The sequence below is a fragment of the Paenibacillus sp. FSL K6-3182 genome, assembly GCF_037976325.1.
In the GTDB taxonomy this organism is placed as follows: domain Bacteria; phylum Bacillota; class Bacilli; order Paenibacillales; family Paenibacillaceae; genus Pristimantibacillus.
Map to the genome: position 1 here is coordinate 4028532 of NZ_CP150265.1, position 115343 is coordinate 4143874.

The 115343-nt window shown below is 43.0% G+C and carries 103 protein-coding genes, 1 riboswitch and 1 other annotated feature (2 of these 105 cut by a window edge); of the genes, 21 read left to right on the forward strand and 82 right to left on the reverse strand.

Annotation, left to right across the window (positions count from 1 at the left end):
• The 18 genes from bshA to MHH56_RS17805 form a co-directional block, all read right to left on the reverse strand.
• Positions 1-313: the start of an N-acetyl-alpha-D-glucosaminyl L-malate synthase BshA gene (bshA, locus tag MHH56_RS17720; protein ID WP_339202863.1), read on the reverse strand. 854 nt of this gene lie to the left of the window's left edge; only the first 313 of its 1167 coding nucleotides appear in the window; it begins with the start codon at positions 311-313; its stop codon lies beyond the left edge, outside the window.
• A gap of 64 nt (positions 314-377) precedes the next feature.
• Positions 378-1073: a bacillithiol biosynthesis deacetylase BshB1 gene (gene bshB1, locus MHH56_RS17725; protein WP_339202864.1), complete on the reverse strand. Its 696-nt coding sequence runs from the start codon at positions 1071-1073 to the stop codon at positions 378-380.
• Positions 1073-1492: a methylglyoxal synthase gene (locus MHH56_RS17730; RefSeq protein ID WP_339202866.1), complete on the reverse strand. Its 420-nt coding sequence runs from the start codon at positions 1490-1492 to the stop codon at positions 1073-1075. The genes bshB1 and MHH56_RS17730 overlap by 1 nt, the downstream gene beginning before the upstream one ends.
• Before the next feature lie 29 nt (positions 1493-1521).
• A complete protein-coding gene (gene dapB / locus MHH56_RS17735; RefSeq protein ID WP_339202867.1) occupies positions 1522-2328 on the reverse strand; it encodes a 4-hydroxy-tetrahydrodipicolinate reductase in 807 nt (268 codons plus the stop codon).
• A 5-nt stretch (positions 2329-2333) separates the two neighbouring features.
• Positions 2334-2876: a tetratricopeptide repeat protein gene (locus MHH56_RS17740; protein ID WP_076265696.1), complete on the reverse strand. Its 543-nt coding sequence runs from the start codon at positions 2874-2876 to the stop codon at positions 2334-2336.
• Between the two features lie 54 nt (positions 2877-2930).
• Complete coding sequence (locus tag MHH56_RS17745) at positions 2931-3266, reverse strand: nucleotide pyrophosphohydrolase (protein ID WP_076265695.1); 336 nt, start codon at positions 3264-3266, stop codon at positions 2931-2933.
• A 243-nt stretch (positions 3267-3509) separates the two neighbouring features.
• A complete protein-coding gene (locus MHH56_RS17750) occupies positions 3510-4379 on the reverse strand; it encodes a sporulation protein YpjB (protein ID WP_339202869.1) in 870 nt (289 codons plus the stop codon).
• Positions 4380-4421: 42 nt separating this feature from the next.
• Complete coding sequence (locus MHH56_RS17755; protein WP_339209643.1) at positions 4422-5054, reverse strand: DUF1405 domain-containing protein; 633 nt, start codon at positions 5052-5054, stop codon at positions 4422-4424.
• A gap of 90 nt (positions 5055-5144) precedes the next feature.
• Complete coding sequence (locus MHH56_RS17760; protein WP_076265692.1) at positions 5145-6014, reverse strand: menaquinol-cytochrome c reductase cytochrome b/c subunit; 870 nt, start codon at positions 6012-6014, stop codon at positions 5145-5147.
• Between the two features lie 18 nt (positions 6015-6032).
• On the reverse strand, positions 6033-6704 hold the full coding sequence (locus MHH56_RS17765; protein WP_053376377.1) for a cytochrome b6: 672 nt from the start codon (positions 6702-6704) through the stop codon (positions 6033-6035).
• 16 nt (positions 6705-6720) lie between these two features.
• On the reverse strand, positions 6721-7254 hold the full coding sequence (locus MHH56_RS17770; RefSeq protein WP_339202870.1) for a ubiquinol-cytochrome c reductase iron-sulfur subunit: 534 nt from the start codon (positions 7252-7254) through the stop codon (positions 6721-6723).
• 241 nt (positions 7255-7495) lie between these two features.
• The gene (locus MHH56_RS17775) at positions 7496-7918 is read right to left on the reverse strand and encodes a DUF2487 family protein (RefSeq protein ID WP_339202872.1); all 423 of its coding nucleotides are present in this window, start codon (positions 7916-7918) and stop codon (positions 7496-7498) included.
• 196 nt (positions 7919-8114) lie between these two features.
• Positions 8115-8297, reverse strand: a complete 183-nt coding sequence (locus tag MHH56_RS17780) for an IDEAL domain-containing protein (RefSeq protein WP_339202873.1) — start codon at positions 8295-8297, stop codon at positions 8115-8117.
• A gap of 22 nt (positions 8298-8319) precedes the next feature.
• Entirely contained in the window at positions 8320-8826 is a 507-nt protein-coding gene (locus tag MHH56_RS17785) for a gamma carbonic anhydrase family protein (RefSeq protein WP_339202874.1), read from the reverse strand.
• Between the two features lie 106 nt (positions 8827-8932).
• Positions 8933-10108, reverse strand: coding sequence for a hypothetical protein (locus MHH56_RS17790; protein ID WP_339202876.1), 1176 nt, complete (start codon positions 10106-10108; stop codon positions 8933-8935).
• A 190-nt stretch (positions 10109-10298) separates the two neighbouring features.
• The gene (locus MHH56_RS17795) at positions 10299-10880 is read right to left on the reverse strand and encodes a histidine phosphatase family protein (protein ID WP_339202877.1); all 582 of its coding nucleotides are present in this window, start codon (positions 10878-10880) and stop codon (positions 10299-10301) included.
• Positions 10881-10949: 69 nt separating this feature from the next.
• Complete coding sequence (locus MHH56_RS17800) at positions 10950-11552, reverse strand: hypothetical protein (protein ID WP_339202878.1); 603 nt, start codon at positions 11550-11552, stop codon at positions 10950-10952.
• Positions 11549-12145 carry a sigma-70 family RNA polymerase sigma factor gene (locus MHH56_RS17805; protein ID WP_076265683.1) on the reverse strand — a complete coding sequence of 199 codons (597 nt, stop codon included), beginning with the start codon at positions 12143-12145 and terminating at the stop codon, positions 11549-11551. The genes MHH56_RS17800 and MHH56_RS17805 overlap by 4 nt, the downstream gene beginning before the upstream one ends.
• A gap of 323 nt (positions 12146-12468) precedes the next feature.
• Between MHH56_RS17805 and MHH56_RS17810 the strand changes: the two genes are divergently transcribed.
• The 8 genes from MHH56_RS17810 to MHH56_RS17845 all read left to right on the forward strand — a co-directional run bounded on the left by MHH56_RS17810 (position 12469) and on the right by MHH56_RS17845 (position 16086).
• Positions 12469-12603: a hypothetical protein gene (locus MHH56_RS17810; RefSeq protein WP_339202880.1), complete on the forward strand. Its 135-nt coding sequence runs from the start codon at positions 12469-12471 to the stop codon at positions 12601-12603.
• A gap of 44 nt (positions 12604-12647) precedes the next feature.
• Positions 12648-13340, forward strand: coding sequence for a class F sortase (locus MHH56_RS17815; RefSeq protein WP_339202882.1), 693 nt, complete (start codon positions 12648-12650; stop codon positions 13338-13340).
• Between the two features lie 255 nt (positions 13341-13595).
• Positions 13596-13781, forward strand: a complete 186-nt coding sequence (locus tag MHH56_RS17820) for a hypothetical protein (RefSeq protein WP_339202884.1) — start codon at positions 13596-13598, stop codon at positions 13779-13781.
• 116 nt (positions 13782-13897) lie between these two features.
• A complete protein-coding gene (locus tag MHH56_RS17825; protein WP_339202885.1) occupies positions 13898-14008 on the forward strand; it encodes a sporulation protein YjcZ in 111 nt (36 codons plus the stop codon).
• Positions 14009-14171: 163 nt separating this feature from the next.
• Positions 14172-14351: a hypothetical protein gene (locus MHH56_RS17830; protein WP_339202886.1), complete on the forward strand. Its 180-nt coding sequence runs from the start codon at positions 14172-14174 to the stop codon at positions 14349-14351.
• A 127-nt stretch (positions 14352-14478) separates the two neighbouring features.
• Positions 14479-14592 (forward strand): sporulation protein YjcZ, encoded by a 114-nt coding sequence (locus tag MHH56_RS17835; protein WP_339202887.1) that lies wholly within the window; start codon positions 14479-14481, stop codon positions 14590-14592.
• Between the two features lie 202 nt (positions 14593-14794).
• Positions 14795-14905: a sporulation protein YjcZ gene (locus tag MHH56_RS17840; protein WP_082360686.1), complete on the forward strand. Its 111-nt coding sequence runs from the start codon at positions 14795-14797 to the stop codon at positions 14903-14905.
• 284 nt (positions 14906-15189) lie between these two features.
• The gene (locus MHH56_RS17845; protein ID WP_339209645.1) at positions 15190-16086 is read left to right on the forward strand and encodes an NAD-dependent epimerase/dehydratase family protein; all 897 of its coding nucleotides are present in this window, start codon (positions 15190-15192) and stop codon (positions 16084-16086) included.
• A gap of 12 nt (positions 16087-16098) precedes the next feature.
• Here the strand turns inward: MHH56_RS17845 and MHH56_RS17850 are convergent, their stop codons facing one another.
• Both MHH56_RS17850 and MHH56_RS17855 read right to left on the reverse strand, forming a co-directional pair.
• Positions 16099-16587 carry a MarR family transcriptional regulator gene (locus tag MHH56_RS17850; protein ID WP_339202888.1) on the reverse strand — a complete coding sequence of 163 codons (489 nt, stop codon included), beginning with the start codon at positions 16585-16587 and terminating at the stop codon, positions 16099-16101.
• 123 nt (positions 16588-16710) lie between these two features.
• On the reverse strand, positions 16711-17556 hold the full coding sequence (locus MHH56_RS17855) for a copper amine oxidase N-terminal domain-containing protein (protein ID WP_339202889.1): 846 nt from the start codon (positions 17554-17556) through the stop codon (positions 16711-16713).
• 218 nt (positions 17557-17774) lie between these two features.
• On the opposite strand from MHH56_RS17855, the gene MHH56_RS17860 reads away from it, so the two are divergent.
• Entirely contained in the window at positions 17775-19265 is a 1491-nt protein-coding gene (locus MHH56_RS17860; protein ID WP_339202890.1) for an RtcB family protein, read from the forward strand.
• A gap of 123 nt (positions 19266-19388) precedes the next feature.
• Here the strand turns inward: MHH56_RS17860 and MHH56_RS17865 are convergent, their stop codons facing one another.
• From MHH56_RS17865 to MHH56_RS17875, 3 genes are read right to left on the reverse strand one after another with little or no spacing between them, the layout of a single operon-like run.
• Positions 19389-19607, reverse strand: coding sequence for a hypothetical protein (locus MHH56_RS17865; protein WP_339202892.1), 219 nt, complete (start codon positions 19605-19607; stop codon positions 19389-19391).
• A 25-nt stretch (positions 19608-19632) separates the two neighbouring features.
• A complete protein-coding gene (locus tag MHH56_RS17870) occupies positions 19633-20835 on the reverse strand; it encodes a Ger(x)C family spore germination protein (protein ID WP_339202893.1) in 1203 nt (400 codons plus the stop codon).
• Positions 20836-20838: 3 nt separating this feature from the next.
• Entirely contained in the window at positions 20839-22410 is a 1572-nt protein-coding gene (locus MHH56_RS17875; RefSeq protein WP_339209646.1) for a spore germination protein, read from the reverse strand.
• A gap of 275 nt (positions 22411-22685) precedes the next feature.
• Between MHH56_RS17875 and MHH56_RS17880 the strand changes: the two genes are divergently transcribed.
• The 3 genes from MHH56_RS17880 (at position 22686) to MHH56_RS17890 (ending at position 26528) form a co-directional block, all read left to right on the forward strand.
• Positions 22686-23783 (forward strand): endospore germination permease, encoded by a 1098-nt coding sequence (locus MHH56_RS17880; RefSeq protein WP_339202896.1) that lies wholly within the window; start codon positions 22686-22688, stop codon positions 23781-23783.
• A 382-nt stretch (positions 23784-24165) separates the two neighbouring features.
• The gene (locus MHH56_RS17885; RefSeq protein ID WP_339202898.1) at positions 24166-25518 is read left to right on the forward strand and encodes a cytochrome ubiquinol oxidase subunit I; all 1353 of its coding nucleotides are present in this window, start codon (positions 24166-24168) and stop codon (positions 25516-25518) included.
• Entirely contained in the window at positions 25515-26528 is a 1014-nt protein-coding gene (locus tag MHH56_RS17890) for a cytochrome d ubiquinol oxidase subunit II (protein ID WP_339202899.1), read from the forward strand. The genes MHH56_RS17885 and MHH56_RS17890 overlap by 4 nt, the downstream gene beginning before the upstream one ends.
• Before the next feature lie 197 nt (positions 26529-26725).
• Here the strand turns inward: MHH56_RS17890 and crtI (MHH56_RS17895) are convergent, their stop codons facing one another.
• The 10 genes from crtI (MHH56_RS17895) to MHH56_RS17940 form a co-directional block, all read right to left on the reverse strand.
• Positions 26726-28195: a phytoene desaturase family protein gene (crtI, locus tag MHH56_RS17895; RefSeq protein ID WP_339202901.1), complete on the reverse strand. Its 1470-nt coding sequence runs from the start codon at positions 28193-28195 to the stop codon at positions 26726-26728.
• The gene (locus MHH56_RS17900; protein ID WP_339202902.1) at positions 28192-29406 is read right to left on the reverse strand and encodes a glycosyltransferase family 2 protein; all 1215 of its coding nucleotides are present in this window, start codon (positions 29404-29406) and stop codon (positions 28192-28194) included. Before MHH56_RS17900 ends, crtI (MHH56_RS17895) begins: the two co-directional genes overlap by 4 nt.
• A complete protein-coding gene (locus MHH56_RS17905; protein ID WP_339202903.1) occupies positions 29382-30137 on the reverse strand; it encodes a lysophospholipid acyltransferase family protein in 756 nt (251 codons plus the stop codon). The genes MHH56_RS17900 and MHH56_RS17905 overlap by 25 nt, the downstream gene beginning before the upstream one ends.
• A complete protein-coding gene (locus MHH56_RS17910) occupies positions 30106-30828 on the reverse strand; it encodes a carotenoid biosynthesis protein (protein WP_339202904.1) in 723 nt (240 codons plus the stop codon). Before MHH56_RS17910 ends, MHH56_RS17905 begins: the two co-directional genes overlap by 32 nt.
• Positions 30825-31700 (reverse strand): phytoene/squalene synthase family protein, encoded by an 876-nt coding sequence (locus tag MHH56_RS17915; RefSeq protein ID WP_339202905.1) that lies wholly within the window; start codon positions 31698-31700, stop codon positions 30825-30827. Before MHH56_RS17915 ends, MHH56_RS17910 begins: the two co-directional genes overlap by 4 nt.
• 4 nt (positions 31701-31704) lie before the next feature.
• Positions 31705-33147: a phytoene desaturase family protein gene (crtI, locus tag MHH56_RS17920; RefSeq protein ID WP_339202906.1), complete on the reverse strand. Its 1443-nt coding sequence runs from the start codon at positions 33145-33147 to the stop codon at positions 31705-31707.
• Entirely contained in the window at positions 33138-34688 is a 1551-nt protein-coding gene (crtI, locus tag MHH56_RS17925; protein WP_339202908.1) for a phytoene desaturase family protein, read from the reverse strand. The genes crtI (MHH56_RS17920) and crtI (MHH56_RS17925) overlap by 10 nt, the downstream gene beginning before the upstream one ends.
• Before the next feature lie 94 nt (positions 34689-34782).
• Complete coding sequence (locus tag MHH56_RS17930; protein ID WP_339202910.1) at positions 34783-35709, reverse strand: cobalamin B12-binding domain-containing protein; 927 nt, start codon at positions 35707-35709, stop codon at positions 34783-34785.
• Positions 35709-36209, reverse strand: coding sequence for a glycosyl-4,4'-diaponeurosporenoate acyltransferase (locus MHH56_RS17935; protein ID WP_339202912.1), 501 nt, complete (start codon positions 36207-36209; stop codon positions 35709-35711). The genes MHH56_RS17930 and MHH56_RS17935 overlap by 1 nt, the downstream gene beginning before the upstream one ends.
• Positions 36206-37342, reverse strand: a complete 1137-nt coding sequence (locus MHH56_RS17940; RefSeq protein WP_339202914.1) for a glycosyltransferase — start codon at positions 37340-37342, stop codon at positions 36206-36208. Before MHH56_RS17940 ends, MHH56_RS17935 begins: the two co-directional genes overlap by 4 nt.
• 479 nt (positions 37343-37821) lie before the next feature.
• Between MHH56_RS17940 and crtI (MHH56_RS17945) the strand changes: the two genes are divergently transcribed.
• On the forward strand, positions 37822-39327 hold the full coding sequence (crtI, locus tag MHH56_RS17945; RefSeq protein WP_339202915.1) for a phytoene desaturase family protein: 1506 nt from the start codon (positions 37822-37824) through the stop codon (positions 39325-39327).
• A 72-nt stretch (positions 39328-39399) separates the two neighbouring features.
• Here the strand turns inward: crtI (MHH56_RS17945) and MHH56_RS17950 are convergent, their stop codons facing one another.
• The 16 genes from MHH56_RS17950 to MHH56_RS18025 form a co-directional block, all read right to left on the reverse strand.
• The gene (locus tag MHH56_RS17950) at positions 39400-40581 is read right to left on the reverse strand and encodes a chromate transporter (RefSeq protein ID WP_339202916.1); all 1182 of its coding nucleotides are present in this window, start codon (positions 40579-40581) and stop codon (positions 39400-39402) included.
• A 141-nt stretch (positions 40582-40722) separates the two neighbouring features.
• Positions 40723-41199, reverse strand: coding sequence for a C40 family peptidase (locus MHH56_RS17955; RefSeq protein ID WP_339202917.1), 477 nt, complete (start codon positions 41197-41199; stop codon positions 40723-40725).
• A gap of 3 nt (positions 41200-41202) precedes the next feature.
• A riboswitch (cyclic di-AMP (ydaO/yuaA leader) is annotated at positions 41203-41337 on the reverse strand.
• Positions 41338-41572: 235 nt separating this feature from the next.
• The gene (locus tag MHH56_RS17960; RefSeq protein WP_339202919.1) at positions 41573-42925 is read right to left on the reverse strand and encodes an MATE family efflux transporter; all 1353 of its coding nucleotides are present in this window, start codon (positions 42923-42925) and stop codon (positions 41573-41575) included.
• 78 nt (positions 42926-43003) lie between these two features.
• Entirely contained in the window at positions 43004-43903 is a 900-nt protein-coding gene (locus MHH56_RS17965; RefSeq protein WP_339202922.1) for a phosphoesterase, read from the reverse strand.
• 24 nt (positions 43904-43927) lie between these two features.
• Positions 43928-44818 (reverse strand): carbohydrate ABC transporter permease, encoded by an 891-nt coding sequence (locus MHH56_RS17970; protein ID WP_339209647.1) that lies wholly within the window; start codon positions 44816-44818, stop codon positions 43928-43930.
• 151 nt (positions 44819-44969) lie between these two features.
• Entirely contained in the window at positions 44970-46691 is a 1722-nt protein-coding gene (locus MHH56_RS17975) for an extracellular solute-binding protein (protein ID WP_339202923.1), read from the reverse strand.
• A 91-nt stretch (positions 46692-46782) separates the two neighbouring features.
• A complete protein-coding gene (locus MHH56_RS17980; protein WP_339209648.1) occupies positions 46783-47730 on the reverse strand; it encodes an ABC transporter permease subunit in 948 nt (315 codons plus the stop codon).
• Positions 47731-47774: 44 nt separating this feature from the next.
• Positions 47775-48500, reverse strand: coding sequence for a glycerophosphodiester phosphodiesterase (locus tag MHH56_RS17985; protein WP_339202925.1), 726 nt, complete (start codon positions 48498-48500; stop codon positions 47775-47777).
• Between the two features lie 266 nt (positions 48501-48766).
• The gene (locus MHH56_RS17990) at positions 48767-49561 is read right to left on the reverse strand and encodes a DeoR/GlpR family DNA-binding transcription regulator (protein ID WP_339202926.1); all 795 of its coding nucleotides are present in this window, start codon (positions 49559-49561) and stop codon (positions 48767-48769) included.
• A 7-nt stretch (positions 49562-49568) separates the two neighbouring features.
• Positions 49569-51335: a LamG-like jellyroll fold domain-containing protein gene (locus MHH56_RS17995; protein ID WP_339202927.1), complete on the reverse strand. Its 1767-nt coding sequence runs from the start codon at positions 51333-51335 to the stop codon at positions 49569-49571.
• 5 nt (positions 51336-51340) lie between these two features.
• Positions 51341-51907 carry a 5'-3'-deoxyribonucleotidase gene (locus MHH56_RS18000; protein WP_339202928.1) on the reverse strand — a complete coding sequence of 189 codons (567 nt, stop codon included), beginning with the start codon at positions 51905-51907 and terminating at the stop codon, positions 51341-51343.
• Positions 51908-52157: 250 nt separating this feature from the next.
• Positions 52158-53243, reverse strand: coding sequence for an aspartate-semialdehyde dehydrogenase (gene asd / locus MHH56_RS18005; protein ID WP_339202930.1), 1086 nt, complete (start codon positions 53241-53243; stop codon positions 52158-52160).
• A gap of 143 nt (positions 53244-53386) precedes the next feature.
• Positions 53387-53647: a binding site (T-box leader), on the reverse strand.
• Between the two features lie 179 nt (positions 53648-53826).
• Positions 53827-54834 (reverse strand): iron ABC transporter permease, encoded by a 1008-nt coding sequence (locus MHH56_RS18010; protein WP_339202932.1) that lies wholly within the window; start codon positions 54832-54834, stop codon positions 53827-53829.
• Positions 54831-55838 (reverse strand): iron ABC transporter permease, encoded by a 1008-nt coding sequence (locus MHH56_RS18015; protein ID WP_339202933.1) that lies wholly within the window; start codon positions 55836-55838, stop codon positions 54831-54833. The genes MHH56_RS18010 and MHH56_RS18015 overlap by 4 nt, the downstream gene beginning before the upstream one ends.
• A gap of 18 nt (positions 55839-55856) precedes the next feature.
• Positions 55857-56825, reverse strand: a complete 969-nt coding sequence (locus tag MHH56_RS18020; protein WP_339202935.1) for an iron-hydroxamate ABC transporter substrate-binding protein — start codon at positions 56823-56825, stop codon at positions 55857-55859.
• A 137-nt stretch (positions 56826-56962) separates the two neighbouring features.
• Positions 56963-58618, reverse strand: a complete 1656-nt coding sequence (locus tag MHH56_RS18025; RefSeq protein ID WP_339202937.1) for a helix-turn-helix domain-containing protein — start codon at positions 58616-58618, stop codon at positions 56963-56965.
• Positions 58619-58941: 323 nt separating this feature from the next.
• Here MHH56_RS18025 and MHH56_RS18030 point away from each other — a divergent pair, with 323 nt between their 5' ends.
• On the forward strand, positions 58942-59289 hold the full coding sequence (locus tag MHH56_RS18030; RefSeq protein ID WP_339202939.1) for a helix-turn-helix domain-containing protein: 348 nt from the start codon (positions 58942-58944) through the stop codon (positions 59287-59289).
• Positions 59290-59365: 76 nt separating this feature from the next.
• On the opposite strand, the gene MHH56_RS18035 is transcribed toward MHH56_RS18030, so the two are convergent.
• A complete protein-coding gene (locus MHH56_RS18035) occupies positions 59366-59932 on the reverse strand; it encodes an NADPH-dependent FMN reductase (protein ID WP_339202940.1) in 567 nt (188 codons plus the stop codon).
• A gap of 15 nt (positions 59933-59947) precedes the next feature.
• Positions 59948-61006, reverse strand: a complete 1059-nt coding sequence (locus MHH56_RS18040) for an LLM class flavin-dependent oxidoreductase (RefSeq protein WP_339202942.1) — start codon at positions 61004-61006, stop codon at positions 59948-59950.
• A gap of 244 nt (positions 61007-61250) precedes the next feature.
• Between MHH56_RS18040 and MHH56_RS18045 the strand changes: the two genes are divergently transcribed.
• The gene (locus MHH56_RS18045) at positions 61251-62666 is read left to right on the forward strand and encodes a PepSY domain-containing protein (RefSeq protein WP_339202943.1); all 1416 of its coding nucleotides are present in this window, start codon (positions 61251-61253) and stop codon (positions 62664-62666) included.
• Positions 62667-62685: 19 nt separating this feature from the next.
• Positions 62686-63177 carry a FixH family protein gene (locus MHH56_RS18050; protein ID WP_339202944.1) on the forward strand — a complete coding sequence of 164 codons (492 nt, stop codon included), beginning with the start codon at positions 62686-62688 and terminating at the stop codon, positions 63175-63177.
• A 66-nt stretch (positions 63178-63243) separates the two neighbouring features.
• On the opposite strand, the gene MHH56_RS18055 is transcribed toward MHH56_RS18050, so the two are convergent.
• From MHH56_RS18055 to MHH56_RS18080, 6 genes are all read right to left on the reverse strand, one after another.
• Positions 63244-63981 carry an ABC transporter ATP-binding protein gene (locus tag MHH56_RS18055; RefSeq protein ID WP_339202946.1) on the reverse strand — a complete coding sequence of 246 codons (738 nt, stop codon included), beginning with the start codon at positions 63979-63981 and terminating at the stop codon, positions 63244-63246.
• Positions 63974-64795, reverse strand: coding sequence for an ABC transporter permease (locus tag MHH56_RS18060; RefSeq protein WP_339202948.1), 822 nt, complete (start codon positions 64793-64795; stop codon positions 63974-63976). Before MHH56_RS18060 ends, MHH56_RS18055 begins: the two co-directional genes overlap by 8 nt.
• Entirely contained in the window at positions 64792-65361 is a 570-nt protein-coding gene (locus MHH56_RS18065) for a nitrous oxide reductase accessory protein NosL (RefSeq protein ID WP_339202950.1), read from the reverse strand. Before MHH56_RS18065 ends, MHH56_RS18060 begins: the two co-directional genes overlap by 4 nt.
• The gene (locus MHH56_RS18070) at positions 65358-66674 is read right to left on the reverse strand and encodes a NosD domain-containing protein (protein WP_339202951.1); all 1317 of its coding nucleotides are present in this window, start codon (positions 66672-66674) and stop codon (positions 65358-65360) included. Before MHH56_RS18070 ends, MHH56_RS18065 begins: the two co-directional genes overlap by 4 nt.
• Positions 66675-66694: 20 nt before the next feature.
• Positions 66695-67072 carry a hypothetical protein gene (locus MHH56_RS18075; protein ID WP_339202953.1) on the reverse strand — a complete coding sequence of 126 codons (378 nt, stop codon included), beginning with the start codon at positions 67070-67072 and terminating at the stop codon, positions 66695-66697.
• A 181-nt stretch (positions 67073-67253) separates the two neighbouring features.
• Positions 67254-68348 carry an alpha/beta hydrolase gene (locus MHH56_RS18080; protein WP_339202955.1) on the reverse strand — a complete coding sequence of 365 codons (1095 nt, stop codon included), beginning with the start codon at positions 68346-68348 and terminating at the stop codon, positions 67254-67256.
• A 284-nt stretch (positions 68349-68632) separates the two neighbouring features.
• Here MHH56_RS18080 and MHH56_RS18085 point away from each other — a divergent pair, with 284 nt between their 5' ends.
• On the forward strand, positions 68633-69406 hold the full coding sequence (locus MHH56_RS18085; RefSeq protein ID WP_339202956.1) for an IclR family transcriptional regulator: 774 nt from the start codon (positions 68633-68635) through the stop codon (positions 69404-69406).
• Between the two features lie 18 nt (positions 69407-69424).
• On the opposite strand, the gene MHH56_RS18090 is transcribed toward MHH56_RS18085, so the two are convergent.
• The 6 genes from MHH56_RS18090 to MHH56_RS18115 all read right to left on the reverse strand — a co-directional run bounded on the left by MHH56_RS18090 (position 69425) and on the right by MHH56_RS18115 (position 76713).
• The gene (locus MHH56_RS18090; RefSeq protein ID WP_339209650.1) at positions 69425-70600 is read right to left on the reverse strand and encodes a Ger(x)C family spore germination protein; all 1176 of its coding nucleotides are present in this window, start codon (positions 70598-70600) and stop codon (positions 69425-69427) included.
• A 5-nt stretch (positions 70601-70605) separates the two neighbouring features.
• A complete protein-coding gene (locus MHH56_RS18095) occupies positions 70606-72084 on the reverse strand; it encodes a spore germination protein (protein ID WP_339202957.1) in 1479 nt (492 codons plus the stop codon).
• On the reverse strand, positions 72081-73163 hold the full coding sequence (locus MHH56_RS18100) for an endospore germination permease (protein ID WP_339202958.1): 1083 nt from the start codon (positions 73161-73163) through the stop codon (positions 72081-72083). Before MHH56_RS18100 ends, MHH56_RS18095 begins: the two co-directional genes overlap by 4 nt.
• 214 nt (positions 73164-73377) lie before the next feature.
• Positions 73378-74418 carry an NADH:flavin oxidoreductase gene (locus MHH56_RS18105; protein ID WP_339202959.1) on the reverse strand — a complete coding sequence of 347 codons (1041 nt, stop codon included), beginning with the start codon at positions 74416-74418 and terminating at the stop codon, positions 73378-73380.
• A gap of 196 nt (positions 74419-74614) precedes the next feature.
• Positions 74615-75190, reverse strand: coding sequence for a TetR/AcrR family transcriptional regulator (locus MHH56_RS18110; RefSeq protein ID WP_339202960.1), 576 nt, complete (start codon positions 75188-75190; stop codon positions 74615-74617).
• Between the two features lie 68 nt (positions 75191-75258).
• Positions 75259-76713 carry an MFS transporter gene (locus MHH56_RS18115; RefSeq protein WP_339202961.1) on the reverse strand — a complete coding sequence of 485 codons (1455 nt, stop codon included), beginning with the start codon at positions 76711-76713 and terminating at the stop codon, positions 75259-75261.
• Between the two features lie 158 nt (positions 76714-76871).
• Here MHH56_RS18115 and MHH56_RS18120 point away from each other — a divergent pair, with 158 nt between their 5' ends.
• Positions 76872-77303 (forward strand): MarR family transcriptional regulator, encoded by a 432-nt coding sequence (locus tag MHH56_RS18120; RefSeq protein ID WP_339209652.1) that lies wholly within the window; start codon positions 76872-76874, stop codon positions 77301-77303.
• Between the two features lie 172 nt (positions 77304-77475).
• Here MHH56_RS18120 and MHH56_RS18125 read toward each other — a convergent pair whose 3' ends face one another.
• The 10 genes from MHH56_RS18125 to MHH56_RS18170 form a co-directional block, all read right to left on the reverse strand.
• The gene (locus MHH56_RS18125; protein WP_339202963.1) at positions 77476-83790 is read right to left on the reverse strand and encodes a family 78 glycoside hydrolase catalytic domain; all 6315 of its coding nucleotides are present in this window, start codon (positions 83788-83790) and stop codon (positions 77476-77478) included.
• A gap of 42 nt (positions 83791-83832) precedes the next feature.
• Complete coding sequence (locus MHH56_RS18130) at positions 83833-84846, reverse strand: S-layer homology domain-containing protein (protein WP_339202964.1); 1014 nt, start codon at positions 84844-84846, stop codon at positions 83833-83835.
• Positions 84847-84921: 75 nt separating this feature from the next.
• Positions 84922-90345 (reverse strand): family 78 glycoside hydrolase catalytic domain, encoded by a 5424-nt coding sequence (locus tag MHH56_RS18135; RefSeq protein ID WP_339202965.1) that lies wholly within the window; start codon positions 90343-90345, stop codon positions 84922-84924.
• A 181-nt stretch (positions 90346-90526) separates the two neighbouring features.
• Positions 90527-91624: a rhamnose ABC transporter substrate-binding protein gene (gene rhaS / locus MHH56_RS18140; RefSeq protein ID WP_339202967.1), complete on the reverse strand. Its 1098-nt coding sequence runs from the start codon at positions 91622-91624 to the stop codon at positions 90527-90529.
• Positions 91625-91692: 68 nt separating this feature from the next.
• Positions 91693-92682: an ABC transporter permease gene (locus MHH56_RS18145; protein ID WP_339202968.1), complete on the reverse strand. Its 990-nt coding sequence runs from the start codon at positions 92680-92682 to the stop codon at positions 91693-91695.
• Between the two features lie 4 nt (positions 92683-92686).
• Positions 92687-93736: an ABC transporter permease gene (locus MHH56_RS18150; protein WP_339202969.1), complete on the reverse strand. Its 1050-nt coding sequence runs from the start codon at positions 93734-93736 to the stop codon at positions 92687-92689.
• Between the two features lie 15 nt (positions 93737-93751).
• Positions 93752-95284: a sugar ABC transporter ATP-binding protein gene (locus MHH56_RS18155; RefSeq protein ID WP_339202971.1), complete on the reverse strand. Its 1533-nt coding sequence runs from the start codon at positions 95282-95284 to the stop codon at positions 93752-93754.
• Between the two features lie 206 nt (positions 95285-95490).
• Positions 95491-97137: a helix-turn-helix domain-containing protein gene (locus MHH56_RS18160; protein ID WP_339202973.1), complete on the reverse strand. Its 1647-nt coding sequence runs from the start codon at positions 97135-97137 to the stop codon at positions 95491-95493.
• Positions 97138-97139: 2 nt separating this feature from the next.
• Entirely contained in the window at positions 97140-98975 is a 1836-nt protein-coding gene (locus tag MHH56_RS18165) for a histidine kinase (RefSeq protein ID WP_339202975.1), read from the reverse strand.
• Positions 98965-99990, reverse strand: a complete 1026-nt coding sequence (locus MHH56_RS18170) for an autoinducer 2 ABC transporter substrate-binding protein (RefSeq protein ID WP_339202976.1) — start codon at positions 99988-99990, stop codon at positions 98965-98967. The genes MHH56_RS18165 and MHH56_RS18170 overlap by 11 nt, the downstream gene beginning before the upstream one ends.
• A 395-nt stretch (positions 99991-100385) precedes the next feature.
• Between MHH56_RS18170 and MHH56_RS18175 the strand changes: the two genes are divergently transcribed.
• Complete coding sequence (locus tag MHH56_RS18175) at positions 100386-100538, forward strand: hypothetical protein (RefSeq protein ID WP_339202977.1); 153 nt, start codon at positions 100386-100388, stop codon at positions 100536-100538.
• 324 nt (positions 100539-100862) lie between these two features.
• Here the strand turns inward: MHH56_RS18175 and MHH56_RS18180 are convergent, their stop codons facing one another.
• Both MHH56_RS18180 and MHH56_RS18185 read right to left on the reverse strand, forming a co-directional pair.
• Positions 100863-101210, reverse strand: coding sequence for a cytochrome c (locus MHH56_RS18180; RefSeq protein ID WP_339202979.1), 348 nt, complete (start codon positions 101208-101210; stop codon positions 100863-100865).
• 1446 nt (positions 101211-102656) lie between these two features.
• Positions 102657-103133 (reverse strand): DUF4181 domain-containing protein, encoded by a 477-nt coding sequence (locus MHH56_RS18185; RefSeq protein WP_339202981.1) that lies wholly within the window; start codon positions 103131-103133, stop codon positions 102657-102659.
• 153 nt (positions 103134-103286) lie between these two features.
• Between MHH56_RS18185 and MHH56_RS18190 the strand changes: the two genes are divergently transcribed.
• Positions 103287-105113 (forward strand): APC family permease, encoded by a 1827-nt coding sequence (locus MHH56_RS18190; protein ID WP_339202983.1) that lies wholly within the window; start codon positions 103287-103289, stop codon positions 105111-105113.
• 65 nt (positions 105114-105178) lie between these two features.
• Here the strand turns inward: MHH56_RS18190 and MHH56_RS18195 are convergent, their stop codons facing one another.
• The 6 genes from MHH56_RS18195 to zwf form a co-directional block, all read right to left on the reverse strand.
• A complete protein-coding gene (locus tag MHH56_RS18195; RefSeq protein ID WP_339202984.1) occupies positions 105179-105760 on the reverse strand; it encodes a hypothetical protein in 582 nt (193 codons plus the stop codon).
• A 231-nt stretch (positions 105761-105991) separates the two neighbouring features.
• Complete coding sequence (locus tag MHH56_RS18200) at positions 105992-106309, reverse strand: hypothetical protein (RefSeq protein ID WP_339202986.1); 318 nt, start codon at positions 106307-106309, stop codon at positions 105992-105994.
• A gap of 196 nt (positions 106310-106505) precedes the next feature.
• Entirely contained in the window at positions 106506-107924 is a 1419-nt protein-coding gene (gndA, locus tag MHH56_RS18205) for an NADP-dependent phosphogluconate dehydrogenase (protein WP_339202987.1), read from the reverse strand.
• 160 nt (positions 107925-108084) lie between these two features.
• Positions 108085-108753: a fructose-6-phosphate aldolase gene (fsa, locus tag MHH56_RS18210; RefSeq protein WP_076265617.1), complete on the reverse strand. Its 669-nt coding sequence runs from the start codon at positions 108751-108753 to the stop codon at positions 108085-108087.
• A 51-nt stretch (positions 108754-108804) separates the two neighbouring features.
• Complete coding sequence (tkt, locus tag MHH56_RS18215) at positions 108805-110796, reverse strand: transketolase (protein WP_339202990.1); 1992 nt, start codon at positions 110794-110796, stop codon at positions 108805-108807.
• On the reverse strand, positions 110789-112297 hold the full coding sequence (gene zwf, locus MHH56_RS18220; RefSeq protein ID WP_339202992.1) for a glucose-6-phosphate dehydrogenase: 1509 nt from the start codon (positions 112295-112297) through the stop codon (positions 110789-110791). Before zwf ends, tkt begins: the two co-directional genes overlap by 8 nt.
• Before the next feature lie 123 nt (positions 112298-112420).
• Between zwf and MHH56_RS18225 the strand changes: the two genes are divergently transcribed.
• Positions 112421-113296, forward strand: coding sequence for a LysR family transcriptional regulator (locus MHH56_RS18225; RefSeq protein ID WP_339202994.1), 876 nt, complete (start codon positions 112421-112423; stop codon positions 113294-113296).
• A 155-nt stretch (positions 113297-113451) separates the two neighbouring features.
• Here MHH56_RS18225 and MHH56_RS18230 read toward each other — a convergent pair whose 3' ends face one another.
• On the reverse strand, positions 113452-115343 hold the 3' portion of the coding sequence (locus tag MHH56_RS18230) for an AraC family transcriptional regulator (RefSeq protein ID WP_339202995.1). The gene runs 73 nt beyond the window's last position; 1892 of the gene's 1965 nt are visible here — the last part of the coding sequence; the start codon falls outside the window, past its right edge; the stop codon is at positions 113452-113454.

The window sequence follows — 115343 nt, forward strand, 5'->3', positions numbered from 1 at the left end:
AGGCGCAAACCGCATGAGGCACCGCATAATGGACATGAAGCAAGTCAAGCTGCTGCATTTTTGCTACCTGTGCCATCTTGCTTGCTAAAGCTAGATCATAAGGGGGGTAACGAAACACATAATAATCATTAACTTCTACCTCATGATAAAAAATATTTTTATTAAAGTGTCCTAATCGAAAAGGAATACTGTGTGTAATAAAATGAATTTCATGACCACGTTCTGCCAGTAATTTACCTAATTCGGTTGCAACTACGCCCGATCCGCCCAAGGTAGGATAACAGGTAATACCAATCTTTAATTTTCTCGCCACTGTTGTCGCACCTCCTGTGTTCGTTACGTATAACTATTGTATTACACAAGAGCTGTACGAATTGTCAAAAATATTGTATGGCGTGAGGACGCTTAATTGCGAAACCCTCTGCATATGCCCAGCCTCTTGCTTGTCCAAGCAATGAATCACGTGCTTCTACTCGTTCTATGTAATGATTCGTTAATGGCGTAGCCACTCGGTCGGAGCCTGCTGCCGCATCGAATTGTGAACGGTAAGCAAGCAGCGCGTTTCTTTTGGTTGCTTGAAAATCACTAATATCAACGGTTAACGATACTTGATCCACATCATTTATATAGTAATAAATAAGCTGTGATACCTGTACGGCAGGCAGCTCCGGCATATAGCGGCGCAGCTTGGCGTTAAACACAGCTTCTTCAATTAATCTACTGCAAGCCACATGATCGGGATGACGATCTACCCAGTAAGGGGCAAATACAACCCGCGGCTTAAAATAACGAATTTCTGCTACAATACGTTCGATTTGATCGCGTGAAGGCTCCAAACCCCGATCAGGCAAACCCAAATTAGTACGAGCATGCAGTCCAAGCACTTTGGATGCTTGATCCGCTTCTTGTTTCCTCAGCTCAACCGTTCCGTTTGAAGACATCTCTGCCATCGTTAAATCACATATGCCGACCTTATAGCCAGCTTGTATATGTTTGGCGATGGTACCGCCCATTCCAATTTCAGCATCATCCGCATGAGCGCCAAAAACGAGAATATCGAGTTCTGTCGTCATTATTCAATACCTGGTTTATATTTATGGACAAGCTCTCGCCAAGCAAAATCACCGCGTTCAAGTGCTTTAACCAGCAGTTCAGCAGACGCTACGTTAGTAGCAACCGGTATGCCTTGTACATCGCATAAACGCAGCAAAGCAATAATATCCGGCTCATGAGGTTGTGCCATTAATGGGTCGCGTAAGAAGATAATTAAATCCATTTCATTTTGGGCAACCATCGCACCGATTTGTTGATCGCCGCCGAGCGGGCCTGACATGAACCGATGAATGGACAAGTTCGTTTGTTCCATTATCCGTGTTCCCGTCGTGCCAGTAGAGTATAGCTTATGCGGTACAAATACTTTCTCATAAGCGATTACGAAATTAACGATTTCTTCCTTCTTCCGATCATGCGCAATAAATGCAATATTCAACATGCGGTTCCCCTCTCCTGCTGCCTAATAATCTAATCCATAATATGTTCAAATCCGTAAATTAAACCGCTGTATGTCATTACCTTCTTCACAGCCACGTTTACACCAGGCATATAGCCTGCGCGATCATAGGAATCATGACGAATTTTGAGCGTTTGTCCATGGCCGCCAAACACAACCTCTTGTTGAGCAAATACACCAGGAAGCCTAACGCTATGTATACGGAATCCGTTGTAATAGCCGCCGCGCGCACCTTCAATGACTTCTTCCTCATTCGGGTTGCCCTGACGGAACTCTTTACGCACTTGTGAGATCAACTCCGCTGTTTTTATGGAAGTGCCCGAAGGTGCATCCAGCTTTTGATCTCCATGATATTCTATAATTTCAACATGAGGCAAATATTTTGATGCTTCTGCAGCGAACTTCATCATCAGAATCGCTCCGATGGAGAAGTTAGGGGCGATTAAACCGCCGATTCCTTTTTCGAGGCAAAGCTCGTCCAGCTCCACGATCTGTTCAGGCGTAAAACCCGTTGTCCCCATAATAGGACGTACTCCTAAATCAATTGCCGTCTTCGTATGGCCATATGCCATCTGAGGAATGGTGAAATCAACGAGTACATCGGCTTGAGCACCTTGAAGTGCTTCCTCAAGTGTTGCACTAACTATAACTCCAGTATTAGCTTTCCCTGCAAATATACCCGCATCTACAGGACCAGCAGATGGAGCGACGGCCGCCACCAATTGAAGCGACTCGTCCTCCAGCACCATTTTTACAACTTCGCGTCCCATTCTTCCACTTGCACCAGCTACTGCCACGCGTATTTTTTGTGTCGTCAACTTTATCACCTGTTCCTTTTTCTTTTTGCATCCAATTGAAATCGCAGCATTCGCCTCTTACGATTAACGTCAGCAAAGAGCCTTCTCGCTGCCGAATGGCTGGGATCGAGCCTCATTGCTTCCCTCGCATTAATAACCGCTTTATCGTATTGGCTAAGCGATGCATACAAAACGCCAAGCGTATAAAATGCATCGAAGCTTAATGGGTCAAGCAGTGCTGCTCTCTCAAGTAACGGTGCTGCCTCATGGAGCTCAGGCGGTACTTTGGCCAGCAAAAAATTAGCCTCCGCTTGCAAAATTCCGGCTTCTACGGTTTGAAGATGATATCTATATTCCGCAAGCTCGGGCGCAAGCCTAACGGCTGATTCTGCATGCTGCTTCGCTTTTGTCCATTTACCGCTTCGTGCGCAAGATACGGCGCATGTATGATAATAGAATGCATTTTCCGGTTCAACCTCAATGGCTTTCTCAAACCAATATATCGCTTGCTCGAAATCACTATTAAAGATGAATTCATAAGCCTTTTTCATGCAGCTCTCTCCATCCATCCGCCCATCCTCCTTGTACACAGGTTGATGGTACAGCATATGTATGGAGCTTGTTTACTGTTCGGTTATTTTCTTCGTCCACCGATTCGCATCGCGAGTAGTGAATTTATGCATAACCTTATTATGCGCTTCGGTTAAATCTATATTGAGGGAATTCGCGAAGCAAGAAAGAATAAATAAAATATCACCAAGCTCCATTTCAACGGAATTATCCGCTTCATCGGCTTTTTTAGGTTTTTCGCCGTAGAAATGGTTTACTTCACGAGCAAGCTCGCCCACTTCTTCGGACATTCTAGCCATCAAAGCAAGAGGACTGAAATAACCTTCTTTAAATTGAGAAATATAATCATCAACTTCTCGCTGAATATCTGATAACGTTTTTTCCGACATCTGTACATTTCCTTTCTGTCGATAGCTATACATTCATATGTTAACTTAAAGACGCAAATAAAATCAATGTTTTTAAATTGCTTTCTTTAGATAGCAAAAAAGTCGTCTATTGCATCATTCTGCAGCAACTAATTTGGCTGCTAAAAATGAATGTGAGCAATATCGACTTTCATGTCTTTATTCTAATCATTGCTTCAAAAAAACAATGCATTTACATATCATTTAGGATATATCATCTACCCATTAGGAAATAGGCTTGACTCCAAAAGGATTTTCTTTATATTTTCTCCAGCCTGTGTATGTAAGAATGGCTGAAATAAATGCGCCTAATAAAAGTGTCCAGCGCAAAGGATTCGAAATAGGCACTGCTGCGACAACGGGAACATCCGCTTCTAATTGATTCTGATTAAACATTCGAGTGAGTGTATCCTTTAGTTCCTGCACTGATCGATTAATGCTGGCGACATTATTTTTATCTTTGCGAGATGCTTCCAGCAGTCGATTCGTATACTGAATTCGCTCCATCAACTCTGTTTCATGCTTGCTCCCGTACATCATACTGACAGCAGGTTTAATACGATCTGCATGTTTTTCCAAGCTTATCATTACAGCTCGTGCTGCTATAGCACCATCATCAGTTTGGCGCTTCCAAGCTTTTTCCACACGTGAAATATCATCCAGCATGATTTTCTCATATTGCAGCCACAAGGCGTTATTAGGCCTTGCAAGAGCATCAGCAGTTAATTTAATTCGGGCTGCCTCTACAAACCAGCTTGTCCCAAGTGAGCCTTTAATGAGCGTTTTCTCAATTGTATTGACATCTCGTTCAACAGCTTGCCACCCTTCGGCATTACCAGCTGCATATTTAAGTTCACCATCAACCAATTGCTGAAGCTGTTGGACATATTGATAAGCTGCTTGTCGATTATTTGTATAAGCCGCTTCATATAATGAGCTTGCAATATTATCCATCCGTTGAACCTGTTTACTTGGATCTGGCGTCAGCCGGGACGCAAAAGCTTGAAGACTAGCTCCGCTGCCCCAGACTAAATTAGCATAACCTATCGTCATGACGATACATACGACGAATGGAATAATAAAACGTATCTTCATGGACATCCCCCCATAATACAACTTATGAAGGGATGTCCATCGTTATACCTTCTTTCTAAAACGCCATACGAGTAATCCAGCTGCTAAACTAAAGAAAGACAAACCATAGGTAAATGCACGAACCGCATCCAAATCATCGTACAATTGATCGGCAAGGTATGGAAATATACCATATGTATAATCTACTGTGTCATTTAGAAGAAGCCATCCTGTAGCTACGATAAGCGAGACAGCACCTGCTTTCATAAATCTGAAAAAAAGCAATGCCTCAAACGCCATTCCAAGATGTGAAGCCATAAGCATATAATGCTGCCAGTTCAGCTCAGAGCCCTGCCATGCTCCCGCTACAATCATCGATACAGCCCATATGCCGTATTTGACTGAGCATACAACAGCTAAACCTTCAATGATGTAACGCAAAATTGTAACAAGGCCGTTTGAACGCTTAGGCGGGAACAAAAAATATAGCAGAGCAATCGTAAAAAACAAACTTGCTGTAGGTGAATCGGGTACAAAAACAATTTGCCATACGGGGTGGGTCTCTAGTGTTGCTGCTAATTGTGACTCGTACCAGATGTAGCCATAAACCGTTCCAAAAAAATTAACAATAAAAAGCAACCATAAAAATGGTCGGCTTAGTAAAAATTCACGGCTCCAAAAAATAGCGAGCATAATGAATCACTTCTCCTTCGCTTTATCATTAAAAAGGACTTTTATTCGAAGAAAAACCTGACCGTGTAATACGATCAGGTTTTTTTCGATGATTTATTCTGTTGCCGCTTTTTGTTTGGACAGCCAAGTCGTCAGCTGATCAATTTCTTCGGCAGATAAAGTATCAGCGAAAGCTGGCATGCCGTTACGTCCATTCGTAACTACTTCTACAAGCTGCTCTTTCGACAAAACGTCACCAACGCCAACCAAGCTAGGAACAGATCCTTGGCCTTTTAGGTCAGCTGCATGACAGCTGATACATTTTGCTTGCTCAGCAATTTTCATTGCTGGATCATTCGCATCAACAAGTGATGCTTCTACTGCTGGTTTCGTGTAGTTCGGACGCTCTTGGCCTGCTAGTGCAGCCTCACGCGCCTTCTCTTCACGCTCAATATGTTCCGGTACTTGTCCGTTAATTTCAAGCTGATGCTGGTAGTGATCCCAAGAAACAACTGTCAAGTAAACGCAAGCTACAAGTGTTAGCCCCATCAATGAAGATGCAATCGGACGACGGTAGAAGCGGCGTTCCTTGCCAGTGTCGAGGAATGGTGCTAGCAACAATGCGCCAAACATGACTCCGGGAATACCTACTGTTCCGAGCAAGATGTAATCTTGCGAAACATATGGGTATTTCAAAAATTGATACAAGAACAAAAAGTACCAGTCCGGCATCGGTATAAATGCCGCATTCGTTGGATCTGCTGGATAACCAAGTGGTGCTGGCTCAGCAATAACCCATACAAGAAAACCAACCAAAACGACACAGCCGACCATCCATTCCTTAAGCAGGAAGTTTGGAATAAACGCTTCCGATTTACCTGGAAAAGACGTGTAGTCCGGAGGAATGTTCGGATGGTTGTTTTTCTTAACACGCGAGTCGCCTACATAGACAACCTTCTCGTTCGAATTATGACCATGCGCCATAAGTATGCCTCCCTTCGCTTAAAGTGGTCCCGAAATACCTTGTTTCCGAATCATGATAAAGTGCGCTGCCAACATTGCAATCAAAGCGCCAGGTAAGAAGAATACATGGATCGCGAAGAAGCGAGTTAGTGTTTGTGCGCCTACGATATCGCCGCCGTAAAGGAATGAAGCGAGATACGGTCCGATTACCGGTACGGATTCAGCAATTTGGACACCAACTTTTGTTGCGTAGTAAGCTTTGTTATCCCAAGGAAGCAGGTAACCTGTAAAACCTAGGCCTAACATGATGAAGAAGATCAGCATTCCGACAACCCAGTTCATTTCCCTCGGCGCTTTGTAAGAACCGGTAAAAAACACTCGAAGGGTATGTAAGAACATCATAACAATAACTAAGCTTGCCCCAAAGTGGTGCATGCCTCGAACGATTTGTCCGAATGCAACCTTGTGCTGCAGGTAATCAACGCTTGCATATGCGTTGATAATATCCGGAACATAATACATCGTCAAAAACATACCGGACAAAATTTGAATAACAGTGATAAAAAACGTCAGACCGCCGAAACAATATACGAATGCGGAAAAATGATGCGCTGGGTTAACGTGCTCAGGCACTTCATGGTCAGCCACATCTCTCCACAGAGGCGTAATGTCAAGACGCTCGTCAATCCAGTTGTAAACACTTTTAAACATCTGCCATACGACCTCCTTATTTCATTCTTGTATTCGGCATTACTGGACCCAAGTACACGAAGCCGTCTTCAAGCTTCACTTCGTACTCATCCAATGGGTTCGGGGCAACTGTAATGTTTTTCCCGTCTTTCGTGTAGCGCGCATCGTGACAAGGACAATCGTATTCATTTTGACCTTTTGTGTTCCATCCGATCGTACAACCTAAGTGTTTGCAAACTGGTGAAAGTGCAAAGATCTTGCCATTTGCATCCTTCGAAATCCAAGCTGCAAGCTCTGGGTCACTTACGTACCAACCGTCGATCTGATGAATTTTAAATTTAAATTCTTGCGGTTCGTTCGTAATTTTGCTCTCTTCCACAACTTTTACGTATGTACCCTCGCCCTTTTTCTTAAGGAGTGGATCCACTGCGAAACGAACCATTGGTAATACCGCGCCGCCCATCATAAATGCAGTTGTGCCACCAAGCGTATATGACAAAAATTGACGCCGGGACATTTCTTTGCGCTGAACCGGTCGATGCGCGGTCTCGTGTTGTTCATGGTTACTCATCTTCTGTTCTAACCCCCTTTGCCAACCATATCTCGCGTCTTGCCGCAGGGCAAAAACACATGACGAACTAGGACATAACTTATAATAGCCTAGGTGCTTGGGAGCGTCAAGAATATGGCTTCATATTTGAACGTTTATCAAATTATCGTTCAATAATTTGTTATCATTTTGTCACATTTGACCTTGTCTGGCATTTGTTTTCCCCGAAATCTAACTATATTATACGACAATTTTATGAAATTCATGTAGTCTGTCCACTCCATAAACTCCGTATCGCATTAGAAACATCAGATTGCTGCGGAATCTCACCATCTAGATTCGGACCAAACCATAAATCCACTTCTGGACACTCGGCAATCAATTGATTATTTGCAGTTACTGCAATAACATAACGAAACCCGCCGCGCTTCGCCGCAGCACACCACTCATTCAAATGCTCTGAGAGACGCTCGCTGTCGGATATGTAATGCCATGCAGGATAAGTGACCACCCTCCCTTTAAAAGGGATTTCAATTAAATCCATTATGCCCCTAAGCTGCTCAAGCCATTCTGTTGCCTCATATGGCTTTGCTGCATTCGGCATTCCAGTCACAGGAAGCAGGCAAGTATCCAAATATGGACTTAATTCATCCCATTGCTCTTTCGTTATTTCACTAAATTTCATCGTTTACATTCTCACTCCTTAACATAATTGCAGCCTATATCAACATCACTGCTTCTATGTTAACTCCATTTCCCCTCATTGCCAAACCAAATGTACAGAAAAAAGCCTCCCTGTGTCAAAACGGAACAGATTCGTTCGCATTTAACTGGGAAGCTTCCTCGCTCAATCGTCATTTTAACAAAAAAGACGATATGCGTTATTTTTTTAAAGCATTTAGCTGTTTTGCGAGACGGTAAAACGTATCCTCGTCACCAGAGGCCAATGCTTTGTCAATTGCCGTATAAATTTGGTTGGTTTGAAATTTCAATACCGCTTCGTCAAGCACAAACTCTGCGGCCAAACCTAGCATGGCTTCATACGTTACTTTCATTTTGTCCATAGGATACACCTCCAAACCGGCGTTAAGAGATCCTATATTCTATTCCCTTAGTCACGTAGCTCTCCATCGTTTTTTTCATACGCAGTAAATCGTCCTCTGTTAACTCTCTTACGACTTTGGCGGGTGATCCGATAGATAGAGTATAGGATGGTATTTTTTTGTTCTCTGTAACAATCGAACCGGCTCCTATTAAAGCATATTCACCAATGTCTGCGCCGTTAAGTACGATTGCCCCCATTCCAATTAATGTGCCTCTGCCTATCGTACAGCCGTGTATTATAGCGGCATGGCCGATAGACACCTCATCAGCTAGAATCAAAGGTTGATTCACATTCAAGTGACCGACGACTCCATCTTGAATATTGCAGCTATGACCGATTTGTATAGGTGCAAGATCCCCTCGCAGTACTGCATTAAACCAAACGGTGCTTTTCTCAGCAATCGTTACGTCACCAATTATTTTTGCACCTTCAGCTATGTATACATCTTCATGAATCTTTGGCATTACGCCTTTGTATGGGATCAACATTTTTTCTTCAGTCCTCTCCAAGCGATCAAATATAACAAGCCATTTCTGTCGTATTCTTATACTGTAGCTTATATTTGATCTTACTCCAAGAGCACGATTCCCAAAATCAATGAACCACTATCGGGCCTGATTCCTCAAGGCTGACGCCAGCAACTACAGCTCGTCCTGCCTTGGTCATACGGACTACAGCCCCATAAATCGGATGCTCCCCAAGCCGAAGCAGCCCCAAATGAACCATCATAGCCATAATTCTCTGTTCCAAAATCGTATTTGCATCATCGTAAAAGTAAGGCTTAATAAACGGAACAAGAACCGTTCTGAGTGACTCAACCGTAACCCATTCCACAGCGAGGGTATTAATCCAATGCACGAGCGACAGTAAATGTGTAATTGGTCCCTTGTAAAGCTTCAACCAATATCGGTAGATTTGCTCTGCTTCACTTGAAGGCCTGCTGTTCATGCGCTCTTCACCTGGACCCGTAACTGTCAAAAGCGTCTGATTTTCATTAATATACTTTGCGTGATAACAGTAATCGTATACGAATGAGAAACGATTCGGATATTGGTTAAAATGTCTGCCATATCCAAAACGCCATGCTCCTTTTGCAGGCAGCTCCTCTTGCACGCCAAAACGATCAAGCAGCTGTAGCGTAAATCGCTTGTACATCGACCCATCAGCTGTTAGCTGGATTTCATTATGGTACGTGTAATGAAGCAGATGCGTAATATCGTCGTGAATAAGCATTTGCTCATCCCGGTAAATAGGCGGCTCATCCGTATACTGCAGATCAGCGGCAAACCTCCTCGCAAGCGTATCGCGGAAGCGCGTCTTCAAATCGTTTGGAACCTGAAAGAGATATCTGCTTGGGCCACTGAAGCCATTAAACAACCAACCGTGATGCTTGAATTTAGCTATCATTTCTCGCGGGCTAAGCTGCTTTTCGACTGCTTCTGTCTTTTTTTTGCTGCGTTTTGTTTTTTTCGGCGGGTCCAACTCCGGTTTGATGATCTCTTCTCCAAATCTGCTGTGCTGCACCCGAGCGAGCAAATCCTCTAAACTAAAGGAGTTTCTTGCTTCGAATAGCAAAGAGTTAAGGAATCGTAAATCCTCCATCTTCATGCTGCTTATTTGCGCTTCAAAAACATCATTTCGACTTACGGTAGAGAGAATGGATTGGATCAAATCGTTTTTGGAATGTCCATTGCATTCGCAACGGTAAACATCTGCAATTCTGCTAAGTTGTTGAATATCAGCGTACCCTAGCATATCCGATAAATTCATAGCTCTCTCCTTTCTACAGAAGCCGCCTTATCACTCGGGCGCCCCGCTTCGTAAGGGTATTGTGTAATGAATAAGCGTCAGTTGATATCATTATGGGAAAATATCTATTGTTTTATAACCTAGATTACAAGGAGTTTATACAAAAAAAGCCGTACCTTTAAAAAATAAAGGCGCAGCTCGTATGCGATTCCTATGCTTCATTTAAATGGATCGTGCAATTATACAGCTGGGGATGCCATTTCTCATCTCGCAGCTCCAAGATAGAATAAGACAAGTTGGATAAATATTGATCCTCAAGACCCGAACATATCTCTTCCATGATTTGAGCCAAAAAACTACCATGAGAAACGACAAGCAAGTTGCGCTTTGGATACTTCAGCTTCCATTCATTAATTGCGCTCAAGCCTCTTGCTCTGACCTCATCATTAGACTCTACACCTTCAGCAATTTCTCGCCAATTCGTTCCCCAGCGCTCGTGACGCTCTTGCTCCTTCGTGCCTTCAACCTCGCCAAAATACCTCTCTCTCAAGCGCGGCTCACTTTCAAGCAAGGGAATATTCAACTTCGAAGCGATAATCTGTGCTGTCGCATGAGCCCGCTGCAGATCACTTGATATAACAGCATCCCATATCTGGTCTTCACGGCTTAATCGCTCTGCCAATGCTTTCGCTTGTACAATACCTACTTCATTCAATGGAATATCCGTTTGCCCTTGAATCTTTCCTTGTTCATTCCAGTCCGTCTTACCGTGGCGCACTAATCCAATCAACAAGCCGTATTCAGCTCCTTTATATAGTAGACATAACAAAAGCTCCCTAGGGAGCTTTATCATACATCAACATTAGCTTCGTGTTCTAGAGAGCCAGTTCAAAATCAGCAGCGTCATAATAAGACCAAGCAAGGACAATGCAACATAATATTGCGGGAAGGCCGGCATAACCTTTAGAACGAATGGCTCGCTAATGCTGGCAACCGGAACCTCTGCATAAAATCCTGCTGTAATTAAACCATCACCAGACGCATTTGCTGTGTCCATCAATCCGCTTAGCTCGGCGATTTCAGCTTGTGAAACACCGCCATCATTATCAAATATGAATACAAAGAATGCACTTGCAAACAAAGCCATGCAAGCTGCAACGATCAGCGCGATATTACGGCGAAACGACTTCGAAAACTGATAGCTTTTGTGCGGAACAGGCATTAACCAAGATTCCTCAGCGTAAATGCGATCCATCACATTTCGATTCACATGCTCCATAGGACCGAGGTTCTCATCTTCCTCCGATAAGAAACGAATGATATCCTCGCTCTCTTCCCACAGCTCAAACTGCTCCGCACATGTCTTGCACTCAAGCAAATGAGTGTCTATTGCTATCCGCACTTCATCGTGATCAGCTAAATCCCAATATTCGCCGAATTTGTCTTGCGCATCGTTGCAATTCATCTCGTATTCATCCCTTCGAATTCCTCCATCAGCGGCGATTGTCCGAAATACGGCTCCAGCTGCGTTTTCACGCTTGCTCTTGCTCGGAATAGCAGTGATTTAACAGAACTGACCGTTTGTCCTAAAATATTAGCAATTTCTTGATAGTCCAGCTGGTCATATTCCCGAAGAATAAGCGCTGAGCGTTGTTTTTCAGGCAAGTTGTTTATCGCTTCTCGCACCATCGCCATACGTTCATTTCTTAGCACATGCTGCTCAGGAACCGCATCAAGCGCTGCAACAGGCTCGAATCCCGATTCATCAAGCGACACATGCGCTGATTTTTGCTTGCGAAGCTCGCTAAGTACTGTATTTCGCGCAATCGTATATAACCACGTCGAAAAAGAAGCATCCAATTCGCGAAACGAATGAAGGCTGCGGTAGGCTTTATAGAACGTCTCAGAACACAAGTCTTCGGCCATAAGCTCGAGCTTTGCACTCTTCAGCATGTGATAAATAAACGCTAAAATTTTTCGTTGGTAGCGCCGCATAAGCTCGGAGTACAGCTCGACATTGCCATCCTTTATCTCTCGTATCAACTGGGAATCAGTCATGACAGGCGAACCTCCTCCACCTGCGGATTATTCCCGGACCGCTATATATCATTGTACCGACCCGGGAACGAAAAGTTGCGGTGTTTATCATAATTAATTCAAAAAACACGAATATACATATAATTCGTGTTTCGAGGGCAAATTCCTGCCTCTTTCGACAAAAGGATAAAATACAATTTTTTTACAAATGTGGATGCGAAATTATAGATTTCGGACTCAAGCTGATCGATAGCTATGTATTGGAAATAAAGTTTTATTCTACTCGCCTTACAGAGTTCTTGCAATATAAATCGCTTTCTTTAGGCTGGGAAAGGTTCACATTCATGATTATTGGCTCCAATAACCTACATGCTAAAAGCTTGAAAGCAAAAACTTTGAAGGCAAAAAACTTGAGAGCAAAAGAAATTACTAAAATGCCGAAAACCGGCTTCGGCGGCGCCAGCGAACAAGCTGAATAAACAGTAATAAACGAGGGGATCTACTCTCCCCTCTCTTACTAACTTTGAAAAAGTTTATATTGCAATTGATAGCTGCAGCTATTTTTGCCGGGTGTACAGCCTGCAGCTACTCAAATGATCAAGATCATGGTATTAAGCCTCAAATAACAACTTCAAAATCTGAGTATAATGAACCCATTGTAAAAGCAGAAACCATGCCGAGTCCACCGCCTACAAATCATAATCAAATCATTCCGAATACAATTTCTAAAGTAAAATTAGAGGGAATCGTACCCATTAAACTTTCCATTCCCGCTCTAGAAATCGATGCGATCATAGATCCAGTCAGCATAACAGAAAACGGCCAAATGGATGTTCCATCAAGCACCAAAAGGGTAGGGCTATTATCTAATGGCATTCTTCCTGGCATGGTCGGCAATTCAGTTATAAATGGACATGTTGACAGCCATACAGGACCAGCCGTATTTTACAGATTAAAGAACATAAAATTAGGTGATATGATTTCAATAAAAAGTAAAGAGGACTGCACCATCGATTTTTTTGTGGAATCGATTGAAATATTCAAAACATCCGAGGCACCACTTTCGAAAATTTTTGGTCCCGCGGATGAGTCTCGTTTAAATTTAATTACATGCACTGGTAAATTCAATCGTCAAAATCAAGAATACTCAGAACGGGTCGTCGTTTTTGCAAAACGGCACTCCGATAAAAAAATATGCAAATCTACAAGCAGCTAAAACCCATGATCTGATTCAATTGTATAGTGGATGTCAAAACGACGCCATTATTTGAATCATTGATGGTTTTTTTCTATCGTATTCATACTTCTAACCGCATATGTACTTTTACTTTTTTATCATATCCCTCCCCTACCTATTTCCTTCTAATAGTCACATGACATAGAAACTATGCCTCTGTAACAAACACACAAACACTTAAATAGATACAAACATATCTTATAGAGCAGTCAAATAAGAGGAGGTTTTTAAATAATGGCTCATAATATCGGTATTATCCTCGTTCTTTTCATTCTATTGGTTATTGTCGCTTGCAGCTGCGGTGTTTTCGGCCGTAATGAGAGAAACGATGACCGAGAAGAAAACAACGATGTACGCAGCAATGAAAACAATAGAGTAAGCGACAGAGGTTACAACGGCGGTTGTGGAGTAGGCTATTAATCCCTCAACTTAGCTTCAGACATGGATAATTTGTATTTCCCTGCCAAACAACCAATAACTATACGGCATCCATGTATAACTTACTTTCTAAACAGCAGTTAGGAGGTGAATTTCTAATGTCAGGATCAGTTGGCGGTGTTAACAATAACATCGGTTTTATTCTCGTCTTGTTTATTTTGTTAGTCATCATTGCTTGCAGCACAGGTATTTTTGGCGGCAGCTACTAGAAATATACTGTCGAGCTTAACAAGCTCCCATTTGATTATTTTCTCTTTCTTCATTTACTAGTCTAATGACATTGAAACTATGTCTATGTAACAAACACACAATCAAAAAATGAGAGTCAATCATACGTTATATAGTAGTTAAATAAGAGGAGGTTTTTAAATAATGTCTCATAATATCGGTACGATCTTGGTTCTTTTCATCTTATTAGTCATTGTTGCTTGTAGCTGTGGCGTATTGGGCCGCAATGAAAGAAGAAATGAAAATCATGTTGAAAGTGTCAACGAAAAAAGAAATGACAGAGTGAGCGACAGAGGTTACGGCGGCTGTTGCGGAGGCTACTAATCCTATTTTGACCACTTTGCTCGTTCTATGAGATGGATAAACATACTCTATCTACCCATTATCCTGTCTTCTAGCTATAGCTTTGACTAACTTGCTCTATAAGATAATCCAAGGAGGTGAATGTTTCATGTCAGGATCAGTTGGCGGTGCTCACAATAACATTGGTTTTATTCTTGTACTCTTCATTTTGCTCGTGATTATCTCTTGCAGCTGCGGAATTTTCGGTGGCAACAACTACTAATCATTAGCTATTGGATATGACTTCTTCACTTGTCCTACAGACTACAGAGTATCCTTAACGGCCTTCCCATTACAAAACCTCTAATCCCCTATTTTAGGCTAATGATACTAGGCATATGTCACCCCATGACAAATATCCAGTCACTAAGCTTTTGCAATGCATACCTTACAATGTATTCAAGTCGCAAGGAGGTGGATGTTTAATGTCAGGATTCGTTGGTGGTGCTAATAATAGTATTGGTTTTATTCTGGTACTGTTTATTTTGTTGGTGATTATCTCTTGCAGCTGCGGTATTTTCGGTGGAGGTTACTAATAAATAATAAATGATGGGCTTACTGCTGCCTTCACGCATTCAAAATGCTGAATACACTTAAGCCTCTCCAGAAGACCCATTATGTGGGTCTTCTTTTTTTTATATTGAATCTAATCCTTGCTTACATAGTCAAAAAATGTCTACACATGCTCTTTTAGATGCAGCCCTCATGAATTGAATTACCTTTTTTTATGAAAGTATTGACAAAATAGTAAAACCACTAAATAATAAAATCAATACATTAGTTAGTAAATTAATTAATTGGAGGAGGTTTTTTATTGAAAGTGTTTATTACAGGCGTTACTGGGTATGTCGGCTTCGCGGTAGCTAAACAATTCCTATCCCAAGGTTATCAAGTTTCCGGATTAGTTCGAACACAAGAAAAAGCTGAGCATTTAATTAAATTAGGCATCTCCCCTGTAATAGGCGATCTTGCTGATCTGGCTTTGCTGGCGGAATGTACTTATGCTGCTGATGGTGTCATTCATACTGCTATCTCGCATAATTCTGACATGGAAAAATTAGATGTTCATGCAGTTGATGCCATGTTAGACGGTTTGGAGGGCACTGGCAAAACATTCGTATATACGAGCGGAACGTTAATCTATAACGATACGCTTCATAATGTCGTTGATGAGGATTCGGCTGTAAATCCATTGCCGTTCTTGCAATGGAAAGCAAATCAGGAGCAAAAAGTGCTGACAGCTGCTGAGAGAAACATTTGTACTGTCGTTATTCGACCAGCTCTCGTTTACGGACGTGGTGGCGGTTTAGTTGGGGCGACTATTCAAAGAACGAAGCTCGCTCAATTCGCCAAATACGTTGGTGATGGACTAAACGCATGGTCAACCATTGATGTAGACGACTTGGCAAACCTTTATGCATGCGCTTATACATTTGCATCTCCTGGGGCGTTATATAACGCAGCTTCCAAGGAACTCATTACAACCAAAGAGCTCATGATAGCAATTGGCAAAATTGCCGGCGTCGCTGAAATTGAATCGTGTAGTTATGAAGAAGCTGTTCATGTTTTGGGCCCTGCTGCTTGGGGAGCGAGCATTAACCAAAGAATATCTGGTTTACGTGCTGAACAGCAGCTGCAATGGAGCCCCTCTGCCAACTCGATCGTCAAAGAATTGGAGGAAGGTTCTTACCAAGCTTTTGCAAAAATAAAACGATAGTCCGTTACCGGACTATCGTTTGGATGCTTCGCTATCTTCATAAGTATTCAGAAATTTTATGGATTTAGCTAATATTCGTATGAGTTGCTCGGCGTCATCTGCACCTAGATGTTCTCTTAAGTGCTGAAAACGTTCAAATAGCTCTGTCTCCCTTGCTCCAACAAATTCATGTCCAGCTTCAGTTGCTGTAACAAGAATGGATCTCCGATCACTTGCATCCATCGTACGAGTAATATACCCGATCTGTTCAAGCGATTGTATGACATGCGTCACAGCAGCTGAGGTTATTTTCAACTGTTTGCTTAGATCGGAAACTTTAATGCCATTAGAACCCGGCGGACATAAATACGTCAAGTAAACAAGCAAATTGGATTCGCTCTGCCGGAGCTCCTTAGAAGGACTAAACACATGCCCGACACGCTTCAATTGGCCGAATACGAGCGCAAGTTCCTTCGTTAAGTGATCTATATTCGTTCCTTGAAAGTTATCGTCATTACTCATACCATTATGAGCCCCCATAAGCTTTTTCCAATTTATTTTTAAATTATTTACTAAATTAATAATGATGTCAAGATGGAAAGTCAAGCTTCATTCTTTATGGATGGATAAACATTAATTCATTCATTATTTTTCATTTAACGGTTTAAACGTCCTGCCCGCGATGAGTATGTACTGTAATTCATTTGGCTGAATGATCGTGCCTCCACCTGCGTTTAATTGTTTTTTGATGATGGCATCCTTTTTAACAGCTGGTCTTGGCCTATCCTTAATATCCACTGTAGAATCATCTGCATCCATGATGGATGAGTGTTCAAAATATATGATAGTATGCAGATCCTCTTGTCCCTCCGGTATATCTTTCCCTGTACTATTTTTGGCAGTTACGGTTAGATCAATGAGCGATACTTTATTTTTCACAAAGACATTATATGAAATTTCTATTGGCTGGAACGCATTGGGGTCTGCTGTTCTTGCTATCCCTACTCGGTCATCATCAGAAAGATACTTCAGTTTTCCTTGCTTTAATAATCGTTCGTCATTCAAAGTGATCACATTATTTTCATTCGTGACTTTAAAAGAGAAGGAATCAAAAAGTATTCGAGCTGGAACGAGCAGAAAACCTTTCTCCACTACTGCTTTAGTGTCCATCTCTACATTTTGACCATTAACCTTTGCAGTCTTATTGCCTGCCTGAATTTGAACAATGTTCTCCCCTTCTTTAATTTCAGCTGTTTTCGTTTGGTTATTATAAGAAACTGTAGCACCGAGCAATTCACTTACAGATCTTAATGGTAAAATCAATCGATTCTGTTTATCAACATAAGGCTCCTTTGGATAGGTATATGCCACATAATAATCGTTCATTTTCAAAATAACGGGTGTACTTTTTTTGGGTGCAGCATAACTGACAGCTGTTATGGAGAACATCATTACACCCGCAATGGTCAATTTTATTAATTTTCTCATCATTTAACAAACACTCCTTTTTTAGCATTTATCGATAAAACGTAATTCTCTATCCATTTGTTGCGCTAAAGCCCGAATTAGGTAATGCTTTTCAAATTTTGAAATGATATATTGAAATCATTAGCTAGGAAAGGATGATTACCGATGTTATGCATCTTTATCGAATACTTCAATATTACTAATGTCAATAATCTACCTATAAATCAAAAGGATGGTCCTATTTGAAAATTAACAATAGCAATAATATCCCTGTCCGTTTTTTCATAAACGACAAAATTAAGCTTGAAAAAAATGCTTTAGCAGAACTTGATCAACTCCTCACCGTCAATGAATCTGTAGAAACCCTGAAACAGCACACTAGCGGTTATTTTACGAACGAAAATGCAAAAATAGAAGAGGTAGCGATCACTCCCGATTTCCACAAAGGCAGCGGCATTCCGATTGGTACAACCATCTTCACCAAAGGATTTGTCATCCCTCAAGCTGTAGGCAATGACATTAATTGTGGCATGCGGTTATACACGACATCGCTGAAGGAAAATGATATCCGGTCAAATCTTAAACAAATCGAATCCGATATTCGTCATATTTTCTTTGAAGGCGGACGTCATATACCAATGACAAGGGTGCAGCGTGAAGCTATTTTCAAAGAAGGATTAATGGGTATTCTCGAGACACAGAAATCGATTAAGTGCAATGGTTTGTGGGAATTTTATGATGCTAAGCAGCAAGAGGACGACCTTTTAAAGGTAAATCGATTTGGTTCATTTATTACGGATAAAGTAGATGGACTGGATAGTTATTTAGGAAGCGATGATCTGTCCTATGATAGTCAGATTGGATCGATCGGCGGCGGCAATCATTTTGTAGAAATTCAGAAAGTAGTGAATATACGCAATCATGCTTTGGCAAAGGAATGGAATATCAAAGCTGGCCAAATCGTCGTTATGATTCATACAGGCTCTGTATCTATAGGGCATCACGCAGGTCTAAACATCAAAGAAATGCTGAAAGAAATTTACCCTGCCTCTCTTAAGCATCCAAGCAATGGGATCTATGTCCTGCCTCATTCCGAACAATATGAATATCAATGGAATCGTTATTGGAACCTCCTTCATAACGCAGCAAACTTCGCTTTTGCGAATCGCTTATTTCTGGGGCTTATGCTTCAAAAGTCATTGTCCAAAAGCATAAAGGATTTTGAGTATAAATTGCTCTACGATGCCCCTCACAACTTCGTATGGGAAGAAACGATTGAGGGCAGCGAAGGTTTTATCCATCGCAAAGGCTCTTGCACAGCAAAGTCAGCTGAACAAATGGCCAACACCCCTTTTCAATTTACGGGTGAGCCGGTCTTTATACCTGGATCCATGGGAGCGAAAAGCTACATTCTTGCAGGACTTGGCAATCGTGAGAGCTTATTCAGCGCTAGTCATGGTGCTGGTCGAAGCCTTTCAAGAGGAGATTCAGTAAAAGTAGATGATGCTTTGTTTCGCGAATTTATTTCCAAGTTTAATATTGTTACACCTATTGATCCGAACCGTAACGATATTAAATCCAGACAGGATATACTCAAGAAATGGGAAGAAGAATTAAAGAAAGAGGCTCCGTACGCTTACAAGGATATCAATGCCATCATCGAATCACATGAAGAACACGGCATGGCACAAATTGTTGCAGAAGTTGAACCTATTTTAACGATAAAAGGGTAAAGCTTTTTATACTGAAGGTTTAGTGGTTTAAACTAAAATATTTCATTTTTAATAATTAAAACAGCAAAAAAGCCACGTCCTTGTGACGTGGCTAACAGATGACATTCTATATTTTAGACATCTTTATTTTAACCATGTGTCCAATAAGTGTGTAACAGGATTATATATGTAGATAATCCCATCCAAAGGGTTGGGGAGTCCAATATGTAAAGCTTCAGCAATACCTATTAAGGTTCCAAACAGCAGAAGAATGGAAAATATCCATAATTCTTTTTTGGATTTTCCTCTTAATAGCGCAGGAACATCAATAGCGATAATTAAAGCGACCGCTACAAGGATCACTATGATAGGTACCATATGTGCATCTTCACTCCTCTTTCTTCATCTCTTCCAGAAAGGAATTAGACACCGTACCTAAATGTCGAATTTTATGATTTACCTTCACGTTTACTGGCATTGTCTCAAAAGTGTGATCCCAATTTTTTTTGAGCTTTCTCCATTCTTTAGGATTCGAACGATGTATAACATCCCCAAATCCAAAAATATCGACTTTGTATTTTTTCTGCACTTTTTTTACTGTCGCGTCAATGAAACCTTCGACTTTGCTGTTTGCTAGCCTTTCTACTTCAGCAATATTTTTCGTCTCCAACAAATCTATGGAGCATTGAACTTCCCCAATATTAATTTCTATTCGTATTTCGATATCGATCTGAGGTTGTCCATCCTTTACGCTGCCCTTGACCTTCGTCTTAGACCGAATGACCTCGAACGTAATTTTGCCGCCTTGTGGACAAGTAACATAACCCACTGTGCTTTTAATTTCATCGCTAATATAGTTGTATGCTTTGCTTTCAGTTTCATTTAGCCAACCAACCAACTTATCCTTCTTAAATACCGCTAGTCCCGAATATTGCAATGTAGTTGGGGTCAGAACCTTCTCCATATTTCTCTTTTCTTGCCCTATTTGCTCGTCCCCCAAAATAACAAGACCTGTTAATACAGGGTCTCTTCCTTCGCTAACGAGTGTAGTAATAAGCTGATCCAATGTAACCGTTGTTGTTGGAGCCCATTGCTTCTCTGAAGTCTGAAGGGTAGAGAACAGACTGACCGCAGGAATCGTTTCCAGCTTTGTTAATACTTTTAGCGTATTCTCGGCAGTCGTATGCTTTGATACAACGATAAAGAAATCAGTACGAATTTCTTCATCTCTTGACAAGAGATCTAACGCCTGACCAATTCCTTCCTTAGCTAAGGATTCGCCAAGAACCACAATTCGCAAATGGGAAGGATAAATTTTACGAGGGTTTATAGTGGTCATTTTGCGTACCGCTTCGAAAATGGTATTAGCCGTGATTTGATACGTCGTGACGGGTGTCTTGTCACCGCCCTTCTTCCCTGCAACTTCAGTCGGCTCGACGACCTGAACAGAAACCTTATATTGATTTCCGACCTTGTCAATTCCCAAAGCTACCGCGATTGCCAGCTCATTCAACTCACGGCCTTTCCAACAACCTGTGACGAATATAAGCGAGATGACAATTAAACAGAGTAAACATCTTTTACGCTTCATCGTTTATCCACCTGCATTATCACGCGTCGGTTCAGAATGACTGCTTTGTTCGCGAATGATGTTGTTTTTATTGATCAATCTAGGCCTCGTTAGCATTGCCCAGCGGGGGAATCGGAAAATGGTATCCTTTTGCTCCTCAAGATTAAATGGTGCAAACGGACTCAAATAGGGAACACCGAATGAACGCAAACTGCACAAGTGAAGTACGAGTGCAAAAATCCCTATGATTATCCCAAACAACCCAAAAGAAGCAGCAAGTATCATCAAAGGAAAACGAAGCATTCTAAAGGTCATGGACATGTCGAAGGCCGGAAGCACAAAGCTGGCAATTCCCGTTAGTGCAACGACGATTACCATGGCAGCAGATATAATACCCGCCTCAACAGCCGCTGTTCCAATGACTAATGTTCCTACAATGGAGACGGCCTGTGCAATCGCTTTTGGCATTCTTAAGCCAGCTTCCCGTAAAATTTCAAATGTTACCTCCATCATGACGGCCTCGATGAACGCTGTAAAAGGTACCCCTTCTCGTTGAGCAGCCAAACCGATCAATAGCTGCGTGGGTAACATTTCCTGATGAAATGTAGTAATAGCAATATAAAGCGACGGACCTAACAGAGAAATAAATATACTAAGAAAACGAAGCATACGAATAAGTGTGCTGATGTCCGCGCGCGTATAATAATCCTCAGCAGCCTGTATAAACGAGATAAATAATGCTGGGACGACCAATACAATCGGCGTTCCGTCAACCAAAATGGCTACTTTCCCTTCCAAAAGCTCAGCTGCTATGACGTCCGGACGTTCCGAATGATACAACGTAGGAAATGGAGTATAGGTTTTTTCCTGAATTAATTCCTCAATGTAGCCGCTCTCCAATATGCCATCAATATCGATCCGATCGAGACGACGATGCACTTCTTCTACTATCTTGTCATTTGCAATTCCTTTGATATACATGATCGATACATCGGTTTTTGTCACTCTCCCAATTGACGTTGTTGTGAGCCATAAATTAGGATCTTTTATTTTGCGGCGGATTAACGCCGTATTGGTTCGAATACATTCTGTAAAGCCTTCTTTCGGTCCCCGAATAACGGTCTCTGTCGTGGATTCCGTGACTGCACGGTCTTTCCAGCCTCTCATGCCGATGATGAACCCTTGGGCGCAACCGTCCAATAAAAGAATGACATCTCCAGACAACAAGGCGGTTGCCAAAGAACCAAATTCCGTAACATCCTTTATAGCTCCGACCGTTAGAATTTGATCCTTCACAACTTGAAAGATCTTATCTGGGCTAGATACGTTTGGGTCAAGCTCCGCATTAGGGATGCTTGGCATAAGCGATTCGATGATGAATTTCTGCACAGATTGCAGATCCGTTAATCCATCTGTATAAAATATCCCGGCTTTAAATTTCTCTCCTGCTCCAATCTGAATTTCTCTGATCACAATATCGCTGCTATCACCTAGCATATTTTTTACATATTGGATATTATCATCAAGGCTTAAGTTCAACCTTTTTTCTTGGGCAGCTTTGTTGGAATCTACTCGCTTGCTTGCTGGAAGCTCCATCTTGTTTTTTGATTGATTATTGAAAAACCCCATTTGTCTATGTTCCTCTCTGCTCTGAAATAGGGTGAGTTTTGTGAAAATATCTTTTACATTTGTTAACCAAACTTCGTTGATTCATACATTCATTGAATGAAGAGAGTAACTAGGACGAATGTTTATCTAACAAAGTAAAAGGTAACAATGAGAAGATGCTGCAATGCTTTAGTCAAAGCTAATGGGGAATGGTTTTTATGGACTATATAATATAACGCGGATAACTTGGAAAGAGGCCAAAAATGGTAAGAGACATCAAAATAAATGTGCGTCAATTTACTGTGTTAGTCATATTGTATTCCGTTGGTACTGCTGTCTTGATTATTCCATCAACATTAGCTGAAATCGTCAAACAAGACGCTTGGATCGCAGCTGCTCTCGGCGTGGGATTAGGGATGTTACTCGTATTATTGTACAATGCCGTAGGCAATATTTATCCAGAAAAGACCCTAGTTGAAAAAAATGAGAAGCTTCTCGGACGCTGGCTGGGCAAGGCCGTTTCTATTACTTTTGTTTTTTTTGCATTCATCACAGCAGCAGATCTTTTGTATTATATGGCGGATTTTATAACAACACAGATCATGGCCGACACACCAGCCCAAGCTATTCATATTCTTTTTGCTTGCGTAGTCATCATGGGAGTTCGACTTGGTCTTGAAAATCTTGCTCGGACAGCGGAGTTTTTTTTCCCTTGGTTTGTTTTATTATTTATCATTTTAGTCATTTTCATTTCGCCGCAAATCGACTATCACAACATTCAACCCGTATTTGATAATGGAATAAAACCGATGATTCGTTCTACCTTAATCTTCACAAGTATTTTCTCTCTATCCCCTGTTATTTTATTAATGATTTTCCCTGTTTCAGTGAATCAACCTAAAAAAGCTCAAAAAGCTTTTTTGATAGGAACATTTATAGGGGGAGTTATTTTAATTATTATTATCGCTTTGGCTGTTCTAGTTCTCGGTCCGGATACAACAGGAAGACATATGTATCCAAGTTTTGCGCTAGCTAAAAAAATAAACACAGGAAATTTTATACGTATTGAAGCCATAATGGCTGGCTTATGGTTTGTCACGATTTTTTTTAGAACATCACTGTATTTTTACGCTGCTGTAATCGGTCTTGCACAAACCTTGAATTTAAAAGACTACCGCTCACTTACGTTACCTTTAGGGATGATCATGGTCGTATTTTCCCTCATTTTACATCCTAACGTCCTTCATGGAAGTGATTTCAACAAAGGAGCATGGATACCTTATGTCTCGACATACGGACTCATTCTTCCTTTGATTTTATTAGGGGTTCATGCGTTTCGAAAACAGTTTCAAAAAAACTAAAGCTTGAAATCAGGCTGTCCTAGCAGGTCATTCAGACGAATGGACGGCCTATATTATTTTACCCTCACTTACTTTTGAAGTGTTCATCAGTTCGTTACATTTCAACCTCCATATAGCTCTATCGAGTCATATTATTTTCACTTCATAAAGGGCATACTGATTTAAGCCCAATTGGAAGCTGTAATCATTTGTTTATTGTGAAATACATCACATAGTTTGAAGGCGAGTGAAACCATGAAAGAAAATAAACAAAATCGTTCAAAACAACAAGAAAAAAAATTAATTATGTTATGTGCGGTTGTGACTCTGCTCATGCTGTTGTCGATCATCCGTAAATTTTTGAGCTAGTTCAAAAGAATCAATCATCTAAGGAGTGAATCCCATGCTGCTTAACGGCTATGATCCCGTTGTATTCAGTCGTATACTAACCTCTCTCACCCTTGGCTTCCACATCATCTATGCCACGATAGGTGTCGGCATCCCGCTGATGATAGCACTAGCCGAATGGATCGGCATTAAACGGAATGACTTTCATTACCTGTTGCTTGCAAGGCGCTGGGCTCGCGGCTATGTAATCACCGTTGCAGTCGGCGTCGTGACAGGAACAGCAATTGGACTGCAGCTAAGTCTGCTATGGCCAAGCTTTATGAAAGTTGCTGGACAATCTATCTCCCTGCCTCTTTTTCTTGAAACCTTTGCATTCTTTTTTGAAGCCATCTTTCTCGGTATTTACCTCTACACTTGGGATCGCTTTAAAAGTAGGATGACGCATTTTTGGCTGTTGATTCCCGTCGTTATTGGTTCATCAGCTTCAGCTTTCTTCATTACGATCGTGAATGCATTTATGAATTATCCGGTTGGATTTACTTTAGTTAATGGTGAAATCGCGGACGTTAATCCTATCGCAGCAATGCTTAGCCCGGCCATGCCGACTAAAGTAGCACATGTGCTCTCTTCAGCTTACTTAACCTGTGCTTTCATACTCGCAGCCATTACGGCTTGGTCGCTGCTTAAAGGAAAAAACCATATTTACTATAAGAAAGCTTTAAAGCTCACAATGGTTTGTGCCTTTGTTTTTATGATTTCTACAGCGCTTATCGGCGATTTGTCGGGAAAATATCTTGCAAAATATCAACCCGAGAAGCTGGCTGCAACGGAATGGCATTTTGAAACGATGGGCAAAGCGCCGCTTATACTCGGGGGTATCCTTACCGAAGACAATGAAGTGAAATACGGACTTAAAATCCCGTTTGGACTAAGCATTCTCGCTCACAGCAATCCGTTTGCTGAGGTCACTGGATTAAATGAATTTCCTGAGGATGAGCATCCGCCTCTATGGATTCATTACCTCTTTGACATTAAGATGGCTTATGCAGCCTTTATGGTGCTGGTCTCCCTTCTATTTATTATTGAAATGGTTCGAAAAAAAGGGAATACATACCGCCGCTGGCTTCTATGCGCCGTTGTTATTGCTGCCCCTGTAGCGATACTCACCATTGAGCATGGTTGGATTTTCTCAGAGGTTGGCCGGCAGCCGTGGATCTTAAGAGGCATTATGCGTACAGCGGAAGGTGCAACGACATCCGATCATGTCGATTTGATGCTTTTGCTATTTGCTCTGCTTTATCTTGTGCTTGGCATTTCTTCTGTAAGAGTTCTAATAAAAATGTTCCGAAATAATCACGCTGAAGATGAAATAGCTGCCTACGAGAAGGAGGCTCATGATCCATTATGAGTTATGAAGTCATTGGTATTACCGTGCTTTGGACTTTTCTGTTTGGCTACCTCATTATCGCTTCTATTGATTTTGGCGCCGGTTTTTTCAGCTATTACAGCTCTATTACTGGAACGAGGCATCTGATCCATTCCATCATTGATCGGTATTTGTCCCCAGTATGGGAGGTCACGAATGTTTTTCTCGTTTTCTTTTTTGTCGGGTTTATCGGATTTTTTCCGGATACCGCCTATTATTATGGTACTGCCTTGCTTATACCGGGAAGCATTGCCATCGTGCTGCTAGCCATTCGCGGGGCTTATTATGCTTTTAATCATTACGGCTCACGAAGCCGGAAAATCTATACACTCATGTACGGGGCTAGCGGCTTGCTTATTCCAGCTGCCTTATCAACAGTACTAACGATCTCAGAAGGAGGATACATCAAGGTTACAGATGACGGAAAAGTAGTATTTCTCGTTAACGAACTGTTTAGAAGCAGCTATTCCTGGTCCGTTGTTCTGCTCGCCCTTGTAAGCGTGCTGTACATATCGGCTATGTTCTTAAGCTTCTATGCCCATAAAGCGGGTGATGCTCCTGCATTTAAGATCGTTCGAACATACGCGCTCGTATGGAGCTTGCCGACAATACTTAGCAGCCTACTTGTTTTCTTCGCCATCCATGACCATAATCGTGAGCACTATGAGAAAATGCTGGACAGATCATGGATGTTCGCTTTATCCTTTCTCTTTTTTTTGTTAGCCGTTTACTTGGTATGGAAGCGCCAGCGACTTGGATTATCGTTTATCTTCGTCATTTTGCAGTTTGCTTTCGCGTTTTATGGATACGGTTCAGCTCATCTGCCTTACATTCTGTATCCCTATTTGACCATACACGATAATTTCACCAATGACTCGATGGCTATAGCGCTAATCATAGCATTTGTACTCGGCTTGCTGCTTTTGATCCCTTCACTATACTTGCTGATGCGTCTGTTTTTATTTAACACAAAATACGTCAAAGGCAAATAAATACCGTAAACGAAAGCAGGTGTACGATATTGGAAATTACTTTAATTATGATTGCCCCACTTCTCATAATAGTCATCGCAGTAGTGTTCCTATTTGTATGGGGTGCTAAAGGCCAAACTTCGCCTAGGGAATAATCTCAATAAAAAACGCGTCTTTTTCCTTTTGGAATTGGACGCGTTTTTTATTAAGATCTATATTCACGATGAAAGTATAGCCTCTGCTACAAGCTGCCCCGATAGGGTTACCATCGGTGTTCCCCCGCCTGGATGCGTCGTACCTCCGACAAACCATAAACCCTTTAGATCGGCTTGATTGGAGGGCCTTGCAAAGGTTTGCCGTGCTGTATTGGAGGAAATGCCATATATAGCTCCGCGGTATGCCGATGTCTGCTTTTGCATTTGGTCAGGAGTGTAGACTGCTGAAAACTCTGAATCATCAATTAAACCAGACAAGCCATATGCTTCAAGTTTCGTTAAAATGCTTTTCTGATACGATTCGGCTTCTTGCTCCCAGTTCAACAGCGGAGAAGTGTATGGAGCGTTAGTCAGGATAAACAGGTTGCTGCCTCCAGCAGGGGCCATCCCATCCTCTGAGTAACCTGAATGGCAAATGTAAATTGCAGGGTTCTGAGGTGCTCTTCTTTGCTGGAAGATGTCGTCAAACTCACTGCCATAGTGTTCTGGGAAAAACACAGTATGATGCAGCAGCTGGCTGTAGGTCTTCTTACTGCCAATGAGGGAAACAAAACCTGATAACGATGGCTCATACGATGAGATTTTGGCATTGCTCATGCTTGGTCGCTTTGATTCTTCCAGCAGGTTTTTGCAAATAGCCAGCACATCACCATTTGCGATGATGATATCAGCTTTATAGTCCGCCTTGCTCGTAACAACACCTGTGATGCGACCGTTTACTGATGTAATCTGTTGAACACTCTCGGACGTATGAATCGTTACACCTAGCTCCTTTGCAAGACGGCCGAATGCCTCCACAATCTGGTAGGTGCCGCCTCTCACTCCATAAATACCTAACTGCAGCTCCAAATGAGCAAGCATTGCAAAGATAGACGGAGCCGTCCGAGGCGCCGATCCAACATAGGTCGCATACCGTCCAAAGAGTGCAAGTGTATTCGGATGCCTAAAGTAACGGCGAAGCAGCCGTTCCAATGTCAGCCATGGACGAATCCGCAGCAAACCCGCAAGCAGCCTTACGTCTGCTTTATCCTTCCATGACAGCAGCAGCCGATTCATGAATAGCTGATCAGCTTGTTGATATAACGCAGCAGCCTCTTTCATGAATGAGCGATACTGCTTCGCATCCTCTGGACTATATGCAGCAATTTGCGCTTCCATTAGAACGAAATCAGAGCATAAATCAACTGTCGTTCCGTCTGCAAAATAATTTCTCGTACCCGGGTTCAGCGGATAAAAAGTAACGTAGTCGTCCATTCTTCGACCAACGCTCTCGAATACCTGCTGAAATACATGAAGCATCGTAATCGTGCTTGGTCCACGATCGAAGCGATAACCGCCAAGCTCAATGCGCTGAAGCTTTCCGCCGAGTGCTGCCTGTTGTTCAAGCACAGTGATGTGATAACCCGCATATGCCAATCGAATCGCTGCAGATAATCCGCCTAAACCTCCGCCAATGACAATGACTCGCTTCACGAATACCTCCTCCCCTTCCATTCATAACCAGTGCCATTTAAGCTCGCCCGCCACGAGGCCAACGCAATCGCTGACAGCAGAAATATACTTGCAGGTAAACATAGGGATAAGTACCAGGGCTGTCCACTTTTCCTATCAATGATTCTCTTCAGACAAACGCCTAGTAGATAGCAGAGCGAGCTTGGCAATAAAACAGTTGTAAGCCATCCTTCCGGATATGCATGCATGATAAGCCCAGCTAAACTAATGATCATCATTATCGGAGGCAGTATATAAAGCAAGGTGTATATAAACAACATAATCCCAAGCAATAAGCTGCTGCGACCTACACCTGCAAATATATTTTTCTTATAGCCGTTCCAAACCCCTGCAGCGTTCTGATACATACGCATGGAAATTTGGGGACAAACGTAGGCTAAAGTGACGGGGAGCCCGGCTTTTTTGACTGCACCAGCCAGCTGCATATCATCGACGAGATGACCTTTGAAGCCAGCATGGCCGCCTGTCGCCCAGTAGCTTTCTGCTGAAATCATCATAAAAGCACCGTGTGCGGCGACGAATTTTGGATCTGGCGATTGCCGAACGAGTCGTATCGGCAGATGGCAGGCAATCGAGAAGCTCATCATCGGGACGATAAGCTTCTCCAGCCATGTTCCAGTTTCCTGCTTAGGGAAACCGGTCACGAGCCCTTGATCTTGCGCTAACGCGGTGTCAAGCGCATCCGCGAGCGCACCCGGCTCAAGCCGCGCATCCGCGTCGAGGAATAACCACCATTCGCCGTACGCCGCTTCGGCGAGCTGATGACATGCGTGCGACTTGCCCAGCCACTCGAACGGCAGCACATCACCGGGCAAAACGCGAACACGGCTGTCGCCTGCTGCAGCGAGCCGCGCAGCTTCTGCTGTTCCGTCTGTAGAACGATCATCCAGCACCAGCACCTCAATAAATATGGAAGGCTCCAGCAGCACCGATTGTATACATGCTGCAATGTTATCCGCTTCATTACGCGCCGGGATAAGAACAGACAGCCGTGGTCTAGGTGTAATTCCGTGAGCATGTGGAGCATCAGCTTGAATGGACTCAGCTCCTCCTGACAGCCAAACTCGTCCTATACCGCTGCCTCCCAACGAAGGCATTTGCGAGAGGTTCCATAACACAAATAATAGCTGCAGCATCAGGGCTGCAGCTACCGTCCAAAAAAAGATTTCCACCTTGTCACCCCGTTCATCCAAGCATCAAAAACCTCGTTCGTTGACCGTTTCGCCTTCAGCATTGATCGATACTCGGCTAGCTCCCCGCGAGCTGCTGCTATTACTGCAAGGCGGTGTTCATTCAGTTGATCCTCCAAAGCCGATTCAAGCATTGTCGTAATGGTTTTACGTCCCAGCTGCTGCCATGCTCTGTGGATAGGTTTACCGAATTGAAGACTGACTTCTGCCTTTTGATGAAGTCCTAGCGAATAATATGCGGTTACGGGCTGAACAATCGTTCCCGGACAGCGCTCCAATAAATAGCCCGCGCCGGTTTGAAATCTTAAAGGTCTACGCTCCAGATGCTCGATATCTCCTTGTGGAAACAACCAAACTCCATAACCTTGATTTAATAAACTCTCACTATATCGAAGGGAAGCAACGATCGCTCGGCTTGACTTCTTATCAATCGAGAAAGCTCCTATTTTGCGAAAAAATCGATACCGCTTCATTTGCTCTTCATCCATCATCATATAGTGTTCACGCGCTGAAGCGTTTGCGATCGCATGATATACAACCATTCCATCCCACCAAGAGCTATGATTCATAAGATAGAGCACAGGCTGGCCTTGCGGAGCTGGATCGATCTCACCGCTCAGCTGAAACGAGTGAAAATGTCGTCTTAACAAATAGTTTTCATTGTATTGCGCGAATATTCGTTTAAACCACTTGCTTGAGTCGGATGCGATCAATCCTTCCCGCTCCTTCCGCCACAACGATAGCTGCCAATGCGATGATGAACGGCATCATTAAACCTTCTTTGGCCCCTAAGAGACCAAACATAAACAGCATCATTTGCGTGAGTCTTACAGCCTCGATTCGAACGTTAGCCGATACTTCTCTTAAAGGGAACAGAAAAGATATAGCTGCTGATATAACGAACCAACTGATGAAGTTTGCTGCCGGTATCCCGTAGAAATCACCAGGCTCATGCCAAATCCAGAACTGCCTAGCGAAAGCCACTGGATCGAGTACGAGATCAAAAACAACCGTCCATAAGCCGGTATGAAGCGCACGCGTCCATCGATTCGAGAAGGCAGTCATTCGCATCACAGTGACAATGACACCGATCCACGCACAAAATATGGCGAGGGGTACTCCGCCAAGCGAGATGCCAAGTAAAGATGTGTATTTGTAGTCTCCAAACGGCCATCCCATCGTCACACCAAGCCATTCTACAGCAAACGTAAGTACCCCAACGAGCATTATTCTACTCCAGCTGCGACGGCGCTCCTCGCCCATCATGCCTTCAATATGAATGGCATACAGGGCAAAAAACACGAGAAACAAACCATTGGAAAAGGAAAGCCACGTTGGAACGCCAATGGTCAGCATGAGGATTAACCCGAAGCAATACCAAAAAATAAATAGGTAGCGGATCATAGCGATACCGCATTGCTGTCATTAACCTCTGATAAGAGTGTATATTTCATTTTTATATTCGTATAAAGCTTTAATTTATTTAATGAGCTGACGATAGCTCGCTTCTTATAGACTTCGTAGTTGGCAGCCTTTACTTCATCCAAAATTGCTGCATAGAAGCTTGCGGCCAGCTCAACTGAAAAAGCGCTGCTGGCAGGATACGTTTCAAGCCCGCGCAAGCCTCGTGCGAACCAACTGCGTGAAAGTGTATCCAGCTCTTGCACAAGATGTTGAAATCGTTCGTCGACAACGCCCATTTCGAAGTCGCTATCGGTATAGCGATGACGAGCGAGCAGCTCAAGCGGCAGGTAACGACGCCCTCTGCTCTGATCTTCGCCAACGTCGCGAACAATGTTTACAATTTGCATGGCTTTGCCAAGCCATATTCCCGCTTCTATTACTTGAATATCTGGCTGATCATGCAAGACTGGCAATAGCATCTCACCAACTGTTCCGGCAACCAAGTAGCAATAGTCCTCCAACTGCTCCATCGTCTCATAGTGGGTGAAAGATAAATCCCGGCGCTGTCCCTCCATTTGTCTGAAAAACGGTTTTTTGCTGAGTGGAAAAGTATCAAACAGCCACCGTAAAGAAGGCCATATGAAATGATTCGCTGCCTGATCCAACCGGTTAAAATGTTGTTCAAGCTCATCAATGGAATAGGGAGAACGTTGCGGCTCATCTACTGCATCGTCTATCATGCGGCAGAAAGCATAAATAACGTAAACGGCTTCGCGCCTTGGGCTAGGCAAATAACGAAAAGCTTTATAGAACGATGATGATCCTTTCTGAATCATCGCTTCACATTGCGCCAAACAGACAGTGGGTTCCATGAGGTCACTCCTTTAACAAATAGTTGGCTAGCAATCTGGCACCTTGCATAACAATCGGGATTCCACCGCCAGGATGCACCGATGCCCCTACAGCATACAATCCTTTTATCGGATATGGCACGATTTGTGGACGGAACACTGCCGACTGTCCAAATGTTGGCGCGATGCCGAAGCTGCCCCCATGATAGAGACCATCCGACTCCGCGTCCTGCGGCGTCCTTACTTCCTTCCATTGAATCGCAGCTCTCAAGCCGGGAAAGCCCCTCTTCTCAGCCTCATCAATTACACGCTCGACTAACGCAGGCACTTCATCCTCCCACGCTACAGAACCGTGCGGCGGAGCGGGAATTAGCATATACATGACGCTCTCACCCGGAGGTGCTGCTTCCATATCCATAGCTGATGGATAAAATATGTAAAAGGATGGATCTTGCGGAAGCTGATTGTTTTGAAAAATTTGTTTTAATCCGCTCTGTAAATTGTCAGGCAAAAAAAACTGGTGAACAGAAGCTTGCTCCCACTGTTTGTTTAAGCCTAAATAGATCAAGATTGTTCCTGAAGACGGCTTATAGGCTTTCATTGGAACAGTGTTCTTTGGCATCAATGAGGCTAGATGAGGAAAATCACCGTTATATACAATCGTATCATGCAGCATTTCCCTGCCGCCTTCGTCTATCACGCCAATGCAGCGCCCATTCTCAAGTACCAATTGCTCAATCTGAGTTTCTGTCTTGATTTGAACCCCTCTACTCCGCAGCTCCTCTTCCAAAATGGATACGATTCCGGCATAACCTCCTTTTACATACCAAATACCATAAGCATGTTCAGCGAAGGGCAATAACGTATACAATCCCGGAGATTGAAAAGGAGCGCCGCCTATGTATAAGGTTTGTAGAGAGAACGCATCAAGCAGCTTCTCACTTCGGAAATATCGTCCTGCAAAGGAACGCACGCTTTTGTAAGCTTTAAGCTTCGTTAATAACGTTAAGTTTCGAAAAGTATAGAACTCTCGTTTTCGCAAAAATGGACGTTCCAGAAAAGCTTCCTTTCCTTGTTTAAAAGCCACTTCCATGTCCGCCATATAACGCTGAAAGCCATCAACTTCCTCTGGAAACATTCGCTCCAGCTCTTCGATCTGTCGCTGCTGATTCCGCCATTTGTGAAATACTGTGCCGTCTGCATAATGAATACGGTAAAGCGGATCGCATTCGAGCAGAGGTATGCGTGATCGCTCGATTCCAGCTTCCTCCAAAATACTAAGCAGCATTTCAGGCAACAGCACAATTGTAGGGCCTTGATCGATCCGATAGCCTCCGCCTTCCTGAAAAGCTAATCTACCGCCAAGCCGGGAGCCTCTTTCATAAATAGTAACCTGCTTGCCTTGCTTGCTAAGCAGCAGAGCTGCTGTTAAACTGCCTATTCCACCACCGACAAAAGCTACTCCCACCGAAAGGCCTCCTTCTGTGAGTGGATGACTGCTGAAGCTCCGCCAACCCTTATACGTTCACTATCATCCTGCGCCATAAGTAGACGGGTACTAATGCGCGCTGATTCGAAGATCGTCGGCAAGCCGCTGCCAGGGTGAGTTCCTCCCCCTACAAGCCAACAATTAGCGAGCTCTTCGAAGCGGTTATGTGGACGAAGCTTCATCATTTGATCCAGTGAATGTGCAAGATTAAACGTTGCTCCTTCATAGACATGATGATCATTGCGCCAATCTAATGGTGTAATGATGGCTTCCTCCTCGATGTCAGCCGAGAAGCCTGCAAGCTCTGGCTCCTGCTCCATACGCTCGATCATCTTTTCTCTAACGAGTTTCCGCTGTTCCTCCCAACTGATATTCGCAGTCAGATTCGGTACCGGCATAAGCGCGTATAAAGCGGTTTTCCCAATAGGCGCCAGCGTTGGATCGTTAAGCCCTGGATTATGTATATAAATAGATGCGTCTGAAGACAGCATCTTTTTTGTCATGATTTCATGTACGTTTTGGCGATAGTTGTTGGCAAATAAAATGTTATGGTGCGGCATATGTATTTCACGATTTACTCCGAGGTAGAGCATATAAGTAGAGCAAGAATATTTCTTCTTGGCAAGCTTTGCCGGACTGTATTTCTTAAGCTCACCCGGTTCAAACAAGTGGTTCATAGCGGTTGCAAAATCAGCATTGATGATGATATGATCCGCTTCTATTTTTTCACCATTTTCCAAAAGCAGACCCACTGCTTTTCCGCTGCGGCTCAGCACTCTTTGCACACCGCAGGAGGTAACAATCTCGCCATCGTACTCGCGAATCACTTCAGCCATTGCCTCGCAGACGCGGTTAACGCCTCCAACGGGATGAAAAAGGCCAAATTTATGTTCCAAATATGCGAGAATTGTAAATGTACCCGGGCATTCCCATGGCGACATGCCTAAATATTTTGCTTGGAAAGTAAAAGCATATTTCAGCCTTTCATCTGTAAAATAACGTGAAAGTCTGTCATACACGCTTCCTACCGCATTCAGCCGCGGCAGCGCTTGAAACACATCCCGAGAAATATAGTCGCTTAGCTTGCTGAAAGGCCGCTGCAGCAGCGGGGAAACCTTGTTATATTTCTCCCCCTCCTCTTTCATAAACTGAAGATAACCTTTACCGTTGCCGGGAAATAGCGCCTCGATCCTCTCAACCATCTGCTTCTCGTCCCGTGTCGGTGAGAATGCAACATCGCCGAATTGCAGCCTATATAGCGGATCAAGCGCAATGAGCTCAACATAGTCGTACAAGGAGCGATTTACAGATTGAAACATTTCTTCAAGCAGGTGCGGCATCATGAAAAACGTAGGTCCTCGATCAAAAAAATACTCCCCCAGCTGAAGCCTGGAGGTCCTCCCACCTATATAGGGCTGCTTCTCATAGACGGTAACTCGGTAACCTCGGCCAGCCAGCTCCATTGCAGCTGCTAAACCGCCAGGGCCTGCTCCAATAACGGCCACGATTCCCTTGTCCATACAAATTCTCCTTTCCAATAAAACGAATTAACTATACAAACATTATACAAACATAATACATACTCGATAATAGTCTGTAAAGTTAATTTATTTATTAGAATTGGAAACTTAACCCTAAAACCTTATCTTTAAACCATCTTTCCCATTCTTCTTGATTGCCATTCGGCAGCACCCAATCTGAATAAGGTTCTGGTACGCCTTGGAAACCTTGTCCGCCTAAAACTATCTCCAGATCAGCATGATGAGCCAATAAACGGTTTATAAAAGCAAAAGTGGGTTCCATCAAGTTTGCGTCAGTTAACGATATACATAGGACTCGAATTTGCTGCGACTTAATCAACTCTGTAATGCCATCCTCCGGAGTATCTGGTCCAAGATACAGCACGTCAGCCCCTTTTTTACGCAAAAATAAAGAAAATAAAAGTAGTCCTGCTTGGTGATGTTCACCAGATGGACATAAAGCAAGCATGCGGGGCAATCGATTATCAATCGGAAAAAGTTGAAAGAAACTAAGACAACGCTGAATCACGAACTGTGTAATAAAGTGCTCCTGCGCGACAGAAGCTCTGCCTTCTTCCCACTCCGTGCCGACTTTAATCATTACTGAAAATAAGATTTGATAGATCATAATGTCATAGCCATACATGGAAAACCCTAAATCAACCATCGTTTTTGCTTGTTCCGTACGAAAGTTGCAAAGCGTGTTATATAAGCGCTCCACCATCTCTTGATGAGCCTCTTCAGCCCCAACTATAGCATGGGTCTCTGTCTTCGTTTCCAACATACGCTCGCGCAAAAGCTGCTGTTCCTTTAGCAGTCTAACAGCTTGCGAAATCGTTACACCTTTCTCATCCGTCTGGTTTTTGAGGAAGCGTAAATCCTCCATATTTTTATCATCAAAGAGGCGATAGCCTGTTTCTGTCCGAATGGGCTTAATCGCTTCATATCTTGTTTCCCAAGCACGAATCGTAACTGCAGGAATACCTAGCAGTGTTGAAGCTTGTCTGATTGTGTACATCATTACATTTCACTCTTTTCCTTCAGTTTCCAAAAAATGCGCTGCAGCCGAAAACGATTATAGCGCTGTACAATGATAAATGGGACATTGGCGACAATGGCATAAACGATCATGATCCAGCCATATATGCTTTCGTTCCATAGGAAAAATAGTGGCGCAGGCAGCATCGATATGATGTGAGTCCACTCTCCGCGCCGCGTTTCAAGTATAAAGGTCTGCAAGTAAGCTTTCTCAAGGACAGCTAATTTTTTCTTGGCAAAGCCTCCTTGAAACAAGCTTCCTCCGTCTGGCAGTTTGTCTTTCCAAACACGAATGAATATCAATCGTTCATAAACCAATTCTTCTCTGCGCCTCTTTGTCTGAGGCTTCATGCGATCAGCAGTGCGACTGAACCAAGCATCAGGCATTTTCAAAAACAAATAGGACACACCCATATGCACAAGCAGCCATGCAAAAATATTTACAACCAATGTCCAAAACGGTGAAAATTCAAAAATTCTCACTTTCGCCCGCTTCCCTTCATAGTTGAAATCGAGCGACCTTTCCATGTGACCTTGCGGCGAAAAAAGGTTTGCAGCGTTGAACTAGCGAAGATTCCCATAAAAAAGAGAAGCGGTATAGGAAACAGGAAAGCGGTCTGGAAACCAAAATTTCCAGCTCGGCTTAACTGTATATTTATTAACAAAACATAAGCGAGGTAGCTGATTATTCCTATCGTTATATGGTCGCTTGATCGCCAAATTTGAGGATTCAACCATTGTGTAACAACCGTAATCGAACCAGTTAGCCACCAGATTATAGCTAGTAAACGCAGCGTTGTCGTAGAAGATGCACCTGATGCGAAGCTTTTACTCCAGCCTGCACACAATTGCCGAATGCCTTCCGGGTACATTCGGAAAGCAATAACGCTTTTTCCGCTACAATTTCGAACCGTTTGCTGCTCAGCAAATAGAAGGCCTAAGCTGTAATTTTCGAGAATACGCTCACGAACAGCCTCGTGCCCACCTGTTTGAAAATATGATTCTCGGGTACAGACTATACAAGGACCGAAAGCGCCTACAGCCTTCTTCTTTGTTGCCGCAGCAGTTTGAGGTGCTCCAACCGCTGCTAAGACGATGATGTTGAAGAAAGCTGACAACCATTCATAGGGCCGCTTCATCTTGTGGTAAGGCTGGATCGAAAGCAGCCCGTTCTGCTTTGAATGGGCCTCAGCCAGCACCGCCAACCCAGCATCCTCTAAACAAGTATCTGCATCAAGGAAAATAAGTAAATGACCGCTTGCTGCCTGCGCGCCATTCCAGCACGCCCAGCTTTTACCAAGCCAACCATCCGGCAGCTCGCCCGGGTTTACAACGATTGCACCAAATGATTCAGCGATGGCTGCTGTTCGATCAGTTGATCCATCATCTACTACAATCACTTCATATGGAGCGAACTGCTGACCCTTTATTGATGGAAATAACTGTGTCAGGTTTCTCTCTTCATTTCTAGCTGGAATGATAACTGAAATGCTTGGGAGACTCTTTCTATCGTTCTTTGTGAAAAGCACCGAGTCCTCTTCTAATGGTCGGATTTTGTTCAGCAGCCAAGCACCACAAATAAGTCCGCCAAGCAACAGCACAACATTCCCAATCATAGATCTAATCCTCTGTATGAAAGGTACCAAAACTCCTTATATGACTCGTTAATCCATGTTTTCTTATACAAACAGCTCATTTTCCCCAAAGTTGTGTACCACCTTTCACCAGGCTGATTAGGTCATTCCATTTGGCAGTTAATAATGGTTATACAAACTTACAACCACAGCCCTATCTTTGGTGAAAATGATGGCATTCAAACTATACAGCCATTATTCGCTCTTTTTATAGCCTCATTCTCGTCGTTTAACGACGAAATAGCAGGAGCTATCCGAAGATTTGATCCTGCAAAAGCTGCATGTTATAGGTAAAATTTGTTAATACTTAAAATGGAAAAGTGTTGGTTAAATGCATATCACGCATTCTGCTTATCGCATTAACCTTTTACGTTAGTTCTACAACGATTATACGATTGTGTATATAGTTTGTCATCTGCATCGTTTCGGCTAAATGACCAATGATGAGAGGAAGTGCTCCTATGAGCAAAAAGATTATTGTCGTCGGAGGCGGACTCGGCGGACTATCAGCTGCTATTCGCCTCTCTGTAGATGGGCATCAAGTGACCATATTAGAAAAAAATGAACGCGTTGGCGGCAAATTAAACATAAGATCAGGGCAAGGCTACACTTTCGATACAGGTCCTTCTATTCTGACGATGCCTTGGGTGCTCGAACAGCTGTTTGAAAGTGCTGGCCGCAATCTAGAGGATTATATGAAGCTGGTTCGTGTTGAACCTCAGTGGAGAACTTTTTTCGAAGATGGGGTAACACTTGATATAACAGGTGACTTCCCTGACCTAATCAAGCAATTCGAACAAATCTCACCGGTTGATGCACAGCAATTCCTCTCTTATTTGGATTATTGTCAGCAAATGTATCAGCTCAACACAAAAAGCTTTTATAACAAGAGCCTTAGTGGTCTGAGCGACCTACGGCGTCACCACAGTATGAAGGAACTGTTAGCGATGGACCCGATGAAGACGATGCATCAGACGACAAACCGCTTTCTGAAGGACAAGCATTTGCGTCAATTGTTCGATTTTTTCATCATGTATATCGGTTCCTCGCCTTATGCCGCTCCCGCTGTGCTGTCACAATTAATCTATGTACAAATGGGGCTTGGCATCTATTATGTAGAAGGCGGTATGTACCGAATTGCGGAGGGTATGCTTAAGCTGCTTGATGAGCTCGGTGTGGAGGTTCGCACTTCAGCTCCAGTTGCTCAAATGAATACAGTCGACCAAACCGCAACAGGAGTAACTTTAGAAGATGGCAGCGTAATAGAAGCTGATCTGATTGTGTCTAATCTTGAGGCAATTCCAGCGCATCAGACACTGCTGCAGCATCATCCGAAATCGGCCGACCGCGTAAAGGATTTAGCTAAATACGAGCCTACTGTATCAGGACTTGTGCTGCTTCTTGGCGTGGATAAAGTGTATGAACAGCTTCTGCACCATAATTTCTTCTTCTCTGAAGATCCAGATAAAGAGTTCAACGATATATTTGTCGAAGGCAAACCTACAGATGATCCAACAGTGTACATCGGGGTTTCAAGCAAAACCGATCCTGGACAGGCGCCGCAGGGCAAAGAAAATCTATTTGTGCTTACTCATGTGCCGCCGCTCAAACCTGGAGAAAGCTTTGAGTCACAGAAGGCGGCTTACAGAGACCTAGTTCTGAATAAGCTCGAACGTATGGGATTAACGGAGCTGAGACAGCATATTGAGTTTGAATATACGTTCACTCCAGATGATATTCAGCAGCTTTATGGTTCTAATGGCGGTTCCATCTACGGCATCGTAACGGACCGCAAGCTTAACGGCGGCTTCAAAATTCCAAGCAAAAGCAAGCTGCTCGATAATCTTTATTTCGTTGGCGGATCAACGCACCCCGGTGGCGGTGTCCCGATGGTCACTTTATCCGGACAACTCACCGCTGACCTCATTAAAGAGCAATTGAGCATTGCTGCAAAATCCGTCATGTAGGCAGATTCAATTCAAATAAAAAACCTCTAATCCGTTATCGCGGATTAGAGGTTTTTATCAATTGATTAATTATTAAATAAGTTCAAGGACCATTCCGCCTAATGCACCGGCCACAACAATCATCCAAGGTGGAAGCTTCCAAAAAACAAGCATAATAAACAATACGGCAGCCAGCATAAAATCACCTGACTCTACTATCGCGCTAGTCCAAAGCGGATCATACAGTGCAGCCAGCAATATGCCAACTACAGCGGCGTTAACGCCAACTAATGCACCTTGGATTTTTGAGTTATTTCGCAACATATTCCAAAACGGCAATGTTCCAGCAACGAGAAGAAATGCCGGCAAAAAAATTGCAGTAGTTGCAACAATGGCTCCAGTTAATCCACCAGAGAGAGTACCAAGATAACTAGCGAATGTAAAAAGTGGTCCAGGAACAGCCTGCGCAGCGCTATAACCTGCTAAAAAATCCGATTCATTAACCCATCCGGTAAAGACAACTTCATTCTCAAGTAGCGGCAGCACAACATGTCCGCCTCCAAACACCAGTGAGCCTGCACGATAATAGCTATCGAACATCGCAATCCATTCCATATTTCCCCATTGCCTTAGAAATGGCAAAACAATTAGAAGCGTGAGAAATATAACGAGGCAGGAGATCGCAAGGGAACGGCTAATTCGAATGTTCAGATCAGGAGTTCCCTCGACTGTTTTCATACGATATAACCATACCCCGATCAGTCCAGCTGCAGCAATAATGATTACTTGACTATAGGCCGCTTGCCAATATAACGTTACCGCAGCAGCGATGACTGCTATCGTAGCTCTATTTCGATCCGGTGTTAGTTTCTGCCCCATCCCTAGAATGGCATGAGCAACGATGGCCACCGCTACAATTTTCAATCCATGAATCCAACCTGTGTTTCCAAGATCAAATCCTTGCAGCAGAAAAGCAAAGGCCACTAATGCAATGATCGATGGCAGTGTGAACCCTAACCAAGCCACTAGTCCGCCCAATAACCCAGCCCTAACTATCCCTATACCGATCCCAACTTGACTGCTGGCTGGCCCGGGTAGAAACTGACATAAAGCAACGAGGTCTGCATAACTTCTTTCATCCATCCATTTACGGCGACGAATATACTCATTGTGAAAATAACCCAGATGGGCTATCGGACCTCCAAATGAGGTAAGTCCTAGTTTAGTAGATACAGCCAGTACCTCTACCAAAGATGCGATTGTTCCTCTTTTCAATCCTATAGCCTCATTCCATTACTCATGATACTTACATTGTAAGCTTGCGAATTATTGACTTACAACCCTTTAACAAATACTTAATAAATGGTTACATAAAAAAAAACCACCTCGTAAGGTGGTTTGTAAAATCATTACGCTTTATTTAGACTCCATCATCGCAGCAAATGTATCTTCCGTTACGACACGCCTTGCTGTTACATAACGCTTTGCGTAATAAGAATCGTTAAGATTTGTAATCGTAACCCCTTTGCTTGTAGAAGAATGAGCAAATTTCCCATCCCCAATGTAAATGCCCGCATGAGAAACGCCTTTGCCGCTTGTGTTGAAGAACACTAGATCACCCACGCGTAGTTCATCTTTATTGACCTCTGTGCCTGTGTCTGATTGCGATTGAGATGTTCTAGGCAGCTTAACATCAAATTGATTAAAAATATGTAGAATAAAACCCGAGCAGTCAAACCCTTTGCTCGTTGTGCCTCCCCATTTATAAGGAGTTCCAACAACCTCGCTTATGGAATTCGTAAGCACTGACTTGTCCGACTTATCTGCAAGCACGCTTCCTCCTCCAGTAAGCAGCAGCAAGCAGGATAACAATAAAATAAAACCCTTCTTCAAAACAACTTCTCCCTTCGGTGCCTACGAGGTTAGCTTATGGGTTCGGTTGAAGATCCCTATGCTTAAAAAAATACATTAAGCAATTCACCCTGGGTGGTTCCCCCGTTTCCGATATACAGAACTCGGCATGTGAATAAACCTTATAGTATCGTTAAATTCGATTGTTTTTACCATAATCCTGCAATTGGTTTATTAGAATACTTTCATTTTTCTTCATTATTAATATTTATTTAGCTGTTCACTACATGATTTTTGTCAAAGGTGCTGATTTTTTTATAATTAAAATAGATGAATTTCCAATCACATTTTCAAAATATAACGGTTTAAACACAAAAAAAGAGTATCCGTATTTTCATACAGTTACTCTTTCTAGTTAAGCAAGTTTCGCCAAAATATCGACCTTTTGCCAAGAACGTCTCCTCCATCTGTAGAGCATCAGTAAAGCTCTTATCCATTCATCGATTGAAAAGGCCAACCATATTCCTACCAACCCCATGTCGAACACAATCCCGAACACGTATGCAAGCGGTACACTAATCCCCCACATGGATACTAACCCGGCAGCAACTGGAAATTTCACATCTCCAGCCGCATTTAGACAACTGATAAGCACCATGTTGCAAGCCCGAGCCGGCTCCAGCATAATCGATAACAACATGAGCTGCTTGCCTAACAATATAATTTCTGCATCATTAGTAAAGAGGCTGAGCAATAGACCTGAGAAGCTATAGATGAAAATACCAAGCGCAAGCGAAATGACAAACGCCAGCTTCAAACTTTGAATACTGGATCGATAAGCATCATCCTTCTGATGGGCTCCAATCAGATGTCCAACAATAATTTGCGTTCCTTGACCTATTGCCATTGAAAAAACAAAAACAAAAGAAGTTATGCTCTGCGAATAAATTTTTGTCGTTAACGCTGCCGTACCGATCAGCGTGATTAGATATGTGATTACAACCTGTGAAAGATTATAAGAAACATGCTCACCTGCCGAAGGAATACCTAATTTAAATATAAGGCCAATATTTTTTCTTTGAATCTTAAATGGACTAATCAAGCCAACCTTATACTCCAAGCTTCGAATACATAAAATCAAATAAGCGATCATCCCTATGGCACGGGTTATCCATGTAGATGCTGCTACTCCTTCTACACCTAAATTAGGTAAGCCGAAGGGCTCCATCAGCACCAGATAATTTAAAGTAATATGCAGTACATTTATCCCCAATGCGATGAACATCATTTCTTTCACTATACCGCGGCATCGTAAAATAGTACCTAACGTCATGCTGATTGCTGTGATGAAGACGGAGCTGCCGACAATCGATAAATAGCTGACTCCTTCTGCCATCACATCCTCGGGCACTTTAAAAAGCGCTAAAAACACGTCGGCATAGACAATCAATCCTGCGCTAGCTATTAAACCGAGCATAACATTCAAAGTAAGCGCCGTTCTCCCGATTCGATCGGCGCCATGCAAGTTGCCTGCGCCGAGCCATTGATTGAGAATGACACTTGTACCCACCGTAACAAAGCCAAACATCAAGCCCACTACAACTAAAATCTGGTTAGCTATCCCAACCGCTGCCACTGCTCCATCAGAGTAGCTGCTTAGCATCATCGTATCGACCGTTCCAATCAGCATCCCAAATAAAGCTTCAATAAAGATAGGCCATGTTATCGAGATGATGCTCTTTTGGCGCGGATCAACCTGTTTACTCATTCAAATTCACATTCTTCCTGTTCATGTACTACCCTGCTGTTATCGTCAGACTACTGTTATCATGTATGAGAGTACACCCTATCCAACAAATAGGGGTTGAGAGAATGCGCCAAAACCGCCTTCCAAATAAACTGCCGCCCTTACGTAACCTTCGTCACCACGACACTTGTAACTAACGCTATTGAAACGACCAGAAGTCTCGTATAGTACATTTCCGTCTTTGCCAAACAAGGTTGCGTATTTGTACATCCGGTTCAATCCTTCGCTCGCAAGCAGCTTAAACTCGATCGTCCCATCCGTTGTATGGATTGATTCAAACCCATAGCCTGTGGAAACATAGAAGCTTCCGGCTTTCATTGCTGCTATAATACTCTCATTGGTGTTTTGCTCTGCGAGCACCATATTCCAAGTTCGTTTTTCTTGCCCATACACATGAAAATCATCTCCGCCAAACCCCCATACTTTCCGCCCAGCTGAGAGCAGCGCATCCCATTTGTCAAACGCAATGTCGAACGCTGGATTTCCTTCGCCATTTACGATCTCGATTCCGGTGTAGTAAGGCATCGCGAGCATATCTTCAATCGGCCAATACTGCGAATAATAACGATTCGGATGAACGAGTACGCTCATTCCTCCTTGCTTCGTGCAAAGGTCAGAATACTGCTGATACCGTTCTACCGAAAACTCGTTGGAATAGCTGTCCATCATCGAGCGCGGAGGGTTAATGAGTAGCATATGCCTTTGCGGACTGCTAACCTCCATTGCTTCAAATACGGTCGTAATTGAACGTTTTCCTTCATGAACGGTAATGAAATCGTGGTCGGAAATGCCGAGGAAATCGTATTGCCCATACATCCGGTAAACCGTCTCAAGCGTTTGAGAGCCGCAAGCACTATTTGTCGTATGGTTATGGAAGCTCCCTTTCAGCCACATGCCCTCTTGTTTATCATAAGGATTTGAAATGATTACTTGTGTCATTCAATATGTTCCTCCGTTCCTGCCTTATTCTTTGACCGAACCGATCATAACGCCTTTGGCAAAATACTTCTGAATAAATGGATAAATCATAATAATCGGTGTGATGACGATAATAATCGTCGCCATTTTCAGCGAGTTTCCTGTCACCTGAATTTTGTCCAGCATTTCATATTGCGTCGAACCAGCCGCTTGCTCGAGCGTATTTCGAAGCGCATCTGCCCGGGTCAGCATTTCCTGCAGCAATGTCGATAAAGGCCGCAGATTGCTCTCTCGAACATAGAAGGCACCTGTAAACCAATCATTCCAATGCCCCACTGCGTTAAATAACGCAATGACAGCAACAACCGGCCTGCTGAGCGGCATGATCACCTTCATGAAAATTGAAAAATCATTATATCCATCAATTCTTGCAGATTCTTCGAGGCTCGGACTGATCTCTTGGAAGAAAGTCCGCATAATTATTAAATTCCATGCACTATACAAGCCCGGAATGATATAAACCCAGATTGTATTCGTCAAATGCAAGTCTTTCAACAACAAATAATATGGAATGATGCCACCGCTAAACAACATGGTGAAAAAAATAAGCATGGTAAAAAACCGAACGCCTGGCATCGCTTTTCTCTTTAATGCGTAAGCTGCCATAGCAGTCAAAAAGACGCTCGCTAATGTCCCGACAATCGTTCGGAACAACGAAATGCCGAATGCACTTACAATATTGGAGGATGAGAAAACTTCCTTATAGTTTTCAATAGACCATAATCTCGGCCACAAATAGATGCCTCCTCTTTCCGCATCTTTGCCTGAATTAAAGGACAAAGCAAAGATGTTCAGAAACGGAAGAATGATAGATAAACATAAAAGAATGATCAATACGTAGATGGCAATCTGAATTAATTTTTCTCCTGTAGAAATCTTATAAAATGGTTTATCCACGTTATTTGCACTCCTTCAACATTTGCGAAGCAAAACAGCCTCGGAAGCATGTCCTTAGCGTTAGTGGTCCGTCTCATCGCAGTACATTTCATGTACGAATGAAACAGACCACCAGCAGCTTTAATGAATGTTATAGTTCTACTTTTGTATTTGGATCGCTATCTTTTTTCTCAAGCAATGCTAAGTAATCATCCAAGCCTGCAGCCTTTAATTGTTCAGATGCTGACTCCAATATTTTCGTTACTTGATCCTGGCTTTTAGCATAATAAGCACGTTTGAGGCTTTCGTCATAATTATCAAGTGCAGCTTTTAATTCCGTTTCCTTCGCAAATTCGCCAAGGAAAGCCGTTGGAGCATACGTATCTGAGATTATTGCATTCGCTCTTTTCTTATCCCACTCCCAATACTCAGCAATCTTGAGCGGTCCCTCATTGATATTAGGTTTCGCAGCATTCCCGTATTCTGTTTCACCAAAATCCGCTATACGATCAACATCTGTATTGCCAAGAATTTCGCCCCAATAGTTGCCTACGCCAGCAAACCCAAGCGCTTTCGCGGCTTTCGAATCTTTATCTTTCAATTCCAATACTTCATTTTTTACAATCGGGTTGCCCTTATCATCAAGTGTGTAGTCTCTTCCTTCAATTCCGTATTGCCAGAGCAGCTTGCCTTCGCGGCTCGCCAAGAAGTCAGCGAATTTGACGATATCCTCAGGATTTTTAGTTGAAGAAGGAATTGCCCAAGCGCCGCCAGCCGTTTTATAGCTCAGCTTCATTTGGTAAGGCTTGTCCGCTTCATTTAATGGACCAATCGGCAAGTAATGCATATCCTTATTAAAATCAAGGTAGTTATGCATATCAGCAATAATCGCGAAGGAGCCGTTCAAAATACCTTCTGTTGCACGATTTTCTTCCATCGTATAAAACTCAGGATTCATCAGCTTTTCTTTCAGCAGCTTTTGAACAAACGCTACACGCTTGAGCGGGTAATCCGTTTGACTCTCGTGAACAATTTTACCTTCCTTATTCCGTACAAAGGTTTGGTTCACATTTACAGTCAAGTCACTATACAACGCTTTAACTTCTGTTCCACCCCAGTATCTTGGACCAATAACGCTGGCAATGTCTTTTCCATTGTTGTCTTTGAAATTTCCAGCTTTAATTTTTTGTGCCGCCTCATACAACTTCTCGGAAGTTGTAATCGTTTTTGGATCGATATTAAGCGCTTCGGCAATATCCTTGCGAATAAATGGTCCGCCTAACATTTTCCGCGTTTCATAGCCTGTTTCTCTCGAAACATTCATGTGCATGAAATAAGCTGAGCCGTTAAACTCTGGACGGAACATGACACCGTTTTTCGTATCAAGCGGCAGATAGCCATCTTCTAGATACTTGCTGTATACTTTCGTATCCTTCATAAACGGAGTCAGATCTGTGAACATGCCTTCGCGCGCAGCTTTTAGTACAACCGGCATTTCTGGTCGACCGCTATGATTCAAATAAAATCCGATAAAGTCTGGCAAGTCACCCGAAGCAAGTCCAGCAATTAAGCCGTCAAGCGAACGATTGGCTGGCATTATATTAATTTGATAATCAATTCCCGTTTTCTCTTTAATTTGTTTTAATACTTCCGGGTTCATCTCTTCCGTATAATCGTCTGCCCCCATAAAGATTAAGCCTTTAATTTTGCGGTCGGCAATCCAAGTCGCAGGTTTATCTTTGTTATCTTTGATGCCTTCCTGCTTGTTCCCTGAATTTGTTGAATTTGTTTCTTTGGCCGCACAGCCTGTAATTAACAAGGAAGCTATAATCGGAACCGTCAACAGTCTTGCCCAATTTTTGTTCTTAAACATGATATCTCCATTCCTACCTTCTCTTTTTAATTTATATGGAAAAACGCGGTTAAGCGTCTTTCTTCAAGGAAAAATGCTTCTATCGAACAAGTTACCAAACCGAAGTGCCGGACACTTTTCGTGCGAAACGATTGGCAGTGACTACAAGAACTAAAGCGATAACACCTTGCATCATACCGACTGCCGTTGCATATCCGTATTGGCCTTGCTGCAAGCCCACGCGAATCACATACGTATCCAGAATATCTACCAGATCACTGTTTCCTGGCATCTTGAGCAAATATAGCTGGTCGAATCCCGCTGACAAAATGCTTCCAAGCGATAGAATAAACACGATGAGAATGGTCGGACGAATCGACGGGAGGGTTATATGCCATATTTCCGCCCATTTGCTTGCCCCGTCAATTTTGGCCGCTTCATACATGTCTTGATTAATTCCAGCGATGGCTGCCAAATAGATAATGGAATCCCAACCGATTGTTTTCCATATGTGGCTGCCGAACATGATTTGATAAAAATATTTGGCTTCATTCATAAAGAATGTGCTGCCGTCCCCCCCAAAATAGGTGATCGCTTCATTAAGCAAGCCAGTATCCGGCGCCAATGTTCTTTGTACTAAACCAATAACGATGACCCATGACATAAAATGCGGTAAATACGAAATACTCTGGGCGATGTTTTTAAAGGCACGGTTTTTAATTTCATTGAACATTAGCGCAAGTAAAATCGGGAACGGCAAACCGAGAAACAGCTTCATTGAGCTGATGATGAGTGTGTTTTTGATCAGCGTCATACTTTGAACATCGTTGAAAAACTTTGCGAAATATTCGAAGCCGACCCATGGACTCTCAAGTATGGTTTGATTAAATTTGAATTCCTTAAACGCCAGAAGCAATCCGCCCATTGGGATATAGGAAAAAATAATGAAGGACGCTAGACAAGGCAGAAGCATGAAGTACAAATAGCGGTATAACCATATTTTTTTCAACAAATAAACAAAACGCTGTTTTTTTCGATTTCCAGTTGGAACTAAAGCCACTTTGGTTTGCAATGAGGGCTTCTCCCTTCGTTATCATTTTTGAATTAACCTGTTTCCATCTTTAATTGTTTCAACAGATTAACCTCGTTTGTCGTTATTTCGTCGACACCTAAATGAATCATCTCGATAAGAGATTCCCTATCATCAACGGTATAGACCCACACTGCCAAACCCAGCCTATGTGCGTATTCCACCAATTCGCTGCGGCAAGTTCGGTAATTCAGGTTTAAGCCGTAATATCCGCCTACATTTGCCCATTCGCAAACGATTCGCGCCCATCCGATATAGTCGAGTTCCTCTTGTTCAGTAAGTACATCCGGCGTGTTATAAAGAACCTTAATTCCTCGGTGGCGGTTCGAAATTTCGTCCGAGCACCCCGTAATAAAAACAAACTCCTCCATTTCAAAATTCCTTATGCTCTTAATCGCTGGTTCAATTACCGCTTCTGTTTTGATATCCAAATTGAGCTTTATCCCGTATTCCCTTGCCAAGCCTAGAACTTCATCGAGTGTAGTAATGGTGTGGCTTTCGTAAACTGGGCTGAGCTTTACGCGGTTTTCCGGCCGGTTCAATTGCTCAAATGTCAACTCGGCAAGCAGCGGGCTATGGTCATGCAGCAATACCACCTTACCGTCCTCTGTCACCCTAAGATCAACTTCTGCCACGTCTGCACGCATAGCTATGCTCTCCAGAAAGGAAGCCCTTGTGTTATCCGGTGCAGCACCGCTACCTGTATGGGCGCAAATGAGCGGAAAAGCTCGACAAGTCATAAAGCATTCTCCTATTCTTCTAATTTCAAAATTTCTCTAATGAGTAATTAATGAAGCACTTATTACTGTTGTTGTGATATTTATAGTGTAGTTAAAGATTGTTATCGTGGTATTTTCGTAATAATAAGGTATCATTAAGCCCGATGTTGTTGTTTGTTGTATAATTGTTCAATTTCAAGCCAAAAATCTAGCCGTACCTATATTTTTAGCTAATCATTTTCGCAAAATAAAAAAGAAGAACCGGAGCTGCGTCCGATTCTTCTCGCTTAATTGATTTGACTTGCGTTAATCCAAGTAATCCCTTTTATTTCGAGCTCTTGTGCCCATGCTTCAGGATGGTCCTTCTCACATACGACAACATCAATCGATTCTAAAGGCGCAATATGGCAAAATGCCTGTATACTAATTTTGCTGTGATCCGCTAACACGATCACTTCCTTCGCCTTCAATATAATCATTTTTGAAATAACGGAATCATTCATATCGTAATCGCTTATTCCTGTCTCGATTGAAATACCGCCTACGGAAACAAAAGCTCTATCCACGTAAAAGTTTTTAAGTATTTCCTGTGATATATGACCGCTGACTGATTGCTGCTCTGGCGAGATTTCGCCTCCCAAAATAATGACTCGTCCGTTAAACAGACCTTGCGTTAATGATTCCGTTAGAAGATTCGCTACCGTTAAGGAGTTGGTAATAACTGTTATCCTTTTTTTACCTCGCAGAGCTCGTGCCATTTCATGAATCGTTGTACCAGTATCCATATAAATCGTGTTTCCGTCATTGATCAGATCTACCGCTCGCTGCCCAATCACCTGTTTAGCTTCAAGATTGAGAATTTGACGCTGCTGATAGGGTGGCTCGCCTTTCTCATATTGCACCTTTACAGCTCCCCCATATACACGTTTAAGCTTTCCTTCCTCCTCCAGCACAAACAGATCACGTCTAATCGTTTCAAGAGAAACCTGAAGCTGTTCTGCTAACGAAATGACCTGCACCTTCCCGAAGGTATCCAGCTGAACGAGAATATACTGTTTTCGATCTTCTGATAAAAGAGACATTCAAAGATCACTCCATTTCTAGCCTTAAGCTATTGTTCACAAAGGAAAACCGTTTTTTAAAATCAAATGAAATGGTAAACGAATCATATTTTCCTGTTAAATAGCGATAATCCGGATAGGTCAAAGATTCGCTTTGCCCTAACATGTCCACCCAAGGAGAATAGGTTTGAAAACAAATATGATTGTCGTTCTCGTTAAATTGAGCCAATCTCATCCAACCATTGCCGCCGCGGTAGCTGTCTTGATAATTGATTAGCAGCTGTATAACCTCGTGACCTGAATTGTTCTGCCTTGTTTGATGAAAATTGCCGTTATAATGCCCATTAGCCGTCATGAACACTTGGTTATAGGGAGCAACCAGCTCATCCCATATGATTTTCCCGTTTTCCGATTCATGTGAAATTAGATTCTGACTATCACCCGTTGTATATAAAATATCATGCGAAACAAGAATAGTTGGCATATCGCTATGTTCATCAAGCACTATTTTACACCATGCCAAGTCCTGTATAAGATGCTGCATATCTACCATTAACCATAAATAATGATAGCTTCCAGCCTGTACAATGCCATATGAACTATATCTTGATGGTGAACTGCCCTTATAATAATCTTTGCTCAGAAAACGTTCTGGGCCAAAATAATTCAAATACGTATCTTCCTCATTATAGTCATGATTTCCAGCTGTCATCAAATACGGGGTTCGCGACTGATCCATAGCAGAGATTGCACTGGAGGAACGTTCCCACTCCTCTAAGGCATCACTATGATCGACAATATCACCTACAAAGGCAGTCATTGCAATTTTGCTGCTCAACTCATTATTCACAATCCAATCAACCTGTGCTTCAAACATTTCCGGATTTAAGTAGACCAGCTTCTGAGCATCTGGAATAAAAGCGAAATTGTAATTGGTTTCCTGCTGCAAAAGTGAAACATGCTCATTCGTACCTTGAAGAACTTGCTGTGGACTAATGTTTTGCAACCAATCCGCTCTGTCCAGAGGCTCATTAGCAATACGGATTTCTCGAATGGTTCCGGAAAATAATTGATCCAAGTGACCGCCCCACTCCGATGCTCCAATATTCCATCCTTTGCCTTCAACTCCAGAAACGCCGACAATAGATTTGGCAGGACTGCTGTAATCACAAATTCCGTTCACATACATGAGCGTTTGTTCCCTATCGTTCACAATTGCGATATGATGCCATTGTCCTGGATTCAAATAACGCGACCAGCTCGTTACCGAGGATGATCGATTCGTTGGATGACATATCCATTGGTATTCCTTGCAGTTCGAAACAGACAATGTCGCGAGCAGCTCATTTTCTCCCGAGTTGCCGATGTCAACGCCCCTGCCCTGTCTCGTAAGCACCCCCATCCAGCTATGTTTATCCTCATGAAATGGCTCAGGCAATTGAACGATTGCTTCAATCGTGTACCCATGTTCTAATCGGTCAAGGTTAATAGGAGCATTCTCCACCGTTTGAAAATAACTACCGCTTCCTTTAATACATCGATCATTTTGAAAAGTCAATCCCGCTTCGTCACGGCTTCCTTCCATCCATCCAAGCAGAACCTTATCAGGCTGCTCCAAAACATCCTGCGTCGTAACCATCTTAATATGATTCCCGCTGCCACTTACATCGTTTAAAACCAAATTCCTTTCCTCAATCGAACCAGACAATGTGTTCACAGAATCAAATATCCAATGCGTCAACACATTGACAGGCTGCTTCCGCTGCGGAATCTGCATGACACGTCCTTGTTCCATAGTGCTCAACCATCCTTCTCTACATTAAGATCGTCTGTTTGTCGTTCCTTGTCCATGAAATAATCCCTTACTTCACCCCAGTTATGCACCCGAACATACCCGGTCTTATGAATATTGTGCGGAGCATCGTAAAGAATGCCTTGACCTCGAAAACGTTCAAGCTGCTTTACATTGTCATCAATCAAATAATCAGCGTGAATGACACTCTTATTTCCGCAAAACACAAAATTCATATTGTTTAGAAAACTAAAGTGCTCGAGTAACCACTCGTACTTGGCTTTAAATGATGCCGGAACCTCCATCGCAGCAGTCGTAATATAAATCTCATAAAATTGACTGAGCTCGCGTATGACTTCTTGGCTATGTTCAATAACTTTTAGTTCGCGAAAAAAAACTTCATTGTCAAAACAACGGTCTATTTCTTTTTTTAGCTGAGGCCTCAATTCCGACAAGGTTGTTCCATGTAAATCCGTAATCAGCAGGTTATCGTTAAAATCCCTGTTGTACCATTCCAAATGCGCACCCGCAGTATCCGCCATTACCTCATCCATATCAATCGCTATGCGTTTCAATCCAATCTCTCCTTGTTCAAAGCATGTAATTGTTCAACAAAACAAAACGAATCGGTAACAAACAGTCTACATACCACAATTATAGGCACGAATTGTTTTCACCATCTCAAATACATATTAACTTACTGTAAATCTAATGGTGTGGAAAGCAGCTAAAAAAATCAACATGATACATAAAAAAAGACCATCCCAAAGGATGGCCTTTAATCATTATGAACCTGTTAATCATTTTAAAAAGCTTATGCGCTGCTTACTTTGCCTGAATATAGCCTTCTGCTTTAAGAAGCTCGGCAATCAGCACAGCACCGCCCGCAGCTCCACGTATTGTATTATGAGATAGTCCTACAAATTTATAATCGTATACAGAGTCTTCACGCAATCTTCCCGCTGAAACGCCCATGCCCTGTTCAATGTCACGATCTAGTCTCGTTTGCGGTCTGTTCTCTTCCTCAAAATACGTAATAAACTGTTTCGGTGCGCTTGGCAAGCCAAGCTCCTGCGGACGACCTTTGAATTGCTGCCAACGATCGAGAATTTCTTCTTTCGAAGGTTTGTTTTCGAATGAAACAAACACAGTTGCCAAATGTCCATCCAATACGGGAACGCGGATACACTGTGTTGAAATTAAAGGTGCGTTCGCTTTTACGATTTCATTATTTTCGATGCTGCCCCAAATGCGTAGAGGCTCCTGCTCGCTCTTTTCTTCCTCGCCGCCAATATAAGGGATGACGTTGTCTAACATTTCAGGCCAATCGGTAAAGTTTTTGCCTGCTCCAGATATCGCCTGATACGTCGATGCAATGACAACTTGTGGTTTGAAATCAAGCAGTGCATGAAGTGCAGGTACATAGCTCTGAATGGAACAGTTGGGCTTAACAGCAATAAATCCAGTTTCTGTTCCAAGGCGCTTTCTCTGTGCTGCAATGACTTCCAAATGACCAGGATTAATCTCTGGAATGACCATAGGAATATCAGGCGTCCAGCGGTGAGCTGAATTGTTGGATACAACAGGCGTGCCTGTTTTTGCATAAGCTTCTTCCAACGCTTTGATTTCATCTTTTTTCATATCGACTGCACAAAAAACAAAATCGACCTGATTAGCAACTTCCTCTACTTTCGAAGCATCCAGAACGACAATATTTTTTACAGCTTCAGGAATAGGGCTGGTGAGCTTCCATCTGCCTTGTACCGACTGCTCGTAAGTTTTACCTGCCGAGCTGGCGCTAGCTGCAATAGCTGTAACCTCAAACCAAGGATGCTGATCCAGCAGGTCAACAAACCGCTGGCCCACCATGCCTGTTCCTCCAACAATACCTACTTTTAATTTTTGTGTCATTAGATATTCAATCCTTTCTATATCGTTTAATCATTCTGTAACTAACGATTCGAATATTTTAAATTGTTATACCTTATATACAATGTACATTGAGCAATCTTTGCACCAATAAAAAAAATCCCACCCCCAAGACTATGGTAAGTCTTAGGGACGAGATTAATATGCTCGTGGTACCACCCCAGATTCGTCAATATGTCGCCATATTAACCTCTTCAAGTACGGCTATGCAAGCGCATGCTTATACTCTAGCTCTGTAACAGGAGCTCCTGTCACACCATCCCCGTAACTCGGTTCCGATGTGCTGCTCTAAGTCTTTGTTCAATAAGGAACTCTTACTCCTTTTCAGCTAACGGAGCTCTCTGTGAAAGAATTCATTTATTTACTCATCTCTTCATCGCATTTGAATGTTGCGATTATATTATCAAAAATCTGTTCTAACGTAAACAACAATTTTTGAAAAGTAGAAAAAATTACACATTTGAGTAACTGTGCTCCGTTTAGTACAAGATCTCGAGATGCTGTTTTTTGCCCAAAATAGTGCATTGCTCTCTTCAAATATTCTTTTCATGAAGCTAGGACACTGTTATTTTTTGAGCAGTAAATAAACAAAATACGGTCCGCCGATCAATGAAACCATGATGCCGGCAGGTATACCGTCAGGATCGACGATATTGCGGCCAATCGTATCCGCCACTAACAGCAGTAATCCGCCGAGCAAAACAGCGACAGGAATGAACAGCTGATTGCGTTGACCAACCAATGCTTTCGCAATATGCGGTGCCAACAATCCAACAAAGGCAATTCCTCCTGTAACCGATACAGCTGACGCAGATGCTGCAACCGCGGTTAGAATCAACACGAGACGTTCCCGTTCAAGCTTTAGACCGACACCAACCGCTGTTTCTTCGTTCAATGAAAGAAGATTGAGCCGATGTGACTTATACAAGGTGAACGGAATGAGTAAGCACAACCATGGAAGCAACGCCCAAATGAACGGCCAATCCGCCCCCCAAATATTACCTGCAATCCATTTTGCGATAAAATCGACCTTCGAGCGTTCTGCCGAGGAAATAATGACGATCATAATCCCCGACAGCGCCATCGAGAAACCGACACCGACGAGTACCAGTCGAATGGGGTCAAGCCCGCGCGTTCGGCTGTACGAGAAAAAATAGATTAGAGCCGCTGTGAGCAATGCGCCAATGAAAGCGACTAACGGTAACATATAAACGAATGATCCTACATCAATCGGGAAGTAGAGAAAAAATATAGCGATCGCCACGCCTGCACCAGAATTGATGCCGATTATTCCAGGATCTGCGAGATCGTTGCGTGTGACGCTTTGCAATATTGAACCAGCCAGTGCAAGTGCCATACCCGACAGCAAGGTGATCAAGATCCGCGGCAAACGTACGGAAAACAGGACAAAATCCTCTTTGAAGGTGCCATGGCCTAGCAGCACAGGAAGCAGTCTGTCAAACGACAGCTTAGAGTACCCTACTCCCATGCTAATGACAGCTGTAACAACAATCAGTACAAAACTGGCTAGCAGAATCAATCGTTGTTTGCGAATGAGAGCTGACAATATCATGAGAATGCTTTCCCTCCTCTACGCACGACGAATAAGAAGAAAGGCAAACCCAGCATAGCAACTATAGCTGCTACAGGCGTCTCATAAGGTGCGTTAATCGTCCGGCTCAGCATATCAGCGAGCAGCATGAAGATTGCTCCTGCAAAAGCGGAGAAGGTCATGACATGCCGATAATCGGTACCTACGAACCTACGCACGATATGCGGAATCATCAAACCTACAAAGGCCATATTGCCAACAAGCGCAACCGAAGCACCAGTAAGTACAATAACTAGAACGAACAAAATCGCTTTGATCATCATCAGCTTTTGTCCAAGCCCCATCGCTACCTCATCACTCAGACTCAGTATGCCTACTTGGTTCGAGAGAATCAAAGCTGCCGCAATGCCAATAAGAATGACCGGCGCAATGGCTTGAAGCTGCCACCAAGTTGTTCCGATCAATCCTCCAGCAGTCCACATCGTTACATCCTTGGAAATTTTGAAAAAGATGCTGACGCCATCTGAGATCGCGTACAAAAAAGCTGAAACGGCTGCTCCAGCAAGTATAATTCGCATCGGAGACAATCTTCCTCGCCGAGTTGCGCCAAGAGCCATGACTAGCGCTGCTCCAAGAGCAGCTCCGAGGAAACAAGCAAGCATGATGCCGAAATAATTCAGCCCCGGTATGAATACAAAAGCCAGCGCGAGCGCCATGTTAGCGCCGGAAGTAAGACCTAGCAAGCCTGGATCTGCAAGTGGATTGCGTGTGACCCCTTGCATAATAGCGCCGGATACGGCGAAAGCAGCACCAATCAATATCGCTGCTATCGCACGAGGCAGCCGGATCTCGCGAAGGACGAGAATATTATCGTCCTTCACGTTGGTCGTGATAGCCAGCCACAGCTCTCGAAATGTCGTATCCGCTGCTCCGAATTTCATGGATAGAAAGAAGCTCAGAACAACCATGAGTAAGCAGCCTATGAGCTTATATGAAATTAAAACAGATTGTCGTTTACTTTTCATTGGACTCTCTTCTTTATTTTATTTTCCTAGAAAATTTTGAATGAAAAATTCTAATTGATATTCCATGCTAAGCGGGTCATTAAAGTAGAACGCTTTGGCATCAGCTTCAAAAACGTGTTGGTTTTTGACAGCAGCAATATTTTTGTACGTCTCTGTGTCTTGGAACGTATTGTCTTCATCTGCGTTTTTGCTGAAAATGACATAATCCCCACTGTAGTCCTTCAGAACTTCCGTTGAAACTGCGAAAAATCCTTCTGCTTTCGTCGCTTCTTTAACTTTCTCAGGCATGCCTAGCCCGAATTGTTGATAGAGGATTTCAGTTCCGCGGCCGAAATTGTCACCATAAACATAAAGCTGCTTATTGAATGTCTCGATAACCGAAACTGTCGCATCCGCACCGATTTTTGCTTTGATTTCTTCGCCAACTTTTTTCGTACGCGCGTTAAAATCATCGACCCAGTTTTTAGCTTCCTGCTCTTTATTCAACAGCTTGCCAATTTCAATCTGTTGCGTTAAGAAATCTACTTTGCCATAAGTATAAGTAACTGTTGGAGCAATTTGCTTAAGTTTGTCAATGTTCTTAATATCGGATAGTCCAATAATAAGATCTGGATTCAGCTCGATAATTTTTTCAAGACTTTCATCTGTAACTGCTTCTGTATTTGCCAGCTTTACTTTAAAGTTTGGGTTATCCTTGGACATTTCATCCACGCCGACAAGCGGCACACCTAACGCCATAACGTTACCTGTTAAGAACCTTGTAATTACAATGACGCGTTGTGGATTGGTCGGAACTTCCACAGGTCCATTTTCTGATTGATAAGTAAAGGTGCCCGAATCTGAAGTTGTTGATGGTGACGCCTCATTTTTCGGTGCATCCGTGGATGATACTTCAGGCGTGCTGCTTGCATTATTGTTTTGATTGCCGCCGCAAGCGCTCAGAATAAGAACTAAAGATAGAACGAACGGAACAAAAAACTTTTTCATAAGATGACTCTCTCCCTTTTCTTTTGCTATCATGTATAGGCATTGAAAATAATTATCATTTTCATTACCATAACGTTATTATAGGGATGCATTATGCTCTGATCCATGCCTTTTTGTTGGGAAATTAACTTGGACTATTAGTTGCTTGTGAATAAAGATACCGCACGTTGAAGCTGCAAACGAATAGATACAGGATTGTATGGAATCCATTCATCATGGCTGAGCAGATGTACGTTACCTTGCTGTACGGCAGGAAGCTGACTCCAATAATTAGATTTGAATATTACATCTGAATGAGCAGTTGATCCTTTCGCATCAGGAAAAACGATAACTAATATTCGATCACCAGCATATTGTGCAAGCTCCGATATCTTAATCGGAATGGAATGAAATTTATCGCCAAGCTTGTCCATATCCTCCTTGATCCGTGCAGGAGGCTGTAATCCGAGCGATTGATAAACCACACATCCGACATTGCGCGCTCCATAAACGAGCAAATGTTCAGGCTTGATGACAAGAATCGTTATAATTTCTTGCGCGGCTCTGCTTTGCTGAACCAAGGAACGCGCGAGCTGTTCCTCTCTCTGATACTCTGTTAGCCACTGCTCCGCTTTATCTCTTCTCTGTATAACTTGAGCGATAAGACGAAGATGCTCTTTCCAGCCAAATTCCATCCATGATATTTCCACAATAGGCGCAACTGCCCGTAATTGTTCTGCATTCAGCCCATACTCGTCCAAATGCTGTTTTGCCGCAATAATCAGCTCAATATTGTTTTCGAGCAATAACGATATTACTTGTTCTGCCGAACAGTCAGCGTTTATAAACATCATGGTTTGAGGCGATTGAAGTCCGGACGTATTCAAATATTCACTGCTGTCCGAGATGATTACCGCCGGCTCCAAACCAAGTAAAAGCAGATGGCTCGCATAGGGTGTCAGCAATACAGCCACTCTCTTGAAAGTGCCTCGGTTGTACGCCGAAGGTGCTGCCCCCGTTTCCTGTTTAAAACGCCGGCTGAGATAAAATTCATCCTTGTACCCAACCTTCAGGGCAATTTCCCTGAGCGTGCCCGAACCGCAAATCAATAGCTCCTTGGCACGATGCACACGAAGGCGCGATAAGTAATCGCTTGGCGAAAACCCGGTTAACTGCTTAAAGAGAATGGAGTAGTGGGACCGACTTACACCTGCAATTTCTGCTAATTGCTCACGCGTTATTTTTTCACTAAAGTGGCTCTCTAAGTAAGTAATGCTGCGTTCCATAGATGGTTTTTCGCTTGAGGCAAACTTAGCCTCTTGCCCCTCTAGCAATTGGAGAACAATTTGATGAAACACAATTTGATTTTGTACATGGCGGATTTCATTTCCTGGCAATCGGTGAATATATAGCTCCTCCACAGATGCTGTAATCGCAGGTTCATTAGGAAAAAAATGAACACTAGAATTTGATGCTGCCTCACTCTTTCTCATCATTGTGCCTGATGACTGAGAATTCGCCTGCTTTCGGGTATTTATAGCAAGCTTGTACATATGAAGAGGATGCATCATATTTGCACTCAGTACTGCCTCTGTGTTCGCTGGAACGAGGATAACGCTGCCTTCCATCAGCTCGTAGAGCTGATCCTTGATCCGAAGGCTGCCTTTGCCGCTAACAATTGCAATCAGCACCGTTAAGCTCTCGTTTATTTCATACATTGGGCGATTCGTTGTACTATAAATCGAATCAATACTCTCAGCCGTATATAATGGAAAGTGGGATTCTGCCCACTCCGAGTCAACATTTTTTTTCACAAATAAAGCCTCCAATAGTAAAAGTGAACACTTGCAGCGTATTCAGACCATATAAATGAGATGATAATGAAAGTCCTGATTATATTGTACAACCATAAGGATAATATCATCTACACTGGGGTTTGGAAACTAGAGGCACTTAATTATAAACGCAAAATAACCTCCATTCGTATGGAGGATTTTGGCTGCAAAAGCGCGCACTTCAACGATCGCTTTCTAATCACACTTTATGATGCTAATATGAATAATGAAATCACTCATAGTAAGTACAAGCTTACATGTACTATAGTATACAAAAATACTGTAAGGTGGAACGAAACGAAATGGACAAGCAGCCCGAGTTATGTAATGTAGATGATGCCCTTAGTATCTTAGTAGGCAAATGGAAGCCCCTCATTTTGTTGCATCTTATGCATTCAGGCACAAACAGATTCAGTGAGTTGAAACGAAATCTACCAGGAATAACGCAGAAAATGTTAACCCAACAGCTGCGTGAGCTCGAAGAAGAGGACATCATCTCTCGAAAAGTATATGCTCAAGTACCGCCAAAAGTAGAATATTCCATAACAGAATACGGCAAGAGCATAGAACCTGTTCTCGATATTATGCACGAATGGGGCACCAAGCACACCTTGTATAAAATGCAAAAAAAGAATCAAAATAGCCTTTAAGTAAAAAAGATGAACTCTTCTGTTCATCTTTTTACTCTATGGCACAACGGGACTGCAACGTCTTCAAGCAGCTGTCTTAGAAATCGTACTTTTCTTCTTTCTGTTCACGAATCTTGGTAAATGTTTCGGTCAATACAACGGTATCCTCTACCAAACGTTCAATTCGAAAGATAACATCGTCATTCGCAATTTCTTTCCGCTGAAAGTCCTTCTCTTCAATAAACACATAGGTTTGCACGATCTGAGCTTTCATATAAGCTAAAATTGGCTTCAATTGTTGTTCTGCAATTAAATAGTGCTTGGATGACCCCGCTGTTACAAGCATACTCACAATTTTATCGCGAAAAGCATTAACGGGCAGCAAATCAAAAATATTTTTTAAAGTAGCTGGAATGGAAGCTTGAAAGACGGGTGTCCCAATAATAATGGCATCTGCATCCATAATGGTTTTCGTAACGTAGCCCGTATCTCCTTCATATTCCAAGTAATTTCGACCATCGCTGAATTGAATCGTATAATCGGCCAAATCAATTAACTTCACTTCCGCATCAGGGTATTGCTTTTTGACCGATTCCAAAGTGTAATTCATTGCTGTTCTTGTTTTTGAGCCCACGATTGATCCCGACAAACCAACGATTTTCATAATAAATCCCTCCTATTATTTCGCTGCTGTATATTTTTTTATAGCGGGTAAAATAACAGTACCAATCGTTTCAATCATCTCCATGATTTTTTCAAATGATACGCCGCCAAATTCGATTTGAGCGAGAAAACGCTGGTGACCAAACAGCTCATATTGATATAGAATTTTTTCAATAATTTCTTGAGGACTTCCGACCATCAAAGCATTGCGGGTATCGGCACCTTGAGCAAAATGCTGCTTCGGAAAACCGCGTCCGTTAGAAAATTCCATACCTTTGTTAACATGAGGGTACGCTTCCTTCATCGCTTGCTGTGAGGTTTCCGCTACATAAAACAAGCTAGTGGTTGCAACTGGCAGCGCTGCTGGGTCAAAACCACTTTGTTCAGCAGCTCTTCGGTAGGCGTCAACAGATAATTTGAAGCTTGATGACGGTCCTGCTAATGTCGCCAGCATCATTGGGACCCCTGCCATTCCAGCTTTTATCGCACTAGCTGGTGATCCCCCTACTGCACGCCATATCGGCAAAGAGCCGTTTAACGGGCGTGGCAATATTTTTGCATCGTTAAGAGGAGCACGAAATTGTCCATTCCATGTAACCGTCTCCTGATTATTGATTACATTTAACAGCTCGAATTTCTCTTCATACAGCTCTTCATAATCACGAAGATCATACCCAAGCAATTGAAACAATCCGATTCGTGATGCTCTGCCAGCCACGATTTCTGCTCGTCCACTCGATATCAAATCGATCGTCGCAAAGTCTTCATAGACACGAACGGGATCAGAAGTGCTTATAATCGATGCTGAGCTTGATATTTTAATTTTATCTGTCGCCTGAGCAATAGCGCTAAGAATAACTGCATGGGCTTGGGATACAAAGTATTCCTGGTGACTTTCACCAACGCTGAACACATCAAGACCTGCTTGTTCAGATAATTTGGCCGCTTCAATGATTTCTTTAATGCGCTGCTGTGCAGAGATCCGCTCACCCGTATGCGGGTTGGGCATATGATCCCCTAGAGAGTAAAGCCCAAACTCTATTCCTTTGCTTTGATCAATACGATATTTTTCCACTATATATCAACCTCTTTCTTATCTAATTTAAGTTAATTACTTTTTGTTATGACCCTATTATTACTCTTTTAAATAGGTAATGGAAGTACGTACTTTCGAGGAACAGGGTATCTAAAAGTATACTATTGTGATGTTTACACCTTTTTTAGATTTGAAATGATAGCTCTATCGAGTCATCCGATGTTACCCTTCATGACGTTATAATAAATGAGATTTTATTATTACAGGAACGGGGTAACGTTTTATGAGCAATATGCCAGTAGAAAAATTAAACGCATCTGAACCCGTGATGAAAAAACGCGCATCAACAGGATTACGCCAAGCCATTTATCAGTCGGTATGGAGATGGCATTTTTACGCAGGCATTATTTTTGCACCCTTCTTGATCGTTTTAGCATTCAGCGGTTCCGTCTATTTATTCAAACCGCAAATCGAGGGATATTTGTACAAAGATATGCTTACTGTTCGTGAAGTTGGAACAACCAAGATGCCGCCTGAGGGAATGATTGAAAAAACAACAAAAGCTTATCCAGGCACTATAGTATCGTCTATTACGCTCGACGATGATCCTAAATCAAGCTACAAAATGGCGGTAAGCCGGAATGGAACCTCCACAACGATGTACGTGGATCCTTACACTGGCAATGTACTTGGCATGATGAACAGCGACAAAACATTTTCCGCTTTTTTCAAAAAAATGCACAGCGAGCTCGTTATAGGCGGTACCTTTGCCAACCGGCTGGTAGAACTTGCAGCATGCTGGGCGATCATCATGTTATTGACCGGTTTATTCCTTTGGTGGCCTCGCAATAAAGCTGCCATATGGGGAACTATTCTTCCAAGGCTCAGTAAACCCGGAAGCCGTATTTTCTGGAGAGATTTGCATGCGCTTCCTGCCTTCTGGATATCCCTCGTTTTGTTAGCCATTATAGCTGGAGGACTGCCATGGTCTGGGATTATGGGTGGACAAATCGATAAGCTGGCTAATTCAACGAACACGAATACGCCTCCCTTCGCTTCCATCTTTGGCGCAAAACCCGAATCCGTTACGGTCGCCAAAGATATTGCCGAGGATTTGCCTTGGGCAGCAGAAAGTTTACCCGTTCCTGCTTCTGTACTAGGAGGTTATGTACCTTTAAGCATGAATGAAATGGAAGCTATTGCTGATCAGCGTCATGTTCTGAAACCCTACACGATTACAATCCCTATAGGAGAAAGTGGTGTATTTACTGTATCCACATCGCATCCCACACCGGGTAAGGATGCAACGCTTCACATCGATCAATATAGCGGAGCAGTACTGACAGATGTACGCTTTGCAGATTATGGTATTATGGCCAAAGCGATTTCATATGGCATCGCTTTTCATGAAGGCACCCTATTTGGCTTAGCCAATCAGCTGCTTGGATTAATTGCCTGCATGGGACTTATTCTGGTAGCCATAAGCTCTTATGTAATGTGGCGCAAGCGTAAGCCTGAAGGCAAACTTGGCGCTCCAGCCAAACCAAAGAGCAGAAAAATAACGATTGGCGTACTGATCATCATGTTGGCATGCGGCGCTTTAATGCCCTTAGTTGGCTTATCGATTCTCGTTGTTCTTGTCCTCGATCTATTCATCCTCCGCAGAATAAAGTCGCTACGGCACTGGTTCTCGGTCTAAGCTTAAGGAGAATGTACTTATGAATGTAACCATCCGCCGTTTGTATAAGTCGGTATTGCCGCTTCTTCTTGTCGTATTATTATGTAGCTGCACTGCCAAAGCTGCTGATGTTGACGAGAGCGGTCTACCGCCTCATCTAACCGTTAATCTTCTTTTGCCTGAGAACATCGAAATTGAAAAACCAAACCATTTCTCCGTAGAAGTCCTTATGAGCGGTAAGCCGATGATAAACGCAGATCAAGCACAATTCATCATCTGGCAGGAAGACAACCAGTCTTCCGCCGTGACCATACAAGCAGAACAATTGTCGCCTGGCGTATATAGTGTCACGCATCAAATTGCCAAGGAAGGCCTTTATGTTGTCCAATCTCGCATTCATTTTGCAAACGATCAGGTTATGCCGGCCAAACGCTTTGCGATTGGCAAGGATGCGATTGAAAAGCTAGCAATGCTGGAGAGCGCACAACATTCTGGTGAACCTGCACCTGTGGAGAGCGGACATCATCATTAAAGAATAGATGCAACAAATCCCCCGCCTAAACAGGTCGGGGGATTTGTTTTGTGTATGAGGGAATAATTAAAATCCGTTAAGGCTGCCCGTTAATCCAAACCACTCTGCGAATGCATCCTGAAGTCCTCTCGCGCCTAATTGCTCCCGAATCTGTACAGAAGAACCTTCAAGCTCAATATGACCGCCTCTTAACAGAGCAATTCGGTTAGCAAGCGCCTCTGCCACGTGAAGTTGATGGGTTGAAAAAATAACAGTTTGGCCATTCGCTGCGATTTCTTTCACCATACGTACGAAGGTTTCAATCCAGTATGGATCGAGACCATTAGTAGGCTCATCCATCAATACAATGGGCGGCTTGGCCAATAAAGCCTGTGCAAACAATACACGTTGTCGCATTCCTTTCGAGAAGGAGGATACTGATTTTTTCCCAGTATCCGCAAGGCCTACTTCCTCCAGCACTTTCAGTACTCTTAGTTTTGGTACCCCTCGCAGCGATGCCCAAAATGCAAGTGTTTCATAAGCTGTTAATCCAGTACCAAACCGAAAATCATCCGGCATGTAACCTATAAGCTCAGCATAACGCTTGCGATCCTCTTTCCAGCGCAAGCCTTGAACAGCAATAATACCGCTGTCAGGCTGTGATATACCTGCGATCATTCTTAAAATCGTACTTTTGCCTGCGCCATTTCCTCCGCACAAAGCCAAAATTTGACCTCGTTCCACGTTCAAATCAAGCGCATTAATGACGACTTGCTTCTTTATTGATTTCTTGACGCCTTCAAGCTTCACTAAAGGATCAGGCACGTGATCGCCTCCTCTCCCAAATGAACTGTGCAGCTGTGATCACGCATCCTATCCATAGAACAGCTGTAAAAGCGAAACCTATACTCCCCGCAGGCTGCTTGATCCATTTGATCCATCCATAATATTCCGGACCTAATATGGCTCCCCCGCCAAGCTTCACCACTGTAAAAAGCCTGGAAAGCTCTGCCGGATTAACAAATGTGAGTAAAGTAACTGCTGGCTTGATAACGGGATATGGCATGAAGCCAAGGACAGAAATAAGCAATGGCGGCCAGCCGATAATGGCAAAAAACCAAATGGCTACACCAATCGTTAAAGCTTGCCAGCGATTTTTCGCGAGTGTACCTATGAGCAGAGCAATGGCAAGAAAAAACAAAGCAATGCTGGCGGAAAAGGATAGCAGCTGCACATATGTCTGCAATCCAAAGCCTGATCCAGCGGCCAAACCAAGAAGACCCGCAGCGCCAAAACCTACAAAAACGATAACTAGCAGCACAACTGCAAGCCCTAAGTATTTTCCGAGCATAAATGACCAGGTGCTGATAGGATATGTCGATAATAGCTCCCAGCTCCCGTCCTCCTTCTCTGCGGTCAAAGAAAACGAGCCGAGCAGCAGGGACATCAATGGCAATAAATATAAGACTAGATTAAGCGTTGTTCCGGTAATGCCAGAATAGCCCTGAACATAACCTTGTGCGTTAATTAAGAGCAGGCAGAGCATAAATAATGCAAAAAGACCCATAAACGAATAGGCCCACGGATTGCGAAACCCTAACTTCAATTCCCTTATTGCAAAATAAATCGTCTGAATCACGACTGGTTACCTTCTGTTTCATGGCCCATGTTCATCTCATCTTTGCTTCCATCGGAATGCATGCTTTCATTGTGCTTCTCCATGTCTTCCATATCCATCATTTCTCGGTTAACTTCCCATTTATGATGAGCAAGCTCATCCGAGCTAAGGAGCTGTCCCTTACCTTGCTCGTCGATGTAAGCTTGAGCGGACGCTTTATCCTCAAAGGCAATAACGCCATAAGCCATTGGAGTAATATACGCAGCATCGTAAGCATAATAAGCTTTCTCATATTTAACCCAATCTCCGCTATTATGATCTCTAACAAACCCTGCACCTAATGTTTCGGTTCCGTTCTCAACTTTCCACTTATTCATGCATCCAATATCATCAAATTTTAAAGACTGACCGTCCTTCGTTATGATTTGGGTTGCGTAAGGATCATCCTTTACGGCCATATTGCAGATGACGCATTTATCCGTTTCTTCGTTAATTGCTTGAGGCTTGTATTCCTTGGCTCCACAAGCGCTTGCCAGCATCAAAATAACAAGTAAAAAAAGTGCTGCACCTAATCGTCCCGTTTTCATCTTTTTCTTACCCCCATATACATGATAAAAAACGCCAAAATCAAAAGTCCACTGCCAACTAATGCAGAATGCAGCAGCGTTTGTGTCGGTAATATAGCATTCAGTTTCCCATTTGGCTGCATCAACGGGGAAAAGTCTGTTGACCAGAGCTGTCTATCCGACTGATAGAGATCTTCGAGAAAGATCATACCTGGCGACTGAAAAAACAATTGAAAACCTGGCTTCGCCTTAACAAGACTTTGAAAAAAAGGATTTAATGCATAGGCTATTTCGCTTCTGCCATCGCCATCCGTATCAATGCCTTGGAAGGAATCCCAGTAGTTACCGTCTAGCGCATTGCCAATACTATTTTTTGCTTCTGCGCTTGCCACATTACCTACAAACTGATTTTTAGTGATCACATTATCTTTAGCATCCAGCAGCTGTATCCCAATAAAATTACCGATTACAGCATTGTCTTCTATTTTGTTTTGCGTGGATTGTTCAACATAAAGCCCGACGCGATTTCCCTCGACATGATTGCCTATGATTGATGTATCATGTGCGTCAAACAATAAAATGCCTTGGGAATTAACACTTTCACTTTGTTTATTGAATCGGTTTCCAGAAACCTCGACATCACGAACAGCCATAATCATTGCTCCAGTAATGTTCAGATTGCCGTAATTTTTGCGAATGACCGTCCCTTTGGTATACATGCAATGCACACCATAACGCAGCAGCTCAAAATGATTATTTTCAATTAAATTATCATCGCTGTTCTCCATATAAATACCATCGTGCATAGAAGAAATCGTATTTCCATCGAAGTTATTCCCATTCGACTCATACAGGTCTATTCCATTTCCTTTGTCAGAAAGTTTCAATGGACGATTCTGAGCTACGCCAACCCAATCAATTCTTGTGTTTCGAACTTCACCGTTATTTGCTTTCCTCATCTTGATACCAAAGGAGCCAGTGTGTATTTGCAAACCATCCAGTAAAACGCCATTCGCTTGCACTAAAATAGTAGGGTCTCTCTTAATCTTCTCATCCAAAATGTTAATTCCAGTGATAGAAACGTTGTTAGCCTTTATTTGTATGGCTGATTTTTCAGATGTATTTTTAATCGTAACCTCTGCGCCAGACTCTGCTGCCAGTTGCAACGGTTTATCAATCATTATGGGGCCTTCATATGTTCCTGAAGAAAGCAGCAGAATATCGCCTGCCTGGGCCTCATTAATCAACATCTGCAACGATTTCGCCGTTGCTTCAGCCTTTACACTGCTTGCCCCAATCAAAATAGGCAGCATTGCCACAATTAAACCAAACATTAATTTCTGTACAGCTGCTCTCATTGCACCTCTACCTGCTTCTTTTTCGTCACATGGATATCGTCGGTATACAGATGCATGTAGACCTCGTATGTACCCGGCTCTGGAAATGTGTACGTGCCGCTAAATACATTTTGTCCTTCCTTTTTTGCCTCAATAAACACAGGCTCCTCTTTCACACGGACTTCAAATGTCATCCCTGAGGAATCGGTAAGCTCAGCTCCCGTGAAATCTGCCATAAGTTCTATCGGCGAGCCTGATACTGGCTTGTCAGGATCTGTCCTCAAGTTCACCTCGATGGCTGCAGGGTCGTTTGTCACTGGAGCCGAAGCAGAGCAAGCTGCTAAGCAAACTAGAATGAAACACAATAACCCCGCTGCTATAATTATTTTTCGCAATGGTTCACCTACTCTCCTAAAAGTACTTCTCTTATTTTAACAACGTATACTTTTAACCAAATGACTCGAAAGAGTCATCTATAGTGCATAATCATCTGTTCACAAAACAAAAAAAGCTGCTTCAAAAGTAAGTAGTTCTACTTTTGAAACAGCCTCTACACAAGGTTATGGGCATCATTTGTTAAGCAAGCAATTCTTTTAATCCTTTTGCGATTTCGTTCATACAATCTTCCGCTTGCGGATATAGCCCTATTTTGTCCATAAAAGCATGGTCAACACCGTTGTACCTGATCATCTTCGTCTTGACACCTGATCTAATTAATTTTCTGGCATAAGCCTCGCCTTCCAATCTCAGATAATCATATTCCGCTTCAATAATAAGGGTTGCTGGCAAACCGCTCAAATCGTCTGCTAACAACGGTGATACATAAGGATCGGTTACTTTAGTATTTCCATCCAAATAAATGTTCTCAAGCCCCGTAGAACTGCCTAATGCTCGTATGATTCCCTGAATAAGTTCGTGGTTGTGGTTAACGGTATACTCTTCCATATTCCATTCAAAATCATCGGTAGCAACGCCGCTCATGCTAACCGTAGGGTAGAGCAACGCCTGATATTTAATCATACCGGTTCCTAAATCCCTATCCATCAGAGAGCACACAGCTGACAAATTCCCGCCTGCACTGTCGCCTGCCACTCCGATTTGTTCCGGGTTGACATTGATTTCAGCTGCATGCTCATATACCCATTTGACCGCATCAAAACAATCGGTAAGTCCGGCAGGATAAGGATTCTCCGGCGCTAAGCGGTAGTCAACGTTCACCACAACGGCCCCTGCTTTTTCTGCCAAACACTTGCACGGGTTTTCAACACTATCTACAGAACCCCCGATAAAACCTCCACCATGGAAAAACACAATTGCTGGCATAGGCCCGCTCTTTTGCGGCGAATAGATACGGATAGGAATCGGACCATCTTTGCCATCAATCGTTTTATGATCTGTTTCAATTTCGGTAACGGTAACATCTACGTTTGGCCATCCCATCATAGCTCTGAGTTGACCGATGTTATCCGCAGCGAGTGAACCAAATTCCATCTTGGGTCCGGAAGCCATCGCCTTCAGCATATCCAAAGTAACATTCATCACCCTTGGGTCCAGATCCCCTTCTACATCGGAATCAGGAATTTTTTTAATGACAATATCAAGCCCTTTATGCTTATTGACCTCAACTCGTTGTTCCATCAAAGAAACTAATTTTTTGTACTCTTCATCCATAACCATGATTTGTTCAGCTCCCTTTTCTTGTTTACTTTTATCAGGCCGTTCATTCAAACGTTCGTTCCACACGCAAATTTGTAAGCGTTATCAAATCATGATTGAGTCTGATTGCAAAATCAAAAATGTTCCACTTGTCAACTACTCCTCCTTCTAAAAAACTTGATTGGATAAGAGCTCTTATGTATGTATAATAATAGGCAAAGTCGACGCAAACAATGTAATTGTTCCTGTATACGGAATTATTAAATTAAAATATACATCGGAGAATGGGGTTTCAACTCGTGCCGAATACAAATCCGCAGACGCTCTCTTCTGTTAAAAACGCACTACGTTTATTAAAATTGTTTACTGTGCAAACGCCTGATAAAAGACTAACGGAACTGGCCAAAGAATTAGGTCTAGGTAAAAGCACAACCAGCCGCCTGCTGTCTACCTTGCTGAGCGAAGGTTTTGTTTTTCAAGATCCAGTTTCTCATAAATACAGACTTGGCCAACGCATCGTATCGTTATATCATGTTATGGTTATGTCCTTTGAGGACTTAGCTGAAGCAGCAAGCCCCTTCATTGAGCGTCTCGCGCAAGAAACCTCCGAAGCACTCCGAATAGCTGTATTGGAGGAAAATGAAGTAGCTTATATTTATCAAAGAGAGGGTTCAAGTAAAGAAGACATTGGTTCTTTTGTGGGAGGGAGAAATCCGTTACATTGCACGAGTTCCGGAAAAATGCTTTTAGCCTTTCAAAATGAGCTTGATATGAACAAAATGTTGAACCAACCTCTTAGCAAGTTTACTTCAAAAACAATTACTGACCCCTCCCTGTTGAAAGAGGAACTGAAACGTATTCGGAAACAGGATTATTGCGTCGTAATTGGGGAATTCAACGAAAACTTAGTTTCCATTTCATCTCCAATTCGAGACTCGAACGGTCAGGTTATTTCCGCTCTTACTTTAATTAGCTCCATACATCGTATGGATGAAAATCGAATCATTTCCTATACGAATAAAGTCTTAAAAACGGCTAAAGAAATTTCACGGCAGTTTGGTTACTTGAAATAATCACAGCATCGCTTTGTATTATTTCGAAGGGTCTTTATGGTTTGTAACAGAATACTTTTCAGAACTCGAATGCACAATATTCAAGTCAATTTTGACTTCATTAATTGGATTTTCTTTTAACAGCAGTTCCCCTGCCGGAGAGCTGGCTTTCCACTGGCGGTAATGGTGTCGATATAAATCATGCTCAAGATTTAAGACATCTGTCTTCGTCTCTTTTCCTGTTCGGAATAAATCAACAATTTCTTGATCGATTGTTTTTTTCGTCTCGTCAGTTAATTTCTTCAGCCCAAGAAAGCTGTTCTTGGTCTGGCTTACGATATAAGCTTTCGCTTTAATCTCAATATTATATTTAGGTTTTCCTTCCGCACTTACAAGCTTCAACTTGGTTTTAGGATTTTCAACAACAATTTGAACGGTTTCCTGCGTATTTTTAGGTACAGATACACCTGCACGAATTGTACCCTGCTGCATCCAGCGCAGTCCGGACAATTTTTTTAATGGGATGTAGCTTTGATAAGCTTCGTTTTTGAGAAATATAGCCCCATCAATCATCAGTTTGGGCTCGTTTTGGTTTTTTTCCTTCCATTGCTTGTTGTTTACAGCTAGTACTGGAATACAAGAAGTATAGCCAGGTTCATATATCTCTCCGATTAATCGGTGGAGCTTAATCGGTTTTATAGTAGAGCTTTGAGCATAAATTCCTTCCGGTTCATGGAGAATGGTGCTCAGCGGAGACTGTCCTAGAAAACCACCTGTGCTGAGAATATCCTTTACCGATTCTCTTGTCCCGAATACCCAAGGTGTTAAACGAAATTCATAATATCGAACAATACTATCGTAGATTTCCCCAAATCCTCTTATGAAAGCCGCTTCGCTCACGATAACAGAAGTCAAATGCCCCCAATAAATTCGTTCTTGTGCGGTTTGATATAGGGCAAAGAAGGACTCTTCAAAAGAGCTTCCTACCCCCTCGCCCACCCAAATTTTCGCTGTTTGCATCTTTCCTTCAGTCGATTTAGAGATCGATTGAAAATCAACAAACTGGATATAACCGTGATATTTTCCATCCTTGTAATCCACGCCAATTGCCGATGCATAATTCAATTTCTCAATATCCTTAACATCTGAAGCACAACCTGAGATACATAGCGTGAGGACTATCAGAACAAAAGTCAATCGAAAATTACGCATCATTTCTCTCACCTTTTCCTTTTGTTTAACATCGCCGAAGAGAAACGTGACCTTCTGAATGGATCAGCAAGCAACGCAGATAACCAGTCTTTCATTCGCAAGGAGGATACCGGTTCTAGATAGGAAAGCCCAAACGAATCGAGCCTGCATAAATAGATCAGAATCAGAAACATGCACAGAAAGAAACCGTAAATGCCAAGCATAGAGGAAATCAGCAAAATAAAAAGTCTGAGCAAGCTGACTGTTCCTGACAACGACTGATTGACCAAACTAAATGTAGCTACCACCGAAATAGCAATAACAACAAGCAATGTCGGTGAAGCAAGTCCAGCCTTTATTAACGAGTCTCCAATAATTAAACCGCCGACGATTCCGATGGTTTGTCCAACAGCTTTAGGCAGCCGAACGCCAGCTTCTCTAAGCAATTCAAATTGAAATAACAGCAGCAATGCTTCAAGGAAAGAAGGCATAGGAACACCTTCACGAGATATGACTACTGTTGATAATAAGGAAAAAGGGATTTGATCCAGATTTACGGTCGCAATGGCAATCCAGAAGCCAGGTAAAAAAATACTGAGGACGAGCCCCATTATGCGAAGGGTTCGTTGGAGCATGACATAAAAATATGGGAAATGGACATCCTCAGGTGATTTTAATAACTCAAAAAAGTTGCTCGGTCCGATCAGTACCATGGGTGATCCGTCTACTACAATGATAAATCTCCCCCGCAGAAGGGTTTCAATAACAAAATCAGGGCGACCAATATAATCAATTAATGGAAACAGCGAGAAGGTTCGATCCGATAACCATTGCTCCAACTGCCCACTGCTTACCACACTTTCCAAATCAATGTTACTCAATCGTTTACGTGCTTCGGCTATCATTTCCGGGTTCGCTTTATGACTAAGATAAAGCAGAGATACTTCGGTTTTGCTAATGTTCCCAATGACGAACTGCTCACTGAACAATAAACCCGTTTGCATCCGTTTCCGAATGAGTGAGATATTCGTAAACAAATCTTCCGTGAAGGCGTCTTTTGGCCCCTTAATTGAAATTTCTGTATTCGATTCCTGCAACGACCGCTGTGGAATCTTAGAAATGTGAACAACCCAAAAGTCCACTGCTCCTTCACAATATATAATCAAGCTGCCGCAAAATAAATGAGACACCATATCTTCAGCTGTCGTTTTTATTGCGAATAAGGGTAATTCGTCCACTTGAGCCTGTACTTCATCCGTACCGCATAACATGGCGTTAATATACTGGCACATGCGGGTGAAATAGATGTTCAACTCCGTTTTATCAACCATTCCTTCACAATAAAATGCCGTCAGCTTATCCTGCATCTCCAGTTGCGGCAATGGGGGAAATTGCACATCTGAGTAATTGGAGAATACATCTATCAATTGGCTCTTCCTTAGGCTTCCACTTTGCAGGCTAGTTTCTAGATCAACAAAAAGCTTTGATTCTTCAAGCAGCTGATTCATTGGGCTTCCTCTCTTCGATGTGGCATATAGGTGATCATAAAGAGTATCGCCGTTATGGCTACTCCAAACCACAGTGAATAGCTATAGAAGTAGCGCTGAATGAACGCCTGCATGCTAATATCACTAATCATTAATAGCGAAGGTATAGAAATGACAACTGTTATGCAAATCATAATCGTTTTTGAATATTTCTCAGAACCACGTCCAATAAGTTGAGCTAAAAAATAGATGATAAGGGCCGTTCTCACGATACTTCCGGCCATTAATTGAAAAGCTGCAAAAAAGTCTACATGCGAAATATGTCTTCCGATCATCACCAGCCTCCACTGTTCAAAAGCGGGAAACCGAAAATTTTCAGCCTGGATCGGCCCAAAGGAAGCTAAAGATCCTATAGTAGGTCCCATGATCAATCCCACTAATAAGGTAAGCAGCACAAAAACGGTGCTATAATTCAAAGGTTTCTTCAATTTATGCTGTAATAGAAGCAGCACCATGAGGTCTATGCTCCCTCCAAAAACGACCACTATTCCTCTCAGATCTGGACCTATTCCTTCTGTCAAAATGGGTTGCAGCATGCCGTAATCTTTGCTGTTCTTTGTCATAATAGCTACGCCGATTCCCAATATCCAAACGACAGGCAATAATACGGTAGACATATATACGATGGTTTTGAGTCCCCCTCTAGCAGCGCAGTAAGCCAAGAAAATAAAGCTGAGGATAACGATAGCACTCGGTGTTCTCGGGAGGAAATAAATATTGACGTTTTTTGTTGTATCAAAAACAATCATCATGCCGGCTACCAGTAAATATAGAGCGAATCCACCGCCAATGACATTAAAACCGATTTTTCCGATTCGGCCTTCAATCCAGCTTTGAAACGATAAAGTACTCATCGATTTTAAAATCCAATATAAGATCAGGCTCCAAACAATCAATCCAGCATAAGCAAGCAGAATACTAATCCAGGCATCGCGTCCCGCTGCTTTTAACAGATGCGGAATGATTAGTACATGATTCGATATTCCGAGCGATAACAACAATAAAAAAATGATTTGAAGTCTAGAAAAGGATACTTCCACTGTTATTCACCTCCATTTTCCGGACAATATTTCATTTGGTATAATTACCCTCGAAGCGCCCAATTATGCATGGAGATGGAGCTTTATCCCATTTCACATCAATTGACTAATAATATGAATGCACGATTTAAATGAAATGTAAAAAAGCATGCTGCATTACGCAGCATGCTTACTCACCTATTATTTCCACCTGAAAGTCGATTAATATCCTGACTTAATTTAGTGTTTTTAATGCCTCTGAAGTAAATGGAATCAGCTCGTCTGTCCGGCCGTCCCTGATTTTGGCTGCCCAAGCCGGATCAACCAATAGCGCTCGGCCGATGGCTACCATGTCGAACTCTTCACGCTCGAGCCTTTGAATCAATCCTTCAAGCCCGACGTTAGCGGCACCCTTTCCTTCTTGGAAAAGGCTAATGAAGTCGCCATCAAGACCAACAGATCCAACGGTAATCGTTGGTTTGCCTGTAAGCTTTTTGACCCATCCGGCAAAATTAAGATCAGAGCCTTCGAATTCAGGCTCCCAGAAACGGCGAGTGGAACAATGGAATATATCTACGCCTGCCTCAACGAGCGGGGCGAGGAACTGTTCCAGCAGTTCCGGGGTTTCTGCTATTTTTGCTGTGTATTCATTCGATTTCCATTGGGATAATCGCAGAACGATGGGGAATTCTGCTCCGACTGCCAGGCGGCAAGCTTTGACAACCTCTACCGCAAAGGTAGTGCGTGCCAGCATGTCCCCGCCATAACGATCCGTGCGCGGGTTAGTCTTCTCCCAAAGGAATTGATCAATTAAATATCCATGCGCGCCGTGCAGCTCAATGCCATCGAATCCTATCCGCTTGGCTTCCAGCGCTGAATGTGCGAACGATTGGACGATATCTGCAATTTCTGCTTCCGTATAATCGCCAACATGTCCGCGTGCTCCCATATGCCAAATTTGCGGAATAATCTTACCGCCTGCTTCATGTACTTCAGACACCACATTTGCCCAGCCATTTAAGGCTGCTTCGCCGTAAAAATGGGGAATGTTCTGCTGATTGGAAGCATCCGGGTGATTGATTATGGTTCCTTCAGTCACAATCAGACCTACACCGTTCTCTGCTCTGTGACGATAGTAGGAAGCTACATTTGCACCTGGCACGCCGTTAGGTGAAAATTGACGGGTCATCGGTGCCATGACGATTCGATTAGCTAATTCCAAATTTCCTAACTTGAAAGGTTTAAACAGCGGTTCTACGGTTTGAGTATAGTTCATAATAGCCTCCAAAATTAATTTTATAATGTTTCGTAATATAACAGGCAGTCGCCTGCAGCAATCTGCGCGATTTTAATGTGAATGTTCATCCAAAGGGAATTACCTGCCCACCACCTCCTTAAGGTTGTAGTGTTTGTTTATCATCTGAATTCATTTCATATTCTTGACTCATCGGTCAACATCTTAGCAAAAAAAATCAAGGCAAAATCATTGCAAAAGATGTACGCAAGACCGCCTCGATTTGTTCACGAGCTGCGCCTGATTTCTCTAAAATTCTAGCGCCTGAAATAGCGTTGTTCAAATAAGCTGCAAGCTCTTTGCTGGAAAAACGGGAGGTGATCAATTGCTGCTGCTGACCGCTGCTCATGATTTTCTCTAGAACCTGTTCGGCTTCGAGGAACATGAGCTCGATTTCACGAGTGACCTGCTCGTCCTCTTTTCCGAACTCCAGAGACGAATTGACCATTAAGCATCCTCGGCACATGGCTTCATCGTTTAGAAGAGATCTGCGTAATGAGTCGAGCTTCTCTAGTGGAGAAATGTTCTGCTCCTCCAGCTCTTTCAGTAACGAAATGCTCTGTTCACGATAATGTGCTAAAGCCTTCAGGAACAAGGCTCTCTTGTCATGAAATACACAGTATAAGCTTTGCTTCTTGACTCCCGTCATACGGGTTAGATCCTCATAAGAGGTGGACTTAAACCCTTTGGACCAGAACACTTCCATGGACTGGTGCAAAACACGATCGACATCAAATTCTCTTGGTCTGCTCATGAGATAACCTTACCACGTTCTTGACTGTACAGTCAAGAACGTGGAAGGATGCTTAAAGTCATGCGTTTTTAGGCTGTTGCTCTTTTTGCTTTTTTCATAATGACGAGTCTCCAGCAAGTCAGCATTGCACATACTAAGCAGATGGCCGATGATGTCATGAATACGACATGCATGCCGGATAGGAAAATAGCGGGTTGGCCTGGAATTAAGTCGGTTACCCGGTATCCGGCTTTGCTGCTCATTTCGTGAAACAAGATGGTAGTGGCAAGCGTAATACCGACAACCATACCCACGTTGCGGACCAGTGAGTTGACACTGCCGGCAGAGCCGAGCTGTGTGCGTGGAACCTTGGACATAATAAGAGAATTGTTTGGCGGCTGAAATAAACCGCTGCCGATGCCGAGCATAGCGATCCAAACGCCCACGAGCACAACAGAGCTGCCGTCATGCAGGCGGGCTAGCCCAAACTGTGCGATGACCATAACGATTAGCCCAGCGAAGGTGAGTGCCTCAGAGCCGATCTTATCCGATAATGCCCCACTTATCGGAGAGATGACGACCATGCAGATCGGGAATAACATAAGCAGGAACCCTGCATAGAAGGGGGAGAGCTCCAGCATATTCTGCGCATAGAAAGGTGCAATAATGTTAAAGCAGAAGTTAGCTACAAACACAAGGAATCCGCAAAGAATACTGAGTGAAAACAAAGAATTTTTAAATAGCGAAAGCTGCAACAGCGGATGAGAACTGCGAAGCTCCACTCCTATAAAAGCGATAAAAGCAGCGCCTGCTACGATCAGTGATAAAATAATCAGGCTGTCTCCATACCCTAATTGCTGACCAAGCAGCAGTCCAGCAAACAGAGCGATAATGAACACGGCGAACAAAAGACTACCGGGAATATCGATTTTAGATTTTACCTTGATAAAGTCCGAAGGCAATACCTTCCATCCGAGGATAATGGCAATCAGTCCGATCGGAACGTTCACCCAGAAAATATATTCCCAGCCTAAGGTCGAGACAATAATGCCGCCCAAGCTAGGTCCCGCAATACTGCCTAACGAAACGAAGGTACCGATCAACCCAATCGCTTTGCCCCTCTCAGTGGACGGGAAAATATCGGTGACAATGCCCTGGCTGTTGGCCATGGTCATCGAAGCCCCAATCGCCTGTATAACCCGTGAAGCGATGAGGAATGGTAGGGATGAGCTTAGTCCGCAAAGCAGTGATCCAAAAATGAAAACGACCATACCAATTTTGAAGATTTTTATTTTGCCAGCAATATCCCCCAGCTTTCCAAAGAAAAGTATGGCCGTGCAAATCGACATTAAATAGATGGTCGTCACCCACTCTACCTTCGCTAGAGGCAGATGCAGCTGCTTGACCAGCACAGGCAAAGCAATATTGACAATGCTGCCATCAAGCGTCGCCATAAAAGTGAATAAATTTAATACGATCAGGATCATCCAGCGTTTTTTCTGGATCGCCTCATCCTCTTGATAGGTTGCACCGATTGTACTCATACCTAGCACCTCATGCCTCTTTATTGATATATAGTTGCGAACGCAACCAAATAATACACCCAGTGTACTACAATGTAGTTGCGCGTGCAACCAATTTCATGTAGTGTTTGAGGAAAGGCTAATCGACGATTTGAAATTTATTTAAAGAGGTGCGCATGATGAAATCGAACCAGGAACCGATCGGCAAGCTGATTTCTCAGCTTCATCGCCAAAATCAAAAAAAGCTCGCTGGTGAGCTTTTGCCCTATGGTATCGGCAGTGGCGGGCAGCCAAGCTTCCTTAAGCTGATTCTGAAACAACCTGGCATAACACAGGATCAAATGACCAATGAGTTGAAATTTGATAAGGCAACAACGGCTCGTTCAGTAAAGCAACTGGAGGAGTCCGGATATATCGAGCGGAGAGTTGATCCTAAGGACCGCCGCTCTTCACTGCTCTACCCGACATCGAAGGCACTTGAGTTTGCTCCGGTGCTCCAAGCGATTCTTGCGGAAATAAATAACACGCTTGCCGAAGGATTATCAGCAGAAGAGATAGAACTATTGGTTACTTTGCTCCAAAAGATCAATAAGAATTCTGCGCACTTATAAGCGATTTTGTCAAATATAGAGCGAGAAAATCAGAGATAAGATCTGGAATACAAATGGAATGCGAAAAAAAGAGCGGGTTATCTTTTCGATAACCTGCTCTTTTCCTTGATCTTTGACCCTGTGTCTTAACTTTAAGCATAACCATTATTTTTCTTAATCAATTACAAAAATGCTATTCTGTTCGCCACTCGTCGAGGATCATTTGGGCAACTGCCGCTAAAGTACGAATGTCAATTGCATTTATGCCTAGCACATCCGCTTTCTCAATTTCAGACCAGTTCGGATCTGCTGAGGTTACGCCGTAGAACTTCGCAATAATCGATAGATCTCGAATCGTAACCTTCGTTTGTCCCTCGATTAATGTCACGATCTTCGCTGTGAATACTTGAACAGCTTTGTTTAGCAACGTTACAGCTTCATCCACCTGCCACTGACTGCTGCCAGCGTTTTTGGCCGTATTAATAGCTGCTTGAAGCGCCGCTTTTGATCCTGCAGCATACTTTCCAACCTTAGTCCCTTCAATCGCCCTGTCATGTTTCGTCTGTGCTGCTGCAATCGCAGCGTTCAATACGGTTCTGTCCACAGGAATCGATGGAATGACCGAGTCGGCAAACTGTTTCATAGCCGCATTCAAAGCATTAAGCGCACCAGCAACTTCCTCACCTGTCGCATTCGCATCATTCTTGACGGCTGTCGCGCTGTTGATTGCTGCTTGCAATGCTGCTTTAGCTCCAATTGGATACTGACCAGGTAAAGTTCCTTCCACCGCAGCTTCATGAGCGGACTCCGCTTGCTGGATTGCTGCATTCAGTGCCGTTTTATCAGCAAGATTCACTTCGATCAATAGCGACGCTTGGGACACATTCATTATCGTTCCTTTGCCATTCATCGATACTTCGAAATCAGACAACGATGCGGTCGTGCTGCCTGCCTTCGCATCTGCCTTCACCTTACCGTGGAGGCTGAACAAAGGACCACTGTCGATACCGCCTTGCTGCTCACCCGTGGTTGCCATAATGATTCGAATCTGGCCAAGTTCTGGTTTAACCGCACTCCCGAATACAGCGAAATTCGGCTTCAACGATTGAATGGCTGACGTATCTAACGCTTGAGATATGCCTTCTTTCACTGTCTGGAATTCAAACTTCTGCGGATCATAATGAAAAATAACATCAAGAGCCGTGAAATTCGAACTTATATTGTCCGTTCCAATTGTCCACTCTGCCTCCTGCCCTGCGAAGACCATTGCAGGACCTGACAGTGTGGCCATATCTTTTTCTGAAGCAACTGCGGTTACTTTGACATTCAGCTCAGCTGTTTTTGCTCCATCTTCCGTCTTCGCCGTTATGAGACCTGTTAATGCTTCCGCTCCCTTATTGGTTGCCGTAACGGTTGCTTTGGTTGCTGCACTAGCCTCATCATAATGAACATTCGTGACAACGATGTTCTCATGATTAGAGACAAAATGCACATTTTTGTTTGTTGCATTTGCCGGAAAGACGGTCGCAGAAATTTCAATGCTTTCACCATCCTTCAATTCGATGGAAGAACGATCCAGCTTTAGTTCAGTAACAGGGATATTTGCACTTACTTCGAAACGCTTGATTGCTTGCGTCGTTCCATTGCCTGCAACCACTGTATAAGTTCCCGAAGACGCATCTTTTTCTATTAAATAGGATGCACTAAATACACCGCCAGGCAATTCTTTATTGAACAACATTGCTTGATCCGGCCCTAGTACCTTTACCTCCACTTTATCGAGTGTCGTATACCCCGCTATCGTTATGGAGTCCCCAGCTACTCTAGCAGGAATATCCTGTAATGAGACATATTCTGCGTTCAGCGGCATCGTCCAAACGTCGGCAATCGAAGGATCATAATTGCGTCCTTCCTCATCTTCTTGGAACCGAACAGTCACCTTGCCATCCTTTGTTAAAGAGATATCATCAACAACAAATTGATAGGTTACAATACCTCGGCTATCTTTTTCATTCACGCGGCTGAGCACTTTCGTTCCGTTTACCAATACATAATAATCTTTCATTTGTGCCCGATCATACGTTTCGATTGCCCTAATGATGAAAGGTTTGCCTGACTCAACGGTCATATCAAATTGGAAATAACCATTTGCGTCTCCATGATTAACATACCTTCTCGTTAATCCCTCCTCAACATTTGCACCGGACTGAGCGGAAAACTTTACATTATGTTTTTGTTCAGAGCCTTGTTCGCCAACGTCTACATGATCGTAAAAGTCTAGCGGCGGGTTTTTATAACGCACTTGAATGGTCGTACTGCTCTTGGCTGCTTCAGCTCCATTAAACGAAGCAATCGCATGTAGCTCAGCAGCCGTTTCAACGGCAAGAAGCGGTGATTTCACCTCAAAACTAATATTCTTTTCTTCACCGGCTTCAAGGCTATAGGCTTGGTGTGCAGGGGAAACCGTCCAGTTTAAAGGAGCACTGAGCTCTATAGATCCTTCAACGGAAAAGCTTCCTTTATTTTGAATGGTTGTATTAACCGTTGCTGTACCGCTAGGCTCGATTGTTGCTGGTTCAGCCTTTAATGCTTTGATAATAATTGGCGAATCGATCTTTATTGTCGTCTTCAAAGGCACTTCCACTGTTGCATCATTTATTTTGTAGCTTCCGCTGCCAACTATATTAAATAGGCTAGTGGGTTTTTGTTGCTCCGACACTTTCACACGAAATGCAGCAGCAAACGTTTCACCTGGTTTAATGACAGACGTTTGGTTATCTCCTATCGAAGTGACTTCCCATCCTTCGGGTTTCTGGAGAGTATAACGAACATCATTAATGCTCACATCGCCATCGTTAGTTGCTTTCACTTCAACTGTAAATGTATTTCCGGGCAGTACGGATACCTCGGAAGGGCTAATTAACCACTTTATTCCTAGCTTTTCATTACTAATGGCTGACAAAAACGTTGTTGCGTTTGAAACAAGATTTGCTAATTTTTTAGCAATAATGTCGTTTATTGACCCAGCATTGTTTTGTTCTTGCAACCATAGCTGTAAACCGTCTGTTTCATATAAAGCATGATGAACTTGCTCGATAAAGAGAGTATCATCACTTGCTTTGTACGCCTCAATACTTGCTTCAATTCGGCTTGCAAGCGCCTCGCCTTTATCTGAAAGTGCATGAGTTTGTTCGCTGGTGAGCTCTCCATTATTGGAATAGCTTATTACTTCATTTTGAAATTTCACCGCTTCATCAAGTGCACTGCCTAACTCTCCAATAATAGGATCAACTACAAACTGATAATCACCCGAGCCTACAGTGAATACCGCATTGCCTTCCTCCATACCAGCAAATTGTACACCTTCCACCGACAATGCAAATTGGCCGCTCTCTGTTACTGCCCACTTGCTGTCTGCAGGGATATAGACCGTAGCCGTTGTGTTTGCTGGAATCGTGACATGCTGGCTAAAAATATCCCCTTCTTTTTTCCAATCGCTTACAATCATGCCGTAAACAGAATTGTACGATCCTTTGGCACTAGTCAAATCTCCACCAGGTCGAGGTTTAATCAAAATATGCTTATAACCCGGGCTTGCAGGGTCCTGTTGAATGCCGGCAATATTTTGATACATCCAGTCTCCGACTGCTCCATAAGCATAATGGTTAAAAGAGTTCATGCCAATGTCTTGGAAACTGCCATCCGGCTTAATAGAATCCCAGCGCTCCCACATCGTAGTCGCACCATTTTTGATCTGATATCCCCATGAAGGATAAGTGTCATTGTTGAGCAATCGGTAAGCAACATCCAAATGTCCCGTTTCGCTCAATACCGGCAATAAATCTCTCGTCCCAAGAAAACCGGTTGATAAATGCCAGTCGCGCGCTTTAATCAGCTCTACCAAATGATCCGCCGCAGCTTGACGTTTCGATTCGGGAACCAAATCCATGTACAAAGCCAAGACGTATCCCGTTTGGCTATTTCCTTTAACTTTTCCATCTTCGCTAACATAGGCTTTAACAAACGCTGCTTTCACTTGCTCATAAAGCTGCTCGTACTTGTCGGCATCTTCTTGACGGCCGATGGCATGCCCCATTTCGGATACCAGTTTTGTACTGTACGCAAAATAAGCGGTAGAGATTAAATCTCCTGGCGTTGGATCATTCACATCCAGCCAATCACCATACATCGACGACGGACGAATAAGTCCAGAGCTATTTTTTCTCATATATTCGATCCAGTGAACCATTTCATCATAATTTTCTTCAATAACACGGATATCTCCGTAACGCTGCCAAATGGTATACGGAACGGTAACGCCAGCATCCCCCCAGCCGGCATTGCCTCTTTCTCCGAGAACATTAGGCGCTACATCGGGAAAAGCACCGTTAATCGATTGTCCATCTCTCAAATCTCTCATCCATTTGCTTCCTATAAACTTTGCCACGTCCATATTAAAAGCAGCAGCTCCAATAAAGACATTGATATCACCGGTCCAACCCAAACGCTCGTCACGCGCAGGCGTATCGGTAGGAACCTCTAAAAAATTGCCTCGCTGCCCCCAAGTAATATTGCTTTGCAGTTGATTCAACATCGCACTAGAAGTTTCTAATTTGCCGCTAAACGGTGCTGCTGTATGCATGACCAGCCCTGTAACGGCATCCATACTCGGCACACCGGGATAACCCGTCACCTCCACATAACGGAAACCATGAAACGTAAACTTCGGCTCGTATACTTCATCTCCGCCGCCCTTCAAGGTATAACGGTCCGTTGCTTTTGCCGCACGCAAGTTTGCTGTATAGAAGGTCCCGTCCGGGTTTAACACCTCTGCATGTCGCAGAGTAACCGTTTGACCTGCTTCACCGCTTACTTTTAGCCTTACGGTTCCGACCATGTTCTGCCCTAAATCAAACACATATTTGCCAGGTTCCGGCTCTGTCATCTTAATCGGCTTAATTTCTTCAATTATTTGTACCGTTGGGCCATCCTGGGCGACTAGCTTCCCAGTCACTTCATCCTCTAATTTCTGAACCGAATCCCAGCTCGATGCATCGAAGGCAGGAGTATCCCATCCGTCTAATTCCTTCGTTGCATCATAGGTCTCTCCCATCAAAATACTAGAAGATACAATTGGTCCTGTAGCCCATTTCCATGATTGATCCGTTCCAATTGTTTCTGTTGAACCGTCTGTGTACTCAAGATTTAATTGCATGAACAAATAATTGCTATCGCCATAAATGTTCGGACCAATAAAACCGACATGTCCGGAATACCATCCCTCAGCCAATATAGCGCCAATGACGTTGTCACCGTTTTGAAGCAAATCAGTTACATCATAAGTCTGGTATTGAATATGCTTCGTGTAATCTGTCCATCCTGGCGTAAATAAATCTCTGCCTATACGTTTGCCGTTAATGCTAGGTTCATATATTCCGAGAGCGCTGGAGTAAAGTCTTGCTTTTGCAATGGACTTCTCTAAAGAGAAACCTTTGCGAATGTAAGGAGGCGAAGCTGTAATTTTTACGTTTTTCCCCCACGGCGACTCCCCATAGGACGCGACGATCATCGCAGCTGACCAGCTGCTGTCATCAAAATCTGATTTCTCCCATCCCTCCATCTTTACCTTGGCCGCTTTCAAACCTTGATCCATATTCAATTGAAGAGGTGTTCCTTCCTCAAATACCACTTTCAAGCTGCCAAGAAGACCAGCAGGTCCGCCATCGTTTGATGTTTGGATTGCAATCGTATTAGATCCAGGAATGAGTGCACTTGAGACATCTACAATTTTGCCTTCTTTCCATGAATCGACCGCTTTGATAGAACTGCCCATTCGCTTTCCATTCACATATAACACGAACCCATCATCCGCAGTTAATAAAAATTTTCCTTGTGTTATTGTCCGGTCTAACGGCAATTGAATGGTTTTGCGAAAATAGCGATCTCCTGCAGGAGCATTTGAAGCCGGATTCCCTTCCGGAAACCAAACCCATTTAAGACCTTCTGTTGTCATATTGTTCGCGTCGCTCATACCGATCCATTCCGCTTGCCAATCCGAACCATGGAGAAGACCCATTTCCCACCAAGCAGGATCACTCCATTCTGAAGCCTTCTCATTGTTCAAGTCCCATACTTTTACTCTCCAAAAGTAACGTTTGCCAGACTCCAGAGGTTTGCCGTCATAAACGACATTTACCGATTGATTCGAATCAACTATATCGGTATTCCACACGTCCGGTTGATTATCCAGCAATTTCTGTTTGGTGCTAGCTACCTGAATGGCGTATGCTGTTTGAAGCTGTCCACGTTTATCGGACTGAAGCTTCCAACTCATCCTTGGCTTCACCACATCAATACCGATCGGATTGTTCGTGTACTCCGTCGTTAAATCGGTTACCGCCATCGTTGCTCCCGTTCCACCCGCTTCGCCATACGCCGTACTAGTCATAGGCAAGCATAATGTGAAGCCAATCACTAAAGCTAATAGAAGACTCATGGTTTTTCTCATACTTTTTTTCCCCTCGACTTTCCTTTGTTATTGTTTATCGTTCTATTTTTGCTTCAGCATTGCAAGGATGACGACTACCGACTCAGCCCGAGTAGCATGCTCTTGAGGTGCAAACCGATTACCATTTCGCCCTTTGATTATTCCTGTCTCCACAGCTGCAGCTACGTAACCAGTCGCCCAAACAGGAATTTCTAACGCATCCACAAACTGCAGCTTCGTTTTTTGGTCTGCTTTTAGATCAAGAGCCCTCATGACGACAGCAACCATTTCTGTCCGATTAATTAACTGGTCTGCGCGTAAGCTTCCGTCATCATAACCTTTTAGTAGACCTGCCTTAACCGCTGTTGCGATATACGGTTTCGCCCACGCAGCTATTCTATCGCTATCTTTGAAGGCAAGTTTACTGTCTGCTCCAAGTTCTAGATGAAGCGCCCGAACCATCATAGCAGAGAACTCCGCACGCGTTACTGCGCGGTTAGGAAGGAATGTTCCATCGGCATACCCCGTAACAAAACCGAGCTCTGCCGCTTCCCTAATCGCACTCTCCGCCCAATGTCCTTTAATATCTTTCCAATCCACAGAAATAGATTTTCCAGCTACAGTTACCTGCAGCACAGGTTTCAGTTCATTCATCTCCAATTTCGAATTAACAAGCTGCACAGCTTGAAGGCTGACCTCAGCATTCCCCTCAGCCATTCGCTCAAATTTCAGAAATACCAGCTCTTTGTCCCCTGTCTCGCCAGCTGAATTTCCTGTCTTCGTATGGGCAAACCGAATGGTCCCCTTCTTTACGATCGGATCGACAGAAAAACCTGTCAAAGCAGTACGTGCTCCAACAAACTTCAATCGAGTGGAATCGTATTTCATCGAAATATCATAGGCAAATACATCGGTTAAGTTTTTTCCCACTACTGAAATTTCAGTTTTGGCTTCTTGACTAGTAATCTTTAGTTCAAAAGAAGCAGCTGCCTTATCCGCCATTGCCGAAATGGGCATTAAACTGAACATACTGATTAAAATTGTGAATACTATCGTCATTCGTTTTGCATTCGACATATCGCATGAATCCTTTCATAGCAGAGTTTATGAGGCAGGTTAGTGTGCCTGCCTCCTACTTCGAAATTCGTATGTCTATTCCAAGCTCCACTCTTCAAGAATCATTTGCGCAATGGAAGCTAATACACGAATGTCGATTACATTTGCGCCGATCACATCTGCTTTCTCAATTTCTGACCAGTTTGGATCTTTGGAGGTAACACCATAGAAATTCGCTATGATCGACAGATCTCGAATCGTAACCTTCGTTTGTCCCTCGATCAGTGTCACAATCTTCGCTTTGAAAACTTGAAGAGCTTTGTTTAGCATCGTTACAGCCTCATCTATTTGCCACTGGCTGCTTCCTGTATTCTTGGCTGTGTTAATGGCTGCCAGCAGCAGTGCTTTTGATCCCGCAGCATACTTGCCGACCTTTGTGCCTTCGATTGCCCTATCATGTTTTAATTGTGCTTCTGCAATCAATCGGTTTAACTCCGTCCTGTCACCAGGAGCTGATGGAATCACCGATTCGTTAAACACTTTTACTGCTCCATTCAAGCCGTTAAGCGCTATGGTGACTTGCTCCACAGTCGCATTCGGATCATTCTTCACTGCAATCGCACTGTTGATTACTGCTTGCAATGCCGCCTTAGAACCCGTTGGGTACTGGCCCGGCTGCGTGCCTTCTATTGCGGCATCATGTAACACCTGCGCTTGTTCGATTGCCGTATTCAACGCTGTTTTGTCAGCGAGGAGCACTTCCATCGAGAGTACAGCTCGCGATACATTCATCATTGTTCCCTTCCCATTATCCGACACTTGGAAATCAGACAGCGATATCGTTGTATTGCCTGCTAGCGCACTCGGTTTCACCTTCCCGTGGAGGCGGAACAGATTGCCACCATCAATACCTGCTTGCTGCTGGCCTGAGGTGACCATGATGATCCGAATCTGGCCAAGCTCGGCTTTAACCGCCGTTCCAAACACTTCGAAATTCGGCTTCAACGACTGAATGACCGATGGGTCCAGCGAGAGGTAAGTACTTTCCCCAACCGTCTGGAATTCGAATTTCTGCGGGTCATAATGAACAATAACATCAAGAGCCGTGAAGTTTGAGCTTACATTTTCAGCACCGATCGTCCATTCCGTTCCCTGTCCTGCTATGACAGTGTCACTTCCAGACAAAGCAGCCATATCTCGTTCTGCGGAAGCTGCGGTTACCGTAACATTTAGCGCAGCCGTCTTGCTGCCGTCTTCTGTCGTCGCAGTTATGACGCCATTTACTTGATCTGCTCCCTTATTGGTTGCTGTTACTGTTGCTTTGGTAGTATTACTTGCTTCATCATAATGAACATTCGTGATGATAATGCTCTCGTGATTCGACTCAAAATGCACCAGCTTATTTGCAGCATTTGCCGGAAGCACTGTCGCAGCAATTTCGATGCTTTCTCCATCCTTCATTTCGAGCGAAGTACGATCTAGGCTTATGCCAGTAACGGGCAAGCCAGCTTGATTGTTATATACCTCCAGCTCAGCTAATTGGAGCCTATAGTAAATATCGTCTGATGCCATTTCTCCAAGCTTATTGACCGAAAGCCTCACATATCTAGCTGTCTGGTTTTCAAACGTATACAGCTGTGGCTGCATCAACGGGTTCGGCTCTCCAGTCATTCTCTTTACTTCTAAATAATCTCCTCCATCAGCCTTAACCTGAATAAGGAAATCAATAGGATAGGAGGCGGTTCGTGAATCTGTTGTACTGGAGTCCGTTCTTGGATACAACACCACACTATTCAGATCTTGATTCGCACCCAGATCAATCTCTACCCAAAGCGGGTTGTTTTCCTGAGATTGCGAAGGTGAGCCTGTTGATGAATATTTTCGCGCCAAATTGCCGTCCGTGAGCCCTGCTGCCCCCCACTCTGGCGAAATCTCCAACGTTTCGCGTGCGGTTGCCTTTTTGCCTAACGCCAGATTCGCCCCGGTAACTACGATCAACCGAATAGAGGAAGTAAGCACAACTTCTCCTGATTTTACCGTTGCAGTAATTTCTGCGGAGCCGGGTCCAACTGCAGCTGCGATTCCGTTATCAGCAACTTTGATCACATTAGTGTTGCTGCTCTCATACTTAATCTCAGCATTAGTGAAATCGGCTTCCATGCCATTATCCATACTTCCGCTTAATGTGAGCTGAGTTTGTTCACCTTGCTGCAGCTTCGTTGCTTTGCTGCTCAAGTTGATGCTCTCCAGCTTTAAGTTGGAATCAGCCATTGTACTAGCGAACGAGTATGCTCCAGATCCGACCGAATAGACTGCTTTGTCCCCTTCCATTTGCAAAAACTTGACACCTGCGGCTTCTTCAGCAGGCTGTCCGCCTTCACTCACGGATGCTTTATCTGCCGCTGGAATGTATACGGTCGCTGTTGTATTAACTGGAATTGTCACATTCAGCTTGAAGGCTGAGCCTTCCTGCTCCCAGCGGCTCTTGATCAAGCCGTAAATAGACTTGTATTCTCCATTCACATGGCTAAACTCTCCACCAGGTGTAGGCTGAATGATAATATGTTTGAATCCGGGCTGCTCAGGATCAGCCTCGATTCCTGCCGCATAGCGGAACATCCATTCTCCAACGGAGCCAAGCGAATAATGGTTAAAAGAGTTCATTCCTGCGTCACCGAATCCATTCTCCTGTGTATAGGAATTCCATCTCTCCCAAATGGTCGTTGCGCCATTTTTGATGCTGTATCCCCATGAGGGGTACGTATCGTTCGTCAACAAGCGGTAAGCAACCTCTGTATAGCCCGCCTCTGTAAGTACCGGCAGTAAATAACCTACACCAAGAAACCCGGTCGACAGATGCCAGTTTTTGCTTTTAATATTTTTAACTAGATGCTCAGCAGCTTTTTTCTTGATATCTCCATCCAATAATTCCATGTGCAGTGCAAACACATAACCTGCTTGCGTATTGCCTTTGATCTGTCCGTCCAAACCAACAAACGCGGTGTTAAAAGCAGCTTTAATATCTTTGAATAATTGACTATATTTCTCCGCATCGTCTGTTTTCCCAATGATCGCTGCCATCTTGGACAACAAATTCGTACTGTATGCAAAATAGGCCGTATTCACCACATCCGTTGGTGTGGTTTCATTCACGCTCAACCAGTCCCCGTAACCACCGGCTGGACGAATGAGCTTGTTGCTGTTCGTTTTGAGAAACTCGATCCATTTCACCATCGCATCATAATGCTCTTTGATTACGGAAGTATCGTTATAAGCTAAATACAGTGTCCATGGGATAATAACGCCTGCATCTCCCCAGCCGTTGCTTCCATTACCCATTCCGCTAACATTTGGCGCAACGTCTGGGAATGCTCCATTTGCCCCCTGCGCATCAACAACATCCCGCATATATTTCTCGTAAAACCCAGGAACTTCCATGTTGTAGGTAGCAGTGCGAACGAATACCTGCGCATCTCCTGTCCAGCCCATTCGTTCATTACGCTGAGGACAGTCTGTTGGAACGCTTAAAAAATTTCCTCGTTGTCCCCATGTGATGTTGCTATAAAGCTGATTGACCATCGGATTGGAGGTTTCAAATGTCCCGGTCTTCGGTGTATCGGTGTGAACAACAATCCCCGTTATGCTATCTAAAGCAGGTTCACCCGGATAACCAGTCACTTCTACGTAACGGAAACCGTGGAATGTGAAATGCGGTTCATATTGCTCAAGCCCGCTTCCTTTCAGGACATATTCATCTGTTTGTTTAGCTGTACGCAAGTTCTCCGTGTAGAGCGTCCCATCATCATTCAGCATCTCGGCAAACCGCAGCTTCACTTTCGTTCCGGCAGTGCCTTCGACTTTTAACCTTGCCCAGCCAACCATGTTCTGTCCCATATCAAAAATGTAAGTGCCGGCTCTTGGCTGCTTCACTGAGATCGGCTTCAATTCTTCCGTCGCCTTGACGGTAGGGCCTACCTGTGCAACCAGCTTCCCGCGGAAATGGCTGACCTCTTTTACATCGTTCCATGATGAAGCGTCATAATTCGAACGGTTCCACTTATCCATTTCTTTGCGAGCGTCATATGTCTCTCCCATTAGAATATCGGAGTAGCGAACGGGACCCGAAGTCGTTGAATGCCAAGAAGAATCGGTCATTACCGTTTCACTAGTGCCGTCTTCATATTCAATTTTTAATTGGAATAAAAACGACAGCTCAGTTCCGTACTGATTTGGACCAACATGTGCTACATTTCCCGCGTACCAACCGTCACCCAGCATGGCCCCAACCGCATTTCCTCCTTCAAGGAGCATGTCGGTTACATCATAGGTCTGATACTGCAAACGCTTATTGTAATCCGTCCATCCCGGATTAAAGTAATCGCTGCCTACCCGTGTCCCATTTAAGCTGAGCTCATAAAGTCCAAGCGCCGTCGAGTAAACAGTCGCTTTACGCACTGGCTTCGCAATATCAAATTCTTTCCTCATCATAGGTGAGCTTCTGCTTTCGACTTTCTGATAAAAAGTGCCGTTCTCTACGAGAAGTTTTCCATCTTCCGTTAATTGCCCCCCTTCAAAGCTTGCTGCTTCCTTATCATCAAAATTTGCTTGAAACAACTCCTTGCCATGTTCATCCTTAATGACGATATTGTCGAACAAGGCGCGCTCATTCGTCCTTGCGTCTTTATGCTGACGAAATCCAATAGGACCGAACGAAATATTGTCATTTTTCATCGTGTCGATTAATTCATTGTTGAGGTAGGTTTTGATCTCTTTGCCGTTCACTTCAATTTTCAGATGATAAGCAACATTCAATTGCTTGTCATTCGGAATGACACGTGAAATATCTACTTCCTTCATAAGCTTCGTACCGCCGACATTCGTGTGTGGCCGAAACTGGGCATACGCTTTTTCTTTTACGTTAAACTGCCAGAAAAAATTATTGGAGGCATTAGGTCCGCCAAACAAAATCGCTGCCCCATCATTTAATATTGTAAAATCCAGCTCGATTGAATAGCTTGACGGCACGGTCGCAGGTGTGGAGGCGGCAATCCACTTGGCTTGCCAATCAGTTGGCGCGAGCAATCCCATTTCCCAGAAGCCCGGCTCACTCCATGCTGAAGCGTGATCATTGTTATCCCAAACCTTCACTTTCCAAAAATAACGTTTTCCGGATTGTAAAGCTTCTCCTTTGTATTCCACATTGTTGGAATCGCTGGACATAATTTTGCCAGAATCCCATATGTCTCCTTCATTGCCAGCCAAATGGCTCTCTTCTGAAGCGACAATGATTTGATAGGCAGTTTGCATCTGTGCTCTCTCTGTTGATTCAAGCAACCAGCTGAGTCTCGGCTTGCTGTTATCGATTCCGATTGGGTTATGGCTATACTCTGTATGTAAGTCATATGCAGTCATTTGGCCCGTTCCTTCTGCTCCGAATGCGGCTACTGGCTGTAATAAAGCAATTACAAGAACTGTTGCTAAAAATAAACCAAGCAGCTTCTTCCTGAACAAACTATTCATTTGCCAAAACACTCCCTTTTCCAATACATTGGTATCGCTTTCAATTTGGAAGACTAAACATAAATCCATAAAGAAATAGCCGGGAGTACAAGAAAGGAGTTCCTGCATGCTGCAGATCCTTCAACGACTACCCGGCTAATCTTCTCATTCTTCGATTATGTGTAATGATGAAAGGTTTGTTTTAATAAACATCCTTCCATTCAGCGATGTTAGAGGAATCGAATTTGAAGGGATCGCCAAGCATAATTTGCGTGCCTTCACCATCTTTCACGACTTCTTTCTCACCTAGTTTGCCAGCTGTCAGCTTATCCCCAACCGCACCTGTAATCTTGCCGTTCACCAATGCGTCTGCTGCATAACCGGACAAGTAACCAACATCAATCGGATTCCACAAATACATCCACTGACATACGCCGCTCACGATATATTCCGCCATTTCACTTGGCAGGCCAAGACCGGTCAATTGTACTTTCCCAGTGAGACCCTTATCCGTTAAAACCTTGCCCGCTGCCGCGATTCCTACAGTCGTAGGTGCAATAATGCCTTTCAGATCAGGATACGATTTCAAGAGCGCCTCTGTCTCGGACACGCTTTTATCGCGCAAATCATCACCGTAAGCCACTTTAACGAGCTTGATCTTACTGTATTTTGAATCCTCCAACTCTTTCTTCATCCATTCGATCCACGTGTTTTGGTTTGTCGCTTGCGAGGTCGCGCTCAGGATCGCAATTTCGCCTTCGCCGCCAATCATTTCCGATACACCTTGAATTAGTGTGCGGCCGATACGCTCAGGATCTGCTTGATTTACATGAACCATGCGACTGGCTGCGTTAACCGCTGAATCTAAAGAAAGAACTTTAATTCCTTGATTCATCGCTTTCTTCAGCGCCGGCTGGAGCGCATCCGGATCATTTGCCGCAATTGCGATCACGTCCACCTTTTGCGAGATAAGCTCTTCAATCATTTGAATTTGTGCTTCTGCTGTCGGCTGATCTGGCGCCTTCAAAATCGCTTCATATCCGAGCTCTTCAACAGCATTTTTATAGCCTTCCATTTGCTTCTCACCGTATGGATTACCCGTGTTTTTAAAGATAATGGCATATTTCTTCTTTTTCGCGCTGTCCGTTGTGTCATTTCCTTTGTTTTTCTCTGTAGCTTCGCTCTTGTTGCCGCCCGTATTTTTGGAATTACTGCCGCTGTTGCCTCCTCCGCATGCGGTTAACATCGAGATCGTAAGCAAAAAAGTTAAGCATACAGATAACACTTTGTTTCTTCTCATTGTCTTTCCTCCCTTTTTTTGTCCAATCCTTTATATACAAAACAGCCGATCGACTGTATTGCACCAACTTAAGTTTTCTTCGTACGACTCCGACCTACTTTAAGTCTCGGAACAGCGACGGCAAATATAAGAAGCAAGCCTATAATAATGAGCAGGATTTGCGCTTGTACGTTGACTAATCCTAAACCATAACGCAGGAAACCTATGAGGAAGACCGCTAGTATGGCTCCTACCATTCTTCCTTTTCCTCCAGCCGTGCTAATGCCGCCGAGCACAACCATGGCAATGACATCGAGCTCATACCCCATCGCAATATTAGGACGCGTGCTTCCCATACGGGAAGTTAGAAACAAAGCAGTCACAGCGGACATCAGTCCTGCAAGCGTAAAGACAATTACTTTTACACGATCGACATTCACACCTGAGAAGCGGGCCGCATTGATGTTATTACCCATCGCGTACAATTGCCGGCCGAACACGGTTTTGTGCAGCAGTAAGCTAAACACAATGGCAAATACCGCAAAAACAATCAAGATAAACGGAATCGGTCCCACGTACCCCCAGCCCAAATAGCTAAACCACTCTGGAAAAGATCCCGCTGCTTGATCCTCCAAAATAATGTAGGCGATTCCCCGATAAATGATCATCGTTGCCAAAGTAATGATGACCGCGGACAATTCCTTGTACTTCACAATGAGGATGCCGTTAATCCATCCGCAAATGGTGCCCACTGCCAAACAAATGACCATAGCTAGTACAATAGGGACACCTTTATTGAATAAGTCCGCCATAATAACAGACGATAGAGCCACAATCGATGCGACGGATATATCAATATCCGCGAGGATGATGATGAACACCATAGGAAGCACGATAAATGCTTTATCCAGAAATCCCATTGTTGCATCACGCAAATTATCGTAATCCCAATAAAACTCTGATAGATTCATATTCATCACGGTTATGGCAAGAAACAATACGACCAACATCCATTCCCACTGAAGGAAAAACCGTTTGAAGGAAAAATCTTGCTTATTCGTAACAATTCTCGGCTCCATAGCGTTAGATTTTCCTCCTCATCAGATTGTTGCGATCAACGCCGCGCTTGACGATTGCATTAATAAGGACCGCGATCAAAATAATTGCGCCTTGAATGCCGTTCTGCCAGAAGGGCGATACGTTAATCAAAGGAAGTGCATTATTCAAGATACCTAGCAAAATAGAGCCAAGGATGATGCCTGAGATTTTGCCAGAACCACCTGCAATGCTCACACCGCCTAGTACACACGCAGCAATTACACTGAGCTCATAACCCGATGCCGTATCTCCTTGCGCTGATGCAAATTTGGATACCCATAGCACACCCGCTAAGCCGGAGAGACCGCCCATAATGGAATATACGAGCCATAATATTTTGTCTACCTTAATGCCGCTTATTACTGCCGAATCTGGATTGCTTCCAACAGCATAGATTTGTCTGCCCGTTCGGGTATGATTAACGAAATAATAAGCGATGAAATAAATGAGGATTGCAATAAAGATTAGGTTATTGATTCCGAGCGTTGTTCCCGTTGCCATCGCTTTGAAACTTGCAGGCATTTGATGTGCACTAACCCATTTGCCCCCACTCGTTAGATAAGTAAACCCGCGGAATACGTTCATCATCCCAAGTGTGGCTATGATGGGCAGGATACCGATTTTTGAAACCAGGAAACCAATGATCACACCGCTGACAAGTCCCGTTAAAGTGCCGATCAGAAGGGCGACGACAGCTGGTATTTCCGGAAATGCACTGACCGTCTGTGCCGCGATCATGCCTGAAAGAGCCAATGTTGCACCGATGGAAAGATCAATTCCGCGGGTAACGATTACGAGCATCATCCCTACAGCCAAAATGCTCAAAATCGCGGTGTTCGTCACCATATCGTTTATATTTTCCAAGGTCAAAAAGCTGGGGTTGCGAAGCTGAACGCCAATGGAAAGCAAAACAATAAATCCGAGTAGTCCAAGCTCTCTGAATTTGGCAATCTTAGCGCTGAGCGTGCGCGTTGGCCTTGTAGCTCTAAGCGAAGCTGCGGTTATACCTCTCGTACTGAGTTCTCTCTCCTGCATGTGTCATGCCCACCTTTAATGTTGTTGTATAAGAGGGCGATCGTCAGCCATTGATGCTTGAAGTATCGCTTCCTGCGAGATCGAATCGCGGTCTAGAAAAGCTGTTATCCGGCCCTCGCGCATGACGGCTACCCGATCGCACATCCCAATCATTTCAGGCATCTCTGACGATACCATCAATATCCCATACCCTTGACATGCCAAATCGCTAATCATTTCATATATGGCAGATTTGGCGCCAACATCCACACCCTTGGTTGGTTCATCCAAAATGATGACATCCACATCAGCAGTCAGCAGCTTTGCAAATACAACCTTCTGCTGGTTGCCGCCTGAGAGCGAGCTGGCCAAATCAAATATGCTTTTTGCTTTAACATTTACCTTCTCCGCTAATTGCTTAGCGATACTCGCTTCCTTACCAGTGTTAAGAACACCTTTGCTTGAAATCTTATCAAGTGATGATAATGTTATATTTCTACCGATGCTCCACTGTAGAACGAGCCCCTGCTTTTGCCTGTCCTCCGGCAAGTAGCCAATCCCCATACGCATCGCATCGATCGGTTTTCGGATGTTCACTTCCTGCCCCTTGAAGAACACCTTTCCTTTGTCGCTTCGCTCAATGCCGAAGATGCTTTGGCAAACCTCTGTCCGTCCTGCCCCAACGAGCCCAGTCAATCCTAATATTTCCCCTCTTCGCAGCGCAAAAGAAATATCAGCAAAGTAGCCGGTTCTGCCAAGTCCTTCAACCCTAAGCAATTCTTCCCCAATCTGCGCTTCCTTCTTCGGAAACAATTGCGTAATTTCACGACCTACCATCGCAATAATTAGATCTTGGTTCGATATTTCATCCACATTCCAAGTCCCGATGTATCTGGAATCCCGGAATACGGTCACCTTGCTGGCCAGTCGATACATGTCCTCGAAGCGATGAGAGATAAAAATAATAGCTGTTCCCTTGTCACGCAAACGCTCTGTAATCCGGTATAAGTCTTCGCTTTCCCTATTGGTAAGAGCGGCTGTTGGTTCATCCATAATAATGATCTTCGCATCAACGGAAAGCGCTTTCGCAATTTCGACGATTTGCTGCTCAGCTACACTTAATGCTCCCATTTGCGTTTTGGGGCTGAATGCTGCGCCAAGCTCCTTCAGAAGCTTATCGGCCTCCTTATGCATTTCGTTCCAAAGAATCCGCTTAGTCCCTTTTTGAATTTTCTCATGCCCCATAAATATATTTTCTGTGACGCTTAAATCAGGATAACAAGTAACATGCTGATAAATGGCTGCAATGCCCATCCGCTTTGCATCCGTAGGATTTTTAAAATCCACGCGTTGTCCATCAAAGAGGATTTCGCCGACATCTGCTGGGTGGACACCGGTAATCACCTTAATAAAGGTTGATTTCCCTGCTCCATTTTCGCCCATCAACGCATGAATCTCACCGGGCTTTAACTTAAAATAGACATTATCAAGCGCCTTGACGCCTGGAAAAGTTTTTGTAATTCCCTCTAGCTCCAAAATGTACTCGGCCATTGCCGAATCACCCTCCATCCTTCGCTGTTCTCTACATGCTGCTGCTTCTTGCTTCCTTCTAGCTCTACCTTACCGAAATTACAGTTCGTGAAGAAGGAGACATTCGTTACTTATGGGGGAGTGTATTCGCTTTGTATATGGAATCGACATTGTATGGCTGTTTGTGAACAAAATAAAAAGGCAGGCGCTAGGCCCACCCTTTAGTTTTTCAACTATACTGATGATCATTTCGAAAACTTCTGTTCACGATATTTAGATGGCGTCTCCCCAGACCATTGCTTGAACAGCTTGCTGAAATACTTTACGTCCTGATAACCAACAAGAACGCTTATATCGTAGAGCTTTAATTGCGAATCAATAAGCAGCTCCTTTGCTTTCTCCATTCTAAGACGCGTGATGTAATCGAGAATTGTTTCACCTGTTTGCGTCTTGAAATGCCGACAGAAATACGAGGGATTCATATAGACTTGCTCAGCTATACGCTTAATCGTTAAGTCGTCTTGTAGATTGGCTATGATCCAAGCTTTGGCTTGCTCTATCGGCTTCATGCTGCCGCTTTGACGCATTCGCTTCATTTCCAGAACAAGCTGAGCGATCTGCTGATCGAGTTCCACTTTGAGCTCATTAAGATTTATCGCCCGTTTAATCGTTTGAAGTCGGCTCTCGAGCGAATCTAGCATAGGCGTATTCACTTTCATTTCAACGCCGACCGAATGGATAAGAATAAATGCTTTCATTATTGCTCGTTGAATCGCGGCTGGCGAATCCATTTTTTCAAGCCGGGCAAAAAACTCCTTCGTAAACTGAGCCGCTGCTTGCTCATTTACTTGTTCGACTGCCTGCTTCATTCGCTGCGCAATATGGACAAGCTCATTATCCATTTGGTCTGAAGAGCTCTCCGTCTTGAATTGAATGCCATCTCTGCCAAACAACTGATTGCCGCCATATAATAAACGATAATACATTAATGATAATGCTTGATCCTTTGCTTCTGGCAGCAAATATAAATCCTCAATCGAGCTGCCGCATGAAACAGAAACTGTAAATGGCGTGTAGGACTGAATCGCTGAACGAATTTGACCAGACAGCTCGAACGATGTTTTTTCTAATAAACCATTGTTTTCGCCATAAGCCTCGGGAAGATGCAGCAATATCCAAAAATTCGAGTCGTCCCCTCTCCAGCACCAGCCTATGATTTCTGATTCATTCGAACATTTCTCTACCACTTCTTTGATGATATTCTCAAGCACATAAACATAAGCTTCCCAGTCTTTTGGGGTATAACTTCTTGTTTTTACCGGAAGAGCATCGAGGCTTACATATTGAAGGACGTATCGGCCTTTCGGAAACTCATCCACCCAATATCCTAGCCGCGAAATATCGAGTCCTGCCGAAGTAACATAGCTTAACAGTTGCACTTGTTGCGATGTTTTTAACTCCTCTGATTTTCTTTCCATCTCATTCCATTTCATATGCTGAAACCGTCCGCTTTCAATTTTCACCTTGATTTCTGCCATTCGATTCTTAAACTGCTCCCGGTCAATCGGCTTTAAAAAATAGTCAACAGCTCCTTCTCGAAGCGCTGTCTGAATATATTGAAATTCATCATAACCACTAATTACGAGCGGGAAGAAGGAATAATGGCGTTTGCCCTCGCTTATTAATGTTAGACCATCCATCACGGGCATCTTCACATCCGTAATAAGCAAATCTACTGCTCCATGAGACTGATGCAAATAATCCATTGCTTCTTTGCCATCAGACAGCGTCGCAACGATTTCCCACCCCTCACCGCAAGAGCGTATGAGTCTAGCAATGCCGTTTCGAATCATTTCTTCATCATCTACAATCAATGTTCTGATCGCCTGCATGCTTACTCCTCCTTGCTTTTCGATTTTTCTGCCACATCGTTCAGGGTGATGACAGGAATACGGATAATAACCTCAGTACCCTTACCAAAAATGCTATGAAGCTGCACCCCATACTGCTGGCCTAACATAATCATAATTCTAGCGTTTACATTGCTTAACCCAAACCCAGAATCCTTGTGGGCTAGTGTCTCCGATCTTAGTGACCTCTCGAGCTTCTCCAATCGATCATGATCGATTCCCGGACCGTTGTCCCATATGCGAAAAACGATATCTTCCTCACCAGAACGCGCACCAAATTCACGACTGATGCTTAGCCGAATATCGAGTGCTTTACGGGTTTCAAGACCATATTTAATGGCATTCTCAATGACCGGCTGCAAAATAAATTTAGGTGTATAAAAGGATTCGATGTCCGTTTTTTTATCGATCTCAAACAACAGCCGATCATTGAATCGATATTTCTGAATGGTCAAATAATTGCTAATATGCTGGACTTCATCCGCAATCGCTACAAATTTGTTTTTGTTGCTAACAGAAAAACGAAGCATGCGGCCAAGCAGTGTGACCATCTCGACAACCATTTCCGATCTGCCGTCCTCTACCGCCATGTTAATGGTCTCCAGCGTATTGTACATAAAGTGCGGATTGATCTGAGACTGCAGGGCGTACAGCTCTGCTTCCTTCTGTCTAATTTTGATATCAAAATTCGTTTCGATCAGCTCATGAATCGTAGCTACCATCGAATTAAAGCTGCGCGCGAGTGCTCCAATTTCATCATTGCTTTCAACCTTAAGATCCACCTGAAACCTGCCCATTTCTACATCCTTCATTAGACGGGAAAGCTTCTTGATCGGCCGCGTTACATTCATTGCGAAGAAAATCGAAATAATCGAAGTAATGAGGACAAAGCAAATAAATACAAAAATGGTCACATTCATAACCAAATCTGTACGCTCTGTTAAATATTTTAGCGGTATGCTATGAGCTAGAATCCAATCAAAATCATTTGATTCGCTAAGGCTTACAATCACCGCTTTTTTCCCTGACCCTTTTCGAAAGCTGCCGTTAAAAATGGGATATCGATTTATTTCTTCATCAAAGCCTCCTATTTTCTCCTCATCTGTATGAAAGATGATTTCGCCCTCACGGTTCATCAGCCATAAATCCGCTGTATTGTTCTGTTCAAACTCCCGCAATATGTTGTCAATAAAAGAGAGCTTTACCGCAACCAGCATTGTCGCCAGGCTTTTGCGGTTATCCACATCATTCATCTGTTTCATGATCAGTACATAGGGTTCGTTATTCTCGAATGTCAGATTGATTTGGCTAGGAAGAATAATTTTCGCTTTTCCCCTTAAATCAAGATCCTGCCCATAAGGGATAAAAGCATTATCCGCATTAAGACCTGTAAACTTTGATCTCGCACTGTAAAAAAACCTGTTTTTCGAAAATATGAAAACACCCATAACATCGGGGTTCCCCGTATTTAAATAAGTACGTGCCAAATAATTGTTTACCTCGAATTGGTCCTGATTCAGCTGTGAACGGCTCTGATAGGAGTCGCGACGCAAAATAGCGATCATATTGTCAGAGTTGAACATTAACGTATGCAGCTCTGCAAAATCCTCCATATGCTTCGTTATATTCGCATTTGCTTGATACAGAAAACGGGGCATATATTCACCAATTTGTTCTTCAATTGATTTTGTGTACTGCAAATAAGAAAAAGTACCGAGCAGCGACATGGGGATAACGCTTAGCAGTAAATAAACTAATATAAGCTTAGAGCTGAACCGATAGTTTCTGAAGCGCAGTTGCTCTGGAAATTTAAAAATCATATTGATCCACATTCTCTGCTGTAAAATCGATCGGTTCACCCATAATGACCGTATCCCTGTTCACCCTAATAGTGCCGACATTATAAATGTCTTGACCATCATACGGCAGCTTGCCTTCGAGCAGATTTTTTGCAAGCACAACAGTTAAATATCCAAGTTTTTTGGGACTCCAAAGTGTCGCCATTTGTGCCGAGCCGTCCTTTAAATAATCGCGCATCAAATTCGGCGTGGAGAGACCGACAACTTTGACCTGACCTGTTTTTCCAGCTTCTCTTACAGCTTGTGCGGCAGCTGGAGGTCCTACAGAAGAATTGCCGATAATGCCTGCAAGATTCGGGTACTTAGCTAACAGTTGCTTTGCTTTCTCATAAGCCTTTTGCGGATCATCTTCCGTCTCTACAATATCAATCAGCCTCATTTTTGGGTAAAACTCACTCTGCTGATGTTTGATCCATTTGAGCCATTCATTATGATTAGAAGCAGAGAACGCTCCTGTCATAATTGCGTATTCGCCAGTTTCTTCTGTGTTCCATGCAAGCGTATCCAACAAATGGCGGCCTAATGTCTCTGTATCGACCATGTTGACAAAAAAATCTCTGCCTTCTGGATTCGTATCTGCATCCCAAGTAATGACCTTGATCCCCTTGCTTTTGGCTTCTAAAATGATTGGCAGCAGCTTTTCTGGATCGTTTGCAGAAACTGCAATCGCATCTACCGACAAATTGATAAGATGTCTAATCACATTAATCTGCTTTGATGCATCAGCGATTGGAGGCCCTTCATAAATGACGTTAACGTCTAAATCATTAGCTGCTTCCATCGCACCTTCTTCTGCGACATTAAAATAAGAAATCCCCATTACTTTTGGTACGATGCCGATGGTGTACTTTCGATGATCTTCCTGTTTCTCTGAGGTTGAATTCGATTTAATGGAATGGATCACGTCATATTCACTTTGTGAGTAACGCCCCTGACATGCGGTTGCAGTAAAAATTAATAACAGGATAACAATCATTTTCCTGAACATGCCTTCACCCTTTTCCATTAACCGTTTGCGATAGTTTCATTAAATGATGACAAAACATTCTAGTTGCTTAACAACTGCCTTAGAATTGAAAGCGTTTTCCTAAATCAACTGAATTCTTCTTTTTATTGACGCCACCCCTCGCTGGAATTCATAGCTACTCTATTCTACATTCAGCTTAGCTATCCTCCCATTATGTAAAATTGATAAAAGTTAAATTCAATGTTGACTCCTACACTGAAATTGATTGGTACATTGCTCACATGAACGAAACATATCGGACACATTTAGCATGGAAATGACTACTTCGAGCTATTATTTTCAGACACCATTTCCTTTTATAATGAATGGACTAACGAAATAGATTCAGAAAGGAGAAATGAAACATGCTGTATTGGATTATTTTAGGAGGCTTATTTCTGTCAGGCGGCTCATATCTCATGCTGAATGGAGCAAAACTTGTTCAAGAAGACAACGTCCTTCAGGATAAAATGGCGAAGTCTTATGTATCCACACCTCATGAGGATGTCAATTCGTAAGCATACACCACACTTGATGCTGCAGCAAAAAGCTTAATAATAATCAATAAGATCATACGGTGACCGATCCCCTGCTCGTTGGTGCGAAGCAGCCTATTCAAGAATACTTGTCGCTTAGGCGAGGAAATGGTCATCCACTTATCTTGATGAATATAAATAAACACTCGAAAGAAAAACAGTGTTCAGAAACTCTACTTTAAGAGATGAATAAAGGGTCTACTCTATAAGTCAATTTGACTTGTGGAGTAGACCCTTGTTTTTCTTTGTAAATGGTTGAGTCTATTGATTAACGGTTCTTTGGCATTTATTTATATTTATTTATATTTATTTATGTTCAGCCAGCCATGCAGCCAAACTTTGAATCTGTTCCGTCGTTAAGCTGCTCTCGAACTTTGGCATACCCTTACGTCCATTGGAAACGACATCCACTATTTCCTCTTCTGTCAGCTTGGCCCCGACCTGCTGCAAATTAGGGCCGGCTCTTCCCTGCAGCTCCGTGCCATGACAAGAAATACACCTTTTCTTATATAGTGCCACCGCCTCGCTGCTCTCTGTGCCTTCACCGCTGTTGTCCTTATTTGGCACTTCTCCTGTTGTTCCTCCGCCGCAAGCTGACAATAACAAAACCAACACAATCGCAACACCTACTGAAAACTGTTTTAACCTACTCATTTTAGGTTTGCCTCCTCTCATTTTTGTCGTGGTAACATTACATTTTGATAAAATCCCCTTCATAGGTTTATCCGCCGAGTTGGGCTCGGTGATTCACATGAAAGTTGTACTAGTAAGCTGTGATAGCTTTGATCGCTATTAAAAATCTACAAAAGCTTCAAATCCTTTAAAAACTTCAAAACCACCTAAAGCTCCTAGAACTCCTAGAGTTCCTAAAGCTCCTAGAGCTTCAAATGCTTCAAAAGCATCAAAAAGCATCGATTGCCTTAATATCATTTTCTTTTATACTTGCTTGCTTACGCATGACTCGATAGAGCTATTGCTGGATAAAGTCATATCTTTGTAATAAATTTTACGATAAATAGCCACATTAAAGCATTTTCCATGTCCTCTTTCTACTCCTAACAGCAATAACTACTTTATACCGACTTGCTCTTGGTCTACTTCGTTTATGAATACATACAATCTCAATTAAGAAAATAACATTACCGATACTTATTCAGAAAAATACGAAGAAAAGAAGCGTTAGTCGAAAAAGCAAATCAATTCTTAATCCCTAAACATCGACTTAAATAGGTCAGATGTACATTGGAAATGCGCTTATTATCACTCACAAGACAATAATTAGCTCATTTCACTTTCACTTTTCTCGCTTTATACAGCAAAAGGCCGTCTCAAAAGTAGATTTATCTACATTTGAGACAGCCCCTATCTAATCGTGCTATATGTTGAAGCGATATTTTTACTTTTTAAACTCATTATGTATAGTCGCTTATCCAAATTCACGAAAGCAGCCTAAGCTTTAGACGCTCAAAAACCGTTGTTCGCAGCTGTCATTAATAGTGTATAAATCTCTTACGAACCTAGCAGCTCTTATTTAGACCCTTTATAGTGAATATATATTTTAACGAACTCCACAATCGTTATTTCGTGGAAAATAACGCAAAACACCCTCTACAGCATGAAATAACGACGTTACGGTTCATTAAAACTTTAGAAGAGTAATTTTCTGTATAATAAGGTTGCTACAGTTCGTTAGCGAATTCGGCACCGGATGATATGCGCTGACGGTGAGATTAATGATTAAACACAAAAGCTTATTCTGGCAAATGAATGACAACTTGAGTTTTCAATTTTTTATGCATCTAGACTTGCTAAGCAGTAAACTACGAGTCGAAGCCTCTGTTTGCCCTATACGCTGCATCTCAAGTTCGAGTACATACAGAACCTCCAGCGGAGGATTCATCCATCATATAACATATTTCTCTCCTCAAAAGTTTTAGCATATGTCGATAACGTCCATATATGATGCGGTGAGTAATTCAAGCTCATACATATCCTCACTGAAATATCGTGATGAGATCGCATCTCTTTCGATCAATACACTCTTTGTGTTAAGCACTCCTCGCATATTTCGGCTTGTACATGCTAAGCCGAGCTGAAACACTAAATGATGAAATAAGATAAAGTTACACCAATAACTAAAACGAGAAGTGTAACCATATATTCTTTTGATCCTTTTAGAAACTTCCAGTCTACAAATGATTGAAAACCCGCAACGATAAAAATTAACAGCATACAAAACCATTTCAGAGCATTTCCTTCTAAATCAATAAAAATAATAATAGCTGTTGCTATGAGTGCTGCGATGATCATTCCCCACATACTCACTTTTTTACCCTTATCTGAAGTTTCTTTTTTTGCGGTTCCAACTATCCATTTTCTTAAAAATAAACTAGCAAAAACGAGTAGTATGCCTACTAATCCAATTTGACCACCCAATAAATCACTCCCTCGTACTCTCTCTGCTGAATAAATAAAATAATTTGTTTTATTATCAAATCCCATTTCATTTGTTTTTGATCCATTGCGGAGAATAAATTTGGCCAACTCATCATTATTTAAACCAAGAACAATTTCCATGTAATAGCAAGTACCGTACTACATTTATGAAGCTCAAAAGGGAAGGAATGATTATGCGATTGTTAAGTCGCTCCAGTTTTATTTCTTAAAGTTTAATTATTTCATTTGCAGGGTAATATACACACAATAAATTAAGCGAGGTGAGGCTAACGAATGTTTTCTTCATTAAAAAGGTTTTTAATCGGACGACCATTAAAATCAACGGAATTAGGCGAGCAAAAACTGAATAAAACAAAAGCTCTTGCCATTCTTTCTTCAGATGCCTTATCCTCTGTGGCATATGGTCCTGAGCAAATATTGTTAGTCTTAATCACCGTTAGTGCCGCAGCGTTTTGGTATTCCATACCAATTGCCATTGGTGTATTGATTTTATTATTAGCACTTATTTTATCTTATAGGCAAATTATTTTCGCATATCCTCATGGCGGAGGAGCGTATGTCGTATCCAAGAAAAATCTAGGTGTATACTCTGGGTTAGTAGCCGGAGGCTCACTTTTAGTTGACTATATTTTAACGGTAGCGGTAAGTGTATCAGCTGGAACAGATGCCATTACGTCAGCTTTTCCAAGCTTGCATCCTTATAATGTAATTGTTGCGATTATTTTTGTATTGTTCATAACCATCTTGAATTTAAGGGGAGTAACGGAGTCCGCTTCAATATTAGCCTATCCGGTTTATTTATTTGTTTTGGCTTTATTCATTTTAATCATTGTAGGCATTTACAACATTTTATTAGGCAATGTCTCGCCAGCATTACATACACCAATTGGAACGCCAGTGGCGGGAATCAGTTTGTTTCTGCTGCTAAAAGCTTTTTCCTCTGGAAGTTCTGCTTTAACAGGGGTTGAAGCTATTTCGAACGCAATACCCAACTTTAAAAGCCCGTCTCCAAATAATGCATCCAAAACGTTAATTGCGATGGGAACGCTGCTTGCCATATTATTTTCGGGAATCGTATTTTTAGCTTATTACTATGGTATTAGTCCCCGGGAAGAAGTCACCGTTGTTTCAGACATTGCTGAACATACGTTTGGTCGGAACTTTATGTATTATTTTATTCAAGGAACAACCGCTTTAATTCTGATCCTCGCTGCTAATACAGGGTATTCTGCTTTCCCATTGCTGGCAGTCAACTTAGCAAAAGATAAATTTATCCCTAGAATGTTTACCATTAGAGGAGACAGATTAGGTTATTCCAATGGCATTATTATTCTGGGCGTTTTCTCAATCCTGTTGATTATAGCATTTGAAGGCCGAACTGAGCATCTCATCCCACTTTATGCCGTAGGTGTGTTTATCCCCTTTACACTCTCGCAGACGGGTATGATGGTAAAATGGATTCGCGAAAAACCGCAAGGCTGGGTATCTAAGCTAATCATTAACTCAACAGGTGCGGTTATAAGCTTTATCGTCACCATGATGTTCTTTTTAACCAAATTCGCACAGGTGTGGTCCGTATTAGTTTTTCTACCTCTTATCATTTTGCTCTTTCACCGAATTAGAAAACATTATGAATCTGTAGCCGATCAACTGCGAATTACGACCTCTGAAGCAGCGATACCAATTGAGGGGAATGTGATCATACTTCCTGTGGCTGGGATTACGCATGTGGTCGAAAACTCATTGAATTACGCCAAATCACTTTCTGCTCACCAGATCATTGCGGTTCACATTCCATTTGAAAGAGAGGATGAATTCACTTTCGAAGAGAAATGGAAAACGTGGCAGCCTGATGTGAGACTAGTTACTTTACATTCGCCTTATCGAAGCATCATTCAACCATTAACTAAATTTATTGATACCGTTCAGCGCAAGGCGAGTGAATCAAATTACAAAGTTACTGTCATCATCCCGCAGTTTATTCCAAAAAAAGGTTGGCACAATATGCTGCATAACCAATCCAGTTTATTGATTCGTGCTCACTTGTTATATAGAAGAAATGTGATCGTCACTACAGTACCTTATCACTTAAAAAAATAATGACTTGAACGATTTTGATGCAATTGTTCCATGAATAAAGGGCTGCCGATGGCAGCCTTTTATTGCTATCTAGTTGCTGCGATTAAATGACCGTTATTATCTATACCACGAAAAACAAATCCCCTATTGTCCTTAGGATTAATTTCTAGATATGATACCGCATACCCATTTCGTACAGGTAATTCAATGTATAGCGTTGATTCACTTTTAATGAATTCCAAATTGTCCTCTTCAACATTGTTAAAATTATCATTGCTAATAATGACTCGCTTTATCTCAGGGTTAATCGTCGAGAATACAAAAATAATATCGTACATTTTATTGGCATTCAATTGAGCTGACCATGTTCGTTGAATGGTATTCGGCTCGCTCGCGCTAGGCACTAATGGAGAGGTCTCGGATACGCGATACAGAAATCCCCATTTCTTCGTAACGAGCTTAACAAGATCCATATCCTCCATTTTCCATATAACTATTTTATCCTTCCCGAATGCTTGTTGATACACCGCTTCTCCGTCTGCACGAGGAAATGCCTCTTTCAGTGCTTTTCTTTCACTAAATACATACCCGCTTCTATTTCCAAAATAAACTAGAAGTAGAAATACACATACAAAGTAAATAAGTATTCTCGACCGTTTTGAATTCATCTTGTCTCCTATTCGTAATTAATGATCTTACAAAGGTTAAATTTCTTTCTAATTTTATGTTTTCAATATAATCCCATAATTTACAGACGTGTAAGAGGATTGAAAGTTGCGCTTAACAAATCGTTCCTTTTACAAAGAAAAAAGAATCTGTGCTCTTGTATCACCATGAACACAAAAAAAGTTGAGCAGAGGTTTTCCTTCTACTCAACTTTTTTTGTGGCTGCGAATGGGTTACTCTACGCCGTCCTTGAAGTTTTTTGTATAGTTTTTATCACCTTTGTGCTCCAGGTCCTTCACCGTTTTCTCCAGCGTAGACACAATCTCTTCTTTCACTTGTGTCAGCGTTTCATAAAACAAAGCCTCTTCCGTACCTATGATTTTGACGCCGCTAATGGCCTGCATGGATTGAAAGCGTCTGTGCTGATCAGCAAGATCGTCAATCGCTTTCAGCGTGTGCATCGTTTGCAGAAATAAATCCTTATGTTGCTGGTTGGAAAGTCGATCCTCAAGTTGTTTCATTCGTGTGTTCATCGGCACTCTTCCCTTCATTTACAATATGAGGATGGCTACTTCAAGCAGTTCCTTACTTCCATTGTATAATTTTCCTTCTGTCAAAAACAACTTTTATCCATCCCGCTCCAAAATCACTGTCTCCATACGCCATTTGAAACAAAAAACTCCTACACAGATAACATGAAAAATGAATTCATGATTATCTGCTAGGAGTCTGTGTTGTTTTTAATCGTTATTCGTTATTTTCCATCCATTGAAAGTGGAAGCTTCCTTCTTTATCAAGGCGCTGGAACGTATGTGCTCCAAAATAATCCCGTTGCGCTTGCAGCAAATTAGCAGGAAGTCTTTCAGTACGATAGCTGTCATAATACGCTAATGCGGAAGCGAATGCTGGAACCGGAATGCCTCTAGTTACAGCGATGGAAATGACTTTTCTCCAAGCCTCTTGATAGTTCTCAACAATATTGCTGAAGTATTCATCCATCAATAGGTTATTCAAAGCTGGATTGCGGTCATAGGCATCCTTAATATTTTGCAAAAATCTTGCACGGATAATACATCCTCCGCGGAAGATCATCGCAATGCTGCCATATTTCAAATCCCAGTTATAAGCGTCAGAAGCAGCTCTCATTTGGGCAAAGCCTTGCGCGTAGGAAGCGATTTTGCTTGTGTACAGCGCTTTGCGAACAGCTTCGATAAATTCCTGCGGATCACCGTCGTAGCTGGATACCGCTGGTCCGTTTAATTTTTTGCTTGCAGCCACACGTTCTTCTTTCATAGCGGAGATAAAGCGTGCGAACACGGATTCCGTAATGATCGACAATGGCACGCCCAAATCCAATGCACTTTGGCTAGTCCACTTGCCAGTACCCTTTTGTCCTGCTGAATCGAGAATGACATCTACCATTGGTTTACCTGTTTCCGGATCAATTTTCTTGAAAATATCAGCCGTTATCTCAATCAAATAACTATCCAGCTCGCCATTGTTCCATTCCGTGAAAATGTCATGAAGCTGGCTAGTGTTCAGGTTCAATACATCTTTGAGCAGGTGGTACGCTTCGCCAATGAGCTGCATATCGCCGTATTCGATGCCGTTGTGTACCATTTTGACATAGTGACCAGCGCCGTCAGCACCGATATAAGTGCTGCATGGGTCACCATTCACTTTTGCTGAAATAGCTGTCAAGATTGGCTCTACAAGCTCGTATGCGTCCCTTTGACCGCCTGGCATGATAGCTGGTCCATTAAGCGCACCCTCTTCGCCGCCAGAAACACCGGCTCCGATAAAGCGGAAGCCTAATGCTTGAAGTTCTTTGTTTCTGCGCTGTGTGTCTGGAAAATAGGCGTTTCCGCCATCAATTAGAATATCTCCTTGATCCAGATACGGCACCAACTGATTGATCGTATCATCTGTCGGTTGACCTGCTTTCACCATGATAAGAATTTTACGCGGCGATTCCAGTGATTGTACAAATTCTTCCACACTGAATGCGCCGACAAAATCTTTCCCTTGCGCCTCCGCCAATAGTTCATTCGTTTTCTCTGCTGAACGATTATACACGGCAACCGAGAAACCTTTGCTTTCTATATTCAAGGCTAGGTTTTTACCCATTACGGCCAAACCAACCACGCCAATTTGTTGTTTCTTCATCTTAACTGCCTCCCTGTCATTACTGTCCTGATGTAATTAAAAGCTTTAAAAACTCTGCTTATTCCCTTCGACATCCGACTTGCCTAGCAGTGCGAATATATGAACTATATAGGCTTCTATGCAAGGCTAGTCGAACCGATTAAGGTTTGGGAACCGCAGCTTATTGCTGCGCTGTTTTCTTCCAATCAGCTGCGAACTTCTCCATGCCTTGATCCGTTAGAGGATGTTTGGAGATTTGTTCGATTACAGAGAACGGAATCGTTGCTATATGTGCCCCAGCCATCGCTACACGAGTAACATGATCCGGGTGGCGAACAGATGCAGCGATGATTTGGGCATCCAGATTGTGCGTGCGGAACAATTCAGCAATCTTCGTAACGAGCAATACGCCATCTTCCGAAATATCATCCAAACGACCGAGGAATGGAGAAACGTAAGTCGCACCAGCGCGAGCAGCCAAAAGCGCTTGGTTCACAGTGAAGATCAAAGTTACGTTTGTTTTCACGCCTTTTTTCGTCAAGTAGCGGCAAGCTTCTAGACCAGCTAGCGTCATCGGAAGCTTAATTGTAATGTTTTTATCATTGTTGTTGATTTTGATCAGTTCATTTGCCTGCGCGATCATTTCTTCAGCTGTTTCTGCATCAGGCGTTACTTCTGCTGATACCGATTCAACCTCAGGCACTTCGCGGAGAATTTCTGCTATGCGGTCTTCGAATTTCACGCCTTCTTTGGCAACCAATGATGGATTCGTCGTAACACCAGACAATACACCGATTTTATAAGCTTTTTTGATATCTACCAAATTCGCAGTGTCGATGAAAAATTTCATATTTAAAACCTCCGTTTTTTTTATTAAATTTTTATTGTCTTCATGTGTTGCTTAACGTAATTCTTTCGCCATTCGAACCACATTATCTACCGAAAATCCGAAAAACTCTAAAACTTCACCACCTGGGCCAGAAGCGCCAAAAGTATCGATGGACAATACGCTGCCGCTTGGTCCTGTGTAACTATCCCAGCCTAACGAAATGCCAGCTTCAATAGCTAAACGTTTCGTAACAGATGCAGGCAGCACTGATTTCTTATATTCTGCCGATTGACGGTTGAACAATTCACGGCTTGGCATAGCTACTACACGAACCGAGATATTTTCCTTCTCAAGTTCAGCTTTTGCGCCAACTGCCAAGGAAACCTCAGAACCGGTACCTATCAGAATAATGTCAGGCTTGTCGTTCGTCTCCGTAAGAACATAACCACCGCTCGCAACCGCAGCGATATTGCCTTTAGTTTCTTCATATATAGGCAAGTTTTGTCTGCTTAGTACTAAAGCTACTGGTCCTTCATTTTGCTGCAAAGCATAAGCCCAAGCATTAGCCGTTTCATTAGCATCAGTCGGACGGATGACTGTAAGCCCAGGAATCGTGCGCAATGCGGTCAAATGTTCAACGGGCTCATGAGTAGGTCCATCTTCGCCAACAGCGATGGAATCATGTGTAAATACGTAAATGACAGGAAGCTTCTGCAGTGCAGCCAAACGAATGGACGGACGCAGATAGTCGCTGAACACGAAGAATGTACTTACAAACGGTTTTACGCCGCCGTGAAGTGCCATACCATTACCAGCAGCGCCCATAGCATGCTCGCGAACGCCGAAGTAAATATTACGTCCTGCATAAGATTCAACAGCAAAGGTTTTTTCACCGTTAATATCCGTCATCGTTGAATGCGACAAATCTGCGCTACCGCCAAAAATTGAAGGCACCGTTTTAAGGTAATGATTGATCGCTTGACCGCTCGCTACACGTGTAGAAACTGTTTTGGAAGCATCAAAAGTAAGAAGATCTGCAGCATCGATGACAACAGAACCTTCAATGACTTGCTCAAGTTCCGTACCAAGCGCCGGATGCTGTTCTTTATAAGCAACCATTAGCTGATTCCACGCTGCTTCTTTTGCTTCGCCTTTTTGTTTCAACTGTGCAAAGTGAGCTTGAACTTCTGCTGGAACGGTAAATTCTTCCTCATGCTCCCAACCGTAAACCGCTTTTGTCGCTTTTGCCTCTTCTTTGCCTAGTGGATTGCCGTGTACTTTATTCGTTCCTGCTGCCTTGCTTCCGAATCCGATAACCGTACGAACTTCGATAATGGTCGGCTGCTCTTCATTGCTCTTCGCTGCCTCGATCGCTTTCGTGATTTGTTCGATATCATTGCCATCTTCAACTCGCAAATAGTGCCAGTTAGCAGATTCCGCCCTCTTCTGCATGTTTTCCCCGAAAGAAAGATTGAGGTCGCCGTCTAAGGAAATATCGTTGGAATCGTACAATACAACGAGTTTATCGAGCTTCATATGTCCAGCCATAGACATCGCCTCGTAAGAAATTCCTTCCATTAAGCAGCCGTCTCCGACAAGTGCATACGTGTAATGATCAACAACCGGGTAACCGTTTTGATTAAATTTTGATGCTAGGTGAGCTTCGGCCATTGCCATACCTACAGCCATCGCAAGTCCTTGTCCCAGTGGCCCTGTTGTTGCATCAACGCCATCTGTATGGCCATATTCAGGATGTCCAGGCGTTTTGCTGTTCAGCTTACGGAACTGCTTCAAGTCCTCGAGTGATACATTATAGCCGGATAAATGCAGCAGGCTGTAAAGCAAAGCCGAGCCATGACCCGCGGATAAAACAAAACGGTCACGGTTGAACCATTTTGAATGGCTAGGGTTGTGATTAAGATGGTTGCCCCAAAGTGAGTACGCCATAGGCGCAGCTCCCATTGGAAGCCCCGGATGTCCGGAATTTGCAGCGTTTATAGCATCGATAGACAGTGTACGGATTGTATCAATAGATAGTTGTTCAATTGTTTTTGTATTAAGCATATTGTTCTCCTTTTATGGTTTCGATTTCTTGTTCGGTCTTCTCATCGAACCACCAATGGAAGCCGTCTTGTGCAAGCAGCATATCAGACTCAACCGGTCCGTATGTGCCAGCTGCATAACGATGCAGCGGAACTAAGTTTTCTTCATAAGCTTCCAAAATGGGTTGAACCCATTTCCATGACAATTCGACTTCGTCCCAATGCGCGAAAAATGTAGAGTCGCCGTGCAAAGCATCGTGAATCAAATTCTCATAAGCTTCAGGCACATTGTCTCTTGTCGCATGAAAATCGATATTCATGGGCTTGAATTCGCCCTTGTGCTGAGGGTCCCTCGTATTTAATTGCAATCTGATGCTCTCGTCAGGACTGATCTCAAATACAAGCAAATTAGGCATCTTACTATCATCGTTTGTAGCAGCCTGCTTGATTGGTTCTTTGAACTCGATCACAATTCTAGTCGATTTGTCCTTCATTCTTTTGCCTGTACGGATATAGAAAGGAACGCCTCGCCAGAAGTAATCGTCGATTTGCAGTTTAGCTGCAATAAAGGTGTCGTTCATGGAGTTTGCAGCAATGTTTGGTTCGGAGGTATAACCGACCACCGATTTCCCTTGAATCGCTCCTTCTCCATATTGTCCCCTTACAACTTGGGTGTTGACATCTGCTTTTTGCAGCAGCTCCAATGATTCCATGACCAGCTTCTTTTTGAAACGGACATTTTCTGAGGTGCTGTTGTTCGGAAGATGAATGGTCAACATCATGAGCAATTGAAGCATATGGTTCTGGAACATGTCTCTGATTGCACCAACATGATCATAATAGCCAGCTCTTTCTTCCACGCCTACAATTTCGTTTGCCGTAATTTGAACGTTGGCAATGTAGCGTTTGTCCCAAAGTGCTTGAAGGACTGGATTGCTTTGCTGCAGAACCTCAAGCTTCTGAACCATCGGCTTGCCAAGATAATGATCAATGCGGAAAACTTCTTCTTCTTCAAACGATTTGCTCAGGTTTTCATTCAATTCCCGAGCAGACTGCAAATCATGACCAAATGGCTTCTCTATTACAAGCCGCTTCCAACCATTTGCAGAACCAAGACCGCTCTCGTGAATGTTAGCTGCAATCGGTTCAAAAAATTCAGGTCCAACCGACAAGTAAAACAAGCGATTTGGGGCGATGCGCAGCTCTTCTTCCCGTTGCTCAATAAGATGAAGAAGCTTATGGTAATCTTCTTTGCGGCCAACATCCAATACACTATAGCGGAAAGCACGCAAAAAATTTTGAATCAATTCGGGATCATTTGCTTCACGCCTGGAAAACATACGAAGAGATTGTTCGACATTGTCTTGAAAGGTTTTATCGGATAGCTCTCTTCTTCCGAGGCCGACCACGGAGAAGAACTCCGGCAGCTTCTGATCAATAAATAAATTATACAAAGCAGGGTAAATTTTTCTTTTTGCTAAATCCCCTGTCGCTCCAAACAAAACAAATGTGGTAGCCTCCATGTTCTTACTCCTTCCAGCAGTGCTTTGTAGTTAGTACTGGTTTCTATTTCCTAATTCCACTATAATACGAATATGACCTATACAAGTAATTCATATTTTTCACAGGAGCTATAGATACTGTCTATGATCAATTATGAGCTATACAAAGTTTTTTACTGGACGGCGAAGAAGGGAAGCTTATCCCAAGCCGCAAAATCGTTATATATCACCCAGCCGAGCGTTAGCCATGCCATCAAGCAGCTGGAAGACAGCTTAGGCATCATTTTGTTTTACCGGAATTCAAAGGGTGTTGCTCTGACGCAAGAAGGTGAAATCCTTTATTCCTATATTGAGAAATCTCAAATTCTCATCTCGCTAGCCGAAGAAAAGATGGCGGCGCTTAAAAATTTGGACAGCGGTGAGCTGCGGATCGGTGGAAGTGATTCGTTATTCAAGCATTATTTGCTGCCTTATTTGGAAACTTATCACGAAAAATATCCCGGTATCAAGCTGCATCTGAATCATGGAACGACACCAGAAACCATCGCTTTTCTGAAGGAAGGCAAAATCGATTTGGGCGTCGTTCGTATGCCCATCGTCGATTCGCAGCTAGAGGTTATGAAGGGCATTCAGCTGCAGGATTGTTTTGTAGCAGGAGCAAGATATGCTGAGCTTAAGGACAAGGTGCTTTCTCTAGAAGTGCTGCTCCAGTATCCAATTATCCTGTTCTCTCGAAACAGTCGTGTACGAATGGCGATTACCGAATTATTCCAAAATTATGGGTATCAAATCAAGCCTGAAATTGAAGTAGGAAGCGTTGATTTGCTCATCGAATTCGCGCGGAAAGGCCTCGGTATTTCTTATGTGACTAAAGAATTTATTGCCAAAGAATTGGAAGAAGGCTCTCTCTTTGAGATTCAGTTGGATATTCAGATGCCTCCTTCCCAAGTAGGCTTTATGATCATGCACAATATGCCATTATCCAATGCGGCAAGCAAGTTTTTGGAGTTAGTTAAATAGCAGATTATGGAAAAAGGTCAAGTGCGGTGAGTACACACCATGCTTGACCTTTTTTCTATCTGTGTTCATGCATCCAATTTCATACCAGCGTTTTAAATACTTTGTGTAAGAATATTGAATGATTGCTAAACTTACAGGTATTTCCCATACCTAAATTACTTAAGCTTCGATAGACCAACAATCCAGTCCGCCAACTCCTTCGTTTGTGCGAGGAGAGCGATAGGATCACGATACCATGAACGTTCTTCATTCCAAAGGAAAATTCGTTCTTCACGTACCGCTTCCAGAGAACCCCATATCGGATCTTTTTTGAGCTCTTCCAGCGATGACTCGGTCGTGAGGACGATGTAGTCCCCTGCATACTCCGGCAGTTTCTCTATTGATATTTTCGAGTAAGTATTAGCTAATATATTTTCAGGGATTGCAGTTGGAGCAGCAAGGCCCAGCATCTGATAAATATTTCTGCCTCCACGACCTGATTTGGGGCCAAATGCGAAAACTTGTCCATCATACTCCTGGAATACAGAAAATGTAGAACCTTCTGGTAAAAGCCCTGCGATTTTCTCCTTCGCTTCAGCTGTATGGAGATCATATTGTTTCAACCATTCAGCCGCCTCATCTTCTTTGCCTAATACTTCTCCAAAATAGGTCAATTCTTCATGAACACTATTGAAGGTATTAGAGGCGATAGACACCGTCGGTGCAATCTCACTATATTTCTCATAAACCTCTGGCTTGGTCGTATGTGTAATAATAATATCCGGTTCTATAGAAAGGAGCTTCTCTATGGAATCACCGACATCTTCCACACCTTCCAAATGACCCTGTAAATACGGGCTATTCAACAGCACATTATTGGAACCGATCGGTTCAACACCAAGAGCAATTACGGTGCCCAAATAGTCAATAGAAGCAACTCGCTTCGGATTAATTGGAATTTCCACATCACCAAAATGGGTAGATACTATTTTTGTTTCATTTAACTGCGCAGCAGTTGAAGAACTATTGGCAGACTGATTGTCTGATGTTTTCTCTGTTCCTGTCGTATTGCCCGAACTCGCGATTCTCGGGGTATTAGTTGCTGCTGAGCATGCACTAACCATAATAGCAAAACAGAGCCATAATGTGGACAGCATTACCGTTTTGGAGCCTTTGTTCATTGTGTAATCCTCTTCTCCTATGAATTGAGAATGTTTTTCATTCTCATTATAAATATAGTTTTGAGAGGTTTGATTAACAATGGAGTTTTTTAACGCTTTTTTTGTATGATTAGAACCCTGACCTTGATCGGACAGATGTTTATTTCGAAATTTACCAGGTGCAATACCTGCATATTTTTTGAAAATACGATTGAAATAGAACAAATCTGAATATCCCACATTCAGTGCGATCTCTTGTAAAGTAGCATCTGTCGTAAGCAATAAAAATTGCGCTTTCTCTATTCTCAATTTAATGACATATTCAATCGGACTGAATCCTGTCTGCTCTTTAAATTTGCGCGTAAGATACTGTGGACTATAATTGAGCTCCAAAGATAATGATTCCATTGATTTCGGCTCTTGATATCTATCGGATAAAAAGCGCAATACTTGCTCTGCTAGATTATTTTGACTGATTGCCTCAGAGCTTTGCAGCATTTGACGAAACAGCCTATGTACGAATTGATAAAATACCCCTCTAACCTGCAGCATGTCCAGCTTGTTTGCTTGAATCCAATCCCTATGCATCATTTGTATAAATTCCAAGAGTGCCAACCCGTCATATGGAGTATAGCTGTATGCCTTCTCGAATGGATTATCACTTTGCATCAGTAATTTAAAATCATATAGACAGTTTTGCGGCAATACAGCCTTATAAAGAATCAGATAGTATTCAATTGCCGTTTCTGCTTCGATCTCCAAGCAAGCTCCTTTCCCACCATGCAGCACATAAAACCTGTCGGCAAAATGGACATCTCCGTCCAGCCAAAGCCGACCTCTGCCGCGAACAATATAAACAAAGGTGCTGGTGGGCAATGTATACTTTTTCAAGCATTTTCCTTGCTCCA

What these genes read in the sequence shown, in the direction of transcription:
- bshB1 (WP_339202864.1), bottom strand. Translation starts at nt 1,073, where the DNA reads ATGACGACAGAACTCGATATTCTCGTTTTTGGCGCTCATGCGGATGAT.
- MHH56_RS17730 (WP_339202866.1), bottom strand. Translation starts at nt 1,492, where the DNA reads ATGTTGAATATTGCATTTATTGCGCATGATCGGAAGAAGGAAGAAATC.
- MHH56_RS17740 (WP_076265696.1), bottom strand. Translation starts at nt 2,876, where the DNA reads ATGGATGGAGAGAGCTGCATGAAAAAGGCTTATGAATTCATCTTTAAT.
- MHH56_RS17745 (WP_076265695.1), bottom strand. Translation starts at nt 3,266, where the DNA reads ATGTCGGAAAAAACGTTATCAGATATTCAGCGAGAAGTTGATGATTAT.
- MHH56_RS17750 (WP_339202869.1), bottom strand. Translation starts at nt 4,379, where the DNA reads ATGAAGATACGTTTTATTATTCCATTCGTCGTATGTATCGTCATGACG.
- MHH56_RS17760 (WP_076265692.1), bottom strand. Translation starts at nt 6,014, where the DNA reads ATGGCGCATGGTCATAATTCGAACGAGAAGGTTGTCTATGTAGGCGAC.
- MHH56_RS17765 (WP_053376377.1), bottom strand. Translation starts at nt 6,704, where the DNA reads ATGTTTAAAAGTGTTTACAACTGGATTGACGAGCGTCTTGACATTACG.
- MHH56_RS17770 (WP_339202870.1), bottom strand. Translation starts at nt 7,254, where the DNA reads ATGAGTAACCATGAACAACACGAGACCGCGCATCGACCGGTTCAGCGC.
- MHH56_RS17775 (WP_339202872.1), bottom strand. Translation starts at nt 7,918, where the DNA reads ATGAAATTTAGTGAAATAACGAAAGAGCAATGGGATGAATTAAGTCCA.
- MHH56_RS17780 (WP_339202873.1), bottom strand. Translation starts at nt 8,297, where the DNA reads ATGGACAAAATGAAAGTAACGTATGAAGCCATGCTAGGTTTGGCCGCA.
- MHH56_RS17785 (WP_339202874.1), bottom strand. Translation starts at nt 8,826, where the DNA reads ATGTTGATCCCATACAAAGGCGTAATGCCAAAGATTCATGAAGATGTA.
- MHH56_RS17790 (WP_339202876.1), bottom strand. Translation starts at nt 10,108, where the DNA reads ATGAATTTATCGGATATGCTAGGGTACGCTGATATTCAACAACTTAGC.
- MHH56_RS17800 (WP_339202878.1), bottom strand. Translation starts at nt 11,552, where the DNA reads ATGAATTGCAACGATGCGCAAGACAAATTCGGCGAATATTGGGATTTA.
- MHH56_RS17805 (WP_076265683.1), bottom strand. Translation starts at nt 12,145, where the DNA reads ATGACTGATTCCCAGTTGATACGAGAGATAAAGGATGGCAATGTCGAG.
- MHH56_RS17810 (WP_339202880.1), top strand. Translation starts at nt 12,469, where the DNA reads ATGATTATTGGCTCCAATAACCTACATGCTAAAAGCTTGAAAGCAAAA.
- MHH56_RS17820 (WP_339202884.1), top strand. Translation starts at nt 13,596, where the DNA reads ATGGCTCATAATATCGGTATTATCCTCGTTCTTTTCATTCTATTGGTT.
- MHH56_RS17825 (WP_339202885.1), top strand. Translation starts at nt 13,898, where the DNA reads ATGTCAGGATCAGTTGGCGGTGTTAACAATAACATCGGTTTTATTCTC.
- MHH56_RS17830 (WP_339202886.1), top strand. Translation starts at nt 14,172, where the DNA reads ATGTCTCATAATATCGGTACGATCTTGGTTCTTTTCATCTTATTAGTC.
- MHH56_RS17835 (WP_339202887.1), top strand. Translation starts at nt 14,479, where the DNA reads ATGTCAGGATCAGTTGGCGGTGCTCACAATAACATTGGTTTTATTCTT.
- MHH56_RS17840 (WP_082360686.1), top strand. Translation starts at nt 14,795, where the DNA reads ATGTCAGGATTCGTTGGTGGTGCTAATAATAGTATTGGTTTTATTCTG.
- MHH56_RS17850 (WP_339202888.1), bottom strand. Translation starts at nt 16,587, where the DNA reads ATGAGTAATGACGATAACTTTCAAGGAACGAATATAGATCACTTAACG.
- MHH56_RS17855 (WP_339202889.1), bottom strand. Translation starts at nt 17,556, where the DNA reads ATGATGAGAAAATTAATAAAATTGACCATTGCGGGTGTAATGATGTTC.
- MHH56_RS17870 (WP_339202893.1), bottom strand. Translation starts at nt 20,835, where the DNA reads ATGAAGCGTAAAAGATGTTTACTCTGTTTAATTGTCATCTCGCTTATA.
- MHH56_RS17875 (WP_339209646.1), bottom strand. Translation starts at nt 22,410, where the DNA reads ATGGAGCTTCCAGCAAGCAAGCGAGTAGATTCCAACAAAGCTGCCCAA.
- MHH56_RS17880 (WP_339202896.1), top strand. Translation starts at nt 22,686, where the DNA reads ATGGTAAGAGACATCAAAATAAATGTGCGTCAATTTACTGTGTTAGTC.
- MHH56_RS17885 (WP_339202898.1), top strand. Translation starts at nt 24,166, where the DNA reads ATGCTGCTTAACGGCTATGATCCCGTTGTATTCAGTCGTATACTAACC.
- MHH56_RS17890 (WP_339202899.1), top strand. Translation starts at nt 25,515, where the DNA reads ATGAGTTATGAAGTCATTGGTATTACCGTGCTTTGGACTTTTCTGTTT.
- MHH56_RS17910 (WP_339202904.1), bottom strand. Translation starts at nt 30,828, where the DNA reads ATGATCCGCTACCTATTTATTTTTTGGTATTGCTTCGGGTTAATCCTC.
- MHH56_RS17915 (WP_339202905.1), bottom strand. Translation starts at nt 31,700, where the DNA reads ATGGAACCCACTGTCTGTTTGGCGCAATGTGAAGCGATGATTCAGAAA.
- crtI (WP_339202908.1), bottom strand. Translation starts at nt 34,688, where the DNA reads ATGGACAAGGGAATCGTGGCCGTTATTGGAGCAGGCCCTGGCGGTTTA.
- MHH56_RS17930 (WP_339202910.1), bottom strand. Translation starts at nt 35,709, where the DNA reads ATGATGTACACAATCAGACAAGCTTCAACACTGCTAGGTATTCCTGCA.
- MHH56_RS17940 (WP_339202914.1), bottom strand. Translation starts at nt 37,342, where the DNA reads ATGATTGGGAATGTTGTGCTGTTGCTTGGCGGACTTATTTGTGGTGCT.
- crtI (WP_339202915.1), top strand. Translation starts at nt 37,822, where the DNA reads ATGAGCAAAAAGATTATTGTCGTCGGAGGCGGACTCGGCGGACTATCA.
- MHH56_RS17960 (WP_339202919.1), bottom strand. Translation starts at nt 42,925, where the DNA reads ATGAGTAAACAGGTTGATCCGCGCCAAAAGAGCATCATCTCGATAACA.
- MHH56_RS17965 (WP_339202922.1), bottom strand. Translation starts at nt 43,903, where the DNA reads ATGACACAAGTAATCATTTCAAATCCTTATGATAAACAAGAGGGCATG.
- MHH56_RS17975 (WP_339202923.1), bottom strand. Translation starts at nt 46,691, where the DNA reads ATGTTTAAGAACAAAAATTGGGCAAGACTGTTGACGGTTCCGATTATA.
- MHH56_RS17985 (WP_339202925.1), bottom strand. Translation starts at nt 48,500, where the DNA reads ATGACTTGTCGAGCTTTTCCGCTCATTTGCGCCCATACAGGTAGCGGT.
- MHH56_RS17990 (WP_339202926.1), bottom strand. Translation starts at nt 49,561, where the DNA reads ATGTCTCTTTTATCAGAAGATCGAAAACAGTATATTCTCGTTCAGCTG.
- MHH56_RS17995 (WP_339202927.1), bottom strand. Translation starts at nt 51,335, where the DNA reads ATGGAACAAGGACGTGTCATGCAGATTCCGCAGCGGAAGCAGCCTGTC.
- asd (WP_339202930.1), bottom strand. Translation starts at nt 53,243, where the DNA reads ATGACACAAAAATTAAAAGTAGGTATTGTTGGAGGAACAGGCATGGTG.
- MHH56_RS18010 (WP_339202932.1), bottom strand. Translation starts at nt 54,834, where the DNA reads ATGATATTGTCAGCTCTCATTCGCAAACAACGATTGATTCTGCTAGCC.
- MHH56_RS18015 (WP_339202933.1), bottom strand. Translation starts at nt 55,838, where the DNA reads ATGAAAAGTAAACGACAATCTGTTTTAATTTCATATAAGCTCATAGGC.
- MHH56_RS18020 (WP_339202935.1), bottom strand. Translation starts at nt 56,825, where the DNA reads ATGAAAAAGTTTTTTGTTCCGTTCGTTCTATCTTTAGTTCTTATTCTG.
- MHH56_RS18030 (WP_339202939.1), top strand. Translation starts at nt 58,942, where the DNA reads ATGGACAAGCAGCCCGAGTTATGTAATGTAGATGATGCCCTTAGTATC.
- MHH56_RS18035 (WP_339202940.1), bottom strand. Translation starts at nt 59,932, where the DNA reads ATGAAAATCGTTGGTTTGTCGGGATCAATCGTGGGCTCAAAAACAAGA.
- MHH56_RS18045 (WP_339202943.1), top strand. Translation starts at nt 61,251, where the DNA reads ATGAGCAATATGCCAGTAGAAAAATTAAACGCATCTGAACCCGTGATG.
- MHH56_RS18050 (WP_339202944.1), top strand. Translation starts at nt 62,686, where the DNA reads ATGAATGTAACCATCCGCCGTTTGTATAAGTCGGTATTGCCGCTTCTT.
- MHH56_RS18065 (WP_339202950.1), bottom strand. Translation starts at nt 65,361, where the DNA reads ATGAAAACGGGACGATTAGGTGCAGCACTTTTTTTACTTGTTATTTTG.
- MHH56_RS18070 (WP_339202951.1), bottom strand. Translation starts at nt 66,674, where the DNA reads ATGTTTGGTTTAATTGTGGCAATGCTGCCTATTTTGATTGGGGCAAGC.
- MHH56_RS18080 (WP_339202955.1), bottom strand. Translation starts at nt 68,348, where the DNA reads ATGGATGAAGAGTACAAAAAATTAGTTTCTTTGATGGAACAACGAGTT.
- MHH56_RS18090 (WP_339209650.1), bottom strand. Translation starts at nt 70,600, where the DNA reads ATGATGCGTAATTTTCGATTGACTTTTGTTCTGATAGTCCTCACGCTA.
- MHH56_RS18095 (WP_339202957.1), bottom strand. Translation starts at nt 72,084, where the DNA reads ATGAATCAGCTGCTTGAAGAATCAAAGCTTTTTGTTGATCTAGAAACT.
- MHH56_RS18105 (WP_339202959.1), bottom strand. Translation starts at nt 74,418, where the DNA reads ATGAACTATACTCAAACCGTAGAACCGCTGTTTAAACCTTTCAAGTTA.
- MHH56_RS18110 (WP_339202960.1), bottom strand. Translation starts at nt 75,190, where the DNA reads ATGAGCAGACCAAGAGAATTTGATGTCGATCGTGTTTTGCACCAGTCC.
- MHH56_RS18115 (WP_339202961.1), bottom strand. Translation starts at nt 76,713, where the DNA reads ATGAGTACAATCGGTGCAACCTATCAAGAGGATGAGGCGATCCAGAAA.
- MHH56_RS18120 (WP_339209652.1), top strand. Translation starts at nt 76,872, where the DNA reads ATGAAATCGAACCAGGAACCGATCGGCAAGCTGATTTCTCAGCTTCAT.
- MHH56_RS18125 (WP_339202963.1), bottom strand. Translation starts at nt 83,790, where the DNA reads ATGAGAAAAACCATGAGTCTTCTATTAGCTTTAGTGATTGGCTTCACA.
- MHH56_RS18130 (WP_339202964.1), bottom strand. Translation starts at nt 84,846, where the DNA reads ATGTCGAATGCAAAACGAATGACGATAGTATTCACAATTTTAATCAGT.
- MHH56_RS18135 (WP_339202965.1), bottom strand. Translation starts at nt 90,345, where the DNA reads ATGAATAGTTTGTTCAGGAAGAAGCTGCTTGGTTTATTTTTAGCAACA.
- rhaS (WP_339202967.1), bottom strand. Translation starts at nt 91,624, where the DNA reads ATGAGAAGAAACAAAGTGTTATCTGTATGCTTAACTTTTTTGCTTACG.
- MHH56_RS18145 (WP_339202968.1), bottom strand. Translation starts at nt 92,682, where the DNA reads ATGGAGCCGAGAATTGTTACGAATAAGCAAGATTTTTCCTTCAAACGG.
- MHH56_RS18150 (WP_339202969.1), bottom strand. Translation starts at nt 93,736, where the DNA reads ATGCAGGAGAGAGAACTCAGTACGAGAGGTATAACCGCAGCTTCGCTT.
- MHH56_RS18155 (WP_339202971.1), bottom strand. Translation starts at nt 95,284, where the DNA reads ATGGAGGGTGATTCGGCAATGGCCGAGTACATTTTGGAGCTAGAGGGA.
- MHH56_RS18160 (WP_339202973.1), bottom strand. Translation starts at nt 97,137, where the DNA reads ATGCAGGCGATCAGAACATTGATTGTAGATGATGAAGAAATGATTCGA.
- MHH56_RS18165 (WP_339202975.1), bottom strand. Translation starts at nt 98,975, where the DNA reads ATGATTTTTAAATTTCCAGAGCAACTGCGCTTCAGAAACTATCGGTTC.
- MHH56_RS18170 (WP_339202976.1), bottom strand. Translation starts at nt 99,990, where the DNA reads ATGATTGTTATCCTGTTATTAATTTTTACTGCAACCGCATGTCAGGGG.
- MHH56_RS18175 (WP_339202977.1), top strand. Translation starts at nt 100,386, where the DNA reads ATGCTGTATTGGATTATTTTAGGAGGCTTATTTCTGTCAGGCGGCTCA.
- MHH56_RS18180 (WP_339202979.1), bottom strand. Translation starts at nt 101,210, where the DNA reads ATGAGTAGGTTAAAACAGTTTTCAGTAGGTGTTGCGATTGTGTTGGTT.
- MHH56_RS18185 (WP_339202981.1), bottom strand. Translation starts at nt 103,133, where the DNA reads ATGGAAATTGTTCTTGGTTTAAATAATGATGAGTTGGCCAAATTTATT.
- MHH56_RS18190 (WP_339202983.1), top strand. Translation starts at nt 103,287, where the DNA reads ATGTTTTCTTCATTAAAAAGGTTTTTAATCGGACGACCATTAAAATCA.
- MHH56_RS18195 (WP_339202984.1), bottom strand. Translation starts at nt 105,760, where the DNA reads ATGAATTCAAAACGGTCGAGAATACTTATTTACTTTGTATGTGTATTT.
- MHH56_RS18200 (WP_339202986.1), bottom strand. Translation starts at nt 106,309, where the DNA reads ATGAAGGGAAGAGTGCCGATGAACACACGAATGAAACAACTTGAGGAT.
- gndA (WP_339202987.1), bottom strand. Translation starts at nt 107,924, where the DNA reads ATGAAGAAACAACAAATTGGCGTGGTTGGTTTGGCCGTAATGGGTAAA.
- fsa (WP_076265617.1), bottom strand. Translation starts at nt 108,753, where the DNA reads ATGAAATTTTTCATCGACACTGCGAATTTGGTAGATATCAAAAAAGCT.
- tkt (WP_339202990.1), bottom strand. Translation starts at nt 110,796, where the DNA reads ATGCTTAATACAAAAACAATTGAACAACTATCTATTGATACAATCCGT.
- zwf (WP_339202992.1), bottom strand. Translation starts at nt 112,297, where the DNA reads ATGGAGGCTACCACATTTGTTTTGTTTGGAGCGACAGGGGATTTAGCA.
- MHH56_RS18225 (WP_339202994.1), top strand. Translation starts at nt 112,421, where the DNA reads ATGATCAATTATGAGCTATACAAAGTTTTTTACTGGACGGCGAAGAAG.